The organism is Streptomyces sp. NPDC006283, assembly GCF_040613325.1.
Taxonomy (GTDB): domain Bacteria; phylum Actinomycetota; class Actinomycetes; order Streptomycetales; family Streptomycetaceae; genus Streptomyces.
Map to the genome: position 1 here is coordinate 1 of NZ_JBEXRZ010000001.1, position 113,695 is coordinate 113,695.

A 113,695-nucleotide genomic window follows, 5' to 3' on the forward strand; every position below is an offset into this window, starting at 1 on the left:
CGTTCGCCGCCTCTGAGGAGGCGTTCACCGTGTACGTCTTCGCGACATTGTCGGCGCTGTCGCCGTTCGGGAAGTCTTCCAGCGTGTAGACCGTCCCGTCGGGAGCGACGAGGGACACCACGAGGTCGCCGCGGTAGGTGTGCTTGATGTCCACACCGACCTTCAGCGCGGCCGGCGCGTTGCCCTCGATGCCGGTCACGGTGACGGGGGACTCCACCGTGGCGTTGTCGACGATCGTGACGTCGGCCGTGTTCTCGAAGTACCCGCCGGGCGGTGGGGTGGTCCCGCCGACCGCCTTCAGCGCGTCGACCTGGCCCTCACCGAAGAACGCGTTCTTTGCCGTCGTACCCGTGCACCTGCTGTCGGACGGGCAGGCGATGTCCGTGGCCTGCTCCGCCAGACGTGTCCTCAGCTGTGCGGGCGTGGCGGCCGGGTCGGTGCTCGCCAGCAGCGCCGCCACACCCGCGACATGCGGGGAGGCCATCGACGTGCCGTTCATGTTCCCGTACTTGCCGCCGGGAATCGTCGAGTAGACGCCGTACGCGCCGTCGCCGCCCGGGGCCGCGACATCGATGATGTCGCGCCCGAGGTTGGAGTACGACGCCTTCACGTTGCCGTTGCCCATCGCCGCCACGGTCACCACGCCCGGCAGCTCGGTCGGGATGTCGATGCAGGCGTTGGTGATGGTGCGGGTGACCGGCGTCGAGTCGTTCGGGCTGGAGGTGTCGGTCCGCTTGTTCGCCAGGTCGTAGTTCGAGTTGCCCGCCGCGGCGACCTGCAGCGAGCCCTTGCCCTCCGCGTACTCCTGCGCGCGACGCACACCCTCGATGATGGCCGCCTGGTCCACGTTGTCCGGGCAGTTGAACATCCACGGGTCCGTGTAATAGCTGTTGTTGGTGACCTTGAAACCGTGGTCGCCCGCCCACATGAAGCCGCAGATGGTGTTCTCGGCGAAGAACATGCTGGTGCTCGGCTCGGCGATCCGCACGGACGAGATCTTCACGCCGGGTGCGACGCCGATGACGCCCTTGCCGTTCTTGGCCGCCGCGATGGTGCCCGCCACATGCGTGCCGTGCGTGCCGACGTCACGCCAGGCGCCGGTCCGGGTGTCCGCCTTGCCGTAGGCGCAGGAGACGGAGTCGGCCGCGTTGAAGTTGGGCGCGATGTCCTGGTGCAGGTCGTCGACGCCGGTGTCGAGCACGCCCACCTTGACGGACGGGGAACCGGTGGTGACGGCCCACGCCTTGTCGGCGTTGATCCGCGTCATGTCCCAGCGGTTGGTCTCGGTGAGGGTGGTGGGGGACTGCGGGGGAGTGGCGGGGAGCGCCGGGTTGTACGCGTCGGCCGGCACGTCCGAGGTCCGGGTGGCGCCGACCTGCTGGACACCGCCGACACCGCGCATGGTGGCGGCGAAGGTGCCGGAGGCGGAGTGCGCGACGACGACGCCGATCGCGTCGTAGTGGGCGAACACCGTGCCGCCGTTGGCCGTGACCGCGCTCCGCACGGCCGAGGTGTCGCCGGGCGCGGTGATGACCAGATACGCGCGGGTGCCCGCGGCCCAGGCGGCGGGTGCGGCGGGTGCGGTGGCCGCGGCCGGAGTGCCGCGGTCGGCTGCGTCGACCGCGCCGGCGGGAGCGGCGAACGCGACGGCCGCGCCGAGGGCGGCGCCGATGACGAGGGACCGTCTGAGGCGGCGGGACATGCCGCCGGCTATGAGGGGGGTTGGCAAGACATCCTCCGAGAGCCCGGTGCGCTGGTGGCGCCGGCCGGGCTGTTGGTCGAACGGGGTCGACGCAAGATCTCAGACGATGGCCTGAGGTGGGAAGAGCCCAAGTCCCCACAAGTCGGCTCGCCCGGCAAGTGGTTGAGTCTGTTCCGCATCGAGGGGCACCGGACCCGGCGCTTTCGCCTCCGAGCGCTGCCCACAAATGCCTCGTCCCTGCATGAGCGTCACCGCTAGGCTCGTCGCACCGGGACCGCGCGGTCCCGCAGGTTGCGGAGCCGTGGCAGAGCGGCCCATTGCGCTCGGTGTGGGGGAGGTCCTCCTCACGCCGATTGACGGGGGTCCGGGCGGACCTGCCCTCCCCGTCCGCGGGTTCGAATCCCGCCGGCGCCGCAGCTGAAGCACGTGTGATCCAGTCAGCAGGACGGTGCCACCAACCCCGCCTCGTAGGCGAGGATCACGAGTTGTACCCGGTCACGGGCGTCGAGCTTGGCGAGCAGACGGGTCAAATAGGTTTTGGCGGTGGTAACGCTGATGCAGAGCTGGTCGGCGATCTCGGCGTTGGACAGGCCCTTGCCGACCAGGGTGAGCACTTCACGTTCCCGGTTGGTGATGCCGTCAAGTCGCGTCTGTCGTGAGGGCGTCGCTGTGGGGCGGGCGGCGAACTCCTTGATGAGCCTGCGGGTGACGCTCGGTGCGATGAGGGCGTCCCCGGCGGCGACGGTACGTACTGCGGCGAGGATGTCGTCCAGAGCCATGTCCTTGACCAGGAAGCCGGATGCGCCGGCGCGCAGCGCTCCGTAGACGTAGTCGTCGTCGTCAAAGGTCGTCAGGACGACAACGCGTGCGGTGCTGGTGCCGGTGGTGATGATCCGGGTGGCCTCGATGCCGTCCATGCCGGGCATCCGGATGTCCATCACCACCACGTCGGGGGAAAGTTCCCCGGTCAGCCGGACCGCTTCGGCGCCGTCTTGGGCCTCGCCCACGACCTGGACGTCCGCGGTGTCGGTGATGACCATCTGCAGGGCGGCGCGGATCAGGGGCTGGTCGTCGGCGAGTACCACGCGGATGGTCATCGGGCTCCGGCCTTCGCTTCGGGTTCGGTCCCTGCCGCTGTCGGTGCCGGCAGCCGGGCGGCCACCCGGAAGCCGCCTCCTGGACGCGGCCCGGCGGTGAAGCGGCCGTCCAGCAGGGCGACCCGCTCCCGCATACCGGCCAAGCCGAATCCCGTGTCCGCGTTCTTCACGTTCGTGTCGCCGCCCTTTCCCCGGTCGACGACCTCGACGACGAGTTCGTCCTCGAGGTATTCGACTGCCACCCGACAGCGATCAGCAGCCGCGTGTCGCACGACGTTGGTCACCGCCTCCTGGACGATTCGGAAGGCCGCGAGGTCGATGTCCGTGGGGAGTGGGCGGCGTTCACCCTGCCACCTCACTTCCACGCGGACACCGGCGGCCGTGGTCGTCGCGGCGAGCCGTTCCAGATCCGCCAGCCCGACGGCCGGCCGCAGAGGAGCCTGTGTGCGCCGCTGGTCGTGGTCGGCCGGTTCCTGATCCCGGGAGGCGGATTCCTGTTCTTGGTCGGCCTGCCGCAGTGCGCCCAGCATCCGTCGCAGTCCCGCCAGCGTCTCCCGCCCCACGTGCTCCACGGTGATCATCGCCTCGCGGGCCCTGGCCGGCTGTGTCTCCATCACTCGGGCCGCGGCTCCGGCCTGCAGGGCGATGATGCCGATGCTGTGGGCGACCGTGTCGTGCATCTCGCGGGCGATGCGCAGCCGTTCGGCGGTGACGGCCTGGGCGGCGGCCCGGGCATGCAACTCCGCGGTGTGGGCACGGGCCTGGTGCACCGAGTTGCCGATGAGCCAGGCGATGACGACCGTCAGGGCGACGAACGGTTCGGAGGCGGTGCCGGATTCCGTTCCCGTGGCCCACCGCAGGGCGGCATATCCGGCGAGTACGCCCAGCGCCCAGGCGGCCGCGGTGATCCCGGTACGCCGGGCCCGGGTGGCCGCGAGGTAACAGAGGACGACATCCACCCCCAGAAACTGCAGGGGCGGAACTTCGTCCTGCCGCCAGGCCACCGACGAGACGACCGTGCCGACCATCACCAGACCGTACGCCACCGCCGTCCGGCGGCGCAGCAGCGCACTGCCGGTCAGGACCACCACGAAGGCGAGGGCGAGCAACGCCTGTGCCGTCAGCGAGTCAAGGCCGTCCCGGGGATAACTGAGGGAGTACTCACGCCGGGGCGGCATCAGGACGTACTCGACGATGGGCTGCACCGCTGCCACGACCCACACCAGCGCCGTCCACAGGCCCGGTGGTATGCGCTTGAGCATCGGCAACGGTGGAGGTGGGGAGGCGGGCATGCGGAGATCGTACGTGTGTACGCGCAACGGGGCATCGGCCTGCGGTCGTACAACCAGGGTCGACACCCGCGCCCGGCGATTGTCAGCACCGGTTTGACGACGCGTGGGGGCGGCGCACGGCACCGTGGGCTCCGTGATCGAAGTCAACGAACTCACGAAGCGATACGGCGGCACGACAGCCGTCAAAAACCTGACCTTCACCGTGCGCCCCGGCCAAGTGACCGGATTCCTCGGGCCGAACGGCGCCGGCAAGAGCACCACGCTCCGGATGATCCTCGGCCTGCACGAGCCCAGCAGCGGAACGGTCACCATGGACGGCCGGCCCTTCCGTGACCGCCCTCGCGGCCTGCGCCGTGTCGGCTCCCTCCTCGATGCGCACGATGTGCACGGCGGGCGCCGTGCCGCGGCGCATCTGTCGGCGCTGGCGCGCAGCAACCGCATCCCGCGGCGCCGGGTCGACGAAGTGCTGCAGGAGGTCGGTCTCGCCGAGGTCGCGCGGCGCCGCATCGACGGATTCTCGCTCGGCATGAAACAACGACTCGGCATCGCGTCCGCCCTGCTCGGCGACCCGCCTGTCCTGCTCTTCGACGAGCCGCTCAACGGTCTGGACCCAGAAGGGGTGAAGTGGGTGCGTGAGATGTTCAGGCGGCTCGCCGCCGAAGGCCGCACCGTGTTCGTCTCCAGCCATCTGATGTCGGAGATGGAGCACACCGCCGATCAGCTGATCGTCATCGGCGGTGGCGAGCTGCTGGCGGCGGAGAGCCTCGCGGAGTTCCCGGCCCGCGGCGCCCGGCAGAGCGTCCACGTGGCCACACCCGCCGCGACCGCCCTGAAGGATCTGCTGACGGCCGAGGGCGCGGCCGTGCAAGCGGAGGGAGAGCAGCTCACGGTGAACGGCCTGACTGCGGTGCGGATCGGCGAGCTCGCCCGACGGCACGGTCTCCCGCTGCACGAGCTCAGTACCCGGTCCGCCTCGCTGGAGGAGGCCTTCATGGAGCTCACCGCCGACCGTGTCCAGTTCCCCGGAGGAGAGCCCCGATGACCTCGATCACCCCCACGACCACGGCCCTGCCCACCGGCGAACGCGCCGCCCACGAACCCCGCGCCCGCTTCGGCGACCTGGTTGCCGCCGAGTGGCTCAAGCACCGGTCGCTGCGCTCCACCTGGATCGCCTACGGGGCCACCGCCCTGGCCGTCATCGGCTTCAACGCAGGCACCGCTTATGACACGTACAGCCACTGGACGTCGCAGGCGTCGAAGGACCGAGCAGCCTTCGTCAGCGACGGGATCGCGCTGCAGCATGCGTTCACCGCGAACGCGGCCCTGCTCATGGCCCTCGCCCTCAGCGCCATCGGCGCCCTGGTGATCGTCGGGGAGTACAGCACGGGCACCGTCCGGACGACGTTCGCGGCCGTACCGGCCCGCCGCTCGGTGATGGCGGCCAAGGCGGTTGTCGTCACCGTGGTCACGACCGTCTTCGGCATGGCCGTCGCCGGGGTCTCGTTCGCTTTGACGCAGGCCATTCTCGATCGCCGGGACGCGGGCATTTCCATCGGCGACCCAGGGTCCTTCCGTGTCGTCCTGGCCTCAGCCCTCCTCGCGCCGGTGTGCGCGCTGGCCGGCCTTGCGCTCGGCGCCGTCATCCGACACACCGCTTCCACCATGATCACCTCGGTGGTGGTCGTCCTCGTACTGCCGCTGTTCCTGAACGACGGACGTCACTGGTCGGCGGTCGCCGGGCACACCCTTCCCTACCGTGCGTGGCTCCGGCTCGTCGATGTCAACTACTCACCCGCCGCCTTCCCGTGGGGCACCGGCGGAGCCTGGACCGTCTACGCGGTGTGGGCGTGCGCCGCCTGTGCGATCGCCGTCGTCAGCGTCCACCGGCGGGACCAGTGAATGGTCGGAGTCGGAGGGGCGGCGATCACAACCGGCCGCCCCGCCCCTCCGAACGCCGGACGTCTCAACTCCTGTCGCCCGCCCCGGTGCCCACCGCGTCGACGAGTTCCGCCAGCGCCGCCGCGAGGGCGCTCAGGCCGGGGCCTGCCGGGCCGCCGGGCTCGGTCATGTAGACGTCTCGGCGTATCTCGATCATCAGCGCGCCGATCCGCCGGTCCCTGCCGTAATGCTTCAACGGCACGTACGCACCCGCGAACGGGCTGTCCAGGCCCGTCCCGCCGAAGCCCGCGAACGCCTCCTGAGCGGCGGCAACCAGCTCCGGCGGGGTGTGGAACGAGTCCGTGCCCAGGCAGATCGGAGGCCGCGGACCGTCGCCATGGAGCTCGTACGGCAGCTGCTCGGTCGGGTACGAGTGCACATCGACGACAACAGCCCGCCCGACGGCGTCGAGCCGCTCGTCCACAGCCGCCGTCATCGCGGCAGCGTACGGGTGGAAGTACCGGTCGATCAGCGGCTGGCCGTCGAACCCCGCGCCACGCAGATCCTCCCGGTGCGTCGTCCGCGTGTAGACCGCGCCCATGCCGACGGCAAGCATCTCCTCACGCTCGTCGGGGAAGCGCTCGGGGTCGACGACCAGCCGGGACAGCTGATTGACGAACCGCCAGGGTGCGACCCGCGCCCGCCCGGCCGCCTCGGCCGCGACCTCGGCGGTGTGCGCGTCGGTGATGTGGTCCAACTCCAGCTCGAGCGCCGCGTCGTCGAGCACGATGCCGCCGCGGGCGTGCGCGGGTATCGCCCGGGACGAGTGCGGCACGTGCAGGACGACGGGGGAGTCGGGAGCGCCGGGGAAGAGCCGGAAGGACCCTGAGGTGTCGTTCACGCGGAGTTCCTCGCTGTGGTGTGGATCGAACTCGGGGAGGCAGCCCGCCTCCCCGCCAGGTGGTCGGGTCTTCCCGCGAAGCGCGAGCGATCTTGCGAAAACTCTAACGGGAGGGTCTGACACCGGTCCGAACTCCGCACCTCGCGGACACCCCCTCGATCTTCCCGAGCACCGCCTTGATCGAGCTGGGCACCACCCTGACTGCGCCGTGCGCGCTCCCGGTAGCGTGCCTCGCATGATGCGCAGCCAGCGAACCGGCCCGCAGCCGGCCTCCGCACCGACGACCGACGAGGACGGCGTACGACTGCCGCGCCTGCGCTTCAAGGACGTGGTCGTGCGCGGTGCCGTGCACGGGGTTGCCGCCGTGGTGCTGCTGGCCGTCGGCTCGCTGCTCGTCGCCGACCACCACGACCGCGAGACGTTCGTGGCCGTGATCGGCGGGTTCTCCATGGTCGGTGCGGGTGTCTGCCTCGTGTTCGGCGGGTTCTTCTGGGCCGTGTCCGGGCGAGACGTCCGGCGGTGGCGCGACTGGCGCACCATCAAGGGCCAGACGGAGGGCGTCACCGTCATGGGACCGGCTCTCGTCCGCACGGGCGTCCTCGCCCTCGTCCTCTTCCCCGGCGCCTACGGCCTCTACCACCTGATCGACATCGCGCCGTACGACAGCTTCCTCTACGGGTCCTGACCTGCTGCGTCCCCCGGCTGCTCGGTCGACCGGCCGGCCTCCGCGTACGAACGGAACGCCTCGTTCGTCAGGCGCAGTTCGGGCAGACACGACTGCAGAACTGCTGCCGACGGCGCGAAGATACTCGCCGGCAGCGCGTTCAGCTCGCACCACTCCCATCGGACGATCTTGTCCGGCTCCCTGACGACTGCCGTCCCAGTGACCCGCTCGACATACGCGGCAGCGGTCACGTGCGGGATGCTCGCGCCCGTGTCGACCAGCACCGCACCGATCCGCACATCGGCGGCGTCCGCGAGCAGCCCGGTCTCCTCGGCCAGTTCTCGGACGGCGGTCTCCTCGAACACCTCGCCGGCGTCCACCTTCCCGCCGGGCAGTTCCCATCGCCCGTCGTGCCCGAGCCCCAGCAGCACCCGCTGCCGCTCGTCACGGACGACGACACCCACTCCGATGAGCCCGTTGGGCGAGGGGTGCGCGCGCTCAGGGCGGGAAGGACGACCGCGAGCCATGCACGAACCTCCGCATCCCTCGGTGCCGACGCTCGACGCCGAGGGCTCGATCATGCCCCACTCGCGAGTCCTCGTTCGCCGCGTCATCAGGCTGACGGCTGCGCGCCACCACAACTCCGCTGTCAGGGCTCCGTGCCCCAGCGTCGCGCGATCGCCTTGAGACGATCGAGTTCTCGTTGTGCCGCGGTCGGATGGGCAAGGTCGAGGGCCATCTCGGCGCGGGCGGTGACGTAGAGGACGTCCTCGCGGGTGGCCGCGTCGAGGCAGACGGCCCGGAGGCGGCGAGCCGTAACGCTCAGGGAGACCGCGATGTGAAAGAGCCCATCCCTCAGGCCCTGAGGGAGCACCTGGGGCAGTGTGTCCTTGGCATAGTCGCGCGCCTGCCCGTCCGCCTCGCAGGGACGGGGCGACGAGGGAGCCCAGAGCAGGCCGGCTTCCCGGGCCTCCTCATACATGTCGGCCACCAAGGCGCGCGCGGTGACGAGATCGCTCTCGGCGGCGGCCGCTCGGGCCGACTCCAGCCAGGAGCGCAGACGGGCCCGAACCTGGGGGTCCTCACCCGTCCGGGCGTCAAGATAGCTGGACCACACATCGAACGCCTTGCTCAACTCGCCATCCAGCATGGCCTGGTACACGTCCGGCACTCAGCCGCCTCTCACCCGTCGGACCGTCCCGGCGTGGACGGCGGCGGTACACGATAGGACGGTCGTGGGGCGGATGCCCGTGAATTACCTGCCGTTCGGGAACTTGCTTGGGTGAGGCCGGGCTGCCCGGGGGTCGGTGCGGGCCCTGCGCCGGGCCCGCACCGACCCGCTGCGGGCAGGCGCGGGGCCTGGAACGCCACTCGTTCAAGGTCGAGGCCACCGTGCCCCGTTGGCGTCCACCGACCGGCACCGACTCGTTCGCGACGTATCGCCGTCCACCCCATCTGGGTCAGGCGTCGCGCTGTCCGTGGGACATGAGTGCGTTCAGCTTTGCGGCTTGCATGGCGGTAACGTCACGGACGTAGCGGCCGGCAGCTACGGCTGCCGCCACGACCAGGAGGTGGAGAAGAAGATTCAGCCACGCTTCCGGCGGGACCTCGTAGCGCCGGTTGTTGCTCGAGCCGATGTAGCTGTTGTTGAGCAAATTGGGCCAGGGATCCAGAAGTTGGGCCATGTCAGAAACGTGGTCAGCCACAGAACCCACCAGACGTTCACCGTTCGCGGCGTGGCGTGGTCACCCTGGGATCCGGTCGGGGCGGAGGCGTGCCAGATTTCGTCGGCGATCCGCTTGGGGATGACAAGGTTGCCGAGGGGGATGAGCCAGCCGAGCACTGACATGGCGGGCGATACCCTAGGCGCCCGGGCTCGAATGCTCGGCTGTGGATCGCGCGTGGGTGAACCACAGTATCCAGCACACCACGCGCGCATCAGGCGATCGACCTCACCGGTCGTGAAGACCGGACGCAGACCCTGCGGGCGTGCCAACTCCAGTGCAGACAGCCGTTCCAGGACACCGGCGATCCTCGACTCCAGTGTGTCGAGGCGCTGCTGGTCGGCCTTGAGCGCGCGGGCGAAGTTCTCGAACAAGTTGCCGGGGTCGCTCTGGGCGTGCTCGACGGCCTGGAGGACGACGACCCGACGCTTCAGCGCAATGGCCAGGGCGGCGAGTTCGAGGTGGGCGCGGAAGGTCGAACATCGATCCCGAGCCGTGCGGGTCGGGGTGATCGCCCGGGAACCGGGTCGTCCGGCCCGCGGGCCCGGGGTCGTCGCCCGTTCCGTGCCGCGGAACAGGATCCCAGCGGCGCTCATGGGACACCGGCTCAGCGGGCCATCCAACGGTCCATCTCCCGTGCCCGTGCGTCCAAGGCTGTGACGACGGCGGCTGACGTGGTCCGGGGTTGGCCGGGAACCTGGATGTCGCGCTGAACACCACCGAACTCACGGCCTGCCCCCGGTTCGGGCATCTCCACTGCGATTCCCGCGCGCCGTGCGAGCGCGACCGCCGTCGCCACGAACCCTTCGGAGAGAGCGAGGATCACGGAATGACTCGTCCGGCAGTGCCAGGCGACCAATCCGCGTGTGAACTCGTCGTACACGTCCGGATCGACCTCAAGTACGTCCGGATCGCCCCAGTACTTTCCCTGGCCGATTCCCGAAGGCAGCTTGAGTTCCGCCTCGAAGACCTCGACCTGCCGCAGGAAGAGACGGCCGGCGCCGTTCGACGGATTCCACAACGTCTCGTCATCCATGTCGAAGTACATGCTCATCGCCGATTCCCCCCGCACAGTCGCTTTGCGCAGGATAGAAGATCACGCGGTCGTGGTCACCTGGGAAAGGGGCGCCTCGATGGGGCACAGGCTTGGTTGCCCGGGGCGGCCGGACGAGTGGCCGGTCGCGGAGCGCCGTGGATGTGCGGGGTCGGTGAACCCTGGCCCTCTGGTCACCGGCCCGCCACGCACGCTCGGTGACGCCCGTGGCCGTGGATCTGGAACTGTCCGCCTGCATGGTGCGTGAATGCACCCCCACCTGTTGCGCGGTGCAGCGTGCTCATGGGGGTCAGGCGAGACGTCATGCCCTGGGCCCGACGCCGCGTTCGTGTGACCACCGATCCCCACCACCTGATCTTTGTGGCTTCTGCCAGTACGGGCCTGCGGCCGCGTGTGGAGAGACTGCCAGGTGTCCGGGCGAGGACAGGACACCACGACGGAGGAGTACGCGATGAGCGCGCAGCAGACGTACGACGAGATCGGTGAGGCGTTCGAGGGCTTCAAGGCCCTGCCGCTGGCCCAGTACGTGGAAGCGCCCAGCTTCCTACGCATGGTTGGGGACGTCACAGGCAAGAAGGTGATCGACCTTGCCTGCGGTACCGGCTTCTACAGCCGTGAGCTGAAACGGCGCGGCGCGGCGGACGTGTTCGGCGTCGACATCTCCGGGGAGATGATCCGCGCCGCGGAAGGCATCGAGCAGGCCGACCCGCTGGGTGTGCGCTACGAGGTCGGCGACGTGGCCGACCTGTCGCCGGCGGAGGAGCCGTTCGACGTGGCGACCGCGGTGATGCTGCTCAACTACGCGGAAAGCGTCGCCGAATTCGAGCACCTGTGTCGCAAGGTGCACGAGAGCCTCAAGAGCGGCGGCGAGTTCTTCATGCTGCACCAGACGCCGGACTACGACTTCTCCGGGCCGTCGCCGCGCCCGTACGGGTTCCTCACCGAGCTGACGGGCGAAGAGTCCGGCACCGGACCCCGGGTGAAGGTCACCGCGTTGTTGGAGCAGGCGCCGATCTCGTTCACCAGCGGCCTGGCTCGCCGCGAGGTGTTCGAGACGTGCCTGGCCAAGGCGGGGTTCAGCGAGATCACGTGGGTGCCGACCGAGGTGTCTCCCGCCGGGATCGACGCGTACGGTGACGAGTTCTGGGCGGACTACCGGGCCAACCCGGCGTTCGAGATGCTGCACTGCCGCGCCTGACGGCCGATGGACATTCCGAGGCCCCGACCCCTTGGATGGTGCCCGGATCAGGACCGGGCTGCCCAGGGGGCGACGCCGGCGGCACCGGCCCCACGCCGGGCCGGTGCGCCGGCCCGGTGCTGGTCCCACGTAGCAGGCGACTGTCCCGAGCCGAGCTGGTCGGCAAGCCAGTCCGCCCTTGGGCCAAGGCGTTGTCGTCAGCCTGTCAGCCCGCCCGCTGCGAGCCGGTCGCGCACATCGTCGATCAGCCCCGTGCTCAAGCCATGTGCCTGCGTGAGCAGTTCCTGGAAGGCGCTCAGGCGGCGGAAGGTTTCCGCATAGACGGCCTGCTCCTCCAGCGGCAGTTGGAGCACCTGGAGTCGTCGGATGTCCACGCGTGACGAACTGGAGGCGTGCGTGCCGGCCTGGCGGCCGTTGGCGGGGGCGCGAAGACATCCGGCAAGGAAGTCGGCGTCCAGCTTCTCGGGATCCATCCGCAGTACGTAGAGCTGGGGTCCGAGCGCCAGAGGGGGCCCCTGATGTACCCACGCGCGGAACGCGCGGACCACCCCGGCCACCACGACGTCGCCCTCCTCGGCCACGGTGTGCTCGACGTCGGTTGCCACCGCCCCGCTGGGTGTGCCGTCCATGAGCAGGTCGGGAACGGACAGCAGAGGAACGCCCTCGCCCCGCACCGAACCGGTCGGCTGCTGTCCGGCCCGCAGCGTCAAGGCGCCGGCCTTGACCAGGTCGCCGACGGTGACAGCTGTGCGTGACTCACCCTGCTCGAAGTCCAGCTTCGACAGGAGCTGCGTCAGCTGGGTGAGTTCGCCCAGTGCCCCTGACAGCTCGTCCCACGAAGCCGCGAGCTCGACGCCGCTCGTCTCTGTGCCGGAAGCGGTGTAGCGGCCAGGTGTGACGTCGACTTCGTCGTCCAGCAGATCGAGCAGCGGGACGCGTACGGCGCCCTCCGGCAGCTTCGCTCCAGGTCTGTCGAGCTCTGTGACGGCTCCCAGTACGAACGACGACAACGCCTCCCAGTCCGGACCACTTTCACGCGCCCCTGGTCGGCCGAACCGGGTCGCGTCGACAAGGAGTGCGTCCTGGGTGACCGGCCCTGCAGCCGCCCCTTCCCCTGCAGTACGCAACACCCACAGCTGAAGTGAGACGCTGTGCGGTTGTGCGCACCCGGGTGGCAGTGCCACGACCGCCCGGAGCAGGCCGGTCCGCAGCAGGGAACCCCTGATGCGGCGGCCCGCCTTGCGCGAGGCGACTGCCGGCGGCAGGACGACCACGGCTGCGCCGCCCGGCCTCAGATGGGCCACCAGGTGCTGCACCCAGGCCAGTTCCGGCTCGGTCCGCGGCGGCAGCCCGTGAGTCCAGCGCTGGTCCGTGGCCAGTTCCTCGTAACCCCAGTCCCGCTCGTTGAAGGGCGGATTGCACAGCGCGACGTCCGCGCGCAACCCTGCGAACGGGTCGTCGCGCAAGGCGTCCGCCGTGGCGATCTCCGCGCGTACGTCACGCCCTTCGGTGGTGAAGCCGAGCCGGGCGGAGGCGAGGGCGGCGAGAGCCGTGTCCTTCTCGCAGCCCAGCAGCGCCAGGTCCGGTCCGCTGTACTCCTCGGCGGCGGCAGCCACCAGGTGCCCTGTGCCGCAGGCCGGGTCGAAGACCGTGAGCCCGCCCTCGTCGTGCCCGGTGCGGGTCCCCAGTGCGAGCCTGGCCATCAGTGACGCGAGCGCGGGTGGGGTGGTGCTCAGCTGGCGGACGTGGGTGTCCAGCCAACGCTGCAACAGGAACTCGAACGTCTCCCGCTGTCCTTCCGCGCGGCCCAGCCGGGCCGCGTCGCCGACGAGGTCGACGGCCGGTGCCGTGAGTCCCGCGCCGGCTGTACGTGACCGGGGGCTGCGCATGCGGCGTGCCGCCTCGGCGATGGCTAGGCCCGATTCGTCGCGAGTGCCCAGAGCCTCGAAGCGCGGCCACAGCAGTTCACGTCCCCCGACGTCGTCGAGCTTCCCGTGATCACGCAGCCACTGCTCCACTTCGGACAGCGAGAACTGCGGGCTGACGTCGGTGCCCCCGATCCGGGACGGGAAAGAGTCGTGGCGGCGGCGCCAGTTGCTCACGGCCGCGCGTCCCACTCCCGCAATCCGGGCGATCTCGGCCAGGCTGACGGGTACAGCGTTGGGTGTGCTCATCTGGGAGGCTCCGGGTTCATCGGGCCACCGGGTTGGTCGGCGGTCCCGGCAGCCGTAGTAATGCCCAGGCTACTACGATGATTGACTTTGTTCACAGGCTAGATCCGTGATGCCGCTGTGTGGGAAGTGTGGAGGATGGGGAATCTGCAGACCTTCGTGCCAGGAATGGTGCTGTGTGACCGATACGAACTCGTTTCGGTGCTCGGGCGCGGCGTGATGGGCCAGGTCTGGCAGGCGCGGGACCTCTCCCTCGAACGACCGGTCGCGGTCAAGACTGTCGCCGCCGAACTGCTTGCCGTACCCAGCAGCCGCGAGGCGGCGCTGGCCCGCTTCCACCGGGAGGCCCGAGCAGCCGCCCGCCTTGACCACCCCAACATCACCACGGTTCACGACGCCTCGATCACCGATGACACCTGCTGCCTGGTGATGCAGCTGGTCGACGGCACCACGCTGGAGCACCTCTTCGACCAGCAGGACGGCGGACGGTTCGACGTGCCGACAGCCGCCGCGGTCGCCGCCCAACTGTGCTCCGGGCTGTCCGCCGCTCACGCCGCCAACCTGGTGCACCGCGACCTCAAGCACAGAACGTCATGGTCCGACGCGACGGTGTCGTCAAGATCCTCGACTTCGGCCTGGTGAAATCGCTGGTCGACGCCGACCCACGCCTGACCATGACCGGCGAGGGTATCGGCAACATCCTGTGCGCTTCACCGGAACTGCTCGCGGGGCACGGCCGGATCGACGGCCGCAGCGACCTCTACGCGGTCGGTTGCCTCCTCCATCACATGCTCACGGGTGCACCCCCCTTCAACGTCTCCCAGCCGGCCCGCCTCGCGTCGTGCCACCTCGGCGAGACCCCGCCGAAGATCAGCGAAACACGCATGGATGTTCCAGTACCGCTCCAGGCGCTGGTGACGTCGCTGCTCGCCAAGAGCCCGGACGACCGCCCCTCCACCGCCACCGAGGTGTACGCCGCCCTCGGCCCGTTCCTTCCCGCGTCCGATCCGGCGCTCGCCACCCGTCGAGGACTGCCCGAAGACCCATGCCGTCCCTTCCTCGTCCCGCAGGGGCCGAGGCCCCTGTGATCGGTGAGAGGATGGCCGTCGCAGGCCGGGCGCACCGCACCGCCCCGGTCATAGGGGTGTGACGGGCGCCGCCGGCGCCAGAAGTGGGGACGGGCGCGATGCGGCGAAGCCTTGGGCGGTACGAGCTCACGCACGAGCTGGGCCGGGGCGGCATGGGCGTCGTCTGGGCGGCGCGCGACCGCGACCAGGGCGGTCACGAGGTCGCTCTCAAACTGTTGGCTCCCCAGGGGTACGGCTCCGAGCTCACCATCCTGGAACGCCGTTTCCTGCGCGAGGCCCGCCTCACCGGCCGTCTCGCCCACCGCGGCATACCCGCCGTCCTCGACCATGGCAGCCACGACGGCGAGCTGTACCTCGTCATGGAGATCGTGGACGGCCGTGCCCTCGACGCCGTCCTCAAGAACGAGGGCCCGATGGCGATCGGCCGCGCCGCAGGGATCGCACAAACCGTCGCCGATGTCCTTGCCTACGCCCATGGACAGGGCGTCGTGCACCGCGACCTCAACCCCGCCCGTCGACTCAACCCACGAGACCTTCCCACTGGATCACGGCTTCCACGAGACCGACCAGGGCACCCGATACACCATCGGCCTGCTGGTACGAACCGAGATCATCGACCGCGTGCGCCAGTTGAACCATCAGGCATACGCCGACGAAGTCCACCTCGGGCTGCATAAGAAGGCGACCAAGCACCCTGACATGCCCCCGCCTTCCGCAGAAGTGATCAAGAAGCGGAAGGAGCAGTTGGCTGCGCGAGGTGGGTCGGATTTCGGTGAGGGCGCCGAGGGCGCCCTCTTCTGAGTTGACGCGCATGACACCGGGCTCGTCACGTAAAACCCAAGTGATCTGAGGAGCCCGTTGTTCCGTTCCTGCTCGGCATCACTTTACGCCGAGTGCCAAAAACGTCGACCACCCGCCTCGGCCGACTCGCAGCACCGGCATGTCGCTAGCGATCTTTGAATCCCGTACGTACACGACGTCCCGGCCAGCGGCCACCTCCACGCAGTCGCCGCCGCCCGAGCCGCTGTAGCTGCTCTTGAACCAGCGCAGGCCGTCCTCGCCGCCGGTCACCCGTTCCACGCTCATGTCTCTCCCACCAACCGTTCGATGAGCCGCGCAGACTCGCCGCCGTTCAGAGCCTGCGATCGCAGCTTGCCATACCGCAAGCCGAAGGCGCTCACCTCTGCGGGATCACTGACGACACATCCAACCTCTTGGGACTCGATGTATCCAAGGTGCTGGTGATCCTTCGTCTCCAGCATCACGAACGGGCCGTTCAAGCCGGAGTGGAACCCTGAGCCTGTCGGCATGACCTGGACCGCGACGTTCCGCAATGCGCCGACGTCCAGAAGCCGTTGCCACTGCCCGCGCATAACCTCCGCATCGCCCACCGGATTACGCAGCGCCTCCTCGCTCACGATGAACGACAGCTCCGCCAGTGGCACACGCGTCAGCAGCTTCTGGCGGCTCAGCCGAGCCTCCGCGTGCTGGTCGACGATCTCCTCGCTCAGCGGCGGGCAGTGGCCCGCGAACACCGCCCGCGCATACGCCTCCGTCTGCAACAACCCCGGTACCAGCAGCGGATCGTACGAGAAGCGGCTCACGACCTCCGCCTCGATCAGCGCGAAGTTGCGGAAGAACTGCGGCAACTTCGCCCGGTCCACCTCGTCCTGGAGGACCTCCAGCACACCCCGCGCCTCCAGCACCCGGTCCGCCGCCGTCGTGAACGTCGCCTTCGCCGGCCGACGCCCCTGCTCCACCGACGCGACCTGCTCCAGCGAGTAGCCGATTGCCTCACCGAGCGCCTGCTGGTTCAACCCGGCCCGCTTCCGCAGGTGCTGGAGAAGCCGCCCGTACGCCGACCACGCCCCCGGCAGGTCGCTGTGCTCCTCCCTTGTCTTCGCCGTGCGACTGATTCGCCCGTCCCGCACCGCCCTCACGCCCTTCCGTCCCCGAGTGCACCCCGCTCGCACCGCAGCGCACGCAACCCAACCCGCGCCCGGCCAAGGTTCAACTCGACCGGCGATCCCCGGGACACGCCCCCGCACCCGTACAACGCCCGTACACATGCCGCCGACCCCGTACTCCGGACGCCTCCCACCCGCACGCCCCGAAGCCCGTACGGTCATCGCCCGAGGTCACGCCGTTCGTTCGACCCGCCCAGGGCGTCGATCGCCTTCACGATCAGGGCGCGTGCCGTGGCCCCGTACACAGCCATGCTCCGCAGCTCCTCGAACACCGTCAGGTACTGGGCGATCTCCGCAGGCTGTGTGATTCGGACCTGGGCGGAGACCAGCTCGACGAAGACCAACTCGTCGTCGTACATGTGGAACGTCTCGCGCGGCCACTGCTTACGCTCGGCGACGCCATGGGGATGACCCCCAGGAACACCGCCGGCAGCGCGCCCACCGTGAGGAGGCAGCCGAGCCGGCCGGCCATGGCATCCGGATCTCCGACCCGGTGACCCTGGAGCATCTCCACCGGCATGGGGACAGATCGCGCGTCCGGCCCGAGGGCGAGGGCCCAGCGGCAGATCGTCGGGCAGAACTACTACCTGCAGATAGTGCGCAGTCAGCCGTGATTAAGATCAGGGCATGTCGATTCGACAGCAGGCTGCGCCGCCACGGCCACTCACGGTCGGCGACGTCGTGGCCGCCCATTCGCGGGATCTGGGGGAGTGGACGGTTGCGCAGATAGTCCGACTCGACGCCGATTCACAGACGGCGGCCGTGCTTGAGTTGGACTGGTCCGGCCCCGAGCCGTCATCCGTGGCCGACCTCGGCGACGTCGCCCCGCTCAGACTCACCCATCACTCATGGAACGGGGCACTGTCGTTCTGCAACCAGGAATGGGTTCTGCCCCGCAGTCACAAGCTCGTCGGAGCGATGCCCTTGCTCCATGACGAATCGGCGAACTGCTGGACCTCCGGATGGCGTCTGGGCGAGCAACTCGCCCGGCAGCGGCGGTGGGACGGGGGCATCCATGAGGACCCGAGCGCAGCCTGGAAGGCGGAGTACACCGGAGAGACGGTCAACGAATTCCTCAGCCGACCGACACCACCACGATCAGAGGTCACACAGCTGACGATCAGGGACATCGACTCCCTCGACTGCGCTCAGCTCGTCCAGCGTTTCCCTGGGTTGACCTGGCTCCATATGTACGGGCGCCTCGGCCTTCTCTCAGCCGCGGGTGAGCTGAACAGGCTGGCCTCTCTCCGGGGGATCCGCATTGTCGACCTGTTCGGGATGACCAGTGAAGACCATCTTCGACCGCAGTGCGTGCCAGAGCTGGAATCACTGAACCTCTACAGCATCCCTGCCGATTACGCCGCGGCCATGCGCAGCACCTGGCGACCCGAGATCCCAGCAGGCACCTACGTCTCTGTCCTCCGGGCGCGCAAGCCTGAATGGGTCAGGGAGAACCGGAACAACCCGTTGCGCGACTGGGACGGTCGGGAACAGATCAGCCCGACCATCCACAAGAGGGCTGTCACTCAGTACAAGGCGACACGGAAGGCGATCCTTCTGGAGTTCGCTGAAGGACCCGCGGACGGTCGATCGACACGCATTGAGGAGATCGGACGTGCCTTCGGTGAGGCGTTCAACCAGCTTGACCACCGATCGGGCTTCATCGAGACCGTCGAACGCGAAGAGCTCTTCGCAGCCCTCGACCACATCGTGAACGAGGCCGAATCACTCCACGGCCCTGGCCTCGAAGACGCCCGAGACAGCCTCATCTCCGGGGTGGAGTCCGTCCGAGACTGGTAGCGAGGAACGCGTCCGCCGAGGTGGCAGAGCCTCCAAGTCGCAGCCCGAAGTCTCAGAAGGGGGCGGCGTTGGCGACGATCTCCGCCAACCCGTCCGCGGACTCGGAGGTAAGACGGTAGAACCCCTGGAGGCTGATCGAGCGTTCGAGGCGGCCGTCCACCACGTGTTTCAGATTGCGGGTTTGGCCCCGGCGGTTGCGCCAGGCGAGCCTCGACAGAAGATCACCGGGGATCGCCATGTCGAAGCGTACCGGTGTCGCGTCGACGTGCACGGCCGCGGCGCCGCAGCCGTCGGCACCCAGCATCGCCCAGTCGTCGTGTCCGGGGAACGCCGGGTCCTGCCAGGTCGCGGCGCTGGTGCCGCAGCAGCCGCGCCGTCCGATGTCGATCACTCGCATCCGGGACACCACCTGCACGACACACCGGTTGACGTGCAGCGCGTACACCTCGTCCCCGGCACGGGCACCCGACCAGGCCGGCAGGGAGGAATGGACGCCGCTGAAGGCGACCGGCGGCCGCGTGCCCACGCGCCCCGACTTACGAAGGGCACGGCACGTGTCATGGGTCCACAAGACGGTGTATGCATCGGACATGCTTCGATACTAGGAACGAGCACTGACAGTCTTCCGTGGGAAAGCGCCTGTCCCGCAACAGGGCCCCGCTGCCGGCTTCGCCTCGACAGGTACGTGCCGACGTGCACCTCTGGGCAATCCGGCATGGCAGAAATCAGGTCCGGCTGAGACCGCCCGCCGGTCGACGTACCATCGGGCGTGACCGCCAACGCACCTGCCGCGCCGCCCCCGAGCGACCCTGACTGGCCATGCTGCGGACATGGATCCGATACGTCAGCCGACGCCGCGGGCTGCCGCGGCCGCCGGGTCGCCCAGTATGCCGAGTGCCTGGCCCACCTCGGCGAGGCATACCGCTCCGCCTATCTGGCCGGTCTGCAGCCGGGTGCCGATCTCGACCTCCGCGGCACCCGGTTGACCGAGGAGCTGCTCAATGAGCTTCTTGCCCGATTGCGGGACCCCGCGACAGACCGGCTCCGCTTCGGCAAAGTCTCCTTCGGCAGGGCGGAGTTCGCCGGCGACGCGCGGTTTGACGGGGCGGAGTTCGGCGACGAAGCCGGGTTCGCCGGGGCCAAGTTCGTCGGTGACGCCCGCTTTCTCGGGGCGCAGTTCAAGGGGACCGCCTGGTTCAGCGCGGTGGAGTTCTGCGACGACGCGGGCTTTCCCAGGGCAAAGTTCGGCGGCGACGCGAGGTTCGACGGGGCGAGGTTCCACGAGCAGGCCCGATTTCGGTGGGTGGAGTTCGGCGGCGACGCGGAGTTCAATCAGGCGGCGTTCGGACGCGACGCCAGGTTCAGCGGGGCGAGGTTCGGTGGTGACGCGCGTTTCCTCGGGGCGAAGTTCCAAGGCAACGCTTGGTTCGACAGGGCAGTCTTCGGACACGCTTCAGCGGTGGGCCCGCTCGTGTGCGAAGGAGAACTGATCCTGTCCGAGGCGGTGTTCGGGGTCGCCGTGACCATCGAGGCGGCGACGGCAGCCTTGACCTGTCGTCGGACGCGATGGGCCTCCACCGCGGCGCTGCGCCTGCGGTACGCGGGCGTGGATCTGAGTGACGCGGTCCTGGAATACCCGCTGAGCGTCGTTGCCCGGTCATGGCCGTTCGCCGTGATCGGCGAGGACGTGGCCGGGCAGCGCCTGACGGACCCCCGCGTGCGCGTCCACTCGGTGCAGGGGGTGGACGCCGCGCATCTGGTGCTCACCGATGTCGACCTCACCGAGTGCCGCTTCGCCGGAACCGTCCACCTCGACCAGTTGCGGATGGAGGGGCGTTGCGTCCTGGCGACCACCCCTTCCGGCATACGACGGCGCGGCTGGTGGCCGGTGCGCTGGACGCCGCGCAGGACACTGGCGGAAGAGCATCACTGGCGTGCCGCCCGCGACACTGCCGCGGACGGCTGGACACCTGCGGACGGGGAGAACGCGTTGGAGCCGGCCGCGCTCGCCGCGGTGTACCGGCAGCTGCGCAAGGCATCCGAGGACGGCAAGAACGAGCCCGGCGCCGCCGACTTCTACTACGGTGAGATGGAGATGCGCCGCCACGACCCCGACACCCCCCGGGCCGAGCGGGGCCTGCTCGCTCTGTACTGGGCGGTGTCCGGGTACGGTCTGCGGGCCTCGCGTGCCCTCGGATGGCTCTTGCTGGCCATGATCGCCACCGTGGCCGTCATGATGCTCTGGGGCTTGCCGAAGGCCAGTCCGAAACCCGAAAGCACTGGCACCGTCACCGGCCGAAGCATCACGCTGAGGACCGACACGCCTGCTCCGGTCAATCCCGACGGACCGTACCGGAAGCGACTGACGGCCGAACGGTTCGAAAGGTCACTGCGGGTGGTCATCAACTCGGTGGTGTTCCGCAGCAGCGGCCAGGACCTGACCACCATGGGCACGTACACCGAGATGGCCTCCCGGCTCTCGGAACCGGTCCTGCTTGGTCTCGCCGTCCTCGCCGTCCGCGGCCGCGTCAAGCGGTAGCCGAACGGAACACGGAGACGTCCCACCTCGGACGATCACCGTGACCCGGGGCGGCGATTCGGACGGCGGCCAGGTGGTGTCAAGCAAGGGCTGCCCGCCACCGGTAGTGGCCGAGCCGCGTCGGAAGATGTGTCGTACCCCAAGAGAACGGACGCGACGCCCGCCCGCGCGAGCCCGGTCCTATGGAAACACCGGACCGCCAGGGAGCGCCCGGCCGCCGAAAACCCCGTCGAGTCCCGTGCACCGCCCGCCTACCCTTGCCGCATGTCCCACTCGAAGACCTCGTACGTCTGCCTGCCCTGCCGGGTCTCGTACAAGCAGCCCTACGACCGGGACAGGCCGCAACGCGTCTGCCCCCGCTGCGCGGAGCCGCTGATCCACGTGGGGTCCGCGTTCGCGGCGCCCCGACGCCGGGACACCGCGGCCTGGCGGACGCTGTCCGTCCTCCTGCACGCGGGCGTCCGCTTCCACATGGGCTGCAGCTGTGGGCCCGGCTACCGTCCGCGCACCTTGCGCGAGGTGCGCGAGCGGATGACGTACGCCGAGCGCACCGGCGAGCCGATCGCCACCGCACTCGCACGCCCCGATTGTCCATGACGGCCAACTCCGCCTTCATGCGGCTCGTGACACCGCCGGCCACCCCCATCGACGCCCGCGGAAACTGGACCGCGGCCGAGAACGCGCTCGGCACGCCGCTACCCGCCGACTACAAGCACCTGGTCGAGACGTACGGATGGGGTGAGTTCTGCGACTACCTCAATCTCCACACACCCTTCGGTACGCACGAGCACATCCGCCTCGAATGGCAGCGCGGCACGCCGTCCGGTACGCCCGAGAGGGATCGGGAGCGCTACCCGTACCCGCTCCATCCGGCTCCGGGCGGGCTGCTGGTCTGGGGCACCACCATCGACGCCGACCGGCTCTGCTGGCTCACCGAAGGGGCACCAGTAGGTTGGCCCGTCGTGGTGTGGAGCCGCGACGGCTGGTACGAGACCCACCCCATGGGCACGGCGGCGTTCGTCGAGGCCTGGGCGGGGGCACGTCTCGAAACCCGGCTGCTCGCGGACATGGAGCCGGACTTGGCCCCGTGGTTCAACGCGTTCCGGCCCCGCACGCACCGCTGCCTCCGTCTCTCCGATGGGCCGTACGCGCACGATCGGCGCCTGGCGATCCTCCGGGATGCTCTGGCGCCGACCGTGGACCGGGGCAGTTGGCGGACGGACGACGGCGACCTCGGCCAGGACCACTTCGCGACAGCCGACACCGACTGGCTGCTCACGTACGACATGTCGCGCCCGCACCAGATCCGCATCTCGTTCCCGCCGGAGGACAGTGCGGCGGCCCGGCGTTGCCTCTTCGCCGCCGTCCGGCGCATGGGCTGCGAGGTGGTCCGGATCAGCGCCTCGGACGGCACGCCACTGTCGGCTTGGAGCGCTTCCGCCGACGAGGACGCGTAGGCACCGCCAAGTCATCCCGTCCGAAACGTATTTGCGTCGAGCCGTCGCCCGCATGGGACCGCACGGCGGGAGGAAGCGATATGCCGGACGGTATTACCCCTTACGCGAAAGCTCAGAAACAACTCAACTGATAACGGATGGGTTACGGGACCTGTAGGCGCCTGTGGGCTACAGCTGAAACGTGATCTGCTCTTGATCGGAATGGGTGGGGGTTTGACCGACCTCCGTCCGTATTGGATTCCCAAATGGGGGAAAAATGAAGCGCGCTGCAGTTGCAGTCGTTGCCATGTGTGCCGTTGCTGCCGTGACTCCGGGAGTGGCCCACGCGGAGTCTCCGGACCCGGCCCCCGCCGATGTCTGTTCCGGCGGATGGACGACCGACATCTACGCTCAGTCGAAGAAGCACCTGGGCAATGGTGAGAAGTACAAGGACGGCCCCGGTGGGACCATGATCCTCACGCGGATCAAATCGGGCTCCGCTTCGACCAAGATAACGGCCGGCGGGGGAGTAAGCGTCAGCGGGATCGTGGCGGAGGCGAAGATCGAGGTGAGCCGAGAGTCGGTCAAGGAGATCTCCTGGGAGACGCAGCACCAGTACCGGCGCAACATCACCCGCAACAAGTACGGGAACGCGCAGTACGGCTCGTGGGGCCACAACGTCAAGTGGCAGAAGTACTACCAGCTGCCCAACTGCCGGAAGACCCAGATCTCGTACGGGACGGCCGAAATCGCCAATCAGACCGTCGGCTTCCGGTACTGGGAGACGAGTTCCTGATGGCCACACGGCGTGCAGTGCTCGCCGCGGCCGTCGTCCTGTGCGCGGGTCTGACCGCCGCCTGTACCGACAAGGACGGTCCGGACGAACCGAATGTCCCGGACAGTTCCGCGTCCAGCGTCGCGCCGCCGTCCCAGGAACCGCTGGTCGCACCCGAGGTGGACCCCGGATTCAAGGAGATTCTCTCCGAAGGGCCTCAACGCGGCGTCCGGCAATTCGGCACGATCGAACTGCCGAAGGGTGAATCCTGGGTCAAGGTGAACTGCATTTCGGTCTCGAAATCGGTTCAGCTCGACCTTTCTCTGGAAACCATCGGAGAATTCTCGGTGGGGTGCTCCGGGGTGGATGTGGAGAGGAACGCGAACCAGCTCAATCTGGCTTCGGCGCGAAAGCTTCACTTCACCGTGTCGACGGAGGAGTCCGTTCGCTGGTACGTCAGCGTCCAGGTCCCCATGAAGTGACTGCAGGGCCGGTTCGCCGGCTGCCGAGTGGCTGATCGTCAGGGGCCCGGTACCGTACCGGGCCCCTGGCTGCGACCGGAAGGTGCGGCCAGGAGCGTGCGGCGATCGCCGAGCCGGGTCGAGCCCGTCGGGGCCTGCCAAGCGGGAGAGACTCGCTTGTCCACTCCAACCCGAGTGCCCATACGGCTGACGGCCGGCGCTTGCTCACTCCTCTTCACCGCGTTCTTCGCCGTTAAGTGCGGCGCGATTCGCCCAGAGCGCCGCTCCAACCCCCACCACCACCGCACCCGCAGCAGCTTTGCGGCCCGCCTCTGCGGCTGCGTTCTTCAATTGCCCAGGGTCACGGGCGGCGTCCCACCATCGCGTCGTCTCCAATGAATGTTGACCGGACTCAATTCCGAGCAGCTTGTGGAACTCGTCGACGGTGATGCCGACACGGTTGATCGAGCCCACCACAGCCCGGTGTGCGGGCAAGTGCAGCAGCACATTCGAGTTGGCCGTGCCGGCAGCCGCATGCATGCGTGCCATCAGGTGCTCAATTTTCTGGGAGACGAGTTCCCGCCGCCTTTGCCGGTCAACAGCCAGCGCGCGCCGAAGCCTTTCCAGCTCGTCCGGCGACTTGTCCATCGCCCGCTCCAGTCGCAGCATGTCGAGCGCGCCCTGCAGTTCGAAGCAACGAGCCAGAACGATGAGCAATCCCCGGACCTCGGACTCCGCTTCCTTGGCCGTCTTGGCGAGATCACCGATCTTGGTCGAGCCCTCCATCCTCTCCGCCAGTGCGTCGAGTCGACGCAGCACCCACCCCAGGGCGTCCGTGATCGTGTGGGTTCTGCCCTGCACGGTCGACCACGTGTCGTCGTCGACCCGCCCCACCACTTCCAGAACGGCCACGGCGGACTCGATGTCGCTGCCCGCTCCGAACATCTTTCCCAACTCGGCGTCCTTCTGGGCGCGGATCACGTCGTCGACCTTCTTGTCGATCGCCGCGAGATGGCTCTTGATCTCGCTCATCTCATGCTGGAGCGCGAGCTGCGCCATGACCCCCGCGGCACCGGAAAGAATCGCCGGGTTGGTCAGGAGCGAGCCGGGTCCGTCCGCGACCTGGAGCCATGACTTGATTGAGCCCGGTTTCCCCACCATGGCATGGCTGATGCCTGGCAACTTGCTCTCCATCAGCCCGTACTTCTTGTAAAGATGCGCGGACTCCTCGGTCAGCTTCAACCAGCGACCTGAATGGGCGGCGATCTCGGAACCTGCTTGTGCGACGACAGCTCCGATACGGAGGAGAGCTGCGAGTCTTGGCCCTACGAGGTCCTTCGACAACGACAACAGCCCCTCCGAGGCGAGGAAGTGCTCGACATCCGTCGGGTCCCCGATGACCGTAAGTCCATCGCCGTCACTGATCAGCTGAACCTTGTTGTCCATCGCCCGCTCCCTGTAGTGACTCCCCCGCAGCTGAAAGTAGTTGGGGTGAGCGGCGCAGGAGCCTCGATCATCGGAGGACGTCGGCCCCTGTCCGGCCCCCGGCCCCCCAGCCGCGGCTGCACTCTCAACTGCGAAGAGCCGGTCATCTCCAGCCCGTCCCTTGTGAACTTAGTGCATGAACAGCATACTGGCGCAAGTCGACGTTTCCCGTGCCCGATCGGAACTCGTTCCCGGGTCTCCTCCTGCGAGGTTCCATGCTCGACCACCGTCTCGTGCAGACAGCCGTGATCGGTCACAAGAACTCGGATCATCCGGTCATCCTGCCGATGGAGGCTTGGGAACTGGACAGATGGCGGAAGGCCCATCCCACCTACACCTACTGGTGCGGCCTGCAACTCGGCGGCTGCGGTGGCGAACTGAGCGACCGCCGCTACACCACCAAGGTGTGCCACTTCGCCCACCACCGGACCGCACCGGTCTGTCACCGACAGAACAACGGTGAATCGAGCGCCGACCACCTCTTCATCAAACGGGGCGTGCAGAACCTGCTCGGCAAGCGGAAACTGCGCGGCCAGGTGAAGACACAGGACCTCGGCACCGGACCCGGCGACGCGGTCGACGTGCACCTGCCCGACAGCCGACGCCGACTGCGCTTCCAACTCAGCTCGGTCGACTACCGCACCTGGCGGCGAGCCGACGACGAACTCGCCGAGGACGCCGACGACATCGACTGGATCTTCGCCGGCGAGGGACCGATCACCCAGCACTTCCTCGGCCGCCGCGGCTACTGCCTCAGGGTGCGCTGCGAAACGGCGGGCGGTGAGCGACGCGTCCACATCGGCGCCGAGGGACGGGACCGCAAGGTGTCCTGGACTCCCCTGGAGGACTGCCTGCTGACGCCCACCGGCATCGTTACGCCCGACACGGAGCGGATCCACCTGTCCCGCCCCCGTCCCACGCCGGCCGCGTTCCCCCTCCTGGAGGGGCTTGTCTTCGCACCCGCCCCGCACGCCGCCGTGCCGGACGACTCTCCCTTCGTGGCGGACGACCGACTGCTGCTCGCGGCTGACCTCAAACCGGCGGGCAGCCCCATCGTCCGGGGACTGATCTCGCTCCCGCTCCACACCGGTGAGCCGCCGCACGATCACGTCTATCGCGTCACCGGCGCGGCACGGCTGCTGGTCGGCGAGGAGACCGACGGCTGGGCGGTCGAAGTCAAGAAGTACGTGCGGCTCAACGCGCACGATGCCCAGAAGACCGGGTTGTGGACGCCGCCGGCGGCCCCTGCCCCGGTGGTTCCCGTGCCTCGCAAGCCCGAACTCATTGCGCCTGAGCCGCAGCGAAAGTCCGAGCCCGCCCGGAACGCGGCGTCCGCTCCGGTCGACCAAGCCCCGGTCGCCCCTGCGGTGCTCACCCGGCCCGAACTGGTGACGGCATTGCGTGACGCCCTTGCCCAGCACGCCCGTCTTCAGTCCACGACCACATGGGAAACGCTGGTACGTACCGTCAGCCCCGCCCTCGCGAACTTTTCCGACACGGGGCGGATGGACCTGCTGGTCGCTGTCGACACCCCGCTGCGGGAGCACGTGCCGGTCCTCTCCGCGCTCATCCGGGACAACGGGCAGCGGCCCCTTCCGTACCTGTCCCGCGTGCTGTCCGAACTCGGTGTGCCGCACGTGTCCTCGACGGTCCACATCAGGCGATGGGCCGTCGTCGAGACCGACCGGGCCTTCGCTGCCTACGGCGTCCCGTCGCGCGCCATGCCGCCACGGCTGTCCCTCCTGCCGACGCAGCCGGTGACGAACCGGCCGACGACAGCGATCAGGCAGGTGCCATCGTCGAGGTCGCTCGGCCTGACCCAACTCCAGCGCCCGAGCGCCCGGCAGCAGATACCGCAGCGGCACCGTGCGGTTCGCACGGCGCCCGACACCGCGACGGTGCGACGCCTGCGTTCGCTGGTAGCGACGCTGGAAGGCCTGCTGCCGGCTCTGGGCAAGGCAGCGCGGAAGAAGGCCCGCAAGGCTCTCGTCTCACCCCAGGACTGGCTCGCGGTCCACGACGGTGCGGTGCCCCCCAAGTGGCAGGGAGCCGCTATCACCGGTCGGACGGCCGCGTCCTACGTCAGGCCGGTCGAGCGAGCGCTGGAGGCGGCGCGGGAGGCTGTCCGACAGGCCGAACGCGACCGCGAAAGGCAGGCGGCGAAACGGAAGGCCAAGGTCGAGCGGGCTCAGCAGCCGGTCGAAGTGGTGCGTGCGAAGCCGCCTGCCGAGGGCCGAGCGACCGCCCCGCCGAACGACCCCGTCGCCCGGCTGAGAAGGCAGCTCAGCGGCGTGGCGGCAGCAGGCGGCACGGTGATGACGGAAAACCTGGACACCGGTGCCTCGGGGGCCGCCAACGCCCGCCACCTGCTCGGCCTGGTGGACAGAAGGGTCACCACAGATGTGGCCATGCTCTCCGCGCTCGTCACCGATAGGGACGGTGGGCCCCCACCCTTCTTCCGGGCGCTCCTCACGGCTGCCGGCCTGGCCGTACCGCAAACCGACGTGGCCCTGCTGATGGTGTGGAAGAGGGAGCAGCAACGCGCCCACGCCGCCTACGCCACCCCGCCGCGTCCGCTGCCTGCCCGTCTCGTCCCGCAAGCCGCGGCGGTGAACGAACGCACCGGCGGATGAGCGGTGCTGCGCGCCCCGTCATGCAGCGAAGTCGACCGGAGCGCGGTTCACATCGGCCGGCGAACCTGCCGGTGCCGACGGCGCGGGGAGTTGTTGTCGGCCGCCACCTGGTCGACCGGTCGGAGCGGAGAGAGCGCAGTCACCGAGGCGATGTGCGACTGCCGCGGGCGCTCAGTGCGCGGATCGGCCCGATCAGCGTCCGGTAGACCGGACGCACCACGCGGCCGGGAAGATAGCGGTGGCGTTCCTCCTTCCAGACTCGCGCCCTCCCGTGCCCCGCCAGGGGCGACCACCGGTCGGTGACCGGGGGCTCGGAAGTGTGGAACTCGACGCGACAGAGGTGCTTGATGTTGACGTAGCCGTACTGGCCGGGGCTGACCAGCCGCACCGGGGCGCCGTGGTCACTGTCCAGCGGCTGCCCGTCGAGACGGTCGGCGATGAGCACGTCGTCGGCCAAGGCGTCCTCGAGGAGCACGACCGACCGGTATCCGTCGAGACCCTCGAAGGAGACGTGGCTGACCGGCGCGTCCGCCCCGAGCAGCGGCTCCACCCGGGTCCGGTAGAGGGTATTGAACGGGACCCCTTCCCACAGCAGGTCGGTGGCCGACCACCCGGCGACACAGTGGAAGTCGGCCCGGACCTCTTGCCGTGGCAGCTCCGCGATGTCGGTCACGGACAGGGTGACGGCCTCGGCGAGCGCCCCACAAAGCTCGATCACCGGGTCGGCGGGCACAGGGGGAGCCGGGCGATGCAGGTGCGTGCCGAACCGAGGGAAACCGTCGACGGCACGTTGGCCGGGGGGAAGCGTCATGTCGCTGCTCCGTTGCGCGTGAAGTGAACCGGACAGGCCTTGCGTCGGCGACCTGGTGTGGCAGCCTTCGCAGTTTCCTTGTGGTGCTCGGGACCCGGCGGTGGAGAGCGGTGCGACCGATCCATCGCGTCGCCCCCTGGCGCGTTGTACGGTGGCGTACATCCCGAGACTATTCCGTTGTACGGAACCGCACAACGCGGTGGGGAGTGAGGTGAGGCACAGAATGGGCGCGTTGCGTACACCGCGCGAGCGGTGGATCGAAGAGGGGCTGCGGGCGTTGGCCGCCGGTGGCGTGGACGCCGTGCGCGTCGAGTCCCTGGCCAAGGCGCTCGGCGTGACCAAGGGTGGGTTCTACGGCTACTTCGCCGACCGTGGCGCACTGCTGTCAGAAATACTGGACGCCTGGGAGCGCGAGTGCGTCGACGACGTCTTCGCCCGCGTCGAGCAGGAGGGGGGCGACGTGCTGGACAAGGTCCGGCTGGCCGGACAGCTCACCTTCTCCGGCGACCGTCTGCTCCCCATCGACCTGGCCGTCCGCGACTGGGCCCGTCGCGACCCGACGGTCGCCGACCGCCTGCGCCGCGTGGACAACCGGCGCATACAGTTGCTGCGAGACGCGATCAGCACCTTCTGCCCCGACCCGGACGAGGTGGAGGCCCGCAGCCTCCTCGCCTTCTGTATGGCCATCGGCAGCCACTTCCTCGCCGCCGACCATCCCGGCCGCACGCGCGCCCAGGTCAAGGCCCGCGCCGGTGATCTCCTCCTCAATCGCTCGCCCGACAATCCGCCCGACAACCGGTGAGCGACGGGCGGTCGTCCTCGGCCCGAGTGACACGGCCACGCGGCCGTGTTCGGGGAGGACGCGCCCGAGTCCACAACTGCGTCAGTTGTCCAGGCGGACCGGCATGAGCAGTGAGTACGTGCTCTCGTCGTCGGGACGGCCGATCCCGAAGGGGGCTGTGGGCGCGCCGATCCCGAAGCGGGCTGTGGGCGCGCCGAGTTCGAGGATCAGGCGGTCGCGGGCTCCGGCGGCCAGCGCATCGAGCAGGAGCTCGCGGTCGACTGCGATCTGGTTCTCGTCATCGTCCCGTGGGCGTACCAGCGGCAGCCGGCCGACGGGTTTACCCCGGCCGGACCAGCACACCGGCGCGCTCGTGAACCGCAGGGTGCTGACGCATCGTGTGCGGGGACGTGATGGCCGCGCCGACGCAACTCGGCGCTGAGATCGCAGTACGACCAGCGGTGCGGCCCCGCGCGCGCGTTGTCCTGCAGGGCGTCGACCACGGCGTCCAGCGCCTGCTCTACTCCGGCGTGTCCTTCCGTATCTCTCTCCCCGTGCCGGTGTTCGGTGTTGAGCCGGGCCAGAACATATGCGCCCCTACCTACGTCCGAGGGGGTGTACGTCAAAGGTTTTGCATCAGGTTGTGAACTCTGTTCTCGCGTAGCATACTGAGGCTGACCGGTGGTCGCTGCCGACTGTGCGTCCTGAGCGGGACCGGTGTGCGTACCCACATCGGCCTCCCGATGCCGGACCACGGCCTGTTCCGGGCTGGCCGACTCTCGTCCGCAACCTCCCTGGAGTTCACCATGCGTGTCATCCGCACCACCTCTGCCGTCGCTTTGCTGCTCGCCGGGCTCACGGCCTGCGGCCCGACCGCCGAGAGCGGTGCGGACGGCAAGCCCGCCGCGCCCGCGGCCCCTGCCGCCAAGACGCCTGCCACCAGCTCCGCCCCGTCGGCTTCGGAACCCTCCGCCACGGCAGGCGCCACCGCCGCCCTGCCGGACATGGTGGGCAAGGGGCTGCAGAGCGCCCAGGACGAGGCGCAGGCCGCCGGCTTCTACCTCCTCACGTCGCACGACGCGCTCGGGCGAGGCCGAAACCAGATTCTCGACAGGGGCTGGAAGGTCTGCTCCCAGGCGCCTGCGCCCGGCACCCACTCGACCGACGTGAAGGTCGACTTCGGCACGGTCAAGCTCGAGGAGAAGTGCCCCGCGGGCGGAGACCAGGGTGAACCGGAAAAGGTCGGCTCCACCATGCCCGACTTCGTCGGCAAGGCGGTCAAGGTCGCCCGTCAGGCGCTCGACAGCTCAACGAGCATCACCGTCAACGACGTGTCCGGCCAGGACCGCATGGTGCTCGTGGAGTCGAACTGGCAGGTCTGCTCGACCGACCCGGCGGCCGGCGTGAAGCTCGACGGGCAGCCGGTGACGATCGGGGCGGTCAAGTTCGGCGAGAGCTGCTGAACCCTTGACCGGCGCTGGGGCGCATCGCTGCGCCGCACGCGTCACCGCGGCGACCCCGAACAGGCTCCGTCGGACGGCAAGGCGGTCACCAGCCGACGTGTGCGCTGATCCACCTGGCGAGGGTCTTCGTCGTCCGCGGGCGGGTAGGTCGGGGCCGCAGCCGAGCGGGGTGAAGGCAGCCCAATAGCCCTGGAGCGATGTGAACGCGGAGCACGATCGGTCCCCCTCTCGCCTGTGTACGAGCAGGAGATCGATCGTGCAAGGTCACGCCGGCCGCTTGCCGTGCTGGAAGAGAGCTGCTTCGATCTGGTCAGGCCGCACGCCGGCAGCCTGGGCGCAGTCATGGACGATGGACAGGTACTGCACGTACTGCGGAGTGGTCCAACCGCGTTCCGGCCATTCCGCGCCGACCCACCCCACAGACCTCAGCGCTCGGGAGACCACGCTGTCGAGAATCAGCGGTCGGCATGACGCCGCAGCCTCGTAGCCGGCGAAATACAGCACTTTGGTGAAGAAGGCCGGCCCCAGGTGGCGGATCTGGTGGTCGTTGTTCCACGCGTAGTAGGCGGGGACGGCTCCCTCCTGGCGCAGAAGGTCGAGCCCAGCGGCAAGCTGCGTGTCGATCTCCGTTGCCTCGGACTTCGTGAAAATCCGTGAACGCCGCCGGACGGACAGGGCTTTGGTTCCCGTGCCCCAGACCAACGCGGCGACCAGCAGATGTCTGCGGCCCGGTTCGGTCCCGGCCCGCTCGGCCATATCGAATATGGTGCGGCGGTCCACCCGGGGCCACCGGCCGGTACGCGGACACGCGTCGAGCTCGTCAGGCCACCAGGTGGCGTCAGGAAGGTGGCTGAGCCAACGTTCCCTGTCGAAGGGGATCGCTTGGCCGAGGACGGCGTCGCGGTGCGGTACATCGACATCGGGTGGAAGTTCCGCCATTTCGGCCTCACGCCCTCCGCGCCAGATCCAGCGCTGCTGTGTGGACGAACCAGTCCAGGACCTCGCAGACGGCGTCACCGTGATCGGTGAACACGCCGAGCGGGAATGACGGGCGCAGCTCCAGCTTCGCCTCAGGCAGGTCGATCCCGTCGATCTTGTTGAGGCGGTGCAGGAACTCCAGGCGTTGCTCGGTGTCGTCGAACGGCGCGCGCTCCTTGAGGTACTGGAAGACAACCTCGACAGTTCCGCTGACGGGGTAGATCGCGAACGGCCACAGCAGGTGTGGTCGGTGGCTCGTGCCGGCGTCCAGCATCGGGAAGCAGCTCGTCTCCTCATGCTGCCCGTAGTTGAGGTAGCCGCCCTGCCCGCGCCAGAAGTCCAACGTCACCAGGACCCCTGGCGCTGCCTGAGGACTGCTTTCCTGCAACTGGGTGCGGAACCGTGCGGCGGCCTCGGCGTTCTTGTCGTCCGGGAGCGGACCGTGGGCGGTGGACTGAGCGACGTCCTTACCCAGCAGCGTGGCCAGCTCAGCGGCCGTCAGACGCTGCGACCGGTGGGCACGACCCGACGGGTCGAACCGCACACCCTCGCGCGCCAGCAGCTCCTGCGGGGGCCGACGGTTGCTGCCCTCCGGCCATCGGAAGGAGGCTGAGATCTTGCCGTCCGCGGTGAGGACGCGATAGGCGCCGATGACCGCTGAGTTGGATGCGAGATAGGCGCCGACCGGCACCGGGTGGCTGCCGATCAGTTCGGCGACGTCGCCGTATGTCGTCCAGGTCCCGCTCGGCATGGCGACGAGCGCGCCCCGCAACTCCGCCCATCCCGGCCACTCTTCGCTCGCGGCCGGCTTCACGCCACCCACTGGGCCCGGCCACAGGGCCTTGGCACGCTCCGACAGCTGGTCCGCACGGTCCATGATCTCGGCCTTGCCCCACCGCTCCGAGGACGCGATCTCCAGGTTCATCCGCAGGGCGCTGGACTCGAGAATCTGCTGCTTTCGCTGGAAGGGGTGGTTGGAGAGCTTCGAATTGTCGCCGGTCAAGGTCAGGTTGCCGAGCGTGTGCACCAGCAGGTCATGGAGCTCCTGCGGCGACTGGCCGTCCTCGGTCTCGTCGGCCAGCAGATCGAACCACGCCTGGGCAGGCCGTTGTGGGAGTACGTGCTCCACGCTGAGCGAGGCCCTCTCGAAGTCGACCGGCTCCGTGGGACGGTAGCTCTCCTCCAAGCGGCGCAGGATGAAACTCCGCTGCGGCGGTCGGCCGCCCCAGTAGAAGGGCTTGCTACGGATCGCCGAATGCAGTTCCTCGTCACTCGGCCAGCGGCGTCGCCTGCCCGACAGGAACCGCTGGACGGCTTCGGAGGCCGAGCGGTCCGTCTCCAGCTCTTTCGGGGCCTCCATGAAAATGCGGTTGAGTCCGGTGGTCGGGGTCTGGCAGATCAGTCGCCGCACAAGGTACGACTCGACATGGCCCAGGGCCTCGGCCGCGTCGTCCGCAGTCGTGTGACCCTCGTCGACCAGATCCAGCAGGTGAAGCGCCAGAGGGTGGTGGGTCTGACCGCCCCACGCGGCCAGGCGCTCCAGCGCGGCCCGCAGAGTCGCGGAGGGCTCGCGGTGGGGCTCGAGAATACGCAGGAAGCGCTGTCCCCGCTCGGCGAGCTGTGCGATCTGGCCCTGCAGGGCGTCCTCGTCGCCGGCGAGCGGCTGGAGCCGCTTCTGCTGCTCGCGATAGATCTCACTCTGCTTCGTCTTGTGGTGACCTCGCACGATCAAGTCCAGCCAGACCAGGTGTTCGAGGTTCTTGGGGCCGAGGCTCTGCTGCATGGGGAGCCACAGTTGCCGGTACACCAGCTCGCCCCGTGTGGGCAGGAGCATGAACACGTAGTTGCGCAACAGGTCGCTCTGGCTGAGACCGACACCGGTGTTGTTGATCGACTCGAAGATCCGGTAGACGTTGTCGCCGGACTCGGCGGTGATCTCCACGATGGAGAGCAGGTCCTTGAGGACGGTCTCGACCGTCTCGACCCACCGTTCCGAATCGCTCGCCTCCTGGGCCTCCGAGAGCACGCCACGGAAGAACCTGTACGCCGAGCCGATGTTGCCGCTTCCGCTCGCCTGCGGGGTCGATTCGACGCAGGCCGTGTACGCCTCCCGGTCGGCCTGGGTCGGCAACAGGCGGTAGTGGTCGAGGTTCTTCTGATGGAACTCGTTGACAAGGATCTGCCGGTGAACCCGGTCCGTGCCCCGCTCGTCGCCCTGTTCCCTGAGGTGGTCCCGAAGGGCGGCGAACGCCAGCATCAGCGTGGTCAGGCGCTGTTGACCGTCGACGACGAGCCACTTCTGGACGCCACCGGCCTGCAGCTGTCCTGGTGCGAGCACGACAGAGCCCAGGAAGTGCGGTGCGGAGAGTTCGCCGGAGAGGTGCTGGTCGACAAGTTCGCACACGTCTTCCCACAGGCGTTGCAATTGATCCCTGCCCCAGCTGTACGTCCGTTGGTAAAGGGGCACTTGGAACTGCTTCTCGCCCTGGATGAGCTTGAGGAAGGTGATCTCCTGCGCGCGCATGCGCATCCTTTCCGTGTCCCCGCCGGCCGGCCGTTGGGTCGATTCATGAACCTTGTCAACGGTGCGGGCCGCTCGCCACCGGTTCGCCGAAGGTGACGCTTCGTGGTGTATCAGGCGGTCTCGCGGCCCGCAGCGACCGGCTGGCTCGAGATCCTGGGCATCGTCTCGTTCGGTGAGCGGCGCAGGAGCTTCATGCTGCGGCCCTCGAGCCAGGCGTTCCAAGACTTGAGGTAGTAAAGAAGGTGCTCGCGTGAGTCGTCACGGCGGCGGTGTGTCCTGCCGGCGGCGAGGCCCAGCATGGTGTTGCGCAGGGTCAGGCGGGGGTCGCCCGGCTCCAGCCATGCGCCCGTCACCACGCCGTCCTGCCATGCCGACTGCTCCACGTCGGGGCGCTCCCTCGATGTCACGTACCAGCCGATCGTGGCAGCTGTGACGGTGATACGGCAGCCGCGGTTGAGGGCGATGCCGTGGTGGAGGGCGTCACGGAGGCCCGGGTGCTTCTCCAGCAGGGTCAGAAGCTGGTCGTTGCTGGTCACCGAGGACCCGCCGCTCCAGGAGGAGTCGGGCGAGTGCAGGTAGAGGTGCAGGCCGCGCAGGGCCGCCGCCAGGTGTGTGGCGTTGGCTTCGCCGGCGAGTGCGAGGGCGTCACGGCCGGTGCGCTTGCGGCCCGTGTCCATGACGGTGAAGGCCGTACGCGGCACGCCGTGTGTGACCGTCAGCGGAACCGCGATGCCTGCCTTGGCGATGGCGGCCAGGCGATGCTGTCCGTCGATGAGTACGTCGTCCTCGTCGAAAGCGATGCCCTGATGAGTGAGTTGCCATTCGCCGCGCTGGATCTGGGCGGCCAGCTGCTGCACCGTGGTCTTGCTCAGCGGCCGGTTGCTGGTGTTGCGCGTGAGCCATGTGGTGGCCAACTCGGGTGTGACGTCGAGAACTTCCATGTGCATGGGTGTTGTCCCGTCTTTGGTCCTCGAGGCGGAGGCTTGAGGGCAGACCGTATAGAGACAGCGTGCATGATAAGTGTGAACATAGTCAATGTGTGGAGGTGGGGCCGCGCGACGCGGCCGTCGCTGCGTCACCGCCCTGCGATGGCGCGCACGCTCGTCGCTCGGGCCGATGCGGTGTCGGCGAAAGCCGGTGCGGAGACCGGCGCGACGCTCACGGGAACGGCCGAGGTGATCGTCGCCGCCGAGGAGGGTGCTCCGGAGTCGCGTGCCCCCGATCCAGCGTGGTGAGCCGCGCGACGTCAAGCGCCTCGTCCGCGACGGAGACCTCATCGGCTGCGACTCCTGAACGGCGCCTCACCCGTAGCTCCAAGAGTCATGGGTGAGCGTAGCGACGAGATGGTCCTTCAATACGGGGATCCTGGTACGCTCCACAGCGTGTGCTGAGTTCACATAAGATGGGGCGGTGTCGGGGGCGTGCTGCACTGGTGCCTCGGGTTGCCGGGGCGCCATCACAAGCTGGCCAGTTCCTGGCCCTCAGTAGCAGTGGAGTGGCGTGTGAGCCAGGGCGAGAACGTGCTGAGTGACGGCATCCTGCCGATCGGCTCTGTTCATCACTACGACGACGGGCTGCACGTCCGGGTCGACGACATCGTGCCGTACGAGCTGGTGGACCTCGACGATTCCTACGGTGTCCGGCAGGGCGACGACGTGATCCGGTGCACGTTGTTCCTGAGCAACGGCACGGGGCAGCCCATCGACGTCGACGGCATAGGTCTGCTGGTCCGCTGCGGGCCGTACGGCAAGACGGGCCGCCAAGTGCAGGACTACCAGAGCGACGTGCTCGACGACGAACTCGACGGGACGCTGCGGACCGGACGGCGGCTCTCGGCGACCTGGGCGTACAGCATCCCGGCAGGCACCGCCGGTGACATGGACATCGAGGTGCGGTTCCGGAGCACGCACGAACGGGAGAGCGTCACGTTCACCACCGCCAAGGCCGCCGCGCCCGCCGAGGCTCGCGTGCCGGACGCCAGGACCGCGCCGGCCACACCCGGCGTCCCCCGTGCAGCGGCTGTGCCGGACCAGGCGGTGTTGTTCGGTGACGAGCAGCGTTCCCTGTTCACGGACCCCGACCCCGCTGACGCCGACTACCTGCTCGCTCCGGCGTACACCGCTATCGTCGCCCCGCCGGCCGACGACACCGACGCCGCGCGTGTCCGCCAGATCTTCCGGTTCCTGGCAGAGGCGGAGGCGTCGAGGACGCGCCCCGTACGAACCCTGGACGGAGCCGCCGGCACCGTGTGGTTCGACGAACTGCCGCACGAACCCGGTGTGACCGTGATGCTCGACGGGGCGCTCGCGACCGACGACCCGGCCTGGCTCACCGTGGCCCGCCCCGAGCGTCAGGACGCGCCGCAGCCGAAGCCGCTGCTCGCGCCCTGGGTGGACGAGACCCGCATCCGAGACTTCAAGCAGACGCGCGCCCCGCATCTGCGGCGACGGATCGAGCCCGAGTTTCCCGAATGGGCGGAGGGCATACCGCTCGAGAAGACGTACCACGAACTGGACGAGCACCCGAAGCGGGAGAAGATCGAGAAGCTCTACGCAGCCTGGGAACAGGAGTGGCTCGCGTGGGCCGAGCGCCGGCGCACCATCGACCCGTTGGTGCGGCTCTACGACCGGCTCCACAAGATGCACGAGGATGCCGTCAACCTCGGCGAGGCCTATGAACTCGTCCTCGGCTTCGGCAGGCTGACCTGGCAGACCACCGCCGGTCAGCGTGTGGAACGGCACCTCGTCACGCACCGGGCGACGATTCAGCTCGACCCGTCCACCGGCGTACTCACCGCCGCCCCCGATCCGACCGGCGTCGGGATGGAACTCGAAGAAAGCATGCTGGAAGCCGTCCAGCATGTGCCGGGCCCCGTGCGTGAGGAAATCGTCGCAGTCCTCGAGGACGCCTCCGACGCCACCGACCCCGAACACCTCGACGCCCTCCACACGGCCCTGCGCAGCTGGGTCAACGCCGCCCACAGTGCGGGCAGTTACCTGCCGGACCTTGAGCGGGTCAAGCCGCGCAGCCTCGACGTGCCGCACGTGGGCTTCACCCCGGCGCTGGTGCTGCGCGAGCGGAACCGGCGGTCCACCCTCGACGCCCTCCGGGCCATTGCCCGTCAGATCGAGGCGGGTACGCCGCCCACCGAACTGCTCGGCTACATCGCGGGCCGTGATGGTGCGCTCACCGCCGCCGACCTGGCGGCGGCCGAGGACGGCGGCACGGATCCCGCCGCAGGCGAGATGTACTTCGCGCTCCCTGCCAACGAGGAACAGCGCACCATCGCCGAGCGCCTGCGCTCCAACCGGCTGGTTGTCGTCCAAGGCCCGCCCGGCACCGGCAAGACCCACACCATCGCCAACCTCGTCACCGACCTGCTCGCCCAGGGCAAGCGCGTCCTCATCACGAGCCACACCCCGCGTGCCCTGCGCGTGCTGCGGGACAAGCTGCCTGAGTCGGTGCGTGACCTGTGCGTCAGCCGTACCGAGGACGGCGCTGCTGCCCAGCGTGAACTGGAGGCATCGGTCCAGAAGATCCTCAGCGAGTACTCGGGCTACGACCCGCAGGCATCCGAGCGCGCGATCCGCAGCCTGCAGGCACGGCTGAGCGCCGCCCGGTCCGCTCAGCAGGCCATGCTCCGCGACCTCGCCATCTTGCGGGAGCAGGAGACGCACCGATTCGAGGCGGAGATCGGCGACTACAGCGGAAGCCTCCAGGACATCGCCGAACGGCTCACCGCGCAGGCCCCGGCGCACGACTGGCTCGGGCCGGTGCCGCAGGAGCAGCCCGCACTCAGCGCCGACGACGCCCTGCGACTGCTGCACACCACCCGCGCCTTCACCCCGCACCACCAGGCGCTCGCTGCCGAGGTGCCCGGGCCGTCCGAACTTCCGGGGGCAGGCGCGTTCGAGGAGGCCGTCGAGATCGTTCGCTCCGCCGAAGAGGCGCACACCGCGGTGCGGCAGGACCCGTTGAGCGAGGAATACGACGCCGCGGTGCGCGGACTCACCGAGCCCGAACAGCAGCGGCTGTCGACAGCCCTCGATGCCTTCGCCGCCGCCCGCGGCCGTGCAGCCTCGCTCGCCGCCGCGTCCGGCGAGTGGGCCGTCGCGCTGTTGCGCGAGGTGGCCGCAGGCCAGGACTGGCAGGCCCGCAGCAGGTACGCCGCGGTGAACGAGGCCCTTGCCGCCGTCGACGGCTCACTCGCGACGCTGCGTAATGCGATGGTCAGCGGCATCGAGCAGTACGACCCGCCCACCGCCCTCGGCCAGGCGACCGCCCTGCACGACGGGCTCCGCGAGGGCCAGAAGCTGCGCGGACCACTCGGCATCCGCTCCAGGCTGGCGAAGACCGTCGGAGCGTTCGTCGAGGCCGTACGCGTCGACGGCCGCGCACCCGACGACACCGACACCGCGGCCGTCGTCCTCGCCCGTGTGCAGCTCGAACTGCGCCTCGCTCAGGTCGAGTCGGAGTGGGGAACTCCCGCCGCGCCCTGGCAGGGGCACGGTCCGCGCCTCGCCCGTCTGCGGCAGGAGGCGGAGGCACTCGAAGCGGTCCTCGCCGTCGGCGCCGCACGCACCGATGTGCTGACGGCCGCCGCCACCTCCGCACAGCTCATGTCCGCCGTCTGGCACGACGCTGCGGTCGAGAACGCCGTTCGCGCTCTGCTGCGCGCAGCGACCACTCTGCGCGCCGCAGAGCAGTCGCGCCGGGTCCTCGCCGACATGGAGGAACTGCTGCGCACCTGGAGCGACCGGCAGGGGGTCTCGCCCGCCGTGGCACGGGCACTCGACGCGGTCCGCTACCGGAACACCGACGGCTATCGTGAGTTCAGCCAGGAGATCGCCGAGGTCCGCGAGGCGGCTCGGCTGCGAACCGAGCACCATCAGGCGCTCGCCCGGGTACAGGAAGCGTTCCCTTCGCTCGCCGAGAGAGTCACCGAGAACGCCGATGACCGGCTGTGGGACGAGCGGCTCCGCGCGCTGACCGCCGCATGGGCCTGGTCCGCCTGGCGTGAGCGCATGGAGCGGCTCACCGACCCGGAGGCCGAGCGGACCCTGCGCCGCAAGCTCACCGAGGCCGACGACGAGGTGCGCATCATGCTCGCCAGACTCGCCGCTGCACGTGCCTGGCATCGTTGCCTCGGACTGCTCACCGGCGATCAGTCCCGGGCTCTCAGCGCCTACCAACAGGCCGCACGCCGTATCAAGGGCAAGTACCAGCACCGCTACCGGCGTGACGCCCAGGCCGCATTGAGCAAGGCACAGACGGCCGTACCCGCCTGGATCATGCCGCTGCACCAGGTGGCGGAAACCGTGCCCATGGACCGGCCCGGCATGTTCGACGTCGTCATCGTCGACGAGGCCAGCCAGTCCGGGCTGGAGGCCATGCTGCTGAGCTGGCTCGCCGACCGCATGGTCGTCGTCGGCGACAGCAAGCAGGTCAGCCCCTCCAACGTCGGCCTCAAGCAGGACGAGTACTTCCACCTCCGCGACCGGCTCCTCACCGGACTCGAGGCGGACGTCCGCAGCCTCTTCGGGCCCGACTCCAGTTTCTTCGACCTGACGGAGGCGCTGTCCGCGGGCCGCGGCACGCTCATGCTCAAGGAGCACTTTCGGTGCATGCCGGAGATCATCTCCTTCTCCAACGAGCTCTGCTACAACCGCCGTCTGCAGCCTCTCCGTCAGTACGGCGCCGACCGCCTGCCGCCGGTGCGCACTGTGTGCGTGGAGAGCGGCGAGGCCCTGGGCGCCAACTCCCGCCTGGTCAACACCGTCGAGGCTGAGGCACTGGTCGCCGAGGTCGTGCGCTGCTGCGCCGATCCCGCCTATGACGGCAGATCCATGGGTGTGATCAGCCTGCGCGGCAGCAAGGCGCACCTGACGGAGCTGGAGAATTTGCTGGCCGAGCACCTCGACTACGAGCAGCGCGAGGCGCGGCGCATCCGCGTCGGTGACGCGGAGGACTTCCAGGGCGACGAGCGCCACGTCATGTTCGTCTCTTGTGTCAACTCACCCACCACGGCCGCCGGGACGGTGCCGGGCGGCTTCAACGGCAAGACGTACGAACAGCGCATCAACGTCGCCGCCTCTCGCGCCCAGGATCAGTTGTGGGTGTTCCACAGCGCCCGTACCGAACAGTTCCACGAGAACGACCTGCGCCGGCAGTGGCTCGACCACCTCACCCGCCCTGCGGAGGAGGAGACCGTCGCGGTCGAGGGAGCAGTGCTGCCGGACGTGCGGCACGAGGCCTTCGACAGCCTCTTTCAACAGAAGGTCTACCTGGAACTGACCGAGCGCGGCTACCGGGTGCGGCCCGGCTATCGGGTCGGCCGGCACGCGATAGACCTGGTCGTCGAGGGTGGTACGCGGCGGCTCGCAGTGGCCTGCGACGGGGACGCCTTCGCCGAAGGCGACGACGCGTCGACGGCCGCCGCCCGTCAGCGGGATCTGGAACGCGTCGACTGGACGTTCGTCCGCATCCGCGGCAGCCGCTTCCACCTGGACCGTGACCAGGCACTCGCGCCGCTCTGGGCGGAGCTGGAGCGGCTGGGCATCGACCCGGTCAAGGAGGACGACGAGGAAAAGACGCCCGAGGAGGTCACGACCACCCGGCAGGGGGCAGGCGGAAGCGGACCGGAGGACACCGACCGCATAGCCGAAGCCGCCGAGCCGGACGAGGAGATGGGCGCCGCCGCAGCCGGGGCGACCGAGCGTTCCAGGACCGGGCGGTCCGCGGGCGAGCAGACCGGCCCTCTGCGGCCCACAGGAGAGTCCGCCCTGGCCGAACCGGTAAACCCAACCCCTGTGCGACCGGCTTCGGACGAGCCCGTGGCAGCCCTGTACCCCGCCGCTTCGGGACCGGCGGGTCCGGTGTCGGCCGATAGGACGCCCACCGGCCGGCTGCGCGCGCCTCGGCAGGCAGCTCGGCCCCCGAAGGCGCCGGCCGCGCGACCGGTGTCCTCCGCGGCAGACACTGGAGACAGGCCGTCGGAGCCCCGCCCTGCGTCCGGGAGCTTCCCCGTGCAGTCGATTCCTGCCGCGGCCTTCCGGCGTCTGCTGGGGGAGATGCAGCAACTGCAGGCAGCTGTCGACGCGCCCGACGAGACACCGGACAGCATCGACGCCGCCAACCTGGTGTTCCTGCGCAAGACACAGGCCGATCAGCGTGACCGCCGTACCAAGCGGCTGGCGTTCCTGCGGGGGTTCCTCGACACGGTCGCCGTCGACGGTGGCTCCACAGCGCCGCAGACGGTCGTACCCGGCGCCCTGCTGGTGCTCGAGTTCGATGGCCGGCTTGACGAGGAGACGCTCTACACGGTCGCCGAACTGCCCACCGGAGGTGCGGAGATCGTCTCGCCGTCATCACCGCTCGGGCATGCCCTGATGTGGCAGCGAGCAGGGCGTGAGGTGTCGTACAAGGCCTCCGCGGACAAGGCGCACAAGGTCGTGATCCGCGAGATCCGGGCCTGAAGGCCTGCCTTCCACCGGCCGCCGAGCCCGTGCGGCGGCCGGTGGAAGGTCTCAGTCGGCCACCGGGTCCAGCATCGGACTGCGCTGCCCGCTCCACGAGACGGCCAGAGCGTCGCGGGCCCGGGTGCACGCCACGAACAGCAGGCAGTGTTCGGCCAACAGGTCCTGTTCGTGCTGGAGCGGGTCCACCTCGGCAGGCGTCACCTGGTGGGCGAACGGCAGCACACTGGAAGTCACCCCGACGACGGCCACGCAACGGAACTCCAGCCCCTTCATTGCGTGCATCGTGGCCACCCGAACGCCCGAGACCCCGGGACCGGGATCGTCCTTGACCGCTACGGCGGCGATGCCCTCCCTGCGCAGTCGGTTGATCACCGCGTCGACGAGCGTGTTGAAACGCGCGCACACCGCGACCTCGGAGGGCTTGACGCCGTCCTGATCGATCCAGACTCTGATCTGCCCCACCAGCGCCCGCAGTTCCTCGTCCTGGCTGCCGTACCCCCGTGCCGAAGGGATGCGGCCGTGGAGCTCCGAGCGGTACCCCCGCAGCGAGTCCCGGCCACCGTCGTCATCGTCGTCCTCGCCGAGGCGGCCGACCGGGCGGCCGTCCAGCAGCGAGGCCGACCAGCGCAGGATCTCGTCCGTGCTGCGGTAGTTGATCCGCAGCACGGACGTCCGCCCCCGGACATGGACACCGAGTGAGCGCAGCGAGACCCGGGAGTCGTAGATGCGCTGATGAGGGTCACCGACGAGGAAGATGTCGTCCGACTGCGGTGCCGCACACGCTCGGAGCACACGCCACTGGGCCGGGTGCAGGTCCTGCGCCTCGTCGATGACCACATGCCGGTAGCGTGGGCCGCTCGCCCGCAGCAGCTCGGCGGCCTGGTCGCACAGTTGTGTGTAGGTCGCCGCGTCACGCGAAGCCAGGTCCGCCGTGAACCGCTCCATCACCCGCCACAGCCGCGCCCGTTGCACCCGCCCCACCGGTGTTCCGCGCCCGCGCCGTACACAGCGCAGATACTCCTCCGGCGTCCGTAGCCCCTGAGCCAGGACGACATTGCGGTACTCCTGAGCCAGGAACTGCTCGGTCCACGGCAGGTCCTCGCGGGCCGTTGCCCTGCTCCAGGCACTGCGCTCGGCCGCCGCAGACAGCGGCTTGGGCATCCGGCCACGGGATTCGCGTACGACACGGGCCGCGAGCGAGTCCACCGTCGTGACCTCGACCCGTTCCAGCAGATGGGCGTCCGCGTCACCGAGGAGCAGGGACAGGCTGTCGCGCAGCGCCGCGGCCATGGCGTTGGTGAAGGTGGTCAGCAATATGCGCTCGCCCCCGCGACCGGTGCGCAGGAGATGACGCACCCGGTGCAGGGCGACCACCGTCTTGCCGGTGCCGGGGCCACCGGTGATCTGTGCGGGGCCGTTGAAGCCCGGGTGGTAGGCGTACCGTCGCTGGGCCGGGTGCAGAAAGATGCGCCAGCGCGTGAGGTCCTCGGCGAGGATGCGCTCCAACTCGCCCGGGCCGGTGACCTCGACGATCCGGTTCGGGGTGTTGAGGATCGCCTCGGACAGTGTGACGACGGGTCGCTCCTCGGCGGTGCGCACCGTCTGGCCGCGTGGTGCGATCACCTGCTCCCATACATCGTCCGCCGACCACCCGTCGGCCAGGTACTCCAGAACCTCGAACTGGTCGGCCGGCATCATCGGGGGCGTCATCACGCTCAAGTCCTCGGCGGTCACGCAGACGCGCGCCAGGCGCAACACCTGATCGTCGATGCCGAGGTTGCGGAGCACGGTGTCGGAGTGCTTGTCGAAGAGGCGGGTCGGAGTCGTGTCCGCCTTCGTCTCGAAGTACGTCTCCATTTGCTCGAGCGCCTCGATGTTGCGCACCTCCAGGGCCCCGGTGGCTCCGTTGACGGAGTAGGCACGCTTCACCGCCCAGCTGATCGCGGCATCGTGGGGCGCTACCCGCAACAGCGTGAACAGGTCGCTGCCGTCGTCGGGTGCCAGAAGTACGCCCCGGTAGAACTTGGTGACGCGTATGGTGCGGATGCGGGGGTCGCGCGCCCGCTCGAGCTTCTCCAGATGTATGCCCTTGCTGGCGTGGAGCTGGGGGACGGTCATGCTCCGGAACATCTGGATCGCGTCGTTGACCTCCTTCTGCACGGGTCTCTGCAGGGAGATCAGATCCGCGACGAAGTCGTCGGAGAGGGCGAGTCGGGGCATTGGCGTCCTCGGGTCGCGCGGTGGACGGTGGTCGGGACCAGAGTAGAGAGTCCGGGTGCCGGACGACGAGAGCCCTTCGTTCTCTTGTGTGAACTGAGTCAACAACCTATATTGTTCCTGCGGTTGTAGCCCCACTACTTCCGTGTCCCGGTTCCGTCGTCGAAAGGACCCACCGCATGCCGGCCCAGCCGGACCAGGCCGCCGTCCCGCATCCGCTCGACGAAGTCCCGCAGACGTTCAAGGCCGGAGACTCCTACGCGGTGCGCGACGGACTCGTCACGTACATTCGACGTGATCTTCTCGGACCGTGGGACGGTGAGAGCGAGACGCTCTCCACTGTTTCTTCCGGCCCACGGGACCGGTATCTCGTCGGCATGCTGGGCCCTCGGCCCGGCGCGGTGACGGCGGACAGGATCGCGTTGGCCGCGGCGCAGAGCGCGGACGGCGACTCAGGGGACGAGACCGAACGCGACGACAACGAGCAGCAGGACCGGCTCACACCGCAGGCGGCCGGCCATATCTGGGCCTCGTCCATGGGCATGTCGTTCACGGCCGTCGGCACTCTCAGCGTTACTGCGGGGTGGGGCTGCTACAGGCCGTCCGAGGAAGCCACCGACCAGGGCACCACACCCGTCGGGTCTGGTCGCGCGAGCCTGTCGAGCATTTTGGAGGACATCGACGTCACCGATGCCGCCGACCGGACCGTCCCCCCCCTGGCGGGCGAGGACCTCCGCGTCGTCGAGCTCACCCTGGTGAACCGGCAGGAGGACAACAGGGATGCGCGAGACGCCCACTGGCTCTTCCAGACCCAGCTCGAGGTCACCGCCTTCCCCGACGACCAGGCAGCCGTCTTCTTCCCCGTCGACGACCCCTCGACCACGCGAACCGGGGAAACGCTCCGGAAGACGCCGAAGACCGTCGTCTGTGGCTCCTGTACCGGGACAGCCTCAGCCACGCCAAGGGCCGCAACGTCGCCGTGCATGCCGAGGTGCGCGAAGGGGAGCGCAACGCCCACCGGCTCACCACCACCTGGCTGCCCGAGTACGACGTCCGCGCCACCACAGCGCCCACCGTCGGTGAGCAGGACCTCCTCAAGGGCCTGGAACAGCCCGCACGAAGCCAAGTTCGTCCACGACTGCAAGCGCGGCAAGCCGGCGCCGGCGGGCTGCTGTCGGGCAAAGAGCCCGCCGCCGCCTTCACCGCCGTCGCAGGGGTCCAACTGTGGCACTGGGCACGGGACGCGTCGGCCACGGGCCGATCCCGGCAGCATGCCAAAATCGCCGTCGCCGACCGTCGCATCCTCTTCCTGGGCAGCGCCAACCTCACGGAGTCCGCCGCACTGCGAAACATGGAAGCCGGTGTGCTCGTGCGAGGAGGAGACGCGCCGCAGAGGGCGGCCGAGCACATGGCGGAGCTGCAGCGGACGGGGGTGCTGCGACCACTCGGCACGGCCTGAAGTGACCGGCGACGCAGCGGAACGCTTTCGCACGCGGAGGCCGGTCCCGCGAGGACCGTTGGCCGGGGGAGCGCAGGCGGGTGGATCTCTTTGGGTCCTCAGTCGGACATCCGGTGCTTGCTCGCCCCGCTCCAGATGCCCCATCACCACATGGTGCGCCCGCCAGCCGTCTGGGGACGTCGGATGCACGTCCAGGTAAACGGGGCTGCTGCGCGGGTGGCCGTCCGGGAGGTCGCGGATGCCGGCGCGGGCGACCACGATGCAGGCGAAGCGGTTCCGGGAGAGCGGCACGCACGGACGGCCCGTCTCCAGGTGGAACGCGGACGCGTCCTGGCGGCCGGAGGGCTGGTGCCAGACCAGGGGGACGTCGAACTCGCGGCCCTGCAGGCGGTTGGCCCCTGCGGATCGCCTGACGCGGACGGATTCCCCACGGGTTCTGTTGCGCGGTGGGCAACCTGTCGTTGAATGGCCTTCGCAGGGGAAGCAGCACCCAGGTCCGGCCAAGGCCCGTTGCGTCAGCCTCTGACCCACAGGTCTGCGAGCCCCCGTGCCACGCCGGGCGCCCCCGCCACCAGGACCGGTGAGTCGAAGGTGAACTCTCCGCCATCCGCCCCGAGTACGGCCCGCCCCCGCTCACGGCACAGCGCCACCCCGGCCGCGACGTCCCACGGCTTGGGGGTGATGCACACGGAGGCGTCCAGCCAGCCCTCTGCCACGCCCACCAGGTCCAGCGCCATCGAGCCCTGCATGCGGACCCGGTAGGCCTCGTCATGGACGCGGTCGAGGAAGCGTCGTGAGTCTCCGCGTGCGGAGCCGGTGCCGGAGATGCCCACGACCGCGTGGCCCAGATCCTCGGCCAGGGGGCGTGCATCATTCGGGCGGCCGGGTGTCGTCCACCGTCGGCCGAGGGCCGGCGCGTGCACCACGCCCACCAGTGGCACACCGTCCTGTACGCAGGCGAGCGACACGGCATACATCGGCGCGCCCCGGGCGAAGTTCATCGTGCCGTCGATGGGGTCCAGCAGCCAGCAATGCGCCGGAAGCGGGGCCCCGGCGGCCGACGACTCCTCGCCGACGACCGGGATCCGCGGCGTACGGGCGGCCAGAACCCGCGTCACCCGGGACTCCACCTCGAGGTCGGCGGCGGTGACCTCCTCACCGGACGCCTTGTACCGCGCGGCCGACCATTCCCTGCCGGCCGTCGACAACCAGGCGACCGCCTCGTCCACGGCCGCCTCGGCGATCGTCAGCAGGGCGTTCCGGTCCGTCACGCCCGGCCCAGCGGCCGTTCCAGCAGCGTCTCCGCATGGGCGCCGTGCTCCCCCATGACGTAGAAGCTGAGCCGGTCGAAGACCCACTCCTTCGGCAGGCTGACCCGGTCCCGTGCGGTGCGGACCAGCTCCAGGGCGGTCTCCTCCTCGGCGCGGCCCAACGTCACGTGCGGGGCGTACGCGTCGCCGGTGTACCGGTAGCCGTAGCGCTCGTAGCTGGCGCGCTCGTCGTCGGTGAAACGGGAGACGTCCTTGTCCCCGTCGAAGGACGCCCGGTCGAGATGCCGATCCAGCGCGGCAAGCGCGGCCTCCTGCAGCGCTTCGAGCAGCGGCGGCCGCTCCAGGGCGAGGAACAGCCAGCCGGTCGGCTGGTAGACCACACCCGTGGTGGACAGGGACACCGCGCCGTGCAGGCCGCTCTCGACCGCCGAGGCGCTGATCCGCTCGAGCGCCTCCTCCAGAGCGAGCGAATCGGCGAACGGGCCCTGGAAAACCGTGACATGGGGGAGGTTGCCGTCCGGGTGCAGCGGGGGCTGCAGAGGAACCCCACCGCCGATGTCCCGCTGCAGTTGAACAGCGGCACGCAGATGGTCCGCCCGCGGAAGCAGTGCAACACCGAGCCATCTCGTCACGGGTGAGCTCCTAGTTTCGTGATCACGTGAAGTGCCGCGTCGAGTCCTCGCCGCATACAGGCCGTCGGCGGCTCGCCGTTCAGCCAGCCCGCGATGACGCCGGCGTCGAACGCGTCGCCTCCGCCCGTTCTGTCCAATGGTTCCACCGGCATGGTGGGTTCATGGAACAGTTCCCCGGCGGCAGTGGCCCACACGGCGCCCTCGGCGCCCAACGTCACTATCACATCACCCGAGATCAGCTCCGCCACGCGCCCTGCGGTACCCGCGGCACCCGACGCCTCGTCGGCCTGGGGCAGACGCGCCGCCTCGTCGGCGTTCATGAAGTTGAGCGATGCCCCCTGGGCGAGCGGGCTCATGTCCCTGCCGTTCCATTCGATGGAGAGCGTCCGTCCCGCCCGGTGCGCGATTTCGACGACGCGTCCGAGCGCTGGAGTGGGCTCGCCGACGACATGGACGTGATCCGCTGCGCGTACGTCCTCTTCCGTGACGGCATCGAAGGCGAGGCCGCGGTCCGCGCCGGCGAACGTCAGCATGCGCTTACCGCCGCCCGACGAGACGACGACGGCCATGCTCGTCAGGGCTCCTGCCTGCACCTGCACCAACGAGGTCTCGACACCGGCCGAGTTCAGCACCTCCAGGCACATCGTGCCTGCGGTGTCGTCCCCCACGGCGGACACCAGCCTGACGGAGCAGCCCTGCCGCACCAGCCCCACGGCAGTGTTCGACGCCGCGCCTCCTGGAAGCACGCGGCACTGTCTGCCCCGCAGCTTCTCGTGCTCCGCCGGCAGCCGGTCGGCCTGGGCGATGACGTCGAAATTCACACCGCCCACGACCAGCACGCGCTTCGGCGCCCTCACGGCCGGCCCCACCGGTAGCTCTCGAACAGGACGTGGCGCACGAGCCGTTCCCGGCTGTCAGGAAGCGTCTCGAGCGGGAACGAGGCGTGAGCCACCAGATCGCGGACCAGACGCTCGTACGTCCCGTCGTCCGACCCGCACTCGTGGAACGACCGCATCAGCTCGCGGTGCAGCTCCCCGGGATGCAGATCCAGCTCCTCGAGCCACGCCCGGTTCGCGACGAACACGTTGGCGGCCGCCGAACGCAGCCGGCTCTGGGTCGGGGCCGGCAGCATGTCGGAGTTGAGAAGTTCGAAGTACGCATCGTCCTCCCGCGCGTGCATGCGCAGGTTCTGGCCGCCGACCGCCAGGACGTCACGGTTCAGATGGAACAACTCGAGCCCGAGATGGTGCGGCACGTCGAGGACGCTCACCCCCATGTCCGCCAGGCCCGCCTCGTCGGTCGACAGGGCCGCAAGCAGGTTGTCGAACATGTCGCTGTGCTTGGGCACCGCGACCTGCGCACCAGCGGGATCCGCGAGGAATTCCTCTGCCGTCACGCCGCCCCATCGGCCGCCGCGGGCGGCGAGCAGGTAGAAGTTGCGGCCACCCATCGAGTATCCGACCCGCCCCACGGGCACCACCTGGTCACGGACGGCCTGCTCCGTTTCGATCAGGCGGAGCACGCGCTGCTCGTTGTAGACCGCGGCATCGAGGAGCCGGGTCGACACGTCCCGCACAAGGTTGTCGGACCAGGGCAGTTGCACCGGCGCCACACGGTGGTTCCGCCGTGACAGCGCCTTCTCCAAACCGCAGCCGAGCAGGACTGCTTTCACCACGATCAGAGTGGAGTCGGCGAGACGGGTCGTGCCCGCGCTGCGCCGGTGGTCGGAGAGCTCGTGCCGGACGGCCTCCTCGGCGAGCGATCTGCTCGTCTGCCCGTACCAGACGGCCAACTGTGTCAGGGCGTTGAGGCACGGCCTGACGTCCTCGGCGGAGATCTCCTCCGCCGAGGCATCCTGTGCGTGACTGCCGAAGTTGCCGTAGTTCTGAATCGTGCGCACAGCCAGGACGACCTTGGGCGGCACCAAGTGCTTCGCAGAGAGCACGGTCAGCAGGGACTCGAGTGTCGGCTTCGAGCCGACGGCCTCCCGCAATGCGATGTCCAACAGGATCGACTCCGCTGCTCTCCTCGCTGTGCCGAGGAAGACCTCGGGGTCCGATTCCGCGTACCTCAGAGCCTTTCTGTACAGCCGGAGCGGCTCCCCCTCATTGCCCGTCACCCCGTGTCCCGCATCCTCTTCTCTCAGGTCCGCGGACAGAAAGCTAGCAGCGTGATCACGGGCGGAACAGGCAGTATCCGGCCGCCGTCCCGGCCGCCCGCGGCCGGAATCGTGGCGGAGATCATCCGCGGCCACCGGGGTCCCTGCCGCGCAGTGAGGACAGCACCAGGCGGCCGTAGCGCGTCGTGAGGACCAGTGCCGTCGCGGCCAGGGCGGCGACGAGCGCACCGACGACGGCCGTGGCCCCCTTCGCGCCGAGGACCTGGAGGATGCTCAGGGCGGTCCCGACGGGAAGGCCGAGGATGGTCAGAACACCGAGCGCGCCCGCGATCTGCTGGCTCTCCTGGGTCTGCACCAGCCGGGCGTAGTCGGCCGCTTCGGCGAGGATCTCGTCGAAGCGCTCCGGGAGGCGGTACTGGGCCTGGAAGCTCAGCAGCAGCTCGTTTGCCGGTCCGTGCGCGGTGAGGTGCTGTCGCCAGTAGGTGCTGCGGAAGGTGGCGATGTGCCGTTCCAGGGCGGACAGCCGGCGGGCCAGCTTCGGGCCGTCGAAGACACCGGAGAGACCGTCGGTCAGCTCGTCGATGTGGTCGCGCTGGACGCTGCCGAGCAGGAGGGCGTCGAGGTAGACGGTGCGGCAGTGCAGCTGCGCGAAGGCGTAGAAGTCACCGTCCCCCCGGTCGGCGCGATGCCCGAGGAAGGCGGCGCCGTGGCGCAGCACCAGAGCGCTCCAGTCGGCGGATATCCGCAGCGCGTGCCCCGTTCGGTCGGGCCACTGCTCGAGCGGGGTGGGGAAGTCGGTGTCCGTGGACCGTGAGGCGAGGTACCAGAGCCAGCGGTCGGCAGTGTCCGGCAGCCGGCCGTCCTGCCGTACCGCGGCGGTGTGCTGTACGTCGGGCGTGAGGAACGCGACCGTGTACGGGCGGGCGATGGCGAATGGAGCGGTGGCTCCGCGCGGCTCCGCGATCCCGTCGAGCAGAACCAAGGGCGAGAGCGGGCCGTCGAGCGGGTCGGGTGCGGCGGGGCTGCGGTGGCCGATGGCGCGCAGTGTCTCCAGCAGGGCCGGTCCCGCGACATCGAAGTGCAGCACTGCCAGCCCGTGATCCGGGTGGCGGGCGGTGGCTGTGCGCAGTAACTCGATCCCCCTGAGATGCAGCGACCCATGCCGCACATCCATGAACCGGTACCAGCGGCACGGCCGTTCCGGGGTGCCGTAGAGGGCGCGGGCGGCGGCCGGCGTGAAGTACGTCTGCCGGGTGGTGGCATCGGTGCGTCGGCTGCCGAGGTCGAAGGGTATGGGGCCGGTCGCCCAGGTGGGGGACGCGTTGAGGCGGACCGGCAGGACTACGGCCAGTGTCTGCCGGACACCGGTGACGGAACTCAGATCCGTGGTCAACAGGGCTGCCTCCGATGCGGAACTGACGGTCATGTGCCGGGCGGGCATCAGGATACGGATCTTCATTGGCTGTGTGAGCGGAGAACCTGAGTTCTGTACGACGGGCACGCAAGACAACCGGCGCGGGGAGATCTGGCTACTGATCGCCGTCCGTCATGCCCCTGCCCAGCGCGACGCTCTCTTTGCGTCGAGCGCCGAAATGTCGAACCGTCCACCGGCCGGCATCCGCCGGAAGCACGAGCCGCGTGCTGGGACGGACGGCATCGTGGCGAAGACCGGCCGATGGCTACGGCCCCGCGTCACGGCACCGTGAACCAGCAGATGTCACCGGAGTCGGGCAGCCGGGAATTCTGCTCGACCTGTGACGCGATGCGCGTCAGGGCCTCGGTCTTCTCCAGCGGCCAGGGCAGGAAAGGCTCCGCCGTCGACTCCGTCAGATCGCCCGCTCGCGCTCCGGCGTCGTACAGGTCGCCGACGATCCGCAGGAGCAGAGTCAGTTGTTCCTGGAACGAGGCGCCGCGTCCGAGCAGGCCGCCCACGGATCCGCTGATCACTGAGAATCCGAGCCAGTCGTCCTCGGCGTACTGAGTCAGATAACTCAGCTCGCGGCGGTATGCATCCTGGTTCACCATGCTCAGTCCCCGTGCTGCGGAATGTGGAAGCGCTTCATGTCCAGGCCGTCCACATCGTTGTAGTCAATGGTTGCGCCACCGGATTTGCTGAAGGGCCGATAGGTGACGGTCGCCTTCGGGTCGTCCGACAGCTGCCACACCTCGATGTTTCCCTTGGGAGTGGGCTTGACTTCGGGCTCGCCCAGCTTGGCGTGCAGGTCCAGGCGAATTCTCTCCAGCTGCACCTCGTCGACCATTCTGACGCCGGGGCTGTCTTCCTCTCCCATCATATTGCCGTCGCCGTCGACGGCCGTGTCACGGGCGGAGTCATGACGTACCTGGTCGTCGGGGTCGAGGCATTTCAGGCCGAGCGGGTCCAACCAGCCGAAGGGGTTGGGTACGAACGCATGATGGTTGGGTGCGGCGCTCAAGCCCAGCGGGTCGGCCGATACATAGCCGGCGACTTCATCGTCGTAGTAGCGGAAGCAGTTGTAGTTGAGGCCGGTTTCCGGATCGCGGTACTGGCCCGGAAAGCGGAGAGGGCAGCCGACCGATGCCGAGCCGGGCGGTGTCGGCAGGTCCGTGCCCCACACGGTGGTGCGGTGCTGCCAGGCTATGCGGCCGTCGGGTGTCACCAGCTCCGTGGGGGTACCGACGACGTCCGTGATGACCGCGTGGAAGCGTGCTTCGCCACCCGTCAGGGTGTCGCGGTCGACCTGGGCCAGGGGGCGATGCGTGCCCGGGGCGTAGTCCCAGGTGGTCGTACGACCGTCCTGTGTGGCCTGCTCGGCGAGGCGGGTGCCGTCCCACGTGAAGGTGATGCGTTCCGCGACGGTGCCGTCCGCGGCGAGACGGTGTTTTGCGGTGCGGCGACCCAGCGGGTCGTAGCTGTACTGCCAGTGGTCGCCCTCGGGTGTGGTCGCGTCCGTGAGACGGTCTTCGGCGTTCCATGTGAAGGTCCACGTGCGCTGCTGCCCGTTCAGGAGCTTGCGCGTGCGGCGGACGAGGCGGCCCTGGGTGTCGTGCTCGTACACCGTCCGCCCGGCGCGGCGGATCAGTGTTCCGCTGAAATCGCGGTCGCCGGCCGAGGGATGCCCGGGGGTGGTGGCGTGGGCGAGGTTGCCGAGGTTGTCATAGGCGTACCTCTCGGTCCAGCCGTGAGCGTGGACAGCGACGACCCGACCGGTCGGATCGAGGTCGAAGCGCCGTGTTCCGCTGGTCAGCTCCCGGATCTCGGTGACGTGGTCGTCCGCCCGGTAGCCGTAGGCGCGGTGCTGGAGCAGACTGGGGCCGGCCTCCGGACGCCCGGTGAGCGACTGGGTCGTGAGGCGGTCGACGGAGTCCCAGCCCTGCGTGAGGGCGACGGCGTCGCCGAAGGTGCGGGAGATCTCCCGGCCGGCCGCGTCGTAAGCGAAGTCGAACCGGTTGCCGGCGGTCGTCAGTCCGGCGGGGCGGCCTTCGGCGTCGTAGGTCCACTCGGACCTCGCGCCGACGGGCGTGCGGCGTGAGGTGCGGTGGCCCCGCACGTCATAGGTGTAAGCGCTGGTGCGGCCGTCCACCGACTCTGCCACCAGACGGCCGACGGCGTCGTACTCGCGGAGGATCTCGACGTCCGGGTTGGCGGCTTTGATCAGGCGACCCACGGTGTCGTAGGTGTGGACGGTCTCGGTGCCGTCGTCGGCGCGCGTGGTCGTGGCCTGTCCGAGGGCGTTCCGGGTGAAGCGGAGCGTCTCGCCCGCGCCGTTGGTACGGGAGGCCAGGCGTCCGGCGGCGTCGTAGGTGTAGCGGAGGAGCCGGCCGTTGAAGTCGGTTTCTGATGTAAGACGGCCGGCCGGATCGTACTCGTAGCTCCAGGTCAGGCCCTGGGGGTTGGTGACCTGCGTCAGGCGCAGCTCTGTGTCGTAGGCGAATGTGTACTGTGCGCCGTCCGATTCGGTGCGGGCGGCGGGCAGGTCGAAGTGCGTGTGGGAGTGCCGTGTGGTGTTTCCGGCGAAGTCGGTGTGTTCAACGAGGTTGCCCTCCCCGTCCCACGCCCAGGTCTCCCGCTTGCCGTCCGGGCGTTCCCGCCAGGCCGGCCTGCCGTCGATGGTCCAGCCTTGCCTGGTGGTGTTGCCGAGCGGATCGGTCATCGCCGTGATGCGCCCGTGCGGGCCGCGGCGAACGGACGTGGTGTGCCCGAGCGGGTCGGTGACCGCCATGGGGAGACCGGCCTCGTTCGCGGCGATGACGGTCGTGTGGCCCAGCGCGTCGGTGACGGCGCTCAGATGACCGCGGCCGTCGTACGCGTATCGGGTTCGGGCACCCGCAGGGTCGGTGGTCGACGTGCGATTGCCGCGGGCGTCGTATGTGTACCGCCAGAGCGCGCCGTCCGGCTCCCGTACCTCCACCGGCAGGCCCAGGTCGTTGTACACGGCAGACCCGGCCGTGCCGTCCGGGCGCCCCACGCACCGGAGTTCACCGGAGTCGTCGTACGTGTAGCGGGTCGTGTTGCCGAGCGGGTCGGTCACGGAGAGACGAAGCCGGTTGGTCTCGTCCCACTCCGTGTGTGTGGTGTTGCCGAGCGGGTCGGTCACCGCGACCACTTTGAACGCCTCGTTGTAGACGTAGGTGGTCCGGTGGCCGAGCGAGTCGGTGTACACCGTGGTGCGGGCAGCGTCGTCGTAGTGGAGGCGGCCTGTCATCATGCCGTCCGAGCCGACGGTCCGCAGGACGCGACCGTGCCGGTCGTACACGTAGCCGAACTTGGTGCCGTTGCGGTCGGCCCAGGCGGTGATGCGGTGTTCGGCGTCGTACGTGTAGCGCAGGGCCTCCCCCGTGGAGTTGACGGCCTCCGTAAGGTCACCGGCGGCGTTGTAGACGAAGGAGACCAGCGTCACGCCACGATCGTTGGTGCCGGTGCCGAGGAGCCGCAGGCCGGTGACGCGCAGCTTGGCCGGATCGGTGTCGACGGCGATGCGGTACCCGCCGGAGTGTGCGATCTCCGTGGGAAGCCCCTCGGGGCTGTACTCCACGGTGATGCGGTGATCGTTGCGGTCGGTGACGGCACAGAGGGCGAGTTCGGTCGCGTCGGCCACGGGCAGAGGCGCGAAGTGGAGGGTCCGGTCACGCTCGGGCATGCGGATGGTCATGGCGCCGCCCGGCTTCCCGTCCCAATTCAGCGGCCACCGCGGGCCGCTGACGGGAAAGGTCTCCACATCGGGGCGTGGGACGGGGTACCGCAGCAGCATGCCGTCGTCGGCGACGAAGACGACGCCCTTGTCGTCCATTTCCAGGCGTTGGTCGAGGGTCGCGGCCCAGGTACGGCCGAACCACCCTCCGCAGGTGTGCCCGGACACATAGCTGCGTCCGAGAACGAGGGGCAGGGCTCCGGGGAGCGAGACATCGGTGGCGGAGATGACCATCTCGCCGGTCGCCACGTCGATCGGCTCGCCGGTGGTGCACTTGTCGCTGCCGCACTTGTCGTGCTTCTCCGGGTCGCCGTCCGCCCGGTCTCCGGCGCTGCCGTCGCGGCTGAGAGCCTTCTGGCGGTCGGTCAGGCGCTTGAGAGCGTTCTTGGCCGCGCTGCCGCCGCGCACGAGTGCGCCACCGCCGCCTGTGGCGAGGGCCAGCAGGAGGTCGGGGGTCAGCTGGCCGGCGGCGCGCCACGGGTTCCGCGACCACTCGTCCCAGTTGGCGACTGCCTTGGCGAACTCCTTCGGGTTCTGTGCGGCGTAGGCCGCTCCGTCGGCCATGCCTGCGAGTTGCATGGCGAAGCCGTTGACGTCGCCGTCGCTGAGCGGTTCCACGATGCCGAAGAGGCTGTCGACGCCGTCCTTGAAACCACCCCAGACGTCACCCGCGTTCTCTTTCGCGGCCGCCCACCCCTTGGGCTTGTCCGGAGCCTCCTTGGCACTCTTGTTGAGTTTGCGCTGCGAGTCGTCGACGACTGTCTGCAGCTCTTCGATGAGCTTGTCGAGCCGTCCTATGCACTTCAGCATGGCGGTGGCGCCGGGGTCGCTCTCCGGAGGGCGTTCGGGCAGCGGGTCGTCGCCACGCTCCAGGGCGGCGTTGTACTTCTCGACGTCCTCCCAGTGCCGCTTGGACGCCGCCCGGGCCTCGTCGGCATCCTCGATGATCGGCGTGCAGCGTTTCTGTACGGAGCGAAGCTTGTCGGCGTAGGCGTCGAGGGCGGAGGCGGCGAGAAGAAAATGCTTGTTGGCCGAGCTGAGCTCCTTGGGGAGGCTCTCGGTCGCCTCCTCGAAGGCGCTCGCGCCTTCCCCCGACCACTCTTTGAACGTCAGTACCTGAAGCTGCCCTTGGCCGTCGTCGAAGGCGCCGGCATACGCGCGGAGTTCGATGACCAGGTCGTCGACCTTGTCCGGATCGCCGTAGATCAGGTCCTTGGGCTTGCAGCCGGCCGGAATCCGCTCCGGTGCGGGCCTGTCGTCCTGCATTACGCGCTCACCTCTGTGGGGTCCGGCGGCCACTCCTCCTGCAGAAACTGCTTAGGAGGGTCGAACGTGGGTTTGCCGACGTTCTCCCAGGTCCACTTACCGGCATCGCCGACGGGGAGCTTGGAGATGTTGTCCGGTGTCGGGGAAAAGTTCTTGACGCCCAGCAACTCGGCGAGCATGTAGGCGGCGACCACCTCGTGGAGCCGTGCCGCCACCTCGGTGGCGTGGTCGGCGACTTGACCCATACCGAAGCCCCAGGCCGACAGGAAGCCCTTGCCGGAGTCGAGGATCTCGAAGGTCGCATTGCCCTGGAGGTGCGTGACAAGCCTGTCCTTGTGGTCCTTGACGTTGCGTGCTGCGACCACCGACTCTTCCAACGGGTCGATCATCTTCCGGACGGATGCCGTCTCGACCGCGTAACCCTCGCCGGGCTTCAAACCGTCACCACTTTGGCGGCCGTTCATGGCGTCATGACTGGTCAAACGCCTGCTTCTTCCTGGTCGTCGGGTCGGTTGCGGTCACCGGCGGCCGCGGGATCGCGCAGCGCGTCCGCAGTCAGCAGGAAGGGCCGCTCACCGAGTGGGTCGACCAGCGCGCGGACGCCTTCGGGGAGGAGTTCCAGGATGTCCGCGACAGTGGTGGAGGCCCATGGGCACGCGCCGGCGAACAGCGCCAGGTGCTTCACCGACGTGAAAAGCGGCACCACCGGTCCGGTCTCGGTCTCCGAGATCAGAAAACCTGGCTGTTCGGGTCGTTGGAAGTACAGGCGCGTCGCACGCGCGGCCGCGAGCTTCTCGGCTTCCGACATGCTCGCCGTCGCCTCTTGCCGCAGCAGATCGGCCAGCGTCGTCCGGCCGCCCGACTGCCAGGCGCCCCCACCCGTGTTCATGCCAAAGATGATCACACGTGGCATGTTCTGGCGCAAACGAGCCATAATCGTGACTGTGCCGTGCAGTTGGCGCGCACTCCGTACCGGTCCCCACTGCCTGGCCGAACTGCCTGGCCGAGCAGGGCTACGGCAACCGGATCGCCGACAGCCTCGACAGCGCCGCCTCCCGGTCACAGCACGTACGGGTACAGACTGATCTTCTCGCGCTCGACCCAGAGCTCGATCCACGCACCGGAGGCGTTCTCGGGCAGTGGGCCGGTGATGTCCAGCAAAATCAGCGACCCGCCGAGGTCCATGACCGTGGCGCCGTCCTCCTCGACGCTCAACAGACCCTGCAGGATGACGCAGTGCCCACCGGCCCGGATGTCCGGTCCGGATGCGGCGGCCGGTTTGGCGTTCTGCCCCCAGCGGAAGTCCTCGTCGACGGTCCACTCGACGTGGACTTCTCCCGGCTCCGCTGCGGGATCACCGCGCCAGCGCACTGCCGTGCTGCCGTACGGGGTGCGTATCTGGGCGAGCCAGGGGCTCCAGGGGAACTTTGCGACTTTGACGAGTTCGACGAGCACCGTTCAAGCATGCGGCAACCGGGCGCGGTGAACGCGTCAGGCGGCGAGCCCGAAGGGGCAAAGCCTCCTCGCCCGCGCGGCGGAGGCGGTCGCGACCTGCGGAGGATCCCTGGGCATTTGGGCGTTGGCGAGGATCGACGCATGGTCGTCCCACACCCGGATCGGAGCCCCACCATGCTGAAGCAGGCACTGCGCGCCGCCGCCGTCCTCGCCCTCGTCGCGGCGGTCGCCGCCCCCGTCGCCGTCGCGGCACCCGCATCCGAGTCCGCACCCACTCCCACCGCGATCGCCCTGCCCGCGCCCGAAGCCGCGCACGGCGCTCCGGCGGTCACTTCGGCCTCCGCCCTCAAAGGGCAAGCGCGGCTGGGCTACGAGGTCGCCGGGGAGGAAGTGCGCGTCACCGTCGACGCCCGCTCGACCTTCGACCTGGGCAGCATCCCCACCCGCTCCTGGGGCACCTTCCGCATCTCCCATGTCGTCGACGGCCGTGACTACTGGGGCGACTTCGAGGTCGACTGCCTCACCACCGGTGGGCCCACCGCGACGGTGACCGGCCGGTTGATCCGTACCAGCCCGAGCCACCCGTGGCAGACGCACCTGGACCCGAACACCCGCATGGGGCTGAGCTTCCACGTCCCCAGGAACGGGGAGGCCCGCGTGGGGTTGTCAGGGGCGACGGCCAAGGGCGCGCCCCTGCTGACCAGGTGCATGGCACCTGCTGCCGACATGGCCGTCGTCGACGGCGGTTACATCCTGCGGGACAGGAACGCGAGCTTGGTGTCCGACCGCTGATCTGCGTCATCGCGTCGGAGATCCAGGATCCGTCAGCGGTCCTCGCCGAGCACCAGCATGAGGTGCTCGTTCTCCCCGTGCCAGACCGTCTCGGTGCGCCGTAAACCGTACTTCTGTCTGCCACCGGCCACGGCCATGGTACGCGGCACCCTCCTGTCCGGTCCGAGCGGGCGGTGGCATGCCCTTCCGCACAACAGACCGTACGTGCGGCCACTGACAACCGATGTCGGCGAGACGGCCCGACGGCACCTGTTATCTGAAGGCAGCCGTGTTCCGTGCGGCCCATGCGGCGAACGTGCGCGGCGGGCGGCCGAGGAGATGCTCGGCGTCCGGGCTCACGCGCTGCTCGGCGGGCGACGGGGTGCCGAGGATCCCGAGGGTCGCATCGACCACCGGCTCGGGCATGAACCGCAGCATCTGCGTTCGGGCTTCTTCGTGGCTCTGCTCGACGAACCGCACCGGCTCGCCCAGCGCTTCGGCGATCGCGGCGGTCTGCTGCCGGGGGGACACGGGTGCCGGGCCGGTCAGTTCGTACGTCTTGGAGCCGTGCCCGGTCTCCCGCAGTGTCACGGCCGCCGCCTCTGCGATGTCGGACGGGTCGATGAGCGGCAGTGCGACGTCGGCGAACGGTGCCGTGACCGTGCGCTGTGTCCGGATCGACTCGGCCCACTGGAAGGTGTTGGAGCTGAAGCCGCCCGGCCGCAGCATGGTCCACTCGAGCCCGGACCGCTTGATCGCGTCCTCGATGTGGGACGAGTGGCGATGCGTCCCCACGCCCTGCGACGACAGGTGGACGATGCGCCGGACGCCGGCGCTGCGTGCGGCGTCGAGGATGCCGCTGGGGTCGCCACCGGCCGCCAGCCACTCGCCGGTGAGAAGAAGGAACAGCGCTTCGGCGCCTTCGAAAGCGGTCTTGAGCCCTGCCGTATCGGTCAGGTCGGCCTGTCGGTGCTGCGTACCTGTCGGTGCACCAGCTTTCCTCGGCTCTTGGGGCGTTCGGGAGATTGTGGTCACCTCCTCCCCGGCCTCCGCGAGCGCACGGACGAGCGGCTGCCCGACGTTGCCTGTCGCTCCTGTCACCACGATCATGTTCGCTCCTGTTGTCACGTTCACTGTCCGCTGTGGACGTGAAGGAAGCTACCGGCGCAGGGATAGTAGGTACCTAGAGGAAAGTAGTGGGGACAGGGGGCAGTTGTGACCGACAGCACACTGGGGCAGGGGAGTCGTGCGGGGGCGGACCCGGAGCAGGCGTGCCCGATCGCGCCTGTGGTGGACATCGTCTTCAGCCGCTGGACGACACCGATCCTGTGGGCGCTCCACGAGTACGGCCGCCAGCGGTTCGTGGAGCTGGAACGCCGCCTCGTCACGATCACACCGAAGGTACTGACGCAGCGGCTTCGGCAGTTGGAGCGCGACGGGCTCGTGGTGCGCACGTACTACGCCGAGGTTCCGCCGAGGGTGGAGTACGAGATCAGCGAACTGGGCGGAAGCCTTGCGCCGCTGTTCGCCACGCTGGCCACATGGGCTGCGGAGCACCTGAGCACGGTGGAAGAGGCCCGGGCGGACTACGACGCGAGAAAGGAAACGGACGGCCGCCGCCGCAATTGAGCGCACGCGGAAGCTCGCCGCCGCAAGGAGCGCCCGCCACAGGCCGCCGCCGGCCCGAGGTGGAGGACGGCCCGGCCACCTGCGGCTCGTCGATCCGGTCGATCAGCTGCACCCGAGATCGTTTGATGTGCGTCTCCAAGTCCGTGCCGGGTCCGGCGAAATGGCGACGGTCGCCCATCCCCGTGAGCGTGACGGGGTACGCCTTCGCCCCCGACTCCCGCAGCCGGTCGCCACCTCCTTCCAGACCCGGCCGTCGGGGCGCCCGGCATCAGGACCGATGCCGTCATGAAGATCTCCTCGTCACTCGGGGTTCGCACGGGCCGGCCGCACGGGCCGCCGGTCGTCGCCGGTACGGTAGGAATTCCCCCTGAGGGAGGTTCAAGCCTTGTCCCCTGATGGCACATGGAGCATCGGAGAGCTCGCCGAACACGCCGGCGTCACCGTCAAGACCGTCCGCTTCTACTCCGATCGCGGTCTGCTGCCCGAAGCGGCCCGCAGTTCCGGGGGCCACCGCAGGTACGGCCCCGAGGCGCTCGACCGGTTGCGCCTGATCCGATCCCTGCGAACCCTCGATCTGCCGGTGCCGGACGTCGGGCGGGTCCTCGAGCACGAGGGAGCGCTGGAGGACGTCGTCGCCGGGCAGTTGAGGGAGCTCGGCACACAGATGGCCGCCCTGCGCTGGCGGGAAGCGGCCCTCCAACTGCTCCAGGACTGCACCCCCTCGGAACGCGCGGACCGGCTGCGCCTGATCGGCGCCGTGACCGCCCCGCCGAGCACGGCTGCTCTGGCCCGATTCTGGCGACGCTGGCTGCCCGCACGGCTTCCGGCCCGGCTGGCGGCTGCCGTCATCGAGCAGGCGGTTCCGCAACCACCCGCCGATCCGAATCCCGCTCAGGTACTGGCCTTCGCCCGGCTGCACGCTCTCGTCACCGGCGGCTGCGACGGCGGCGAAGTCTGCCAGCCCGCCGCCCACCAGACCGACAAGGGCTATCGCCCGGCCGTCCTCTACGACGGTCTCGGCGAGGCCTACGAGCTGGCGGGGGCGCAACTGCTCGCGCAGCGGCCGCCGCACGAAGGCGAAGCACTCGACTGTTTCGTCTCCGCCTACGCCGGCTCGCACGGCACCCGCGACACTCCGGACTTCCGCCGCATGCTCAGCGGTCAGCTCGCCATGGATCCTCGTATCGACTGCTACTGGGAACTCACCGCCGAAGTATCCGGTTCGGCGCAGCCGACGCCCGGCGCCGCACACGACTGGCTCTGCGCCGCCCTGGACATCCAGGCCGCCCGATCGGCCGCCTGAGGCCTGCGGGACTGCGGTTGTCCGGCCGGGGGCCGGAGCGTGGCGCTTCGGGTGGCGGCAGGACTCCGACTGCGTGGCCACGCTCGCTCACGTCGTCGCCCTCTCGTCGCTCACGTCGTCGCTGACGGCCGGAGACAAGGGCTGTCAGTGCTCGGTCCTATGCTCCGAAGGAGTCAGCCGATGCATCACGACGGGGGAGAACCATGGGAATGGTGACACTCGATCTGCCGACGCCGGCAGTGCTGCGCGGGCGGTGGGCGGCAGTCGCCGCGATCTGCGCGGCGCGCGGCCGGACCGGCACCTGCTACGCGGACGGGGAGCGGTGGCACTACGACGACTCGGGTGGGAACTGGGTGGAGCTTCACCATCTCGGGGACGGCCGCGTGGTGTTGCTGGGCCATGACCACGAGTACTCCGAGACGTACTACGCCGAGGCGGCCGAATACTTCCAGGAGGAGGAGACGGACCTTCTGGCCGGCACCCCCGACTGGTGGGCCCCTCCCGTACGGCAGGCACGACGGCTGGAGCAGTGGGTCGGCTTCGTCTACGGCTTCGACGGCACCCTGTGGCGGCGCGCAGCCTATGACGTCGACGACGGCTTCACGAGCGTCGGGCTGCCGGCGCTCACCGAGGAGCGCACCCGCGAGATCCTCCTCGCCTACAGCAAGGAGGCGCCCGGGCGGGAGGCGGAGGCGACGTGTGAGGCCGTCGACGCGCTGATCGCGGCCGACGGCGCGGTCGACGAGGAGCTCATGACGGCAGTCATAGGCACCGGGGGCTGGGATCCTGCGGCGGGCGTCGCGGCGGCCAGGGCGTTCAGGGAAGGCGGTCGCAACGGCGTGGCCCCCTAGGGCAACGGCAACGGCAACGGCCACCTGGCGACGCGACGGCGGGTACGTTTTCGGTGGCGCACGTCCAGACGAGCGCGGTCGGCGAATAGGATCGGCTTTTATGTCGAACATCGACGAACTGCTGGTTGAGCTCGCCGCCAAGGTGGAGTCGGAGCAGAGCAACCAGATGTCCCTGACTGTGGTGACCGGCGGCACCGTCATCACCGGACGGCTGGCTCCCGAAGCCGTGTGGAAGCAGCGTGTGTCGGAGGTCCTGGAGGATTCGGCCCGTCTCGGTCCGTTCTCCAGCGTCTTCACCGACCGGGCGGGGGGAGGGGCTGACCGCGGGGAGCGGCCCACGCATCTCCACTTCCACGTGGCCCGGATCCTGCAAGGCAGCATCGGGATCCCGGAGACGGGCGGGATGTACCGGGTGGCGATCAAGGACGTCAGCGGCTGGACCGTCGGCGACTTCAGCTACTCCGATCGCTGAGCCACCGCGCCGCAGCTTCGCCGCGTCCCGCACGGGCCGTTCCGTCGCGTCCGGCACGGGCCGTTCCGTCGGTCGCGGGCAGGCGCTCCTACCCTGACCGGCGGCCGCCGGTCGGGCAGGCAGCCGCGCGCGACCGGCAGGGGGGCCGACAACTGCCCGGACGCCGGTCAGGGCGACGTGGCGGCCGGCCACAAGGCGAGCGTCCTGGGAGGTGGTGCTCGGTTGCGCCGCTCAGGTGGCGGTTCACCGTGCGCGTTAGCCCGTTCGGCCGCACACTGAGACTGGCCGTCGACAAGAAGGCCAGGTCACGCAGCCACGGGCGGAGGGCGTGCCCTCTTCGCCACTGCACCGCGATCCGCCGTGGAGCCACCGGGTGTCCTCAGGGAGGTCTCGTGGTTGTGATAGCTCTGTGCGTACCGCTGGTGATGATGGTGCTGCTGTTCGCGATGCAGGCGTGGGAAGACCTCGTCTTTCCTCCCCGGGAGGACCGAGAGCACGGAGCATCCGAACCCGCACCGAACCCCACGGACGTCTCGTAGACCCATGGCCGTCTCCCAGCAGGCCCGCCCCGGCGTCGGCGCGATTCGGGCGGTCGTACAGGATGGGCGGGTGGTCAATCGCATCAGCACCCTGATCTCGGCGCTCGGCGTCTTCGCCGCCTCGATGCTGCTCATCGGCGCCGTGTACGAGTACCGGGAGGGCGCGTCGCCGTTCTGGGTGGGGCTCGGCGTGCTCGTCGTCACGAGCGCCGTCCATGTGCTCGTGCGCGACCTCCGCAGTCTCCGCCCCCGTTCCCGCCGCACCGGTGGTTCGGACGGCAGGCCTTAGGGGCCGCCCGGGCCGCCCCGTTCCGGTCGCCGGCCGCCCGTCCAGGGCGTGATCTGCTCGTGGGTCCCGCCCGGCGGCGATGCCGGGGCCGGGGCCGCAGCCCGGTCGGGCAACGGCGGCGAGCGGCGACGAAGGCGTGAGCACAGTGGCTCCGTCCAGCGTGTCGTCAGCGGGCCGACGAACACCAGAATCAGGACGTACGCAGCCGCCAGCGGCCCGATTCTCGGTTCGGCACCGGCGGCCAGCCCCGCGATGACGATCGAGAACTCGCCGCGGGCGACCAGCGTCCCGCCCGCCCGCCAGCGGCCACGCGGGCCGATGGCCGCGCGTCGTGCCGCGTACCAGCCCGCGGCGATCTTGGTGAGTGTCGTGACGACGACGAGTGCCAGCGCCGGGAGCAGGACCGGAGGGATCCTGGTGGGATCGGTCGACAGGCCGAAGAAGACGAAGAACACCGCGGCGAACAGGTCGCGCAGCGGAGCAAGCAGCTTGCGAGCGCCTTCCGCGACCTCGCCCGAGAGCGCGATGCCGACCAGGAACGCACCGACGGCCGCTGAGACCTGAAGCTCCTGCGCCACGCCCGCCACCAGCAGCGTGAGTCCGAGGACGACCAGAAGCAGCATCTCCGGGTTGTCGGAGGAGACCGCTCGGCTGATCAGACGACCGTGGCGCAGTGCCACGTACAGCACGACTCCGACCGTGCCCAGGGAGATCAGCAGCGCGACACCGGCACCGGCGAGTCCCAGTCCGGCGAGCAGGGCCGTCAGCAGCGGGAGATAGATGGCCATGGACAGGTCCTCGATGACGAGGATGCCGAGGACGACCGGTGTCTCGCGATTGCCCAGACGGCCGAGGTCCGTGAGGACCTTGGCGATGACACCGGAGGAGGAGATCCATGTGACGCCGCCGAGCGCGACCGCGCCCACCGGCCCCCAGCCCAGCAGCAGCGCGGCTCCCGCCCCGGGCAGGGCGTTGAGGACGAAGTCGACGATGCCGGAGGGGTAGTGGGTACGCAGGCTGCCGACCAGTTCGGACGCGCTGTACTCGAGGCCGAGCATGAGGAGCAGCAGGATGACGCCGATGTCCGCGCCGGCGGCCACGAAGTCGCCGCTCGCGCTCAGCGGCAGCAGCCCGCCGGAGCCGAAGGCGAGCCCGGCGACCAGGTAGAGCGGCACCGGCGAGAGGCCGAGGCGCCCCGCGAAGCGGCCGATGAGGCCCAGCCCGAGCAGGATCGCGCCGAGCTCGATCAGCAGCATCGTCGTCTTGTGCACGGTCACCCCCCGGCGATGATCTCGGCGAGGGCGTCGACCCCCTCGCGGGTGCCCACCGCGACGAGCGTGTCGCCCGTGGCGAACCGGAAACCGGGCCCTGGCGACGGGTACGCCCCGGTACGGCGCAGCACCGCGACGATCGAGGCGCCGGTGCGGGTACGGGCCCCGGTGTCGCCGAGCAGCCGTCCGGAGTAAGGCGACCGCGCCCCGAGCTGAATGTGCTCGGTGACGAGATCGATGCCGTCGGTGCGCACGGCGTCGAGCGGAGCCGGGTCGAGGAGATGGGCGAGCGCCGTGGCCTCCTCCGGCTCCAGCGGGACGGAGAGCAGACAGGCGTCGGGATCGTCGGCGGCGTAGAAGCCGAGGAATCGACGGCCGTCGTTGTGGAGCACGACCGACAGGTGATGGCCGCTCTCGGTGGCGAAGTCGTACTGGGTACCGACTCCCGGCAGCGGGGTGCGACGGGTTGTCATGATCGCCTCCCGGAGCGTCTCCCCTGAGGGAGGAGACACGGTTGAGCCGCTTTGCGGGGAGTGCGATCAGTCTACGGAGGTCGCGCGGTCCCGGCCCGGGAAGGAGAGAGGGCCGGGAACCACCGGGCGAGCCGGACGGCGCGCACGGGTGGGGCCACGTGCGCGGACGTCACCCCCTCGAGCAGTGCAGTTGGCCCGCCCTCACCGTGCCTGCCGTCAGTTCCATCCCCGCGTCGTTCGGGTGCAGATGATCGCCTCCGTCGTACGCGGGCAGCATTCGCGACGTGCGCTCCGGGTCCCGGACGGCCGCGTCGAAGTCGACGACCTCGTCGAAGGCGCCGCTGTTCCTGATGAAGGCGTTGACCTCCTGCCGGACCGCCTCGCCGGCAGGAGTCCACTCCCGCCACCCTTCGTAGGGCATGACGGTCGCCCCCACCACGCACACCCCTGCCGCATGTGCCCGGTCGATGATCTGGCGGTAGCCGGTGATCATTTGGGCGGCGGTCGGAGCCGGGGTGGCCTTGATGTCGTTGACACCCTCGAAAAGGATCACCGTGCGCACGCCCCGCTGGGAGAGCACGTCCCGGTCGAGACGCTTGATCGCGCTGACGCCCGAGCCGTCGCTCAGCACCTTGTTGCCGGAAATGCCTTCGTTGGCGACGCCTTTGATGCGCGAGCGAGGATCGTCCTGGAGGCGGCGGGCGAGGAAGTCGGGCCACCGGCGGTTGGTGCCGGCCGTGGAGGAGGCTCCGTCGGTGATGGAGTCACCGAGCGCGGCCACGGCGCCGATGCCGCGCCGGGCATCGACGACCACGGCGTCGAGGTAGAACCAGGAGCCGACCGTCTGGGTGTACGAGGTGGCGGACTCGTCGGCGGAGTGGTCGCCGACGGGCGCGACGTACGAGGTCTGCAGCGCCATGCGGTGGCCGGTGGCGGTGCCGGCCGCCCGCTGTACGTACACGCTGACGACCAGGTCGGACTGCGGGCGGATCGTGCCGCGCAGCGGGTCGCTGTAGACCGATCCGCCGGCCGGGACGGTGACCGAGGGGGAGCCGCCGAAGGTCAACGGCCGGTTGCTGCCCGGTACGAGCGCGGCGCCGGACGCGCGCAGGCCCGCGTGGGCCCGGCCGAAGGTGACCGGCTGCTCGCCGAAGGCATTGGAGAGACGGACGCGGACTCCGTAGCCGCCGACGCTGGTGCGGACGACGAGGCGGTACGTACGGTCCTGCGCGGCCGTGCCGAGTCGGTCGGCGCTTGCGGCCCAGGAGACAACTTGCGATGTGCCGCGCGAGCCGGCACCGGACGACGAGGAGGCGGCAGACGCTTTGGAGGAGGCAGAGGACGCGGGCGACGCGGTCGCGGTGGGCGACGCGTGGGCCGTCGCGGTGGCAAGAACCGTCCCCGTCACGGCGGTTGCTGTCACGACGGCCGCGGCGAGTGTCCTGCGGAGGACCGACCGGACCGACAGAGCCGACAGGGGCGGGCGTAACCAGGATCTGAGCATGCTCCGTGTGACCTCCGATGCGATCCGGGCGCATGTGGCGGGTGACGTGACTCTTGTGCATTGACTCGCGCGGAGCGCTCCGTGTCCAGACCCTGTCACTCCGTCAAATCCCCTGCGCAAGCCGGAAGTTGATTGCCGCACAGGGGCCGTCCTGCGAGGATCATGTGTGCCTCCGTCCCGCGGGGGACCGGAGGCGCGACACCGCACCGGACGTCGAGCATCGAGGGAGAGCGCCGAATGACGGGGACCGAGCCGGCTGCCGCGCGGATCGACACCACCAGGCCGCACCCGGCCCGGGTCTACGACTGGTTCCTGGGCGGCAAGGACAACTACCCGGTCGACGAACAGCTCGGCAGGCACATCATGGGCGTCGACGGGACGGCCCAGCACGTCGCGCGGACGAACCGCTGGTTCATGCAGCGCGTCACCCGCTGGCTGGCGGGCAGCGCCGGTGTCCGGCAGTACCTCGACATCGGCACCGGCATCCCGACCGAGCCCAACCTGCACCAGATCGCGCAGGCCGCCGCGCCCGAGTGCCGCGTCGTCTACACCGACAACGACCCCATCGTGCTCACCCACGCAGAGGCGCTGCTGCGCAGCACCCCCGTGGGCATCACCGACTACCTCCAGGCCGACGTGCGCGACCCCGAGCGGATCCTCGAGCAGGCTCGCAAGAGCCTCGACCTCACTCAGCCGGTCGCCCTCTCGCTGTGGCGCTGACGCACTTCCTGGGTGCCGACGACCACCCGGAGGACCTGGTCGCCCCTCGTCGGCACCCTCCCCTCCGGCAGTTATCTCGTCCTCTCGCAGCTCACCGCCGACTTCGACCCCGTCGCCGTCCATCGCGGCGTGGAGATGTACGCGGCAGGCGGGGTGACCCTCGCCCCGCGCACCCGCGCGGAGATCGCCCGCTTCTTCGAGGGGCTCGAGTTCGTGGCGCCCGGGCTCGTCCAGCTGACCGACTGGCACCCCGAGCTCGCCGTCGACGAGGCGGTCGACGAGGACGCGGTGATCTCGCTGTACGGCGGTGTGGCCCGCAAGCCGTAACCGGACGAGGGGCCTTCGCCGCAGGGCGCGGTCCCCAACTTCTGCTTATGGTTCGCCCCGAAACGCTGCCCATGGCTCGCCGGATATGATGCGCCGGTGTTCGATTCCCGGCACATCAAGACGTTCCACGAAGTGGTCAGGACCGGCTCGTACTCGGCCGCCGCTCGCGTCCTCGGCTACACCCAGCCGGCGATCACGCAGCAGATGAAGGCCCTCGAACGGGACGTCGGCACGCCCCTGTTCATCCGCGTCGGCCGGGGCATGCGGCTCACCGAGGCCGGAGAGGCGCTGTCCCGGCAGGCCACGGCCATCCTCGACTCCATGTCGGCCGCCCAGGAGCAGATCAACGCCCTCACCCGGCTGCGCGCGGGGCGGGTCCGGATCTGCGCGTTCCCCAGCGCCAACTCCACCCTCGTCCCGGAGACGCTGGCCCGGCTCACGGCCGCCCACCCCGCCATCCGCGTCGACCTGCTGGAGAACGAACCGCCCGAGTCGCTGCAACGCCTGGCGCGGGGAGAGTGCGACATCTCGCTCGCCTTCACCTATCCCGGCCTGCACGAGGAGGTGCCGGACGAGCTGGTGGAGATACCGCTGCTCGAGGACCAGCTGACCGTGCTGCTGCCGGGTGGGCACCCCCTGGCACGCCGGCGGGTCGTGAGGCTCGCCGATCTCGCCGGCGAGCGCTGGATAGCGGGATGCCCGCGCTGCCGCGCCAATCTGCTGCACGAGTGCGCGGAGGTGGGCTTCGTTCCCGACATCGCCTTCATGACCGACGACAACCTCGCCGTGCAGAGTCTGGTCGCCGAAGGGCTCGGCATCGCCATGATCCCGTCGCTCGTGCTGAACTTCATGCGCCATGCCAAGGTCGCCGGCCGCCCGCTGCAGCCGGCGTCGCGGCGCAAGATCTCCGCGTACGTCCTGCGGGAACATCTGCGCATCCCGGCGACGGCGCTCGTGCTGGACGAGCTGCGGGCCGTCGCAGCGAACAAGACAGGCTGCTGACCGCTCCCTCGCACCCGTACACAAAACACGCATCGCATCCATAAACACGGCTTGGAGGGTGCGAAGAAACCGTCGTTGGACGCCGTTGCCACCCGGTCCGACGCTGCCCGTATGACCCAAGCCTCGGCCGCCCGGAGCGCCTACACCGCCGCCCGTACCACCGACCGCCTGGACGCGCTGATCGCCGGCATACGGGAGACCGTCGGCCGGGGCCTGCCACCGGAATTGACGGCGTACCTGGTGGGGGAGCGTCTCGCGCCGCACCTGGGCGCCGACGACCTGCTCACCGACGAACAGCGCGAAAGCGATCCCGCCCGCTACCGTCAGCACCTCCTGCACGCCGAGCACGACGGCAGTTTCTCCGTCGTCGCCCTCGTCTGGCTTCCCAGGCAGGGAACCACCGTGCACGACCACGTCTCCTGGTGCACCACCGGCGTGCACGAAGGCCAGGAGCACGAGCGGCGCTACCGGCTCGTCCCGGCCGTCGGGAACGCCGGCACCGCGCGGCTCGTCGCCACCGGGGACGTCGTCAACCGGCAGGGCGAGTTCTGTGGCTTCGCCCCGCCGGGCGACATCCATCGCGTCTGGAACGACGGGCCCTCCGCGGCCGTCTCGTTGCACGTCTACGGCGCCGACATATCCCGGCTCGGCACCAGCGTGCGCCGCGTCTACGAACTACCGGCCGACCGCTGATGGCTCTCCTGAGGGAGCGGCCCGCCACCCGGCCCGGCGTCGCGCCCAGCGCCTCGCGGCGCCACGGGCTCGCGCTCGCCGCACTCGGCGTCGCCGTCGCCTGGTCCGTCCACCGGCTGCTGCCCGGCGTGCCGATGCTCACCGCCGCCGTCGTGCTCGGTGTCGTGGCCGCGCACCTGCCCCGGACACGGCCGGTCGTGAAGGGAGTGGCGCGTCCGGGCCTGTCGTACGCGGCGAGGCGGCTGATGCGGGTCGGCATCGTGCTCCTCGGGCTGAAACTGAGCCTCGACGACGTACGCGGCCTCGGCTGGGCCACTGTCGCGATGGTCCTCGGCGTCGTGACGGCGACCCTCGCCGGAACATGGTGGCTCGGCCGGCGTCTCGGACTCCCCGGCGACCAGCCTCTCCTCATCGCCACCGGCTACGCGATCTGCGGCGCGTCGGCCATCGGCGCTGTCGGCGAGGCGCGGGACAGCGACGAACGGGACACAGCCCTCTCGGTGGCGCTGGTCACGCTCTGCGGGACGCTCGCCATCGGCGTACTGCCCTTGCTGCAGGGGCCCTTGGGCCTCGCCGACGCCGAGTTCGGCCGCTGGGTCGGCGCGAGCGTGCACGACGTCGGCCAGGTCGTCGCCACCGCGCAGACCGCCGGAGGCGAGGCACTGGGCGAAGCCGTGCTCGTCAAACTGATGCGGGTGGCGCTGCTCGCGCCCCTGGTCGCCGCCGTGGCGCTTTCCGTACGGCGCAGGAGGAAGGCGACAGGGTCCGGAGGATCAGGCAGGGCACGGGTACCGCTGGTGCCGCTCTTCGTCGTGGGCTTCCTCGCCGCGGTCGCCGTCCGCAGCACGGGCCTGCTGCCCTCCGCAGTGCTCGACGCGGCGCACACGGCACAGGAACTCCTGCTCGCCGCCGCCCTGTTCGGCCTGGGCAGCGCGGTGCACGTGCCGTCGCTCGCCCGCACCGGTGCTCGCGTCGCGGCACTGGGACTGTCCGCATGGCTGGTCGTCGCGGGCGCGTCGTACGCCGGAGTGGTGCTGTTGGCGCAATGAGCGCGGTGGTGCGGGGCCGGCAGGTTCAGTGGTGCCCGGGGCCGGGACTCCCATGGCGTCACGACGGCGGCCGCTGTGGGGGTGCGGTGCGATCGGTCGGCATCCCGGCACACCCGGGCACGCCGAGGAAACTAGGGCCGCCGGACGGGCGCTGCCTATACGGACCGGCGATTTACCTATACGCAAAGAATCGCTGCGGGCCCCTGACCCCGGAGGCCCGACCGGCTGTCGGCCTCCTCGGCCACTCACTCCTGGCGCTGGTTGCGCGCCCGTACGAGATTCTGCCGGGACTGCGACTCGAGCTTCCGCCTGGCCCGGGCCACATGCTGCTCCACCGTGCGCGGCGACAGGTGCAGTGTCGCCGCGATCTCGCGGTTGGTGAGACCCGTCGCCGCCAGGTCCGCGACCTCCTGCTCGCGCGGCGACAGCTGGTCCCCGTAGCTGGGGCGGCCACGCGGCCGCTGCTCGTCCGCCGGCTGGTGCGCGCGCATCTCGGCCCGGATGCGCGCCGCGTCCCAGACGGCGCCGAGTTCGGTCAACTGCTCGACGCACGAGGTGAGTTCCGCGACCGCGGCAGCCGTGTCGGTCCCGGACGCCAACTGGCAGCGCGCCACTCCCTCCGTGGCCAGGACGGTGGCGTACGGACGCGGCAGCCCCGCATGGACGAGGGCCGCCCGGCGGAACAGGTCCGCCGCCGTGCGATGGTCGCCCTGCGCCTCCGCGAGCAGCGCACGGCACCAGCTCAGCGCCGCCGCCGACGCGGGCGCCTGGCGTCCCTCGAGACCCGCCGCGTACTCGTCGGTCATCCTCCGCGCCGTGTCGGGCCGTCCCGCGCGCAGGGTCGCGTCGACCGCCCACGGCGCCAGCTCGGCCGCCCACACCCACACGCCCTTGTCACGGACCCGGTCCCAGGCCACCGACGCCTCGGCCACCGCGGACTCGATGTCGTCCCGGACCAGCGCCATGCGGATCAGGGCGCCGGAGGCGGCAGCCGCGTGCGGGACGGCCGAGCCGTCCGTCTCCCGCGCGCCCTCGCCGGCCAGCCAGGCCGTCGCCTGCTGCCACTCGCCCCGGGACAGAGCCATCAGCCCGAGGACCGTCCGGCCGTCGAGGCCCTGGCCCGGCATCGTCTCGGCCTCCGCCACGTACGCGCGAGCCCTCGTGGTCAGGTCCGACCAGTTGCCCTCCGCCCAGTCGAGGAGCAGCGCCGTGCCACGCGCGCCCTGCTCGACGTACGAGGCGCCACTGCGCGTCGCCATCTCGATGCCCTCCGCGAGCAGCCCGCGGGCGGGGCCCAGCTGGCCCAGCCACAGCGCGCCGTCCGCCGCGTTGCACAGACCGCGGGCGACATGCTGACGGCAGGCGGGATCGTCGGTGTCCCTCGGCAGTTGCTCCAGCACCTGCCATGCGGCCGGATCGCCGATGTACATCAGTGTTCCCGCGCGGTTGGCGGCGACGGCCGTACGGGCCTCCTCGTCGCCGCTGTTCGCGCCTGCCTTCTCCGCGCGCTCCAGCCAGTACAGGTTCCGTTCCAGGGGGACCGACGACAGCAGCGGCATCGCGAGCGCCGCCATGGCCCTGGCCGCCATGAGCGGCCGCTCGTGGAGCTCCTCCACCGCCTGCTGGAGCTCCAGCCAGCCCTGCATGCCCGCGACCGCCTGGTTGCAGAGCAATAGCCCCAGGTCGAGGCGGATCTGGCCGCGCACGGCGGCCGGCAGTGTCTGCTCGTCGAGGATCTGCCGCAGCACCGACACCGTCTGGTCGCTGCGCAGCCCCAGCACCGCGCTGTGCGCCAGCAGTGGCGCGAGCCGGGCGCGGGCGGCGGGCGGCACGGTCGGCCGGGACAGCGTGTGTTCCAGCAGGTCGACCGCGGCCTGGTGGTCTCCGGCCTCCGCGCATTGGAGCGCCCCCTGCTCCACCGCCCGCAGCCACGCCTTCACCTGGCCCCCATGACGGCGGTGGCGGGCGAGGGGCACCCACGGCACCGGGTGCCGGCGGCCGAGAGCGGTCGCCGCCCGGCGGTGCATCTCGCGACGCACAGGCCCGGGGACCTCCGCGTAGACCGCCGTCGCCGCCATGGGCACGAAGAATCCGTACCGGCCCTCGTCGACCTCCCGCAGGACGCCCGTGCGCAGCGCCTCCACCAGGGCCCGATCGCCCGCACCGCCGTCCAGACCGGCCACCGCGGAGAGCTCCTCGGCCTCCACCGGCTCGTCGAGTACGGCGGCCGCCCACACGACGGCCTTGGCGTGCTCCTTGAGTGCGGCGGTGCGGGCGAGGGCCAGCTCGGCGAGACGAGGCGGCACGCCTGCCGCGTCCAGCTCCCTGAGCGAGTAGTGCTCCCGTCCGTTGCCGGACTCGCGCAGCAGCCGCACCACATCGATGACGATCTGCGGGATGCCGCCGGAACGCTCGAGGAGCCGGGATATCAGTTCGGACGGACAACTGCTTTCGCCCAGCCCCTCCTCGACGAGCCGGCGGACCTGGTGTGCGTCCAACGGGCCGAGCCGCACGCGGAGTACGGACAGGCAGGAGGGGAAGTGCGCGCCGCGGCCCAGTGCGAGGCCGGGCTCGCGGAGTTCCTCGGGGCGGTACGTCAGGACGGCGGCGAGGCCCGTCGGCGGCCGGTCCAGGAGCCTGCGCAGCAGATCGAGGGCGGCGCGGTCGGCGTGGTGCACGTCCTCCGCGACGAGCAGGAACCGTTCGCCCCGTTCGAGGAGGGACGACACGGCGCCCGGCAGATCGGCCTGGGCCGACGGCGGTGTCGGCGGCTCCGGCTGCGGCGGGGGCGTCGCGGGCGCCTGCGGCCGGCTGACGGACGTCCCGAACGCCGAGAACGAGACGATCACACAGCGTATCGACGCCGCGACTGCGGCCTCGGCGAGCCGCTGCGCGAGCCGGGACTTCCCCGTTCCGGCCGCCCCCTCGAGCAACAGCAGAGAGGGCTGGTCCGCTCGGAATCCGTCGATGCCGGCCCCGGTGGACGCGTCCGAGACCATCCGCCCCAGCCATCGACCCGCTGTCTCGTCACTCAGCGTGTCCACCGAATCACTCTCCTCGGTGTTTCCAAGGCATTTCGATTCTTTACGTATACGGGTTTCAGTGTCCCTGATTGAACACTTGGTGTCCGAATACGAGTGTTGGGGTGCCGCAGAACATCTGCATGGCTTTCGACGGCTCGGTGAGAGAAGGACTCCCGACCGCTGGACCTGAGTCAGGGCGAGGTCGCCCGACCGAACAGGAGCCCAAGTGATCGCCATAGAACGTGCCCCGAGTCCTGCCCCTCATCGGGTGGGACCCACCTCCGCTCTGCGAAGCCTGGCACACTGTGCCATGCCCGCTACGCCGGAGGCCGCGCGCGCACTGCGGCGCTTCGCCCGGGCAGTCGCACGCCGATGGCGACTGGCCGATCACTTCGACGAGGCGCTGTCCGTCATCGTCACCGAACTGGTCACCAATGTGATCCTGCACAGCGGGAGTCCCTGGGTGTCCACGGTGATCAGTGTCCGGGGCGAGGCATTGACGGTCGAGGTCATGGACGGCGGCTGCTGGAAACACCGCGTGAATCGCCGGCAGGAACCACTGGACGCGGACGTGCCCTGCGGGAGGGGGCTGCGCCTGGTCGACGCGTACGCGACGCGGACCATGGCGCACCGCATGGAAGTGGGCAGTGTCGTGCTGGCGGAGATAGCGCTGCACGGCACACCGCCGGTCCTGTGCGATCCCCTGCCGGGCTTCGACGCACACCTGTAAGTCCACGCGCCGGCGGGCACGATCTGTGAGGCCGCGCCCCCGCGGGCACGATCTGTGATGCCGCGTGCCCGAGGCGCGCAGGCACGACGTCGCATCCGCGGAGATGCCCGACCCGGCGTGCGTGCCGTCCCGACCGCGGGATGGAACGGCACGCATCGCGCAACGCGGGTGCGTGAGCCGCACAGGGACTCAGCGGGCCGCGAGCAGGTGGTCCATCGCCAGCTGGTCGAGGCGCTCGAAGGCCATGCCCCGCTCGGCCGCCGCGTCCACGTCGAAGTCCTCGAACGCCGCCCGGTCCGCCAGCAGCGCCGCCAGCCCGTCCTCTGCCGTCGGACGCGCCAGCTCGTCCAGGCGTGACGCCTTCAGCGCCTCCCGCACCTCCGGGTCGGCACGGAACGCCGCGGCACGCTCCTTCAGGATCAGGTAGTTGCGCATGCAGCCCGCCGCCGACTCCCACACGCCGTCGAAGTCCTCCGTCCGCGGCGGCTTGAAGTCGAAGTGCCGCGGGCCCTCGTACCCCGCCGTCTCCAGCAGGTCGACCAGCCAGAACGCCGACCGCAGATCGCCGGCGCCGAAGCGCAGGTCCTGGTCGTACTTGATGCCGTTCTGGCCGTTCAGGTCGATGTGGAAGAGCTTGCCCGCCCACAGTGCCTGGGCGATGGAGTGGGGGAAGTTGAGCCCGGCCATCTGCTCGTGGCCCACTTCCGGGTTCACGCCGTACAACTCCGGCCGCTCCAGGCGCTCGATGAACGCCAGCGCGTGGCCGACCGTCGGCAGCAGGATGTCGCCGCGCGGCTCGTTGGGCTTGGGCTCGATCGCGAAGCGCAGCTCGTAGCCCTGCTCCGTGACGTACTCGCCCAGCAGGTCGAAGGCCTCCTTCATCCGGTCCAGCGCGACGCGCACGTCCTTCGCCGCGCCGGACTCGGCGCCCTCGCGTCCGCCCCACGCGACGTACGTCCTCGCCCCGAGCTCGGCCGCCAGATCGATGTTGCGGATGGTCTTGCGCAGCGCGTAGCGGCGCACGTCGCGGTCGTTGGCCGTGAAGCCGCCGTCCTTGAAGACCGGGTGCGTGAAGAGGTTGGTCGTGGCCATGGGGACGACCAGGCCGGCGGCGTCGAGCGCCTGCCGGAAGCGCTTGATGTGTCCGTCCCGCTCGGTCTCGCTCGCCCCGAAGGGGATCAGGTCGTCGTCGTGAAAGGTCACACCGTACGCGCCGAGTTCCGCGAGCCGCCGGACGGACTCCGCGGGGTCCAGGTGGGGCCGCGTCGCGTCGCCGAACGGGTCCCGGCCCTGCCAGCCGACCGTCCAGAGGCCGAAGCTGAACTTGTCCTCCGGGGTGGGGGTGAAGCGTTCCGTCATGGCCATGTCCGCCTTGGATCCTCGGTTTGTTTTCTGTCCTTACTAATCATGCACGCCTCTGCCCGATCGCAGAAGACCTCCGGTCTCCCTTCCATGTCTGTTGTCGTCGAGCGCCGTGGCGTAGTTTTGCCCCGGCTGGATTTGTTCCAAGCTCGGCCAAATGGTCGGGGCCTATGGACGGAGAGGTGCGCAATGCCGGCGAGCACGGTCGTCATCGGGGTGGACAGCTCCACCCAGTCCACAAAGGCGGCGTTCACCGACGCCGCGACCGGTCGGCTCATCGCCGTCGGCAGGGCGCCTCACCGGGTCACCGGTGAAGGCGGCGCTCGGGAGAGCGACCCCGAGGCGTGGTGGCACGCACTGCGGGAGGCCGTCGCCCTCGGTCTCAAGGAACTGCGCGGTCTCGGCATCGGAGCCTCCGCCGTCACCGGCATCGCGGTCGCAGGACAGCAGCACGGGCTGGTCGTCCTCGACCGCACCGGTGCGCCCCTGCGCCCCGCGCTGCTGTGGAACGACACCCGCTCCGCACCCCAGGCCACGGCCCTCACTGAGGCGTTCGGCGGCCCCGAAGCCTGGACCGCCCGCACCGGCTCGGTCCCCGTCGCCTCCATGACGGCCGCCAAGTGGCAGTGGCTGCGGGAGAACGACCCGGCGTCCGCGGACGCCGCAGCGGCGGTGCGCCTCCCGCACGACTTCCTCACCGAACGCCTCGCGGGCGTCGCCGCCACCGACCCCGGGGACGCGTCCGGCACGTGCTGGTACTCCACGGCGACCGGTGCCTACGACCCCGAACTGCTCGACCTCGTAGGCCTGGACGCCGCGCTGCTGCCGTCCGTCGCGCCGACCGGCGGCACCCGCGTCGGCTCGCTCACGACCTCGGCCGCCGCGGAACTCGGCCTGCCGGCCGGTATCGCGGTCGCTGCCGGAACGGGCGACAACATGGCCGCGGCGGTCGGGCTCGGGCTCGGCGGGGCGGGGCTGCTGGACCACCCGGTGCTCAGCCTCGGCACGTCGGGCACCGTGTTCGCCGCGAGCCGCACGCGGCCCGCCTCGCCGGCGCTCGCCGGGTTCGCGGCCGCGGACGGCACGTATCTGCCGCTCGCCTGCACCCTCAACTGCACACTCGCCGTCGACAAGGTCGCCTCCCTGCTGGGCCTGGACCGGGACGCCGCGGAAGCGGGCGGCGAGGTGGTCGTCCTGCCGTACCTCGACGGCGAACGCACCCCCGACCTGCCCGCCGCGTCCGGGCTCCTGACGGGCCTGCGGCACACGACGACCCGTCAGCAGATCCTGGGCGCGGCCTACGAGGGCGCGGTCGTGACCGTGCTGCGCGCCCTCGACGAGGTCATGCGCGCCTGCGGCCAGGACCCGGCGGCTCCGGAAACGGCCACGCGCCCGCTGAGACTGGTGGGCGGCGGCGCCAAGGGCCGCCACTGGGTGGAGACCGTCCGCCGCATGTCGGGCCGCCCGCTGCTGATCCCTGCCGCCACGGAGCTCGTCGCCCTGGGCGCGGCGGCACTGGCGGCGGCCGCGGCGACCGGAGCGACCGGGGCAGATGCGGTGGACGCGGTGGAGCTGGCGGCCGGCTGGCAGAGCGGCTCCGGGAGGGAACTGGAGCCCGTGGAGCGGGACACCAAGACGTGGGAGCGGGTCTCGTCGGTGCTGGCGGAGGTGGAGGAGGCGAGGGGGGAGCGGGTGGGGTGAGCTCGGGGGCGCTGCTGCGCCCCCGGGCCTCGCGCCTCAGTCGCCGGCGGGGCCGAAGGTGCCTGGCAGCTTCGGCCCCGCCGGCGACCGAACGCCGTTTCACCCGTCACAGAGTCAGGGATGTCAGGGGTGTCAGGGGTGTCAGGGGTGTCAGGGATAGAAGTGCGTCAGCGATTCCGCGACGCACGCGGGCTTCGCCGATCCCTCCAGCTCGAAGGTGAAGCCTCGCGTCATGCCGACCCCGCCCCGCTTGACCGGGGCCACCGCCGCGACCGTGGCGTGGAGGCGGACGCGGCTGCCGACGGGGACGGGGGCCGGGAAACGGACCTTGTTGACGCCGTAGTTGAGTGCCATGCCCACGCCGGTCACCCGGAGCAGTTCGGCGAACATCGGAATGCCCCAGCTGAGGACCATGTATCCGTGGGCGATGGTCCGCCCGTACGGGCCCTCGGCGGCGCGTTCGGTGTCCGTGTGGATCCACTGGTGGTCACCGGACACGGCGGCGAACATGTCGATCAGGTCCTGGGTGACCTCGCGCCAGCGGGAGTGGCCGAGGTCCTGGCCGGCCAGTGCGCTGATTTCCGGGATGCCGTTGACGGTGAGCGTCATGCCGTTCCGCCTCGAACGGCCGTGGCGGGGGCGGCGGTGGCCGTCACGGGCTGCTGTTCGTCGGCCGATTCCGCCAGTTCGTCGTAGTTGGGGCGGCGCAGGATCAGCACCATGCAGCCGAGGGTCAGCAGCACCTGGAAGACGGCGTAGCAGATGACGGCCGCGATGGAGCCCGTCCAGTTCAGCAGGGACTGACCGACGATCGGGGTGGTGCCGCCGAGGATCGTGCCGCACAGCTGGTAGCAGAGGGAGATGCCGGTGTAGCGGACGTTCGCGGGGAAGCGGCTGGCCAGCATGCCCGCGAGGGCCGCGTAGTACAGGCAGTGCGGGACGGTGGCGACGGCGACGCCGATCATCGCCAGGGCGTAGTTCTCGGTGCTGATGAGGATGAACATCAGCGGCATGAGGACGATCTCCGGGATCAGCATCACGCAGACCGCGCGGGTCATGCTCTTCATCCTGGTGGCGAGTACGGCGCCGAAGGGCTGGACGAGGACCTGCAGGATGTTGGCCACCAGGATGATGGTGAGGAAGGAGCTGCGGTCGAAGTCCAGGCTGCTGGTCGCCCAGGAGAGGGCGAAGGTGGACTTGAAGTAGGTGGCGGAGAGGCCGATCGTGCAGGCGCCGATGCCGAGCAGGATCAGCGTCGGCTGGGTGCGCAGCACCTCGGTGAGCGGCATCTTGGCGACCTTGTTGGTCTTGATGGCCTTGGCCATCGCCGGCGACTCGGCGACCCGCATGCGCACGAAGAGGCCGACGAAGACGAGGAGCGCCGACGCAAGGAAGGGGATGCGCCAGCCCCATGAGACGAAGTCGTCGTCCGGCAGTTGGCTGATCGCCAGGAAGCTGACGGTGCTGAGGGTGTTGCCGACGGGGGAGCCCTGCTGGGCGAAGGCGCCGTAAAGGATGGACTTGCCCTTGGGGGCGTGCTCCGAGGCGATCAGCACCGAGCCGCCCCACTCGCCGCCGAGCCCTATGCCCTGCACCATCCGGATGCAGACGAGCAGGATCGGTGCCGCCACACCGATCGTCGAGTATCCGGGCAGCAGGCCGATCAGGGTGGTGGCGATGCCCATCATCAGCAAAGTGATGACCAGGGTCTTCTTGCGGCCGAGCCGGTCACCGAAGTGGCCGAAGATGATGCCGCCGAGCGGACGGGCGAGGAAGCCGACCCAGAAGGTCGCGAAGGCGACGAGGGTGCCGACCGGGCCTTCGAGTTCAGGGAAGAAGACCTCGTCGAAGACGAGGGCTGCGGCCGTTCCGTAGATGTAGAAGTCGAACCATTCGATGGTCGAGCCGATGAAGGCTCCCAGCCCCGCGCGGTTCGCGGTTCTCTTCTGCTCGCGTGCGGCGGACGCGCTCATGCTGCGGCTCCCTGGGGACAGTGATCAAGGGGGAGTGGGAGGGGGCGCCGTCCCGGCGTGTGGGGCCTCCCGCTGTGATTGGGCGTAACGCTGCCAGTCGGGACCTAGACGGGTCCAATACTGAATAGCTGCCGCAGTGAGAGGCTTTCCGTCTGGATCGGTTGGCCGGAACGCATCGTTCCACGTCGAGGCGGTGTTCACCGCCCCACAAGGCGGACCCCCGGGTGACGGCATCACCCAGGGGTCCGCCGGTGGGCCGGGCCCACGCGGTGCGCCGGAGGGCCCGTCAGACGGAGACGCGCTCGAAGACCGCGGCCAGGCCCTGCCCGCCGCCGATGCACATGGTCTCCAGCCCGTAGCGGGCTTCGCGGCGGCGCATCTCGTGGGCCAGCGTCGCCAGGATGCGGGCTCCGGTGGCGCCCACGGGGTGGCCGAGGGAGATGCCCGAGCCGTTGACGTTGATCCGCTCGTGGTCGGCGTCGGTCAGCCCGAGTTGCCGGGTGCAGGCCAGGACCTGCGCGGCGAAGGCCTCGTTCATTTCGATCAGGTCCAGGTCCGCGAGCCCCAGGCCCGCGCGCTCCAGCGCCGTGCGGGTGGCCGGGACCGGGCCGATGCCCATCGTGCCGGCCGGGACGCCCGCCCTGGCGAAGGAGACCAGACGTACCAGCGGTGTCAGTCCCAGCCGGTGGGCCGTCTCCGTGCTTGTCACGAGGCAGGCGGCGGCCGCGTCGTTCTGTCCGCTGGCGTTGCCCGCGGTGACCGTCGCGTCCGGATCGGACGTGATGGTCACGGGCCGCAGCGCGGCCAGCTTCTCCGCCGTCGTGTCGGGACGCGGGTGCTCGTCCGCACAGACCAGCGTCTCGCCCTTCTTGGTGCGCACGGGCACGGGCACGATTTCTTCGGCGAACAGTCCGGCCGCCACGGCCCGCCCGGCCCGCGCTTGAGAACGCAGGGCGAGGGCGTCCTGGTCCTGCCGGCTGATCGCGAACTCACGCCGCAGGTTCTCCGCGGTCTCGATCATGCCGCCCGGCACCGGGTGGTTGACGCCGCCCGCCGTCACTCGGCCACGCGCGAGCGAGTCGTGGAGCTGAAGGCCCGGGCCCTTGATGCCCCAGCGGCCCTCATGGGTGTAGTACGGAGCCGCGCTCATCACGTCGACCCCGCCGGCGATCACCACGTCACTGAAGCCGGAGCGGACCTGCATGGCCGCGTCCAGCACCGCCTGGAGCCCCGAGCCGCAGCGGCGGTCGATCTGGACTCCTGTCACGGACACCGGAAGCCCCGCGTCCAGAGCCGCCACCCGGCCGATCGCCGGGGCGTCCGAGGTCGGATAGGCGTGACCGAGGATCACCTCGTCGACCCGCTCGGGGTCGATGCCGGTCCGGCGGACGATCTCCGCGATCAGGTGCGCGGCAAGAGCGGCGGGCCGCAGACCCGACAGGCCACCGCCGAATCTGCCGATCGGGGTGCGGAGAGGTTCGCAGATGACGACATCGGGCTGACCGGACATGTCGGGTGCCTTCCTTGGGCGGGCGGGTGATGTTCGTCCCGACCTTTCCACCGGCCGACTGGCCCGGTCCAATATCCGATTCCAGCTCGATTGAGACGCCAGGGCACTCAATCCCGGTGTTCGCCGATCAGCCCCGCGGGGGTCGGCAACGCCTCGGCGGCCACCGCCAGCACACTGCGCAGCGCTGCCGAGGGATTGTCCGTACGCCAGGCGAGCGCGGCCTGGAGGCGGATCGGCGGCCCGGCCAGCGGCCGGTGCACCAGGCCCGTCTGCTGGATGTGCAGACAGGAGGAGAGCGTGAGGGTCACGCCGACCCCCGCGGCCACCAGCGCCAGGATGGTGTACGAGTCGGGGGCCTCCTGCACCACCCGCGGATGGAAGCCGGCGTCCTCGCAGACCCGGAAGGTGGCGTCGCGCAGCGTCGACCCGGCATTGGCGGGGAAGCTGACGAACGGCTCGGCCGCCAGGTCCGCCACCGAGATCCGCTCGCCGGCGGCCAGGGGGTGGTCCTGCGGCAGCGCGCACAGCAGCTCCTCCTCGCCGATCACCCGCGTCTCGACGCCCGGCCGGCCGGCGGGCAGCCGTACGAAGCCGAGGTCGAGAGAGCCGTCCGCGACCTTGGCCAGGGCGACGTCGGCGTAGGTCTGGCCCTGCATCACCAGCTCCAGGCCGGGGTGGGCGGCCCGTACCGCCCGGGTGAGCAGCGGCAGCGTGTGGTGCGAGGAGGCGCCGGCGAAGCCGACGGTGACCCGCCCGTACTCCCCGCGGCCCGCGGCCTTCGCCACCCGTACGGCGATGTCGAGGTCAGCAAGCACCGTCTGCACCGGCTCGAGGAACGACTGGCCGGCGCTGGTGAGGCGTACGGAGCGGGTGTTGCGCTCGAAGAGCTGCACGCCCAGCTCCTTCTCCAGCTGGCGGATCTGCTGGCTCAGCGGCGGCTGCGCCATCTGGAGCCGCTTGGCGGCACGGCCGAAGTGCAGCTCCTCGGCCACCGCGAGGAAGGAGGTCAGGTAGCGCAGTTCCACGGTCGTCCCGTTCTGTTCCATCCGGATTCCGCTGGACGCCGTGTCTTTTTCGTTCGGCGTCTCAATGCGACCTTAATTCGGTATTGGACAGTAATCAATGGTGCTGGCAGCGTGTGCGCCGTGGACAAGACCATGACGATGAAGGACGCGATCGCCTCGTTCGTGCACGACGGCGACACGGTGTCCCTCGAAGGCTTCACCCATCTCATCCCGACGGCCGCCGGGCACGAGATCATCCGGCAGGGGCGCAAGGACCTCACCGTTGTCCGGATGACGGCGGACATCGTGGTGGACCAGCTGCTGGCCGGCGGCTGCGTCACCAAACTCGTCTCGTCCTTCGTGGGCAACTCCTCCGCCGGCTCGCTGGGAGAGCTACGGCGCCGGATCGAGCGGGCGGACCCCGAGCCGCTGGCCTTCGAGGAGTACAGCCACTACGGCATGATCTGCCGCTACCTCGCAGGCGCCCAGCGGCTCCCCTTCTATCCCCTGCGCTCCTACGCCGGCAGCGACCTCCCCTCGGTCAACCCCGGCATCCGCAGGGTCACCTCGCCCTACCCGGGCCCCGACGGCTCCACCGAGCAGATCTACGTCGTACCGCCGGTCAACCCGGATGTGACGATCATTCACGCGCAGCGCGCCGACCGCTCCGGAAACACCCAGGTCTGGGGCCTCACCGGAGTCCAGGCCGAGGCCGTCTACGCCGGCAGGAGGGCGGTGGTCGTGGTCGAGGAGATCGTCGAGGACGACGTCGTCCGCTCCGACCCCAACCGCACCATCATTCCCTCGCACGCCGTACACGCCGTCGTGGCCTGCCCGCGTGGAGCCCACCCGTCCTTCGCGCAGGGCTACTACGACCGGGACAACGCCTTCTACCGGGCCTGGTCGCACATCAGCAAGGACCCCGAGCGGTTGCGGGACTGGATGGACGAATGGATCCACGGCACCCGCGACCACGCCGAGTACGTCGCCAAACAGGGCGAGGACTTCTGGGCCGGCCTGGCCGTCGGCGAAGCGATGAGCCTGCCCGTCAACTACGGACGGCGGCTGTGAGCACCTCGACACCAGTGGACGGACCGACCGACCGGGAGCAGGACATGACCGCCGCCACCGCGACCTCCTCGGAGCTGCTCTCCGTCGTCGCCTCCCGCGAACTCGCCGGGAAACGAACCGCCTTCGCCGGAATCGGCCTGCCCACCCTGGCCGCCTCCCTCGCACACCTCACCGTGGCGCCCGGCCTCGAGATCGTCTACGAGTCCGGCGTCTGCGGCGCCCACCCCTCGCATCTGCCCGAGACGATCGCCGACGCGGTCCTCATCACCGGCGCGGAGGCCGTCCTCTCCATGGCGACCCTCTTCGGCTCCGTACTCCAGGGCGGCCACATCGACGTCGGTTTCCTCGGCGCCGCCCAGATCGACCGCCACGGCAACCTCAACTCCTCGGTCATCGGCGACTGGGACAAGCCGAAGGTCCGCCTGCCCGGATCGGGCGGTGCCATGGAGGTCATGGCCAACTCCCGCGAGGTGTTCGTGGTGATGCGCCGCCACGACCCGCGTTCCTTCATGGCCGAACTCGACTTCTGCACCTCGCCCGGACCCGACCGCGCGCTCGCCGACGGCATCACGCCGCTGGGCGCGGGTGTCACCCGCGTCATCACCGACCTGGGCATCCTCGCCCGCGCGGGTGCGGGGGAGGACTTGCGGCTCGTGGCCGTGCACCCGGGCGTCACCGTCGACCGGGTCCGCGCCGCCACCGGCTGGGACCTGCAGGCCGCCGACGAGGTCACCACCATCGAACCGCCGACCGCGGCGGAACTGCGGCTGCTGCGCGAGGACGTGGACCCGGGCCGCGTCTACCTGCGCTGAAGCGCCGCTGAGGGACGCGTTCCGACGAACGCGGACGCCGCCCCCGAGACACCGTCCCGATGGGCGCGGCCAGTGCGCCGAGACCGCGTCCCGACGGAGGCGGAGACCGTGCGACCGGAGACGAACAGACGAGGGAAACCGTATGCGCATCAGAGTTGTCGGGGCCGGGGTCATGGGGCGTGGCATCGCCCAGTGGGCCGCGACCGCGGGACACACCGTCGAACTGGCCGACGCCCGGCAGGAGTCCGTGGACGAAGCCGTCGGCTTCATCGCCGGGATGCTCGACCGCGCGGTCGAGAAGGGCCGCCTCGAAGCCGAGGAGGCCGCGGCCGCGGCCGAGCGGCTGGTGCCGCTGGAGTCACCACTGGCTCCCGGCGACGCGGTGGACCTCGTCATCGAGGCCGTCCTGGAGGACCTGGCGGTCAAGACGGACCTGCTCACGAGCCTGGAGAAGGTGCTGCCGGCCTCGGTGGTCTTCGCGACCAACACCTCCTCGCTCTCCGTCACCCGGATCGCGGCACAGTTGGCGGACCCGACGCGCCTGGCAGGACTTCACTTCTTCAACCCCGTACCGCTGATGAGGATCGCCGAGGTGATCCCCGGCGCCGCCACCCGCCCCGGCCTCGTGCCGCTCCTCGTCGACCTCGTGAAGAGCGGCGGGCACCGGGCTGTCGTCGTCGCCGACACCCCCGGCTTTCTCGTCAACCACGCGGGGCGAGGCCTGATCACCGAAGCGCTCGCCCTCCTGGAGGAGGACATCGCCGATGTGGCCGGGATCGACCGGATCGCCCGCGACGTGCTCGGGCTGCGCATGGGTCCGTTCGAACTCACCGACCTCACCGGGCTGGACGTCACCGCCTCGGTCATCGACACCGTCTGGCAGGGCTTCCGCCACTGTGACCGCCTGCGTCCCTCGTATCTCACACCGAACCGGGTGGCCGCAGGCCTGCTCGGCCGCAAGACCGGTCGCGGCTTCCACGACTACCGACCCGACGGCCCCGGCATCCTCGCCGAACCCCCCGTCACCGGCATCCTCGCCGAACCCCCCGTCACCGGTGATGCCGCCCGAGCCGTTCATGTGCCCGGAGACACACCGGACGCCCGGGAGCTGCGTCGCGTGCTCGGTGCCGCCGGAGCCGTGCTCGACCCGGCACCGGGAGCGGCCGAGCGGACCCTGGTGCTCATCCCGGTCTGGGGAACCACCGTCGCGGCGGCCGTCGCAGAGTTCGGTCTGCCCCCGGGGCGCACCCTCGGCGTCGACCCGCTCTCCCTCACCGCCCCCCGCCGGGTGCTGGCCACGACCCCGGCCTCGGACCAGGACGCGGTGCGCGACGCACGCGCCGTACTGGCCCGATCCGCCGGCTCCGGGCAGCCGCCCGCCGTCTCCGTCGTGCGCGACACGGCCGGTTCCGTGGCCCAGCGGCTGCTCGCCTCCGTCGTCTCGGTCGCCGCCTCCATCGCCGAACGCGCCATCGCCACGCCCGCCGACATCGACCTCGCCGTCACCACCGGTCTCGGCTATCCGCACGGCCCCCTAGCCTGGGGCGACCGGATCGGTGCCGCCCGCATGCTCGCCCTGCACCGGGCGCTGCACGAGACCACCGGCGACCCGCGCTACCGGCCCACCCGCTGGGTCACGGAGCGCGCACAACTGGGCCTGCCGCTCACCGAACCGGGCACCCCGCCCCCGCACACGGCCCGCTGACACGCCCACCCCGCGCACGGCCCCGCACGGGCGGCAGAGGGGTCAGCGCGGGTCCCTCGGCGCGTACGCCACCGGGTCGGCGAGGACGTCCTGGACGACGAGGGCCGCCGCGCCGCGGGCGGCGTCCGCGGCGGAGGAGGAGGCCCGGAGGCGGGAACCGGCTGCCCGCCACAGGCCGGAGACGACCCGGGTCTCGAGCTCCGCGTCCGCCGGTGGGGCCAGCCACGTCATGAGCCGGCGGTAGATGCCGCCCAGCACGACAGCGTCCGGGTCGAAGAGATTCACCGCGCCGGACAGTACGCGGCCGAGCGCGGTGCCCGCCCCGGCGAGCGCCGCGAGCGCCGCGTCGTCACCCGCGCGTGCGCGGCGTTCCAGCTCGGCGACGCCCGCGGCACCGGCGTGTTCGTCGAGGCCTGCCGCACGCAGCAGCGCCGACTGGCCCGCGTACTGCTCCAGGCAGCCGCGCGAACCGCAGCGGCACAGAGGGCCGTCGTCAAAGACGCAGACGTGACCGATCTCGCCGGCGAACCCGTTGACCCCCCGCAGCAGTTCGCCGCCCAGCACCAGTGCACCGCCCACGCCGATCTCGCCGGTCAGGTACAGGAAGCTCCTTGCCTCTCCGAGGCCGCCGAACCACAGCTCGGCCAACGCCGCCAGATTCGCCTCGTTCTCCGAGCGGACCCCCATCGCGGGCAGTCCGGGCCGCAGTGCGGCGAGCGCCTCGGCGAACGGAGCCTCCGCGGCCACCGCGGTCCACCCGAGGTTGGGCGCCTGGCACACCGAGCCGTCGGCGACGAGACCGGGCAGGGCCAGCGCCGCTCCGACCGGCCGCAGGTCCTGTTCAGCGGCGGACGCGAGCGCCCGCGCGGCGATCCGGGCGGCTCGGTCGAAGACCTCCGCGGGTGCGGAACCCCGGTTGTCCAAGTGCTCCACGAGCCGTACCCGGTCGGTACCGGCGAGGTCGACGACGCAGACGGATACGTAGTCGACGTTGATCTCGACGCCGATGCCCGCGAGGCCGGTGCGAGCGACCTTCAGTACCGTGCCCGGTCGCCCCGCCTGGCCGCTGAACGTCTTGCCGGACTCGGACAGGAAGCCGCTCTCCAGCAGCTGTTCGACCAGCGAGGAGACGGCGGCACGGGTCAGCCCCACGCGCACGGAGACGCCGGCCCGGGTCGCCTCGCCCTGGTCGCGGACCGCCCGCAGGACCAGGCTGAGGTTGTGCCGTCGCACCGTCTCCCGGTCCGCCTTCGGCTCGAGCGGCGTCCGGCGGGCCGTGCGGCCGCCGAGCCCGCGTGATGGATTGCCGTTCATATTGCCGCCGAGCCTAGGCGATGCAGGGTCGCCGCCGCCGGTCGATCCCCGGGGCACGCCCCCGGGCGCCCCGCCCCCGCTGTGCGCCGCCCCGGACTCCGCGTCTCGATCGTCTCCCCTCTACGGCCTGGCGGCCGTGGGAGGTGCCCCCCGGCGGGGCTGGGTGTGGCCATCGTCGGGTGCCGCCCCGAACCCCGGCTCGCGATCTCTCCCCGCGGCCTGCGGCCGTGGGAGGTACCGCAACGCGGCTGGACGCGCCGGGGCAGTCCCCCGAGGGCACGACGCGGAGCACGTCAACAGGGCCCGGGACCCGCCCCGCCACGTGCGGAGCCGGACGTCGGCACCGAAAGAGGGGGCGGGGCGGAGCGGGGGACATGCCTCGAGCAGAGGGCCACGCACGCACCCGCCACGCCCCGAACCTCACGCGTCCGCCGGGTCGGCCTCCCGCTCGCCGCGGCGCTCCTTCGCGATCCGCAGCTCGTCGTCGCTCAGCGGCGGGCCCTGCAGCGGCGGCAGCTTCGGCCCGCGCAGCACCGCCAGCGCGACCTCCGGCCGCAGCAGCGAACTGGTCCGCGCGGACAGCGTCATCACGTCGAACAGCGCCTTGGCGACGAGGGGCCGACCCGTCGCCGTCAGCATCAGCCGGTCGACGTAGTGCCGCAGCACCTTCGCCGCGACGCCGGGGTCCTTGCCGATCGCGCCCGGATAGAGGATGTCCTGGCCGGTGGCCAGGTCCCACGCCGTGCCGACCGGCCCGGCGAGCGACCGCTGCACCCGGCGGGCCAGCCCCGGCGAGGTCACGCCGTGTGCGGCCAGGGCCCGGCGCAGCTCGAGGACGCCCTGGGCGGCGACCGACATCCCGTGCCCGTAGACGGGGTTGTAGGTGGCCACCGCGTCGCCGATCGCCACGAAGCCCTCCGGCCAGGTGGCGGCCTTCTCGTAGTAGCGCCGCCGGTTGACGGTGCTGCGGGAGACGACGACCTCGGTCAGCGGCTCCGCGTGGGTGATGAGCTCGCCGACGACGGGATGCCGGACGGAGCGGGCGAAGTCCCCGAACTTGTCAGCGGCGTTCGTCGGCTGCCCGCCGCGCGTGCCGGACAGCGTCACCAGCCAGCGCCGGCCCTCGAGGGGAACGATGGTGGCGGTGCAGCCAGGTCGCGGCTCACGGGCGTCGGCCTGCACGTTGACGACGGGGTACTCGTCGGAGCCGTCGGGGGCGCGGAAGATCCTGCTCGCGTAGGCGAGACCCGAGTCGACGCTCTCCTCGCGCACCTTGGGCAGCCCCAGCGACTGCAGCCATTCCGGGGCACGCGAGCCGCGGCCGCTCGCGTCGACGACCAGGTCCGCGGCGAGCACGCGCTCGTTCCCCGCCTCGCCGCGCACCCGTACGCCGTCGACGACCCCGGCACCGCCCTCGAGGCCCAGCAGTTCGGTGCGCTCGAGGACGACGACCCGCGGGTCGGTGACCACCTGTTCCCGTACGACCCAGTCGAGCAGGTCCCGGCTGCACGCGATGACGAACTGCATCTCCGGGAAACGCCGGAACCAGCCCTGCGCCGACATCGACACCAGCCCGGTGGGCAGCGGGATCCGGCGTGCGCCCGCAGCGAGCCAGCGGTCGGTGGTGCCCGGCAGGAGGGACTCGATCGCCCGCGCGCCGCCGGACCACAGCAGATGGGCGTGGTGTGCCTGCGGCAGGCTCCTGCGCGGCCGCGGCCCCTCAGGGAGGGTGTCGCGGTCGACGACCGTGACCTGCTCGACGTACTCGCGGAGCACGCCGGCCGTCAGCATGCCGGCCAGGCCGCCGCCGATCACGACGGCTCTGCGGGCCGTGGCCCGGCCGTTTCTCAGAGGATCGCTGCTCATAGGGTGCCGCTCTCCGACCTTGCCGCACGCGTACGCGCTGCTTCGACGACGGGTGAATGACGCAGCGCGAGGGACATCCGCACGAGATCGCGCGGTCCCTCGGCTGTCGCTGATGTGTAAGTCTCGGCCGACTTCATGATCTGTCCTTCGGGGTCGGCGGCCCGGGCCCGCAGGGCGTCGGCGACCATCGCCGCGTCCGCCACCGCCTGGGCCTGCCGCGGGTCGGCGCCGGCGGCGACGGCCCGGTCGAACGAGCGGGCACGCAGCTCCCGGTCGAAGTACGGGTCGAGCTGCAGTATCCCGTCGTGGATGTCGGACTCGCGCTGAGTGACGCGAAGTTCCACGGGGGAGAACAGCGAGATCCGTACGGAGGGCGTGCCCTGGGGAGAAGCGGTGCGCAGCTCGCGCCAGAGGGTGCCCAGACGGCGGTACGAGGCCCAGGCGTGCCAGGTGTCCGACATGCGCTGGCCGACGAGCGGCAGAATGAAGCCGAGGGCGCTCAGGAGCGCGCCGACCGAGGCGAGCGGCGGCGCCGCCAGGGTGGAGAGCGCGTCCCAGTCCAGACCCGCCCAGCGGGCGAAGACGGCGGAGAACTTGCTCACCCCGTAGGCGAGGTTGAAGAGCGACCCGACGACGATGATCACCAGACCGCCGCGCAGCCAGCTGCTGACCTTCAGGGACCAGCGCCAGCACAGTGCGGTCATGCCCACGGCCGCCACGCTGTGGGCGACGAGGTAGAGCACGATCATTTCGCGGATGTACGGCGTCGTGGCGTAGTGCGTGTCCAGGTCCCGCAGCCGCTCGACGGGCGCCTCGCCCTGTATGAACAGCACGAGCAGGGCCACGACGACCACGCTGTAGGCGCCGACCCAGCGGCGGGAGATCAGCCGGGTCTCCTCCGGCGGCCCGCCGCGCCAGTTGACGAGCAGCACCAGGCAGGACGCGCTGAACGCGGTCAGGATGCAGTAGACCAGTGGCGCGGAGAAGTTGGGTACGCCGGTGATGCGGTTGACGGCGGCGATGGTGGGCGGCGCGGCGAAGAAGAACGTGGACGCGCCGAGGACCAGCAGGGCGCAGACGGAGCGGAGCAGCGGGTCGCGCCAGTCGCGCAGCATCCCCGGGATTTTGAACGCGAGTGCGAATCCCAGAGCGGCAGCGGGTATGTAGTAGTCCGGACCTTCCACGCCTCAGCCCTGTGGCCCGCGATATCCCAAGGACGCCTCGATACGGCCCGCCAGTCCGTCGCGCCGCACCGGCCCGCGGCCGGTCGAACCGGCGAGCCAGGCCCGGCACTTGCTGCCCAGCAGCAGTCCGAAGCTCTCCGCCTGGTTCTCTTCTTCCTGCTCGAAGCGGGTACGCGCGGCGACCCGGAGAACGGTGGCCTGGAGATCGGCTTCGTCGGACAGCAGCCGTGCGGCCACGGCCGCGCCCTCGACGTGGTGGTTGCAGTGCCCGGCCTGCATGTGCCACAGCTCATGGCCGAGGATCACCAGCTGGTGGTCGGGGGCGGTGCGCTCCTCGATGACGACGAGGTCCTGTTCCGCCATGTCGAGCCACAGGCCACTGGCGGTGCCGGGCGGGAAGGAGGCCATGCGGTAACGGACGGGCCTGCCACGCCGTTTGCTCATGCCCTCGCACAGGGCGGTGTAGAGGTCTGCCGGGTCCGCAGGGGCAGGCAGATCGATTCCGCCGACCAACTCGCCGCACAGCCGGCGCATCTCCTTGCCTATGCTCACCGCTCTCCTCTCCCCGTCAGAACCTGTTGAGACACGTACAAAAGGAAATCTGTCCGGAAATCAGGTCTCTCCGGAGGTGCCCGGCCCCGGCTTCACGCTCTCCAGGAGCATGTCGAGCCACTCGGTCACTTTGTCCCGGTGCTTGTCGGTGGGCAGTTGGGCCGCCCGCCACGCGATCCCGCGCACGCCGTGGTCCTGCAGCAGCCGCTCGAGCGGGTCGCCGTCGCCGGCGAAGTCCTGGAGCAGACTCTGCTCGGTGCGCTGGAGGGCGCTGTCGAGCGCGTCGGTGTCGTCGGCGGTCAGGAAGCCGGCGTGCACCTTGAAGAAGCGCTGAATCGCGTCACAGTGCTCCATCGTCGGCCGGCGATCGCCGTTGATCAGGGCGCCGGCCTGCTGACGGGACATGCCCGCTCCGTCGGCGATCTCCTGCTGGGTGTAGCGGCGGCCGTTGGGCTTGAGCCGGGTGCTGCGCAGCAGGTCGAAGCGTTGCAGGAAGCGTGCCTGCAGGTCCGGTTCGCCCGCCGGCCGTCCGTCGAGGAGGGCGCGCACGACGTCGGTGGGCACTCCCGAGGCCTCGGACAGATTCCGGACGTCGAAGACCTCGTCATGGCTCATTCCGAGCTTGTCCGCAAGTTCGGCGACCCGGGCAATCGATGCCGCCAGAGGGCCTGTGGCCGTCGGACCCGGAACCGAGAAGCCGTCTGTCACCAGTAGGTCTCCTAGATCACGCGAGGTGGCCCCGCATCCTGAGGGGCTGCCCGGAGGTTAACCCTTTCGGGCCATGGCAGCCAGGTCTTGCCACAGCTGTGGCGCGAATTGTGCGCTCGGCCGCGCCGAATGCCACGATAGTTGACATCTTCTGGTCGGCGGTAGCAGGATCGCCACACGGGGTGAAGATCCAAAGGGCGTCGCCGCGGCGGGACTTGCAAGACGTGCGAGAAGCTTCGAGAAGGGTGGCGTTCTCGATGACATACGAGGCGGGCGTCGAACGCCCAGGCGGACGCGGGCGTCTGAGCTGCGCCGGCGGCACACGCGTCGCGGCTCGTACGAAGCGGCTGGGTGACGCGCTCAAGCGGCGCCGCGAGGAGCTGGGCCTGAGCCTCGACGACGTGGCGGCCCGTCTCGGCATCTCCGCCTACGTGTACGCCACTTGGGAGCGCACACCCGGCCGTGACTGGTCGGAGGACACGCTCTGCGCCCTGATCGACGCACTGGAACTGAACGACCAGCAGCGCGGCCGCCTGTTGCGTCTCGCCGTCGACCGGGACACGCCGACGGTGCAGCGCGGCACCTCTGAGTGGAACGCTCCCGTCAGGCCTTCCGGACCGGTACCGCCGTCGGGGCCGCCGCGCCGGCCCGCGCCCGTCCGGCCCACCGCGCCCGTCCCGGCGCCGGTGCCCGTACGGCCGCCCGAGCCGCAGGAGCCGGTGCAGCCGGCCGACCCTGTCGACCCGGCGACGGCTGCCTACCTGCGCGACTACGCCGCGATGATGGACGCGGTGCCGCTGCCGTCCGTGCTCTTCGACCGGCGCTGGGACGTCGCCCACACCAACCCCGCGTTCGATGCACTGTTCCGTGGCATAGGGCCGCACGCGACCGCCATGCCGCAGCAGAACTTCCTGCGGTTCGCGCTGTTCCATCCCGACGCGCGCACGGTGCTCGTCGAGCACGAGACGAACTGGTGCCTGCCGCTGATGGCGCAGCTCGCCGCCGCCCTCGACGAGCACGGTGACGACGGGGCGCTTCAAGCCATTCGCGACGACATCGCCGACGATCCGATCATGGACGCCGCCTACCGGTGCGGTCTGTCGCACTGGATGAGCACGGTGGGCGCCCTCGCGATCCACCACGACGGGGCGGTACGGCCGGTGAACCACCCCGACCCGCGCTGGGGCCGCACCGACTGCCGGATCATCGACGAGACGCCGACGACCTTGCAGGCCAAGGGGTTCACCCGGATGACGCTGGTGCTGCGTGAGAACCACGCGGCCGCGGTGCCGGGCGGCGTTCGCGGCAAGTCCCATCTGCGAGCGGTCTCCAGCGGCTGACCGGTGGCCCGTCCGGGTCCTGATCGGCCTGAGGCCGATCCTCCCGGGGCACGCCTCATCCGCCGCGTACGCCTCATCCCCCTCGAACTGCGAACACCTATCGCAGCGACGCCACGGCCCATTCCGCCACGACGGCCACCGCGACGCCCACGCCCAGCACCAGCGTTGCCCACCGTGTGCGCCCCGCGCGGCTGAGGACCAGTGCGCTGCCGGACAGGATCAGCGCGATGCCGTAGAAGCCCACGGTGAGTACCGAGTGGGTACTGCCCAGTCGCAGCACCAGCGTTGCCGCCACGGCGATCATGATGGCGGCCGAGAGGGCTATGCGAACACGACGGGCCTGGCGCGGTGTGAGGCCCCGCCGCTCGGGGCCCGTATTGGCTTCTGACATGGGCAGAAGCCTATCCGGCGGATCCTCGCCCGGCCCGGCTGACCCCGGGGTCCGGCCCGCTCACCGCCGACCCGCGCCGCCGGCGCCCGCCGGCCACAGCGGGGCCCTGCCGGTGAGCTGGCATGCCATCAGATAAAGCGGAATCGGTGGCGTGTACGCGCTCGGCCCCTCGGGCCGGAGGATGAGCCGGGCATCGGCGGCCGGCACCCGCGCGCCACGGGCGTAATGGGAGGGGAACGGCCAGGTCAGATCCAGGTCCGAGCCCGCCGGCACGATCCACCACCACCAGTGGTTGTCGGCGAAGACGCAGCCGCTGCCCGGCATGCGGCCGAGCAGGCGGAACCCGTAGCGCGCCGGGACGCCGACGGCGTCGCACCCGAGATCGGCGCTGAGGCCGGCCGGCACGTCGAGCCGGGTGAGCCGGTCGGCGTGGTCGCGGCGAACGCCCCGGGAGAGGAGCGTCGCCAGGTTCCTCGTCACGGCCATTCCGCGGTCAACGGCGTTTCCTTGAAGGGCGATCTGGGCTCGCAGGGCAGCTCCGCCCAGACGACACGTCCCGTGCCCGGCGCGGCGTCGTGCGTGCCCCAGGCGCAGCTGACCGCTTCGACGAGCAGCAGTCCGCGTCCGCGCTCGCGTTCCCCCTCGGCCCCGCGGCAGACCCGCGGTCCGGTCGGAGTGGAGCCCTGGTCCTGCACGGTGACACGCAACCGGTCGGCGGCGGCGAGGAGTTCGCAGGCGACCAGGTGGCCGCCCGTGTGCACGATGGCGTTGGTGAACAGCTCGGAGACGACGAGCAGCGCCGTGTCGTGAGGATCCCCCTCCACGCCCCAGCTCGCCAGCCGTGCGGACACCAGCTTTCTCGCCCGTGAGACCTGTTCGACGCGCGCCGGCAACTCGAAGGCATACCGGTGGGGTTCGGGCTCCGTGTGGGGGGCCAGGAGCTCGGTGGCGAGCGCGTCACGGTTCACTCGACCACTCTCCCGCTGCACCAACCACATTGGCAAGCCCCACTATGAATAATTCAGAGTGGGCATATTCATCCGCCGGGGCCCGTGGCACACTGCTCGCACACAGCACGTGGGGAGGTCTCGAAGTGAGTGAACCGCGGTCCGCCCCCACCGTGGGTCAGGTCGTCCTCGGCAAGCGCCTGCAGCATCTGCGGGAGCAGGCCGGTCTGAAGCGCGAGGAAGCGGCGAAAGTGCTGCGCGTCGCCCCCGGCACCATCCGCAGGATGGAAACGGCCGAGGTCGCGCTGAAGATCCCCTATGTGCAACTGCTGCTGGGCGCCTACGGGATCGCCGAGGCCGAGGCCCGCGGTTTCGTCGAACTGGCCGAGGAGGCCAACAGGCCGGGCTGGTGGCAGCGTTTCCACGACGTTCTGCCGAACTGGTTCAGCATGTACGTCAGCCTGGAGGGTGCGGCGAGCCTCATCCGTGCGTATGAACCCCACTTCGTGCCCGGCCTGCTGCAGACCGAGGACTACGCCCGGGCGATCATGCTCGGCGGAGCGATCGGCCACACCGAACCGGCCGACATCGAACGACATGTGGCGCTGCGCATGGAACGCCAGTCCCTGCTGACCCGGCCGGACGCCCCCAAGCTCTGGGTGATCATGGACGAGACGGTGGTGCGCCGTCCCGTCGGCGGACCGGGCGTGATGAAGGCCCAGATCGACAAGCTGCTCGAGGGTGCGCGGCTGCCCAACGTCACCCTGCAGATCGCGGAGTTCGCGTCCGGCCACCATCCCGGCACCTACGGGCCGTTCGTGCTCTTCCGGTTCGCCGTGCCCGAGCTCCCGGACATGGTCTACAGCGAGTACCTGACCGGTGCCGTCTATCTCGACGCGCGACCCGAGGTCGCCACGCACCTCGAGGTCATGGACCGCATGGCGGCCCAGGCCGCGTCGGTGCAACGCACGAAGGAGATCCTCGACGATCTCCGCAAGGAGCTGTGAATGCAACGTATATACAACGGCATGCCGGCCGCCGAGCTGGGTGAGGAGGGCTGGCACAAGCCCTGGAGCGGCGGCAACGGCGGCAACTGCGTCGAAACCATGAAACTGGCCGACGGCAGGATCGCGGTGCGCCAGTCCGCGGATCCCGACGGGCCGGCCCTGATCTACACCTCCGGTGAGATCGAGGCGTTCATACAGGGAGCGAAGTCCGGCAAGGCGGACTTCCTGGTCAACTGACCTGCCGTCGCGGGGGCAGCAGCGTCACCAGGAAGCTCTGGGCAGCGGACACGTTCCCTGCTGAGTCGACCGTCCGGTACTCGATCGTGTGGGTGCCGTAGTTTGGCGTCGCATCGTCCCAGGGCACCACTCTGGGCGTGCCGAGCTTGCCGTACACCAGGTCGTCGATCACCGTGCCGCCGGGCGTGAAGCGGTAGGGCGCGTCGGCGTCGGTCGGCCAGCCGTAGTACGTCTGCCATCCGTCGCCGTCGACCCGGAACTCGCTCACCGGATGGCCCTCGTGGTCGTCGCGGGCGGTCAGCTTCATCGTGAACGGGCCGTCGTACACGTACTCCACGGGTCGGCCGGGCCGGTGGACCGTGCGCAGCGGCTCGGACAGTTCGTACGCCGCCTTCGCCGGGGAGGCGTCCACGGTCCAGGCCAGTGAGGCCTTCGTACCGGGGATGCGGGCGGTGAGTTCATGGGGCCCGGGCCGCAGGCGCAGTGCGCCGAGGTCCAGGTCGCGGTCGTTGCCCGGGTTGGCCACGGGACGGCCGTCGATCGCCCAGCGCACTGCCACGCGGCGGTGGGCGGGGTGGGTGGTGTCCGCATGGACGACCGTCTCGGCGCCGACCGGGGCGCCGGTGTCGGTGTGCCCCGTGAAGCCGGGGGCCACGGTGTCCCGGGGAGTGGTGACGGACGTGTCCACCGCCCAGGTCACGCTCCGGGTCAGCGCGGAGGAGGACCGGATCGCCGGGTCGCGGACGAACGGCGTGGGATCGGTGACGGTCGCCGTCAGTGAGTACGTGCCGGGCCTCAGCCCGAGCCGGCGCAGGTCCACCGTGCGTGCGTCACCGGCTGTACGGAGCCGCTTGCCGTCCAGCCGCCAGACGACGTCGAGTTCGCCTCCGACCGGATGCAGCGTGTCCACCCATACCGTGCGGTCGTCGCCGATGGCGGCGGCGTTGGGCGTGTGGCCCGCGACCAGGTTCACCTTCGCGGAGATCCTCTGCACCATGATCTCGCGTTCGATCTGGTCGAAGGGGTAGCCGAGCGTCTTCATCATGGAGTGTCTGCTGGGCCGCCACACCCCCTTGGTGCTGTACATCCCGCCCTCGTGGCGGCCGATGACCCCGCCGGACTCGCTCTCCTCGCCCAGCCAGCGCCACCACTTGGCCCGCTGCTGCCGCATCTCGTCCTCGGTGAGCAGCGTGTGGTGCGCGGAGGCGGGTTCGCCGCCGGTGTACGTGCCGCCGGGGACACCGCGTGCGTAGTAGTCGTACTCGTCCTGGAGCTTGCCCAGCGAGTGGCCGATCTCGTGCGGCGTGATCAGCGACGAGAGTGCGTTGCCGCCGGACGCGGTGGCGTACGTGCCGCCGGCGCCGCCGTACGTGTCGCTGTTGGCCAGCGCCACGATCTGCCGGTTGGCGCTCGCCGTGCCGGGCACCAGGTCCGCGAGCGCGGTCGCCGCGCCGCTGTCGACGGTGAGCAGCCGCTGGACGCTGCCGGCGTTGCACCCGCCCCAGAAACCCATGCCGAGCGGTGTGTCGCGGCGCGGGGCATCGAGGCCGGGGTCGCAGTCCACGCCTGAATCGGCCGACGGCAGTTCGACCGCCCACACGTTGACGTACGAGCGGTAGGACGCGAACGGCTCCGTGGACCAGAGCACGTTCAGATGCTTGTCGACGTCCGCCCGGAAGTCGGGCATCTCCTCCGCGGTGTAGCCGTCGCCCAGCACCACGAGGTTGAAGCGCTTGTCCGCGGGCCCTGTGGTCTGCACCGGCACGACGGTCGCCGCGTCGGTCGGGCGGACCTCCGCCTGCGCGGGCGCGGTGCCCGGACCGAGGACGAGGGCGGACAGGAGGGCGCCCGCAGTGGCGAGCAGGGCCGCCCGGCGGCCCGGTGAACCGGCTGAGGTCATGGTGATGCAGCGTACGGCCGTCATCAACGGTGAGTAAAGATGAGGGAGTTGACTGGGTGCTCCGAGGGAGGGGGGACAACGAGCGGCCCGTTGCCGGGGGTGAGGGAACCGAGCACGCGCGCCTCCCGCGCCCCGGTGCACGCGGGCACGGTGCCGGCCAGTCCGTGCACGGTCAAAAAGCCCAGCACCGCGAACGCGTACGCCTCCTTGGCCGCCGCCGGCACACCCAACTCGTCCGAGGTGCGCAGCGGTGTACGGGCCAGCTCGGCACGGAGCGCCGCCATCAGGGCGGGGTTGCGTGTGCCGCCGCCGGAGGCCACGACCTCGCTCGCGCCGAGCGGCCGTACGGCGTCCGCGACGGTACGTGCGGTGAGCCGGGTCAGTGTGGCGACCACGTCCTCGGGCGCGAGAGCCTCGAAGCCGGACAGCGCGGCACGCAGATGGCCCGCGTGGAACAGCTCCTTGCCGGTGGTCTTCGGTGGCGGCAGCCGGTAGTACGGTTCGCGGAGCAGTCGTTCGAGGAGCGGCGCGTGCACCTGTCCGGCCGCTGCCATGGCTCCGTCCTCGTCGTACACCGCCCGGCCTCCGGTCAGCTCCGTGACGGCCGTGTCGATCAGGGCGTTCGCGGGCCCCGTGTCGAACGCGATCGGGTCGCCCGACGCGCCCGCCACCGTGACATTGGCGATCCCGCCGAGATTGAGTGCCGCCGGCACCCCCGGCCGGCCGCGCAGCCACAGCACGTCCACCAGGCTCACGAGCGGGGCGCCCTGGCCGCCCGCCGCGACGTCCCGCGGACGGAAGTCCGCCACGACCGGGCAGCCCGTCGCCTCGGCGATCCACGCGGGCTGCCCCAGTTGCAGTGTGCCGTGGACCCGCCCGTCCTGTGCCCAGTGGTACACCGTCTGGCCGTGTGAGGCGATCAACTCGGTTCGTCCGTCGCACAGTTCACGAGCAGCACGAACGGCGGCCGCCGCGAAGGCCTGTCCGATGCGGGTGTCGAACCGGCACACCTGCGCCAGTGTTGTTGCGGCGGGCGGCAGCGCCGCTGTCAGCGCGGCCCGCAACTCGTCGTCGTACCTCTCGCTGATCATGCCGAGCGGAGTGACGGCCAGAGTGTTGTCCACCAGCGCGATGTCGGCCGCCGCAGCGTCGATCGCGTCGAACGATGTCCCCGACATCAGCCCGACGACCCTCATCGCAGCGCCCTGCGGTGGTCGTCGCCCCGTAGTGTGAGCAGCGCGAACACACTGACAGCGCACGTCGTGGCGGCGTAGTAGGCGGGGATGTCCACGTTGTCCGTACGCTTGATCAGCTCCGTGATGACGAGCCCCGCGCACCCCGAGAAGACCGCGTTGGACAGCGAGTAAGCGAGCCCGAGACCCGTGCAGCGCACCGACGTGGGGAACATCTCGGCGAGCATCGCGGGCCCCGGCCCTGCCAGCAGGCCCACCACGGCTCCGGCGGCGAAGACGGCGGCCCCCTTCGTCGCCGTCGAAGTGCTCGCGTCCTGAAGAAGGTTCATCAGCGGCAGCGCCAGCAGCACGACCAGCACCGCCCCCGTCAGCATCACCGTGCGCCGGCCGATCCGGTCACTGATCAGGCCCGCGGGGATGATCGACGCGGCGAAGCCCAGGTTCGCCAGGACCGTGGCGATCAGCGCCTCCTGGAACGAGGCGTTCAGCGCCGACTGCAGGTAGGAAGGCAGCACCACCAGGAAGGTGTAGCCCGCTGCCGCCCAGCCCATGATCCGCCCCGCGCCCAGCAGGATCGCCCTGACCACCTCGGCCGTGGGCGGCGGCGCGACCGGCTCCGTGTCCGCCTTGCGGAAAACGGGCGTCTCCTCGAGCCGCAGCCGCAGCCACAGGGCGACCGCTCCCAGCGGCAGGGTCAGCAGGAACGGGAGCCGCCAGCCCCAGTCGTTGAGCGCACCCTCGGAGAGCACCGTCGCCAGCACCGCCGCGACACCCGCGCCGCCGAGCAGCCCGAGCGCGACCGTGAACGACTGCCACGCCCCGTACAGACCGCGCCTGCCGGGCGGCGCGAACTCCGTCATCAGCGACACCGCGCCCCCGAACTCGCCCCCTGCGGACAGGCCTTGGAGAATCCGCAGCAGGGTGAGCAGCCACGGCGCGGCCGCGCCGACGGTGGCGTACGTGGGCAGCAGCCCGATCAGAGTGGTGGCCAGCGTCATCAGACCGATGACCAGGATCAGCGTCGGCCGGCGTCCGATCCGGTCGCCGACCCGCCCGAACAGCGCCGCCCCCACGGGTCGGAAGAAGAACGCGAGCGCGAAGGACGCGTAGGTCTTCACCAGCCCCTCGACGTCGCTGCCGCCCTCGGGCGTGAAGAAGTTGGCGGCGATGATCGTGGCGAAGTAGCCGTAGACACCGAACTCGTACCACTCGACGAAGTTACCGACGGAACCGGCAACCAGGGCGCGACGGGAACGTGTCCGCGGGACGTCGGACCGTGCGGCGGAAGTTGTCATTCCTCCTTCCTGCCCACGGCGGCCCGCCGGGACTCACACCCCGGCACGGCCACCACCGCTGCGGCCGGCGGCAGCGACGCGCGGTACCGCTGGACTGCCCGCCGTCGACTCACGGGACCGTGGCGCCCCAGGCATCCTCAGGCGGCTCAGGCGGCGGCGAACGGTGCTCACGCCGTGCGTCGTGCAGCACGGAACCCCACCACAGCAGCTGGTCGAGCATCGTCTTCGCCGCGCCGTTCGGGCCCTCGGGGTCGAGCAAGGTGCCGTCTTCGCCGAAGAGTTCGTAGTAACGGGGGAACGAGACAACGTCGCGCACCGTATGGGCGTGCAGCTCACCGAAGACCTGCCGGAGCTGCTCGATCGCCAGCAGCCCGCCGCTGCCGCCGCTGTACCCCACAAAACCGATCGGCTTGGCCTGCCACTCGGTGTAGTGCCAGTCGATCGCGGCCTTCAGCGAGGCCGGGAAGCTGCGGTTGTAGTCCGGCGTCACCACCACGAACGCGTCTGCCGCGGCGAGCCGGCGCGTGAGACCGCGCATCTCGGCCGGCCGGTCCAGGTCCGGCTGCATCGCGGGCGGCACCGGAGGCAGCGCGAGTGGCAGCACAGTGTCCGCCAGATCGATCAGCTCGACCGAGAACTGACCGTGCTGTGTGGCCTGTTGAGCAAACCAATCGGCGACGGCCGGTCCGAAGCGGCCCTGCCGGACGCTTCCGACGATCACTGCCAGGTTGAGATTCTTCACGGACACAGGAGATTCCTCGCTTGTCGTACGGACCGGCCTTCGGGCCTTCTGTTCTCCCAGCCTGCCGTCCTGGGCGACGAGCAGGGAGGCCGGACCGAGGCTGGTAGTGGCAGGGCCACGATCCGGTCGCCCGCGCCTGTTACGTTCGAGCGGTGAGCGAGAACGAGCTGGGTCTGTTCCTGCGTACGCGCCGCGAGTCCGTCACTCCCGCCGACGTGGGCCTGCCGGCCGGCGCACGCCGCCGCACGCCCGGCCTGCGCCGGTCCGAACTCGCGACGCTGGCCGGCGTGAGCGTCGAGTACGTGACCCGTCTCGAACAGGGCAGGGACCGGCGGCCCTCCCCGCCCGTGCTCTCCGCGCTGGCCGACGCGCTGCGGCTCGCCCCGGGCGAACGCATCCATCTGCACCGGCTCACCAAGGCCTCCGGCGGAGGCTTCACCTGCATGGGCGGCGCGACGCCGAACCGGGTCGTCCGCCCCACGGTGCGGGCGCTGCTCGACCGACTGGAACCCACGCCCGCGGTGCTGCTCAACCGGCTGAGCGAACTGCTGGCCTGGACCCAAGGGTACGAGCGGCTCGCCGGTCCGGTCGGCCTCCTGGACGGCGACCCGCCGAACCTGGCCCGCTTCGTACTCACCGACGACCGGGCCCGCGCCGCCTGGCCCGACTGGAACCTCGTCGCCGACGAACAGGTCGCCGCGCTCAAGCAGGGGCCGTTCCGCGCGGACCCGCACATCGCCGCGCTCGTGGACGAGCTGACCGTCACTGCGGGCGCCTCGTTCACCGACCGGGTGGAGACGCTGCCGGGGCTGCCGCGGGCGAACGGCGTGACGCGCCTGGTTCACCCGGAGGCGGGGGAGCTCCGCCTGGACTACGAGACGCTGGACCTGGCGGTCGACGACGATCAGCGGCTGCTGGTCCACCTGCCGGCGGACGGGCCGACCGCCGCGGCCCTCGACACCCTCACGGGCCGCCGCCCGGGCGCGCTGCGGGCGGTCTCCGGCTGAGGTCCGGGGGAGCCGGAGGCGCAGGCACGTCCGGGCCCCTATGGCCGGTTCAGGTAGCCGAGGCCCGGATGCTCGGCCCGGTAGCCGTCGACGAGCCGGCGGGCGACGTTCACGGAGTCGACCAGGGGGTGCAGCGCGAAGGCCCTCACGGCGACCGCCCGCGAACCGCTCTCCGCCGCGTCCAGCACCTCGCGTTCGACGGCCTTGACCGCGGTCACGAGCCCGACGGCATGGAGGGGCAGGGGAGCGACCGCGACCGGATGCGCGCCGTCGGCGTCGACGAAGCAGGGCACCTCGACGACGGCATCCGCGTCCAGCACGGAAAGGGTGCCGCGGTTGCGGACGTTGAGGATCAGCGTGGTGCGCTCGTTGCGGGCGACGGCCCGCATCAGGGCGAGCGCCACCTTCTCGTATCCGCCGGACTCGAGATCGTCCTCGTCGCGCTCGCCGATTCCCGCGGCCTCTCGGTTGGCCGCCATGTAGGTGGCCTCGCGCTCGGCGAGCGTACGCCGCCAGGTGGCCAGGGGAGGCGTGCCGGGCTGCCGCATCTCCTCGTAGAAGCGTGCCTGCTGGGTGTGCAGGTAAGCGCCCCGGGTCTGCTTCGCCTCCTGGTAGGCGCGCACGGTCTCCCGGTTGAAGTAGTAGTAGTGCAGATACTCGTTGGGGATGGCGCCGAGCGTCCGCAGCCACTCAGGGCCGAAGAGCCGGCCCTCCTCGAAGGAGCCCAGCGCCTCGGTGTCGGCGAGCAGCCGGGGCAGTTGGTCGTGCCCGCCGACGCGCAGACCGCGCAGCCACCCGAGATGGTTGAGGCCCACGTAGTCGATCCATGCGGACGCCGGGTCGGCGCCCAGCGTCTTGGCCACCCGGCGTCCGAGACCCACCGGCGAGTCGCAGATGCCGATGACACGGTCACCGAGAACGCGGCTCATCGCTTCGGTGACCAGACCTGCCGGGTTGGTGAAGTTGATGACCCAGGCGTCGGGGGCGAGCTCGGCGACCCGGCGCGCGATGTCAACGGCCACCGGAACCGTGCGGAGGCCGTATGCGATGCCGCCGGCGCCGACGGTCTCCTGGCCGAGGACTCCTTCGGCGAGCGCGATCCGTTCGTCGGCGGCGCGGCCCTCCAGCCCCCCGACCCTGATCGCGGAGAAGACGAAGTCGGCACCTCGGAGGGCCTCGTCCAGGTCCGTGGTCGCGACGACGTCCGGCGCGTCCTTGTACGCGGCCGCCTGTTCCGCGAGCACTCCGGCGACGGCGTCCAGCCGCCCGGCGTCCACGTCGTGCAGGGCGACCCGCGTGACCCGGCCCTCCGCGTGATCGCCGAGCAGGGCCCCGTACACGAGGGGCACACGGAAGCCGCCGCCGCCGAGAATGGTGAGCTTCATGCCCGTACGCTACTCGCCGCGGCTGCTCGTCGGCCCCGGCCGCTGACCGGCCGGGTGTGCCGGTTCAGCCGAGGTCGAAGGCGTTGGGCAGGCCGAGACGGTAGCGGGTGCGGTCGTGGCGTCTGAGGGGTTCCATCTCCGGGGCGCGGAACAGGGGTGTGATCGTGCAGCGCGGCGCCGGGGAGCCGGTGCGGTCCAGCAGGGCGTTGACCGCCGCGCGGGCGGAGGCGTTGGCACCTTCCATGGTCGCCAGGTCGATGTCGACACTGACATAGTCCCCCGCCAGGTAGAAGTTCGGGATCCGGGTCCCGGCCCGGGGGCGGTTGTGGAACGTCCCCACAGGGTGGATGAGGAGTTCGTCGTCGTTGGTGGGGTTCGGGGTGCCGAGGCCGTCGACGCCGGGGTCGAGGAACCAGGAGTGCAAGGAGCTGTCCTTGAGGACCACCTTGCCGGTGTCGTTCAGCGCCGCCTTCAGCTGCGCCCACACCTCTTTGGCGACTTCGGTGCTGGTGCACTGCTTCGCGGTCCTGCCGTACAGGATGCCCGGCCGGTCCCACTCGGAGATGTCCACGGACACGCAGTCCACCGCCACTCCGTCGCCGTAGTCGGCGGGGAAGTCGCGATCCGGCCAGTGCGCCGCCTGCTGGATGGCCGTCAGGGACCAGGGCGAGTCGATGCAGTTGAGATGACCGTGCAGCATCGGGGCGCTCTCGGTCAGATAGAACTGGATGCCCGTCATCCAGTCGGTCTGCAGCTTGTCGCAGCGGGCGAGCTGCGGATCCGCCGCACGCAGCTCCGGGCCCCAGGTGCGCCGTGCGTGCTCCACCGGCATCGCGGAGATGTAGTGGTCGGCCGTCACCGACTCCCGCGCACCCTGCGGGTTCTCGACGACGGCACCCGTCACCTGCCCGGAGGCGTACTTCACCTCCCTCACGGTCCAGCCGACGCGGAACTCCACGCCCAAGGACTCGAGATGAGCCACCCAGGGGTCTATCCAGGCCTCGTTGGTGGGTGCGTCGAGGATCCGGTCGAGCGGTCCGTCGGCGCCGCGCCCGAGCGCGTTGAAGACGAAGGCCTCCAGAAGGGTGGCGACCGTGCGGGTGCTGGCCTCCTCCGCCTTGGTGGCCACGATGTTGCGGGTGAGTCCGACGGCGAGGATGCGCTGGTAGTCGTAGCTCATGTCCTCGGCCCTGATGAACTCCCACCAGGGCGTGCGTTCCCACGTACGGTCGCGGCGCTCGTCGCAGCTGGTGAGGAAGACCAGCAGACGGTTCACGAAGTACGCGGTCTCGTGGAACGGGATGGCGAGGGCCGTGTCGAGCAGGGCGGTCAATGCCCGGCGGATGTCGTCGAGGGTGAGGTCGGGTGGCTGGTGCCCGGGCCAGGGGAGGGGGATGCGCAGATCCTCACGGCCCGTGCGGGTGAACGACATCTCGGACGGCGCGACCAAATTGTCCCAGACGCCGTGCGGGTTCCCGGGGAAGGGGATGCGGCGCATGGTGTCGGGGAGGTTGTGGTAGATGCCCGGGATGAAACGGAAGCCGTGCTCGCCGGGGAGCGGTCTGCGCCCACCCTTCGCGCTGTCGGGTACGTCGATGCTTCTGGCCTTGCCGCCGAGGGCCCGGCGCTCGTACACGGTGACCCGTAAGCCGCGCTCAGCGAGTTCGTGAGCGGCCGTCAGTCCGGCGACGCCTCCGCCGAGGACGGCGACGGAAAGGGGTGGCGAGGCCTCAGGGGTGGCTGCCGCGGCGGTGTGGGCGACCCCCACGGTGCCGAGGGCCGCGGCGCCGCCGACGCCGGCGGCGCCTGCCATGAAGGTGCGCCGTGAGGTACGGGGCACGGTGTGTCCCGGACTGCGGTGTCCTGCATTGCGTCGGGAGGTGCCAGAACGGTCCATCCGAGCCCCCTTACCGTTGGTAACTGTCGCACCCGGCGCTGGAGCATACGGAGATCCCTCACGACTCGGAAGCCACGCGGGAGCCCCGGTCGCGCAATGGCTGGAAAATGGAGCCATGGCCAGACGCATCAAACGCACCAAAGACACCACGCCTCCCGCCCTCACCGCAGACTCGCCGTGCCCCTGCGGCCTGCCGGACACCTACGCCCGGTGCTGCGGCCGGTTCCACAGCGGAGAGGAGTCCGCGCCCACCGCGGAACTGCTGATGCGTTCGCGCTACAGCGCATTCGTCGCCCACGACGCCGCATATCTGCTGCGCACCTGGCACTCGTCGACGAGGCCGTCGCACCTCGAACTGGACCCCGGCATGCAGTGGACGGCACTCGAGATCGTCGACTCGACGGACGGCAGCGCGTTTCACACGACCGGCACGGTCACCTTCCGCGCCCGCTACCGCCACCACGGCAAGCGCGGTGAGCTGCACGAGCGCAGCAACTTCGAGCGGGAGCAGGGCTGGTGGGTGTACGTGGACGGCACCTTCCTGGAGTGAGCCGACGAGCCCGCCGCCCAGGCCGGTGGGAACTGGTTCAATGCACACGTGATCGAACTGATCGAAGTGCTGGCGGCGGCAGCCGCCGCCGCTCTCGTCGGCCGGCTGGTGCTGCGCAGACGCCGGCAGCGGGCGGCCCTCGTCGACGCGGGCGAAGAGGCGGGAATCCCGTGCATGCTCAAGCGCTCGACGGGCGGCTCGCGTTGGCGGCCGGGGCGCCTGCTGATCGGCACGGGCCCTCTCGCGTGGCAGGCATCCTGGGGCGGCCGCAGGTCCGCCCTCCCCGCCGGCCTGCGCCGCACCGGGGTGCGGGCACCGTCGATGCGCGAGGCGCTGGGCATCAACCCGGGGTCCCGGATCGTCGAGTGCGAGGCGGCGGACGAGGTCATCCTGATCGCGGTCATGCCGCAAGAACTGGACCACGTCCTGAAGGCCGTCGACAGCGCCTGAGCACCCGCCCGGCGGCGGCAGCCCACGTCGCGCCGCGGGGTGACCCGCCCCGGGACCCGCCCGCCCTGCACCCGCCCGCGTCCCGGGCACCCGCGCGTCCCGCACTCCCGTGCATCCGGGCACCCGCGCGTCCCGTGCAGCCGGGCATCCCGTGCCGCGGTGCATCCGTGCATCCGTGCATTGGTGTGTTCCATGCACCCGTGCGGCGGGCACCCGCGCGTTCCCTGCACCGTGCACGGGGCGCTCCGTGCATCCGCGGGTTTTCCGTCCACCGGTGCGTTCCACGTATCCGTGTAGCGCGGGCAGGCGGGCACCCCGCGCGTCCCGTGCACCCGGGCACCCGGGCGTTCCGCACTCCCGGGCGCCCCGCGCCCCCCCCCGCGCCCCCCCGCGTCAGCGGATGTGGCGGCCCGAGATCGCGCGGGCGATCAGCAGGCGCTGGATCTCGCTCGTGCCCTCGAAGATCGTGTAGATCTTGCTGTCCCGGTACATCCGCTCCACCGGGTGCTCGCGGCTGTAGCCCGCGCCGCCGAGGATCTGGATCGCCTTCTCCGTGGCGCTCACCGCCAGTTCGCCCGCGCGCAGTTTGGCCATGGAGCCCTGGCCGGCGTCGAAGTCCTGGCCGTTGCGCGCCATCCAGGCGGCCTGCCAGATCAGCAGCCGTACCGCCTCGATCTCCGTGCGGATGTCCGCCAGGGCGAACGCGATCGACTGGTTCTCGATGATCGGCCGGCCGAAGGCCTCACGCTCACCGGCGTACTGAAGGGCGTACTCGTAGGCGGCCCGCGCGATGCCGAGCGCCTGTGCGCCGACGGTCGGACGGCTGACCTCGAAGGTGGCCATGGCCGCCTGGCTCTTGGCCTTCGTGCCTTCGCGGGCGCGGGCGAGGCGCGCGTCGAGTCTTTCCTTTCCGCCGAGCAGGCAGCTGCCCGGCACGCGCACGTCGTCGAGGAAGACGTCGGCGGTGTGCGAGGCGCGCAGACCCAGCTTCTTGATCTTCTTGGAGCCGCCGAGACCGGGTGTGTTGGGCGGCACGATGAACGCGGCCTGACCGCGCGCGCCGAGCCCGGTGTCCGCGGAGGCGACGACGACATGGACGTTCGCGATGCCGCCGTTGGTGATCCAGGCCTTCTGGCCGTTGATCACCCACTCGTCCTTCGCCTCGTCGTAGCGGGCGCGGGTGCGCATCCCCGAGACGTCGGACCCGGCCTGCGGCTCCGAGACGCAGAACGCCGCGAGCTGCGGATCGGCCTCATCGCCGAAGCACTGCGGGACCCACTCGGCCAGCTGGTCGGGTGTGCCGGAGGAGAAGATCCCGGCGACGGCGAGCGAGGTGCCGAAGAGCGCCATGCCGATGCCGGCGTCACCCCAGAAGAGTTCCTCGTTGGCTATCTGGAGGGAGAGGCCGGTGGGGTCGCCGAACATGTCGGCGAGCGACTCGAATCCGTAGAGGCCGATCTTCGCGGCCTCCCGGATCACCGGCCAGGGTGTCTCCTCGCGCTCGTCCCACTCGGACGCGGCCGGCCGGACGACGTCGGCCGCGAAGCCGTGGACCCAGTCCCGCAGGTCCCGCTGCTCTTCGGTGAGCTGAAGGGAGAAGGGGGCCATGGCGATCAGGCCTTCGGGATGTCGAAGTAGCGGGTCAGCCCCGACGCCAGGACGACGTCGCCGGCAACCTTGAGCTTCCGCGTCATGAACATGGTCACCGGGTTGGCGTTTCCGGAGACCAGCTTGAGGAACTCGGCGTCGCCCATCATCAGCGTAGTCCGCGCCTCGGTGTCGGAGCGGCCCTCCGTGACCGTGCAGGTCCCGTCGGCGATGGCGGTCTCGAAGGTCTCGTCGCTCTCGCCGGTGATCTTCCAGCGGATGAGGGCCGTCAGGGAGCCCGCGCTGTCGGGGCGGAACTGCTGCCCCATCCGCCCGAAGACCTCACGGAGCACCCGCTGCCGCAGCTCCCCCTGCATGACCTGGCCGATCTCCTTGCCGGACAGGCCCTTCACGATCTTCGCGAACTCCTCGGGGGAGACGGCGGAGAAGTCGAGGCCGCCCAGCTCGCTGCCGATACCGTCTGCCACAGCATTTCCTTACTCCTGAGTAAACTTACTTTTGGGTAAAGTAACGAAAGGCCGCCCCTCGAACAAGAGGGGCGGCCTGAAGTCAAGGAGTGAAGGGCGGCGGGGGGCGGTCAGCGACCGCGTCGCGGTCCGACCGTGAGCCGGGGGTCATACGCGGCCAGCACCTTGTTGGCCCGTGCCAGCGTGGACAGTGCGTGCTCCCTGTCGGCCCGGTCCTCCGCGCACAGCGGCCCGCGGAACAGGCCCACCTCGCGTGCGGCGCACTCGGCGTCGATCTCCGCCTGCAGGATGTGGGCCGGCATGCAGGAGCCGATCATCACGGCGACACGGTCGGGGATCGGCACCGGGACGAGGGGGGAGGCGATCACGTGAAGTCCTTCTCTACCGTTACGGGTCGCCCCGTTGATTTCTCGTTACGCGGGAGTAAGTTGCCCCGCGAGTAAGTGCCGAGGTCCCGTCAACTCCCCGCCCGCGAACTGCGAACCCGCGAACTGGAGCCGACCATGGGCGTACACAAGGATCTGAAGAGGGCGAGAAAGCACAGCGATCTCGCCGATCGCGTCCTGGTCGAACTGGTCAGGGAGGACGGTGTCGTACGAGAGGCGCGCACAGCGCTCCTCGTCCGGCCGTCCGTCTCCGGCAGCACCGCCGACATACCTTACGCGAACGCCGCCGAAGCACCCCAATCGGCAGTGCTGCGCCGTAAGGGTGACGACGGCCGCTGGCGACCGGTCACCGCCGCCGAATTCGCACGTCAAGTGACCGAAACCGCCAAGGGGTTGATCGCCGCGGGCCTCGAGCCGGGCGGCCGCGTCGCCGTGATGTCGCGCACACGGTACGAATGGACTGTGCTCGACTTCGCAGTCTGGGCGGCCGGCGGGCAGAGCGTGCCGATCTACGCGACCTCCTCCGCGGAGCAGGTCGCATGGATCCTGCGGGACAGCGGCGCCGCCCAAATCGTCGCAGAGACACGGGAACACGCCGAGCTCGTGGCTGAGGCCGCCCAGGGCATGGACGCACCACCCCGCGTCTGGACCCTCGACGGCGACGCAATGGTGACACTGGCCACACTCGGCGACGGGATTCCCGACGAGGAGATCACCGCACGGCGCGCGGCTCTTACGCCCGACTCCGTCGCCACCCTCTGCTACACGTCCGGCACCACGGGGCAGCCCAAGGGCTGCGTCCTCACCCATGGCAACCTGCACGCCGAGGCGTCCAACACCGTCGAGCTGCTCCACCCCGTCTTCCAGGCCGTCACCGGCCAGACGGCGTCCACCCTGCTGTTCCTGCCGCTCGCCCACATCCTGGGCCGCACCATCCAGATCGCCTGCCTGATGGCGCGGATCGAACTGGGGCACTGCCCCAGCATCAAGCCCGACGAACTCCGTCCCGAACTGCAGAGCTTCAGGCCCACCTTCCTGGTCGGGGTGCCGTACCTCTTCGAGAAGATCCACGACACGGGCCGCGCCACTGCGGAGAAGATCGGCCGTGGCGCGTCGTTCGACCGCGCGCACCGCATCGGGGTCCGGTTCGCGGAGGCGTACCTGGCGAAGTTCCTCGGTACCGGCACCGCGACGGCCGGAGGTACCGGAAGAGGCGCAGGGCCCGCCCTCACCGCCGCCTGGGCACTGTACGACCTGCTGGTCTACCGGCGCATCCGCAAGGAACTCGGCGGCCGGCTGCGCTACGCGATCAGCGGCGGATCGCCGCTCGACCGCGAGCTCAACCTCTTCTTCTGCGCCGCGGGCATCGTGATCTACGAAGGGTACGGGCTGACCGAGACCACCGCGGCCGCCACGATCATCCCGCCGCTCGCCCCGCGTCCCGGCACCGTCGGGCAGCCCGTGCCCGGCACCGCGATCCGCATCGCGGACGACGGCGAGGTGCTGATCAGGGGCGGCATCGTCTTCGGCTCGTACTGGAACAATCCGGCGGCAACCGGCGAGGTGCTCCACGACGGGTGGTTCGCCACCGGCGATCTCGGCGCCCTGGACGACGACGGGTACCTGACGATCACCGGCCGGAAGAAGGACATCCTGGTCACCTCGGGCGGCAAGAACGTCTCACCCGCCGTCCTCGAGGACCGGCTGCGCAGCCGCCCACCGGTCGGCCAGTGCATCGTCGTCGGGGACAACCGCCCCTACGTGGCCGCGCTCATCACCCTGGAGCCAGAGGCGATGGAGCACTGGTCGGCCGTACGGAAGCGCCCGAAGGGCACGCCGCTCGCCGAGCTCTGCGAGGACCCGGAGCTGATCGCCGACGTGCAGCGGGCCGTGGACCATGCGAACGCGGCGGTCTCGCGCGCCGAGTCGATCCGACGGTTCGTCATCGTGCCGGGCGAGTTCAACGAGGAGAACGGCCTGCTCACCCCGTCGTTGAAGATCAAACGCCATGCGGTGGCCGCCGCCTACGCGAAGGAGATCGACGCGCTGTACGCCTGAGCCGTCCGTCCGTCCGTTGGTTGGTCCGGCCGGTGCGGCGTCTGCGGCCCGGCTCAACGGGCCGGGCCGTCGCGGCGCTCCCGCAGATGCAGCGCACGCAGCACGCCCTCGGTGGCGAACCGGCCCTCGGGGTCCTTGAGCCGAGCGCCGAAGATGGACTCCAGATTGCGCAACCGGTAGCGGACGGTCTGGGGGTGCACCTCGAGCAGCTCGCCCATCTGGGCCGCGGTGCCACGGGTGTCCAGCCAGATCCGCAGGGTCTCGATCAGCCGGCTCCGGCGGGTGGGCGTCAGTCCGGCGAGGGGAGCGAGCTCGCGCTCCGCGATCCGGTCCAGCAGCGCCGGGTCGGCGAGCAGCCACAGGCTGAGCATGTGGTCCGCGCAGAAGGCGAGAGGGGTGTCCTCGACGATGCCCGAGTCGATGAAGTCGAGGAGGCGGCGGGCCCAGCGGATCGAGTCCGCGGCGCCGGCGGTCGGTACGGTCAGGCCCACGGCGGCCCGGGTCCCGGTCAACGCGGCTTCGAGCCGCTGTCTTCGTCGGGCGTCGACCGGCCCCGGGACGAGTAAGTGCGGCTGAGGTCCGCCGAGATCCGCCAGGACATCGTTGTCGATCGCCGCCGCGGTCCATTCCGTCGAAGGGCGCAGGGCGATGAGGGTGACCTGCTCGGGGAGGGCCCAGCGGGCCTGCTCCGCCAGTTCCGCGATCGCCGTGCGCGGCACGGGAGGCCCGGCCATGATCAGGTGCAGCAGCCTGCGCCGCAGCGTCTCGCCGTGCTCGACCGACTTTGCCTGGACCTCCAAGTAGCCCTCCCTGGTGAGGGCTTCGAGCTCGTCGACGTAGGCGAACAGGGCGTCGGCGAAGCTCAGCATCAGCGTGGGGGAGAGGTTGTACCGCCGGCCCACCCGCTTGGCCCGGCGCAGGGCCACGCGGGCGCCGAGCCGGTACGCGCCGTGGAGGGAGTCCAGGCTGCGCCCCTCGTACGCCTCGAACCGGCCGAAGCGGCGCAGCATCTCGTCGCGCAGCGGCGACGGCGTCGACGGGGCGGCGACCTGATCGACGAAGACGGAGATGTTCTGCTCGACACCGATCTGGATGGCCTGCCCGTACGGGCCCTTGAGGAGCCGCCCGTACTCCGGGTAGGCGCGGGTCACCTCGAGGCCGATCTCCTGGATGAGACTGGGCAGTTCGGGCCTGATGATTGCCGCGAACTCCTGGGGCAGCGGCCCCAGGGGCTCTCCCGCGTCGGACGGCCGGGTCGTTCTCGGCATGGTTCTCCCCTCGTGGTCCGGGTCCAGGACCCCGGTGATGTCCGGTGGGAGTGTGATGTGGCTGTGGGGGGAAGCGCTCCCACGGACCGACAGGCGTGACTCTTCGTTGAGTGCTGAACATAGACCAGACGGGCGCGCCTGCACAGCAGTTGGTACGCGGTGACATGAGTGCGGCCGGTATCCGTCGGCGGTCCGCGGTGAACTCGTGCCGCCGGGCCGGGGCTGCTCACATTCCGACAACAAAAGCACTGTGGGTTCTTGCGGGGCGACAAGAAAATACCCGCTGGTAGGGGTGGTGCGGGAATCTCTGGAACCAGTATTGCGCGGCGGGTTACCCGCTCGTAACGTCACATCCGCAAGCGCTCGACCGGGTGGCCGAAAGAATTCGCCCGCGTTCCATGAAGTGCGCCGCAGCCATTGTCGGCCCGTCCGCCCGGGCCGAAAACGGTCCATCAGGTACGCCCATCCCCCTGAAGGGAACGACCCGTGCGAAGAATTGCCAGAAACGCAGTGATCGCCTCTGCGGCATTCGCCGCCGCGCTCGGAATGACAGTCACGTCGGCGTCGGCCACGTCGCTGGCCACCTGGACGGTGACGCCGGGCGGCTCGTTCACCGCCGTCGCCGAGAACCCCACCCTCACCGTCCCCGCCGCCACGCTGGACTGCGCCTCCTCCCACGCGAGCGGGTCGCTCGCCACCGGCTCCGGGAACCCGGGAGAAGGCATCGGCACCATCACCACCCTGACCTTCGAGGACTGCTCGGTGATCGGCATCACCTTCGACGTCACCACCAAGAGCTTCCCGTGGAGCCTGGACGCCACCGCTGTCAGTTCCGTGCCGAACGCGATCGACGGCTCCATCACCGGCGTCGACGCGAGCATCAGCGGATCCGGCTGCGTCGCGGACTTCACCGGTGCCGTGACCGGCCACTACAAGAACGACACCAAGGAGCTCGTCATCAACGGCGGCAGCCTGGTCGCGTCCAACGCGGACTGCCTCGGGCTGATCAACGACGGCGACGAGGCGCTGTACGAGGCCGTCTACGCCGTCTCGGGTGGCCACACCATCACCCAGGACTGACATCGGCCGGCCGCACACGACCCCGTGACCCGCCACGGGTCGCGGGGTCCCGCGACGGACTTCTCCCTCCCCGGAAACGGGTCGGGGTGAATTCTCGCGACGCAATTCAGATCGCATTTTCCGGGACAACGGGAGAGCAGTCCATGGGGGCATCATGACGGTTGTCGGCAAACGACCCCTTCGTCTTTCCCGTCTTGTCGTGTTCGGCGCCGCCGGCCTCGTGGCTGGATTTCTCGTCGGCCCCGGGCAGGCGGCGCAGGCGCGCGATGCCGATATCAGCCTGGCGTACCTGTGTACATTTCCGTCGGGCAGGCAGGCCGTGACCGCCGACATCACCGGCACCTATCCGGACGCCGGTGGCGTGAACGTGCCGATCCAGCCGGGTGAGCCGACCGTGAGAGTGTCGATCCCGGCCGTGGCACTCGAAGGCGCACTGCCCGAGGGCGCCACCGCCGTCGAGGGCACGGCCGAGCTGACCACAGGCGTCGCACAGAACGGCCGTGCGGCGGAGGCGAAATGGAGCGGACTTCTCGCACCGGCCGCCGCGGTGCCCGACTCCGGCGACCTGGTCCTCGAACACCGAGGCCCTGTCCCCTCGGTGACGGTGACCGCGCCCGGGGACGTCACCTTCACTGCGGGCCGCATCAGCCTGGAACTTCGGCCGAAGACGCCGAAGACGCCGGAGACGAGTGACGGAGCGGAGCCGATGGCGCTGCCCGCTGTCGACTGCGTACCGGTCGCCGCTCAGGACCGCCGGCTCGCCTCCGTACCCGTGCCGGACGAGACACCCCCGGAACAGCCGTCCGGGACCCCGGAGCCGTCCGCGTCCCCCACCGACGCGGAACCCGAAGAGCGGGAGGGCGTCGCCGTCGGCCCCTCGCCCTCCCCTTCCGCGCCGGAGAACCCGTGCCCGAAGGACCCGCCGGCCGGCCGGATCGACGAGAGCTTCGTGCCGCAGCCCCCGCCCGGAGAGGCGCCCCGGGTCACCAACCTGCCCGGGCGGCTGGGCTGCGCGTACGCCGTCGGCCTCGCCAATGTCGAGAAGCTCGGCGGCGCGATGATCGTGAACGACCCGACGAAAGAGCCGCGGCTGATCAATGTGCTGGCCGTTGCGCGGTCGGTCTCGCGGCCGGGCAACCGGCCCGGCGGCTTCTACTTCCGCGCCGACTCCTACGGCGAACTGCCCCTGCCGGACGCCCGGTCCACCTTCCTCGGCTTCGGATTCCAGCCCGTGTCGGCGCGGGTGGAGTTCACCAACGGACCGGTCACGATCTCCACCGGGACCATCGGGTCGCCGCCCAACAGGGTCAACTTCGCCACCGCCGGCTTCTACCAGTCGTTGCGCGTCTACGACGTCAAGGTCAACGGCACGCCCTTGGACGTGGGCCCCGACTGCCGCACGGCACGGCCCTTCCGCGTGGTCCTGCACGGCAAGTTCCCGGACTACGAGAACGTCTTCAAAGGCGGGCCGATGCGAGGGACCGTGACGATCCCTGAGTTCTCCGGATGCGGCACCGGCGGCGAGGACCTGGACCAGTTGTTCAGCGCCTCCCTCTCCGGTCCGGGCAACCTCGTCGCCATGAACCAGG

The 113,695-nt window shown here is 70.2% G+C and carries 98 protein-coding genes, 1 tRNA gene and 7 pseudogenes (1 of these 106 cut by a window edge); 45 read left to right on the forward strand and 61 right to left on the reverse strand.

Annotation, left to right across the window (positions count from 1 at the left end; all coding sequences use genetic code 11):
• Window positions 1-1,702: S8 family serine peptidase (locus ABZ070_RS00005; protein WP_356628336.1), on the reverse strand; the 1,702-nt coding region annotated here is incomplete at its 3' end.
• Between the two features lie 295 nt (window positions 1,703-1,997).
• Between ABZ070_RS00005 and ABZ070_RS00010 the strand changes: the two genes are divergently transcribed.
• Window positions 1,998-2,116, forward strand: a tRNA-OTHER gene (locus ABZ070_RS00010).
• Between the two features lie 23 nt (window positions 2,117-2,139).
• Here ABZ070_RS00010 and ABZ070_RS00015 read toward each other — a convergent pair.
• Together ABZ070_RS00015 and ABZ070_RS00020 are read right to left on the reverse strand one after the other, a co-directional pair.
• A complete protein-coding gene (locus ABZ070_RS00015) occupies window positions 2,140-2,799 on the reverse strand; it encodes a response regulator transcription factor (RefSeq protein ID WP_356628131.1) in 660 nt (219 codons plus the stop codon).
• A complete protein-coding gene (locus ABZ070_RS00020) occupies window positions 2,796-4,091 on the reverse strand; it encodes a sensor histidine kinase (RefSeq protein WP_356628133.1) in 1,296 nt (431 codons plus the stop codon). Before ABZ070_RS00020 ends, ABZ070_RS00015 begins: the two co-directional genes overlap by 4 nt.
• A gap of 133 nt (window positions 4,092-4,224) precedes the next feature.
• On the opposite strand from ABZ070_RS00020, the gene ABZ070_RS00025 reads away from it, so the two are divergent.
• Both ABZ070_RS00025 and ABZ070_RS00030 read left to right on the forward strand, forming a co-directional pair.
• Window positions 4,225-5,133, forward strand: a complete 909-nt coding sequence (locus ABZ070_RS00025; RefSeq protein ID WP_356628135.1) for an ATP-binding cassette domain-containing protein — start codon at window positions 4,225-4,227, stop codon at window positions 5,131-5,133.
• Window positions 5,130-5,990: an ABC transporter permease subunit gene (locus tag ABZ070_RS00030; RefSeq protein ID WP_356628137.1), complete on the forward strand. Its 861-nt coding sequence runs from the start codon at window positions 5,130-5,132 to the stop codon at window positions 5,988-5,990. The genes ABZ070_RS00025 and ABZ070_RS00030 overlap by 4 nt, the downstream gene beginning before the upstream one ends.
• A gap of 64 nt (window positions 5,991-6,054) precedes the next feature.
• Here the strand turns inward: ABZ070_RS00030 and ABZ070_RS00035 are convergent, their stop codons facing one another.
• Window positions 6,055-6,870, reverse strand: coding sequence for an N-formylglutamate amidohydrolase (locus ABZ070_RS00035; RefSeq protein WP_356628139.1), 816 nt, complete (start codon window positions 6,868-6,870; stop codon window positions 6,055-6,057).
• Between the two features lie 235 nt (window positions 6,871-7,105).
• Between ABZ070_RS00035 and ABZ070_RS00040 the strand changes: the two genes are divergently transcribed.
• Window positions 7,106-7,555, forward strand: a complete 450-nt coding sequence (locus ABZ070_RS00040) for a DUF6336 family protein (RefSeq protein WP_356628141.1) — start codon at window positions 7,106-7,108, stop codon at window positions 7,553-7,555.
• Here ABZ070_RS00040 and ABZ070_RS00045 read toward each other — a convergent pair.
• From ABZ070_RS00045 to ABZ070_RS00070, 6 genes and pseudogenes are all read right to left on the reverse strand, one after another.
• Complete coding sequence (locus tag ABZ070_RS00045; RefSeq protein ID WP_356628143.1) at window positions 7,543-8,061, reverse strand: NUDIX hydrolase; 519 nt, start codon at window positions 8,059-8,061, stop codon at window positions 7,543-7,545. The two genes, ABZ070_RS00040 and ABZ070_RS00045, sit on opposite strands and share 13 nt — an antisense overlap.
• Before the next feature lie 122 nt (window positions 8,062-8,183).
• On the reverse strand, window positions 8,184-8,705 hold the full coding sequence (locus ABZ070_RS00050; protein WP_356628145.1) for a hypothetical protein: 522 nt from the start codon (window positions 8,703-8,705) through the stop codon (window positions 8,184-8,186).
• 289 nt (window positions 8,706-8,994) lie between these two features.
• Window positions 8,995-9,219 (reverse strand): hypothetical protein, encoded by a 225-nt coding sequence (locus ABZ070_RS00055; RefSeq protein ID WP_356628356.1) that lies wholly within the window; start codon window positions 9,217-9,219, stop codon window positions 8,995-8,997.
• A complete protein-coding gene (locus tag ABZ070_RS00060; protein ID WP_356628338.1) occupies window positions 9,120-9,473 on the reverse strand; it encodes a DUF4328 domain-containing protein in 354 nt (117 codons plus the stop codon). The genes ABZ070_RS00055 and ABZ070_RS00060 overlap by 100 nt, the downstream gene beginning before the upstream one ends.
• Window positions 9,465-9,731, reverse strand: a pseudogene (locus tag ABZ070_RS00065) (hypothetical protein); the annotation flags it as partial. The pseudogene ABZ070_RS00065 and the gene ABZ070_RS00060, both read right to left, overlap by 9 nt.
• Before the next feature lie 134 nt (window positions 9,732-9,865).
• Window positions 9,866-10,312, reverse strand: a complete 447-nt coding sequence (locus ABZ070_RS00070; RefSeq protein ID WP_356628147.1) for a DUF6086 family protein — start codon at window positions 10,310-10,312, stop codon at window positions 9,866-9,868.
• A gap of 451 nt (window positions 10,313-10,763) precedes the next feature.
• Here ABZ070_RS00070 and ABZ070_RS00075 point away from each other — a divergent pair, with 451 nt between their 5' ends.
• Window positions 10,764-11,510: a class I SAM-dependent methyltransferase gene (locus tag ABZ070_RS00075; RefSeq protein ID WP_356628149.1), complete on the forward strand. Its 747-nt coding sequence runs from the start codon at window positions 10,764-10,766 to the stop codon at window positions 11,508-11,510.
• A 197-nt stretch (window positions 11,511-11,707) separates the two neighbouring features.
• Here ABZ070_RS00075 and ABZ070_RS00080 read toward each other — a convergent pair whose 3' ends face one another.
• Window positions 11,708-13,684, reverse strand: a complete 1,977-nt coding sequence (locus tag ABZ070_RS00080; RefSeq protein WP_356628151.1) for an N-6 DNA methylase — start codon at window positions 13,682-13,684, stop codon at window positions 11,708-11,710.
• A 216-nt stretch (window positions 13,685-13,900) separates the two neighbouring features.
• On the opposite strand from ABZ070_RS00080, the pseudogene ABZ070_RS00085 reads away from it, so the two are divergent.
• The 3 genes and pseudogenes from ABZ070_RS00085 (at window position 13,901) to ABZ070_RS00095 (ending at window position 15,570) form a co-directional block, all read left to right on the forward strand.
• A pseudogene (locus tag ABZ070_RS00085) lies at window positions 13,901-14,769 on the forward strand (serine/threonine-protein kinase).
• Window positions 14,770-14,921: 152 nt separating this feature from the next.
• A pseudogene (locus ABZ070_RS00090) lies at window positions 14,922-15,218 on the forward strand (protein kinase); the annotation flags it as partial.
• Window positions 15,219-15,243: 25 nt separating this feature from the next.
• Window positions 15,244-15,570: a hypothetical protein gene (locus tag ABZ070_RS00095; protein WP_356628358.1), complete on the forward strand. Its 327-nt coding sequence runs from the start codon at window positions 15,244-15,246 to the stop codon at window positions 15,568-15,570.
• A 78-nt stretch (window positions 15,571-15,648) separates the two neighbouring features.
• On the opposite strand, the gene ABZ070_RS00100 is transcribed toward ABZ070_RS00095, so the two are convergent.
• The 3 genes and pseudogenes from ABZ070_RS00100 to ABZ070_RS00110 all read right to left on the reverse strand — a co-directional run.
• The gene (locus tag ABZ070_RS00100; RefSeq protein ID WP_356628153.1) at window positions 15,649-15,855 is read right to left on the reverse strand and encodes a DUF397 domain-containing protein; all 207 of its coding nucleotides are present in this window, start codon (window positions 15,853-15,855) and stop codon (window positions 15,649-15,651) included.
• Entirely contained in the window at window positions 15,852-16,685 is an 834-nt protein-coding gene (locus ABZ070_RS00105) for a helix-turn-helix transcriptional regulator (protein ID WP_356628340.1), read from the reverse strand. Before ABZ070_RS00105 ends, ABZ070_RS00100 begins: the two co-directional genes overlap by 4 nt.
• A gap of 209 nt (window positions 16,686-16,894) precedes the next feature.
• A pseudogene (locus tag ABZ070_RS00110) lies at window positions 16,895-17,232 on the reverse strand (Scr1 family TA system antitoxin-like transcriptional regulator); the annotation flags it as partial.
• Between the two features lie 131 nt (window positions 17,233-17,363).
• Between ABZ070_RS00110 and ABZ070_RS00115 the strand changes: the two are divergent.
• Window positions 17,364-18,536 carry a hypothetical protein gene (locus ABZ070_RS00115; protein ID WP_356628155.1) on the forward strand — a complete coding sequence of 391 codons (1,173 nt, stop codon included), beginning with the start codon at window positions 17,364-17,366 and terminating at the stop codon, window positions 18,534-18,536.
• 52 nt (window positions 18,537-18,588) lie between these two features.
• On the opposite strand, the gene ABZ070_RS00120 is transcribed toward ABZ070_RS00115, so the two are convergent.
• A complete protein-coding gene (locus tag ABZ070_RS00120; RefSeq protein ID WP_356628157.1) occupies window positions 18,589-19,062 on the reverse strand; it encodes a hypothetical protein in 474 nt (157 codons plus the stop codon).
• 243 nt (window positions 19,063-19,305) lie between these two features.
• Here ABZ070_RS00120 and ABZ070_RS00125 point away from each other — a divergent pair, with 243 nt between their 5' ends.
• From ABZ070_RS00125 to ABZ070_RS00145, 5 genes are all read left to right on the forward strand, one after another.
• Window positions 19,306-21,075, forward strand: coding sequence for a pentapeptide repeat-containing protein (locus ABZ070_RS00125; RefSeq protein ID WP_356628159.1), 1,770 nt, complete (start codon window positions 19,306-19,308; stop codon window positions 21,073-21,075).
• A gap of 264 nt (window positions 21,076-21,339) precedes the next feature.
• The gene (locus ABZ070_RS00130) at window positions 21,340-21,672 is read left to right on the forward strand and encodes a deoxyxylulose-5-phosphate synthase (protein ID WP_356628161.1); all 333 of its coding nucleotides are present in this window, start codon (window positions 21,340-21,342) and stop codon (window positions 21,670-21,672) included.
• Complete coding sequence (locus tag ABZ070_RS00135) at window positions 21,669-22,532, forward strand: SMI1/KNR4 family protein (RefSeq protein ID WP_356628163.1); 864 nt, start codon at window positions 21,669-21,671, stop codon at window positions 22,530-22,532. The genes ABZ070_RS00130 and ABZ070_RS00135 overlap by 4 nt, the downstream gene beginning before the upstream one ends.
• Window positions 22,533-22,836: 304 nt before the next feature.
• Window positions 22,837-23,307, forward strand: coding sequence for a hypothetical protein (locus ABZ070_RS00140; protein WP_356628164.1), 471 nt, complete (start codon window positions 22,837-22,839; stop codon window positions 23,305-23,307).
• A complete protein-coding gene (locus ABZ070_RS00145) occupies window positions 23,307-23,768 on the forward strand; it encodes a hypothetical protein (protein WP_356628166.1) in 462 nt (153 codons plus the stop codon). The genes ABZ070_RS00140 and ABZ070_RS00145 overlap by 1 nt, the downstream gene beginning before the upstream one ends.
• A 204-nt stretch (window positions 23,769-23,972) precedes the next feature.
• Here ABZ070_RS00145 and ABZ070_RS00150 read toward each other — a convergent pair whose 3' ends face one another.
• On the reverse strand, window positions 23,973-25,193 hold the full coding sequence (locus tag ABZ070_RS00150) for a hypothetical protein (RefSeq protein ID WP_356628168.1): 1,221 nt from the start codon (window positions 25,191-25,193) through the stop codon (window positions 23,973-23,975).
• A 254-nt stretch (window positions 25,194-25,447) separates the two neighbouring features.
• On the opposite strand from ABZ070_RS00150, the gene ABZ070_RS00155 reads away from it, so the two are divergent.
• Window positions 25,448-27,865 carry a hypothetical protein gene (locus ABZ070_RS00155; protein WP_356628170.1) on the forward strand — a complete coding sequence of 806 codons (2,418 nt, stop codon included), beginning with the start codon at window positions 25,448-25,450 and terminating at the stop codon, window positions 27,863-27,865.
• Between the two features lie 139 nt (window positions 27,866-28,004).
• Here the strand turns inward: ABZ070_RS00155 and ABZ070_RS00160 are convergent, their stop codons facing one another.
• On the reverse strand, window positions 28,005-28,676 hold the full coding sequence (locus ABZ070_RS00160; protein WP_356628172.1) for a molybdopterin-dependent oxidoreductase: 672 nt from the start codon (window positions 28,674-28,676) through the stop codon (window positions 28,005-28,007).
• Between the two features lie 223 nt (window positions 28,677-28,899).
• On the opposite strand from ABZ070_RS00160, the gene ABZ070_RS00165 reads away from it, so the two are divergent.
• Entirely contained in the window at window positions 28,900-29,478 is a 579-nt protein-coding gene (locus ABZ070_RS00165) for a TetR/AcrR family transcriptional regulator (RefSeq protein WP_356628174.1), read from the forward strand.
• 81 nt (window positions 29,479-29,559) lie between these two features.
• On the opposite strand, the pseudogene ABZ070_RS00170 reads toward ABZ070_RS00165, so the two are convergent.
• Window positions 29,560-29,763, reverse strand: a pseudogene (locus ABZ070_RS00170) (hypothetical protein); the annotation flags it as partial.
• A gap of 500 nt (window positions 29,764-30,263) precedes the next feature.
• Between ABZ070_RS00170 and ABZ070_RS00175 the strand changes: the two are divergent.
• The gene (locus ABZ070_RS00175) at window positions 30,264-30,920 is read left to right on the forward strand and encodes a hypothetical protein (protein WP_356628176.1); all 657 of its coding nucleotides are present in this window, start codon (window positions 30,264-30,266) and stop codon (window positions 30,918-30,920) included.
• A 264-nt stretch (window positions 30,921-31,184) separates the two neighbouring features.
• Here the strand turns inward: ABZ070_RS00175 and ABZ070_RS00180 are convergent, their stop codons facing one another.
• The 3 genes from ABZ070_RS00180 to ABZ070_RS00190 all read right to left on the reverse strand — a co-directional run bounded on the left by ABZ070_RS00180 (window position 31,185) and on the right by ABZ070_RS00190 (window position 35,369).
• On the reverse strand, window positions 31,185-31,859 hold the full coding sequence (locus ABZ070_RS00180; protein WP_356628177.1) for a hypothetical protein: 675 nt from the start codon (window positions 31,857-31,859) through the stop codon (window positions 31,185-31,187).
• Window positions 31,860-31,866: 7 nt separating this feature from the next.
• Window positions 31,867-34,422 (reverse strand): DUF262 domain-containing protein, encoded by a 2,556-nt coding sequence (locus ABZ070_RS00185; protein ID WP_356628179.1) that lies wholly within the window; start codon window positions 34,420-34,422, stop codon window positions 31,867-31,869.
• A gap of 110 nt (window positions 34,423-34,532) precedes the next feature.
• A complete protein-coding gene (locus ABZ070_RS00190) occupies window positions 34,533-35,369 on the reverse strand; it encodes a hypothetical protein (protein ID WP_356628181.1) in 837 nt (278 codons plus the stop codon).
• Window positions 35,370-35,510: 141 nt separating this feature from the next.
• Between ABZ070_RS00190 and ABZ070_RS00195 the strand changes: the two genes are divergently transcribed.
• Window positions 35,511-35,657 (forward strand): hypothetical protein, encoded by a 147-nt coding sequence (locus ABZ070_RS00195; RefSeq protein WP_356628183.1) that lies wholly within the window; start codon window positions 35,511-35,513, stop codon window positions 35,655-35,657.
• A gap of 267 nt (window positions 35,658-35,924) precedes the next feature.
• Window positions 35,925-41,897 (forward strand): AAA domain-containing protein, encoded by a 5,973-nt coding sequence (locus ABZ070_RS00200; protein WP_356628185.1) that lies wholly within the window; start codon window positions 35,925-35,927, stop codon window positions 41,895-41,897.
• A 51-nt stretch (window positions 41,898-41,948) separates the two neighbouring features.
• Here ABZ070_RS00200 and ABZ070_RS00205 read toward each other — a convergent pair whose 3' ends face one another.
• Entirely contained in the window at window positions 41,949-44,120 is a 2,172-nt protein-coding gene (locus ABZ070_RS00205; RefSeq protein WP_356628187.1) for a UvrD-helicase domain-containing protein, read from the reverse strand.
• Window positions 44,121-45,096: 976 nt separating this feature from the next.
• Here ABZ070_RS00205 and ABZ070_RS00210 point away from each other — a divergent pair.
• Complete coding sequence (locus ABZ070_RS00210) at window positions 45,097-45,576, forward strand: phospholipase D-like domain-containing protein (protein ID WP_356628189.1); 480 nt, start codon at window positions 45,097-45,099, stop codon at window positions 45,574-45,576.
• Window positions 45,577-45,696: 120 nt separating this feature from the next.
• Here the strand turns inward: ABZ070_RS00210 and ABZ070_RS00215 are convergent.
• From ABZ070_RS00215 to ABZ070_RS00265, 11 genes and pseudogenes are all read right to left on the reverse strand, one after another.
• Window positions 45,697-45,972: pseudogene (locus tag ABZ070_RS00215) on the reverse strand (helicase); the annotation flags it as partial.
• A 119-nt stretch (window positions 45,973-46,091) separates the two neighbouring features.
• Window positions 46,092-46,847, reverse strand: coding sequence for an inositol monophosphatase (locus tag ABZ070_RS00220; protein ID WP_356628191.1), 756 nt, complete (start codon window positions 46,845-46,847; stop codon window positions 46,092-46,094).
• Window positions 46,844-47,479, reverse strand: coding sequence for a 2'-5' RNA ligase family protein (locus ABZ070_RS00225; RefSeq protein WP_356628193.1), 636 nt, complete (start codon window positions 47,477-47,479; stop codon window positions 46,844-46,846). The genes ABZ070_RS00220 and ABZ070_RS00225 overlap by 4 nt, the downstream gene beginning before the upstream one ends.
• Window positions 47,476-48,336 carry a carbohydrate kinase family protein gene (locus ABZ070_RS00230; RefSeq protein WP_356628195.1) on the reverse strand — a complete coding sequence of 287 codons (861 nt, stop codon included), beginning with the start codon at window positions 48,334-48,336 and terminating at the stop codon, window positions 47,476-47,478. Before ABZ070_RS00230 ends, ABZ070_RS00225 begins: the two co-directional genes overlap by 4 nt.
• Complete coding sequence (locus ABZ070_RS00235) at window positions 48,333-49,598, reverse strand: DUF4145 domain-containing protein (protein WP_356628197.1); 1,266 nt, start codon at window positions 49,596-49,598, stop codon at window positions 48,333-48,335. The genes ABZ070_RS00230 and ABZ070_RS00235 overlap by 4 nt, the downstream gene beginning before the upstream one ends.
• 121 nt (window positions 49,599-49,719) lie before the next feature.
• Entirely contained in the window at window positions 49,720-51,057 is a 1,338-nt protein-coding gene (locus ABZ070_RS00240) for a hypothetical protein (RefSeq protein WP_356628199.1), read from the reverse strand.
• A 233-nt stretch (window positions 51,058-51,290) separates the two neighbouring features.
• Window positions 51,291-51,623, reverse strand: coding sequence for a hypothetical protein (locus tag ABZ070_RS00245; protein ID WP_356628201.1), 333 nt, complete (start codon window positions 51,621-51,623; stop codon window positions 51,291-51,293).
• Between the two features lie 2 nt (window positions 51,624-51,625).
• Complete coding sequence (locus ABZ070_RS00250; protein ID WP_356628203.1) at window positions 51,626-56,035, reverse strand: putative T7SS-secreted protein; 4,410 nt, start codon at window positions 56,033-56,035, stop codon at window positions 51,626-51,628.
• A complete protein-coding gene (locus ABZ070_RS00255) occupies window positions 56,035-56,517 on the reverse strand; it encodes a hypothetical protein (protein WP_356628205.1) in 483 nt (160 codons plus the stop codon). Before ABZ070_RS00255 ends, ABZ070_RS00250 begins: the two co-directional genes overlap by 1 nt.
• Window positions 56,514-56,960, reverse strand: coding sequence for an SseB family protein (locus ABZ070_RS00260; protein WP_356628207.1), 447 nt, complete (start codon window positions 56,958-56,960; stop codon window positions 56,514-56,516). Before ABZ070_RS00260 ends, ABZ070_RS00255 begins: the two co-directional genes overlap by 4 nt.
• Before the next feature lie 134 nt (window positions 56,961-57,094).
• Entirely contained in the window at window positions 57,095-57,490 is a 396-nt protein-coding gene (locus ABZ070_RS00265; protein ID WP_356628209.1) for a hypothetical protein, read from the reverse strand.
• Window positions 57,491-57,664: 174 nt separating this feature from the next.
• On the opposite strand from ABZ070_RS00265, the gene ABZ070_RS00270 reads away from it, so the two are divergent.
• Window positions 57,665-58,282, forward strand: coding sequence for a hypothetical protein (locus tag ABZ070_RS00270; protein ID WP_356628211.1), 618 nt, complete (start codon window positions 57,665-57,667; stop codon window positions 58,280-58,282).
• A 252-nt stretch (window positions 58,283-58,534) separates the two neighbouring features.
• On the opposite strand, the gene ABZ070_RS00275 is transcribed toward ABZ070_RS00270, so the two are convergent.
• Entirely contained in the window at window positions 58,535-59,371 is an 837-nt protein-coding gene (locus ABZ070_RS00275) for an NAD(P)H-binding protein (protein ID WP_356628213.1), read from the reverse strand.
• A 105-nt stretch (window positions 59,372-59,476) separates the two neighbouring features.
• Here ABZ070_RS00275 and ABZ070_RS00280 point away from each other — a divergent pair, with 105 nt between their 5' ends.
• From ABZ070_RS00280 to ABZ070_RS00305, 6 genes are all read left to right on the forward strand, one after another.
• Window positions 59,477-59,890: a helix-turn-helix domain-containing protein gene (locus ABZ070_RS00280; protein ID WP_356628215.1), complete on the forward strand. Its 414-nt coding sequence runs from the start codon at window positions 59,477-59,479 to the stop codon at window positions 59,888-59,890.
• Window positions 59,891-60,275: 385 nt separating this feature from the next.
• Entirely contained in the window at window positions 60,276-61,193 is a 918-nt protein-coding gene (locus ABZ070_RS00285; protein WP_356628217.1) for a MerR family transcriptional regulator, read from the forward strand.
• Between the two features lie 203 nt (window positions 61,194-61,396).
• Window positions 61,397-62,044: a proteophosphoglycan 5 gene (locus ABZ070_RS00290; RefSeq protein ID WP_356628219.1), complete on the forward strand. Its 648-nt coding sequence runs from the start codon at window positions 61,397-61,399 to the stop codon at window positions 62,042-62,044.
• A 100-nt stretch (window positions 62,045-62,144) separates the two neighbouring features.
• Entirely contained in the window at window positions 62,145-62,516 is a 372-nt protein-coding gene (locus tag ABZ070_RS00295; protein ID WP_356628221.1) for a hypothetical protein, read from the forward strand.
• 392 nt (window positions 62,517-62,908) lie between these two features.
• Window positions 62,909-63,055 carry a hypothetical protein gene (locus ABZ070_RS00300; protein WP_356628223.1) on the forward strand — a complete coding sequence of 49 codons (147 nt, stop codon included), beginning with the start codon at window positions 62,909-62,911 and terminating at the stop codon, window positions 63,053-63,055.
• A gap of 4 nt (window positions 63,056-63,059) precedes the next feature.
• Entirely contained in the window at window positions 63,060-63,344 is a 285-nt protein-coding gene (locus ABZ070_RS00305; protein ID WP_356628225.1) for a hypothetical protein, read from the forward strand.
• On the opposite strand, the gene ABZ070_RS00310 is transcribed toward ABZ070_RS00305, so the two are convergent.
• The 3 genes from ABZ070_RS00310 to ABZ070_RS00320 all read right to left on the reverse strand — a co-directional run bounded on the left by ABZ070_RS00310 (window position 63,341) and on the right by ABZ070_RS00320 (window position 66,511).
• On the reverse strand, window positions 63,341-64,615 hold the full coding sequence (locus ABZ070_RS00310) for a cation:proton antiporter (RefSeq protein ID WP_356628342.1): 1,275 nt from the start codon (window positions 64,613-64,615) through the stop codon (window positions 63,341-63,343). The two genes, ABZ070_RS00305 and ABZ070_RS00310, sit on opposite strands and share 4 nt — an antisense overlap.
• Window positions 64,616-64,617: 2 nt before the next feature.
• Window positions 64,618-65,088 carry a TrkA C-terminal domain-containing protein gene (locus ABZ070_RS00315; protein ID WP_356628227.1) on the reverse strand — a complete coding sequence of 157 codons (471 nt, stop codon included), beginning with the start codon at window positions 65,086-65,088 and terminating at the stop codon, window positions 64,618-64,620.
• Between the two features lie 169 nt (window positions 65,089-65,257).
• On the reverse strand, window positions 65,258-66,511 hold the full coding sequence (locus ABZ070_RS00320) for an SGNH/GDSL hydrolase family protein (RefSeq protein ID WP_356628229.1): 1,254 nt from the start codon (window positions 66,509-66,511) through the stop codon (window positions 65,258-65,260).
• A gap of 318 nt (window positions 66,512-66,829) precedes the next feature.
• On the opposite strand from ABZ070_RS00320, the pseudogene ABZ070_RS00325 reads away from it, so the two are divergent.
• The 4 genes and pseudogenes from ABZ070_RS00325 to ABZ070_RS00340 all read left to right on the forward strand — a co-directional run bounded on the left by ABZ070_RS00325 (window position 66,830) and on the right by ABZ070_RS00340 (window position 70,383).
• Window positions 66,830-67,639 (forward strand): annotated as a pseudogene (locus ABZ070_RS00325) (SAM-dependent methyltransferase).
• A gap of 96 nt (window positions 67,640-67,735) precedes the next feature.
• On the forward strand, window positions 67,736-68,641 hold the full coding sequence (locus tag ABZ070_RS00330; RefSeq protein ID WP_356628231.1) for a LysR family transcriptional regulator: 906 nt from the start codon (window positions 67,736-67,738) through the stop codon (window positions 68,639-68,641).
• A gap of 111 nt (window positions 68,642-68,752) precedes the next feature.
• Window positions 68,753-69,334, forward strand: a complete 582-nt coding sequence (locus tag ABZ070_RS00335) for a cysteine dioxygenase family protein (protein WP_356628233.1) — start codon at window positions 68,753-68,755, stop codon at window positions 69,332-69,334.
• Entirely contained in the window at window positions 69,334-70,383 is a 1,050-nt protein-coding gene (locus ABZ070_RS00340; RefSeq protein ID WP_356628235.1) for a putative sulfate exporter family transporter, read from the forward strand. Before ABZ070_RS00335 ends, ABZ070_RS00340 begins: the two co-directional genes overlap by 1 nt.
• A 245-nt stretch (window positions 70,384-70,628) precedes the next feature.
• Here ABZ070_RS00340 and ABZ070_RS00345 read toward each other — a convergent pair whose 3' ends face one another.
• Complete coding sequence (locus tag ABZ070_RS00345) at window positions 70,629-73,427, reverse strand: LuxR C-terminal-related transcriptional regulator (RefSeq protein WP_356628237.1); 2,799 nt, start codon at window positions 73,425-73,427, stop codon at window positions 70,629-70,631.
• A gap of 289 nt (window positions 73,428-73,716) precedes the next feature.
• Between ABZ070_RS00345 and ABZ070_RS00350 the strand changes: the two genes are divergently transcribed.
• Window positions 73,717-74,136 (forward strand): ATP-binding protein, encoded by a 420-nt coding sequence (locus tag ABZ070_RS00350; RefSeq protein ID WP_356628239.1) that lies wholly within the window; start codon window positions 73,717-73,719, stop codon window positions 74,134-74,136.
• A gap of 189 nt (window positions 74,137-74,325) precedes the next feature.
• Here ABZ070_RS00350 and xylA read toward each other — a convergent pair whose 3' ends face one another.
• Window positions 74,326-75,495 (reverse strand): xylose isomerase, encoded by a 1,170-nt coding sequence (gene xylA / locus ABZ070_RS00355; RefSeq protein WP_356628344.1) that lies wholly within the window; start codon window positions 75,493-75,495, stop codon window positions 74,326-74,328.
• 192 nt (window positions 75,496-75,687) lie between these two features.
• On the opposite strand from xylA, the gene xylB reads away from it, so the two are divergent.
• Window positions 75,688-77,199, forward strand: coding sequence for a xylulokinase (gene xylB / locus ABZ070_RS00360; RefSeq protein WP_356628241.1), 1,512 nt, complete (start codon window positions 75,688-75,690; stop codon window positions 77,197-77,199).
• A 150-nt stretch (window positions 77,200-77,349) separates the two neighbouring features.
• On the opposite strand, the gene ABZ070_RS00365 is transcribed toward xylB, so the two are convergent.
• The 4 genes from ABZ070_RS00365 to ABZ070_RS00380 form a co-directional block, all read right to left on the reverse strand.
• Window positions 77,350-77,808, reverse strand: coding sequence for a MaoC family dehydratase (locus tag ABZ070_RS00365; protein ID WP_356628243.1), 459 nt, complete (start codon window positions 77,806-77,808; stop codon window positions 77,350-77,352).
• Window positions 77,805-79,172: an MFS transporter gene (locus tag ABZ070_RS00370; protein ID WP_356628245.1), complete on the reverse strand. Its 1,368-nt coding sequence runs from the start codon at window positions 79,170-79,172 to the stop codon at window positions 77,805-77,807. The genes ABZ070_RS00365 and ABZ070_RS00370 overlap by 4 nt, the downstream gene beginning before the upstream one ends.
• Before the next feature lie 286 nt (window positions 79,173-79,458).
• The gene (locus ABZ070_RS00375; protein ID WP_356628247.1) at window positions 79,459-80,682 is read right to left on the reverse strand and encodes an acetyl-CoA C-acetyltransferase; all 1,224 of its coding nucleotides are present in this window, start codon (window positions 80,680-80,682) and stop codon (window positions 79,459-79,461) included.
• Window positions 80,683-80,789: 107 nt separating this feature from the next.
• Window positions 80,790-81,707: a LysR family transcriptional regulator gene (locus ABZ070_RS00380; RefSeq protein ID WP_356628346.1), complete on the reverse strand. Its 918-nt coding sequence runs from the start codon at window positions 81,705-81,707 to the stop codon at window positions 80,790-80,792.
• 132 nt (window positions 81,708-81,839) lie between these two features.
• On the opposite strand from ABZ070_RS00380, the gene ABZ070_RS00385 reads away from it, so the two are divergent.
• From ABZ070_RS00385 to ABZ070_RS00395, 3 genes are all read left to right on the forward strand, one after another.
• Window positions 81,840-82,757: a CoA-transferase gene (locus ABZ070_RS00385; protein ID WP_356628348.1), complete on the forward strand. Its 918-nt coding sequence runs from the start codon at window positions 81,840-81,842 to the stop codon at window positions 82,755-82,757.
• 44 nt (window positions 82,758-82,801) lie between these two features.
• The gene (locus tag ABZ070_RS00390; RefSeq protein WP_356628249.1) at window positions 82,802-83,569 is read left to right on the forward strand and encodes a CoA-transferase; all 768 of its coding nucleotides are present in this window, start codon (window positions 82,802-82,804) and stop codon (window positions 83,567-83,569) included.
• 142 nt (window positions 83,570-83,711) lie between these two features.
• Entirely contained in the window at window positions 83,712-85,274 is a 1,563-nt protein-coding gene (locus ABZ070_RS00395) for a 3-hydroxyacyl-CoA dehydrogenase (RefSeq protein WP_356628251.1), read from the forward strand.
• Window positions 85,275-85,316: 42 nt separating this feature from the next.
• Here ABZ070_RS00395 and ABZ070_RS00400 read toward each other — a convergent pair whose 3' ends face one another.
• From ABZ070_RS00400 to ABZ070_RS00420, 5 genes are all read right to left on the reverse strand, one after another.
• The gene (locus tag ABZ070_RS00400; protein WP_356628253.1) at window positions 85,317-86,588 is read right to left on the reverse strand and encodes an ROK family protein; all 1,272 of its coding nucleotides are present in this window, start codon (window positions 86,586-86,588) and stop codon (window positions 85,317-85,319) included.
• A gap of 420 nt (window positions 86,589-87,008) precedes the next feature.
• Window positions 87,009-88,454, reverse strand: a complete 1,446-nt coding sequence (locus tag ABZ070_RS00405; RefSeq protein ID WP_356628255.1) for an FAD-dependent monooxygenase — start codon at window positions 88,452-88,454, stop codon at window positions 87,009-87,011.
• Window positions 88,451-89,638, reverse strand: coding sequence for an MAB_1171c family putative transporter (locus ABZ070_RS00410; protein WP_356628257.1), 1,188 nt, complete (start codon window positions 89,636-89,638; stop codon window positions 88,451-88,453). The genes ABZ070_RS00405 and ABZ070_RS00410 overlap by 4 nt, the downstream gene beginning before the upstream one ends.
• Before the next feature lie 3 nt (window positions 89,639-89,641).
• Complete coding sequence (locus ABZ070_RS00415; RefSeq protein ID WP_356628350.1) at window positions 89,642-90,172, reverse strand: toxin-antitoxin system, toxin component; 531 nt, start codon at window positions 90,170-90,172, stop codon at window positions 89,642-89,644.
• Between the two features lie 78 nt (window positions 90,173-90,250).
• A complete protein-coding gene (locus tag ABZ070_RS00420; protein WP_356628259.1) occupies window positions 90,251-90,898 on the reverse strand; it encodes a helix-turn-helix transcriptional regulator in 648 nt (215 codons plus the stop codon).
• A 257-nt stretch (window positions 90,899-91,155) separates the two neighbouring features.
• Between ABZ070_RS00420 and ABZ070_RS00425 the strand changes: the two genes are divergently transcribed.
• Complete coding sequence (locus ABZ070_RS00425; RefSeq protein ID WP_356628261.1) at window positions 91,156-92,238, forward strand: helix-turn-helix domain-containing protein; 1,083 nt, start codon at window positions 91,156-91,158, stop codon at window positions 92,236-92,238.
• Between the two features lie 97 nt (window positions 92,239-92,335).
• Here ABZ070_RS00425 and ABZ070_RS00430 read toward each other — a convergent pair whose 3' ends face one another.
• The 3 genes from ABZ070_RS00430 to ABZ070_RS00440 are packed head-to-tail and all read right to left on the reverse strand — an operon-like array spanning window position 92,336 to window position 93,597.
• Window positions 92,336-92,629, reverse strand: coding sequence for a hypothetical protein (locus ABZ070_RS00430; protein WP_356628263.1), 294 nt, complete (start codon window positions 92,627-92,629; stop codon window positions 92,336-92,338).
• A gap of 60 nt (window positions 92,630-92,689) precedes the next feature.
• Entirely contained in the window at window positions 92,690-93,115 is a 426-nt protein-coding gene (locus tag ABZ070_RS00435; protein ID WP_356628265.1) for a hypothetical protein, read from the reverse strand.
• Window positions 93,106-93,597 carry an ATP-binding protein gene (locus ABZ070_RS00440; protein ID WP_356628267.1) on the reverse strand — a complete coding sequence of 164 codons (492 nt, stop codon included), beginning with the start codon at window positions 93,595-93,597 and terminating at the stop codon, window positions 93,106-93,108. Before ABZ070_RS00440 ends, ABZ070_RS00435 begins: the two co-directional genes overlap by 10 nt.
• A 125-nt stretch (window positions 93,598-93,722) precedes the next feature.
• Between ABZ070_RS00440 and ABZ070_RS00445 the strand changes: the two genes are divergently transcribed.
• Together ABZ070_RS00445 and ABZ070_RS00450 are read left to right on the forward strand one after the other, a co-directional pair.
• Window positions 93,723-94,583 (forward strand): helix-turn-helix transcriptional regulator, encoded by an 861-nt coding sequence (locus ABZ070_RS00445; RefSeq protein ID WP_356628269.1) that lies wholly within the window; start codon window positions 93,723-93,725, stop codon window positions 94,581-94,583.
• The gene (locus ABZ070_RS00450; protein WP_356628271.1) at window positions 94,584-94,820 is read left to right on the forward strand and encodes a DUF397 domain-containing protein; all 237 of its coding nucleotides are present in this window, start codon (window positions 94,584-94,586) and stop codon (window positions 94,818-94,820) included.
• Here the strand turns inward: ABZ070_RS00450 and ABZ070_RS00455 are convergent.
• The 4 genes from ABZ070_RS00455 to ABZ070_RS00470 all read right to left on the reverse strand — a co-directional run bounded on the left by ABZ070_RS00455 (window position 94,813) and on the right by ABZ070_RS00470 (window position 99,956).
• A complete protein-coding gene (locus ABZ070_RS00455) occupies window positions 94,813-96,720 on the reverse strand; it encodes a M64 family metallopeptidase (RefSeq protein WP_356628273.1) in 1,908 nt (635 codons plus the stop codon). The two genes, ABZ070_RS00450 and ABZ070_RS00455, sit on opposite strands and share 8 nt — an antisense overlap.
• 23 nt (window positions 96,721-96,743) lie before the next feature.
• Complete coding sequence (locus tag ABZ070_RS00460) at window positions 96,744-97,916, reverse strand: anhydro-N-acetylmuramic acid kinase (RefSeq protein WP_356628275.1); 1,173 nt, start codon at window positions 97,914-97,916, stop codon at window positions 96,744-96,746.
• Window positions 97,913-99,208: an MFS transporter gene (locus ABZ070_RS00465; protein ID WP_356628277.1), complete on the reverse strand. Its 1,296-nt coding sequence runs from the start codon at window positions 99,206-99,208 to the stop codon at window positions 97,913-97,915. The genes ABZ070_RS00460 and ABZ070_RS00465 overlap by 4 nt, the downstream gene beginning before the upstream one ends.
• A 109-nt stretch (window positions 99,209-99,317) precedes the next feature.
• Window positions 99,318-99,956: an NAD(P)H-dependent oxidoreductase gene (locus tag ABZ070_RS00470; RefSeq protein ID WP_356628279.1), complete on the reverse strand. Its 639-nt coding sequence runs from the start codon at window positions 99,954-99,956 to the stop codon at window positions 99,318-99,320.
• A 146-nt stretch (window positions 99,957-100,102) separates the two neighbouring features.
• On the opposite strand from ABZ070_RS00470, the gene ABZ070_RS00475 reads away from it, so the two are divergent.
• Window positions 100,103-100,957, forward strand: coding sequence for a helix-turn-helix transcriptional regulator (locus tag ABZ070_RS00475; RefSeq protein ID WP_356628281.1), 855 nt, complete (start codon window positions 100,103-100,105; stop codon window positions 100,955-100,957).
• Window positions 100,958-100,995: 38 nt separating this feature from the next.
• Here the strand turns inward: ABZ070_RS00475 and ABZ070_RS00480 are convergent, their stop codons facing one another.
• Complete coding sequence (locus tag ABZ070_RS00480; protein ID WP_356628283.1) at window positions 100,996-102,342, reverse strand: 6-phospho-beta-glucosidase; 1,347 nt, start codon at window positions 102,340-102,342, stop codon at window positions 100,996-100,998.
• A gap of 64 nt (window positions 102,343-102,406) precedes the next feature.
• On the reverse strand, window positions 102,407-104,155 hold the full coding sequence (locus ABZ070_RS00485; RefSeq protein WP_356628352.1) for an FAD-dependent oxidoreductase: 1,749 nt from the start codon (window positions 104,153-104,155) through the stop codon (window positions 102,407-102,409).
• A gap of 199 nt (window positions 104,156-104,354) precedes the next feature.
• Between ABZ070_RS00485 and ABZ070_RS00490 the strand changes: the two genes are divergently transcribed.
• Window positions 104,355-104,789: a YchJ family protein gene (locus ABZ070_RS00490; protein WP_356628285.1), complete on the forward strand. Its 435-nt coding sequence runs from the start codon at window positions 104,355-104,357 to the stop codon at window positions 104,787-104,789.
• Between the two features lie 48 nt (window positions 104,790-104,837).
• Entirely contained in the window at window positions 104,838-105,239 is a 402-nt protein-coding gene (locus ABZ070_RS00495) for a hypothetical protein (protein ID WP_356628287.1), read from the forward strand.
• 393 nt (window positions 105,240-105,632) lie between these two features.
• Here ABZ070_RS00495 and ABZ070_RS00500 read toward each other — a convergent pair whose 3' ends face one another.
• The 3 genes from ABZ070_RS00500 to ABZ070_RS00510 form a co-directional block, all read right to left on the reverse strand.
• Entirely contained in the window at window positions 105,633-106,847 is a 1,215-nt protein-coding gene (locus tag ABZ070_RS00500; protein WP_356628289.1) for an acyl-CoA dehydrogenase family protein, read from the reverse strand.
• A gap of 5 nt (window positions 106,848-106,852) precedes the next feature.
• Entirely contained in the window at window positions 106,853-107,314 is a 462-nt protein-coding gene (locus ABZ070_RS00505; RefSeq protein ID WP_356628291.1) for an SCP2 sterol-binding domain-containing protein, read from the reverse strand.
• Between the two features lie 110 nt (window positions 107,315-107,424).
• Window positions 107,425-107,682 carry a hypothetical protein gene (locus tag ABZ070_RS00510; protein ID WP_356628293.1) on the reverse strand — a complete coding sequence of 86 codons (258 nt, stop codon included), beginning with the start codon at window positions 107,680-107,682 and terminating at the stop codon, window positions 107,425-107,427.
• 135 nt (window positions 107,683-107,817) lie between these two features.
• On the opposite strand from ABZ070_RS00510, the gene ABZ070_RS00515 reads away from it, so the two are divergent.
• Window positions 107,818-109,758: an AMP-dependent synthetase/ligase gene (locus ABZ070_RS00515; protein ID WP_356628295.1), complete on the forward strand. Its 1,941-nt coding sequence runs from the start codon at window positions 107,818-107,820 to the stop codon at window positions 109,756-109,758.
• A 53-nt stretch (window positions 109,759-109,811) separates the two neighbouring features.
• On the opposite strand, the gene ABZ070_RS00520 is transcribed toward ABZ070_RS00515, so the two are convergent.
• The gene (locus tag ABZ070_RS00520) at window positions 109,812-111,026 is read right to left on the reverse strand and encodes a helix-turn-helix domain-containing protein (protein ID WP_356628297.1); all 1,215 of its coding nucleotides are present in this window, start codon (window positions 111,024-111,026) and stop codon (window positions 109,812-109,814) included.
• Between the two features lie 486 nt (window positions 111,027-111,512).
• Here ABZ070_RS00520 and ABZ070_RS00525 point away from each other — a divergent pair, with 486 nt between their 5' ends.
• A complete protein-coding gene (locus ABZ070_RS00525) occupies window positions 111,513-112,106 on the forward strand; it encodes a hypothetical protein (protein ID WP_356628299.1) in 594 nt (197 codons plus the stop codon).
• A 154-nt stretch (window positions 112,107-112,260) separates the two neighbouring features.
• Window positions 112,261-113,695 carry the 5' portion of a DUF6801 domain-containing protein gene (locus tag ABZ070_RS00530; protein ID WP_356628301.1) on the forward strand. Its footprint extends 95 nt past the window's final position, so 1,435 of the gene's 1,530 nt are visible here — the first part of the coding sequence; its start codon is at window positions 112,261-112,263; its stop codon lies off the right edge, out of view.

Bases quoted from the DNA above. Each gene is read 5' to 3' on its own strand.
- ABZ070_RS00015 (WP_356628131.1), bottom strand. From the start codon at position 2,799: ATGACCATCCGCGTGGTACTCGCCGACGACCAGCCCCTGATCCGCGCC.
- ABZ070_RS00020 (WP_356628133.1), bottom strand. From the start codon at position 4,091: ATGCCCGCCTCCCCACCTCCACCGTTGCCGATGCTCAAGCGCATACCA.
- ABZ070_RS00030 (WP_356628137.1), top strand. From the start codon at position 5,130: ATGACCTCGATCACCCCCACGACCACGGCCCTGCCCACCGGCGAACGC.
- ABZ070_RS00040 (WP_356628141.1), top strand. From the start codon at position 7,106: ATGATGCGCAGCCAGCGAACCGGCCCGCAGCCGGCCTCCGCACCGACG.
- ABZ070_RS00045 (WP_356628143.1), bottom strand. From the start codon at position 8,061: ATGGCTCGCGGTCGTCCTTCCCGCCCTGAGCGCGCGCACCCCTCGCCC.
- ABZ070_RS00055 (WP_356628356.1), bottom strand. From the start codon at position 9,219: ATGGCCCAACTTCTGGATCCCTGGCCCAATTTGCTCAACAACAGCTAC.
- ABZ070_RS00060 (WP_356628338.1), bottom strand. From the start codon at position 9,473: ATGCGCGCGTGGTGTGCTGGATACTGTGGTTCACCCACGCGCGATCCA.
- ABZ070_RS00070 (WP_356628147.1), bottom strand. From the start codon at position 10,312: ATGAGCATGTACTTCGACATGGATGACGAGACGTTGTGGAATCCGTCG.
- ABZ070_RS00075 (WP_356628149.1), top strand. From the start codon at position 10,764: ATGAGCGCGCAGCAGACGTACGACGAGATCGGTGAGGCGTTCGAGGGC.
- ABZ070_RS00080 (WP_356628151.1), bottom strand. From the start codon at position 13,684: ATGAGCACACCCAACGCTGTACCCGTCAGCCTGGCCGAGATCGCCCGG.
- ABZ070_RS00095 (WP_356628358.1), top strand. From the start codon at position 15,244: ATGGACAGGGCGTCGTGCACCGCGACCTCAACCCCGCCCGTCGACTCA.
- ABZ070_RS00100 (WP_356628153.1), bottom strand. From the start codon at position 15,855: ATGAGCGTGGAACGGGTGACCGGCGGCGAGGACGGCCTGCGCTGGTTC.
- ABZ070_RS00115 (WP_356628155.1), top strand. From the start codon at position 17,364: ATGTCGATTCGACAGCAGGCTGCGCCGCCACGGCCACTCACGGTCGGC.
- ABZ070_RS00130 (WP_356628161.1), top strand. From the start codon at position 21,340: ATGTCCCACTCGAAGACCTCGTACGTCTGCCTGCCCTGCCGGGTCTCG.
- ABZ070_RS00135 (WP_356628163.1), top strand. From the start codon at position 21,669: ATGACGGCCAACTCCGCCTTCATGCGGCTCGTGACACCGCCGGCCACC.
- ABZ070_RS00145 (WP_356628166.1), top strand. From the start codon at position 23,307: ATGGCCACACGGCGTGCAGTGCTCGCCGCGGCCGTCGTCCTGTGCGCG.
- ABZ070_RS00150 (WP_356628168.1), bottom strand. From the start codon at position 25,193: ATGGACAACAAGGTTCAGCTGATCAGTGACGGCGATGGACTTACGGTC.
- ABZ070_RS00155 (WP_356628170.1), top strand. From the start codon at position 25,448: ATGCTCGACCACCGTCTCGTGCAGACAGCCGTGATCGGTCACAAGAAC.
- ABZ070_RS00160 (WP_356628172.1), bottom strand. From the start codon at position 28,676: ATGACGCTTCCCCCCGGCCAACGTGCCGTCGACGGTTTCCCTCGGTTC.
- ABZ070_RS00165 (WP_356628174.1), top strand. From the start codon at position 28,900: ATGGGCGCGTTGCGTACACCGCGCGAGCGGTGGATCGAAGAGGGGCTG.
- ABZ070_RS00175 (WP_356628176.1), top strand. From the start codon at position 30,264: ATGCGTGTCATCCGCACCACCTCTGCCGTCGCTTTGCTGCTCGCCGGG.
- ABZ070_RS00180 (WP_356628177.1), bottom strand. From the start codon at position 31,859: ATGGCGGAACTTCCACCCGATGTCGATGTACCGCACCGCGACGCCGTC.
- ABZ070_RS00185 (WP_356628179.1), bottom strand. From the start codon at position 34,422: ATGCGCGCGCAGGAGATCACCTTCCTCAAGCTCATCCAGGGCGAGAAG.
- ABZ070_RS00190 (WP_356628181.1), bottom strand. From the start codon at position 35,369: ATGCACATGGAAGTTCTCGACGTCACACCCGAGTTGGCCACCACATGG.
- ABZ070_RS00195 (WP_356628183.1), top strand. From the start codon at position 35,511: ATGGCGCGCACGCTCGTCGCTCGGGCCGATGCGGTGTCGGCGAAAGCC.
- ABZ070_RS00205 (WP_356628187.1), bottom strand. From the start codon at position 44,120: ATGCCCCGACTCGCCCTCTCCGACGACTTCGTCGCGGATCTGATCTCC.
- ABZ070_RS00240 (WP_356628199.1), bottom strand. From the start codon at position 51,057: ATGAAGATCCGTATCCTGATGCCCGCCCGGCACATGACCGTCAGTTCC.
- ABZ070_RS00245 (WP_356628201.1), bottom strand. From the start codon at position 51,623: ATGGTGAACCAGGATGCATACCGCCGCGAGCTGAGTTATCTGACTCAG.
- ABZ070_RS00250 (WP_356628203.1), bottom strand. From the start codon at position 56,035: ATGCAGGACGACAGGCCCGCACCGGAGCGGATTCCGGCCGGCTGCAAG.
- ABZ070_RS00270 (WP_356628211.1), top strand. From the start codon at position 57,665: ATGCTGAAGCAGGCACTGCGCGCCGCCGCCGTCCTCGCCCTCGTCGCG.
- ABZ070_RS00275 (WP_356628213.1), bottom strand. From the start codon at position 59,371: ATGATCGTGGTGACAGGAGCGACAGGCAACGTCGGGCAGCCGCTCGTC.
- ABZ070_RS00290 (WP_356628219.1), top strand. From the start codon at position 61,397: ATGGGAATGGTGACACTCGATCTGCCGACGCCGGCAGTGCTGCGCGGG.
- ABZ070_RS00295 (WP_356628221.1), top strand. From the start codon at position 62,145: ATGTCGAACATCGACGAACTGCTGGTTGAGCTCGCCGCCAAGGTGGAG.
- ABZ070_RS00305 (WP_356628225.1), top strand. From the start codon at position 63,060: ATGGCCGTCTCCCAGCAGGCCCGCCCCGGCGTCGGCGCGATTCGGGCG.
- ABZ070_RS00315 (WP_356628227.1), bottom strand. From the start codon at position 65,088: ATGACAACCCGTCGCACCCCGCTGCCGGGAGTCGGTACCCAGTACGAC.
- ABZ070_RS00335 (WP_356628233.1), top strand. From the start codon at position 68,753: ATGACCCAAGCCTCGGCCGCCCGGAGCGCCTACACCGCCGCCCGTACC.
- ABZ070_RS00340 (WP_356628235.1), top strand. From the start codon at position 69,334: ATGGCTCTCCTGAGGGAGCGGCCCGCCACCCGGCCCGGCGTCGCGCCC.
- ABZ070_RS00350 (WP_356628239.1), top strand. From the start codon at position 73,717: ATGCCCGCTACGCCGGAGGCCGCGCGCGCACTGCGGCGCTTCGCCCGG.
- xylA (WP_356628344.1), bottom strand. From the start codon at position 75,495: ATGACGGAACGCTTCACCCCCACCCCGGAGGACAAGTTCAGCTTCGGC.
- xylB (WP_356628241.1), top strand. From the start codon at position 75,688: ATGCCGGCGAGCACGGTCGTCATCGGGGTGGACAGCTCCACCCAGTCC.
- ABZ070_RS00365 (WP_356628243.1), bottom strand. From the start codon at position 77,808: ATGACGCTCACCGTCAACGGCATCCCGGAAATCAGCGCACTGGCCGGC.
- ABZ070_RS00370 (WP_356628245.1), bottom strand. From the start codon at position 79,172: ATGAGCGCGTCCGCCGCACGCGAGCAGAAGAGAACCGCGAACCGCGCG.
- ABZ070_RS00375 (WP_356628247.1), bottom strand. From the start codon at position 80,682: ATGTCCGGTCAGCCCGATGTCGTCATCTGCGAACCTCTCCGCACCCCG.
- ABZ070_RS00385 (WP_356628348.1), top strand. From the start codon at position 81,840: ATGACGATGAAGGACGCGATCGCCTCGTTCGTGCACGACGGCGACACG.
- ABZ070_RS00390 (WP_356628249.1), top strand. From the start codon at position 82,802: ATGACCGCCGCCACCGCGACCTCCTCGGAGCTGCTCTCCGTCGTCGCC.
- ABZ070_RS00395 (WP_356628251.1), top strand. From the start codon at position 83,712: ATGCGCATCAGAGTTGTCGGGGCCGGGGTCATGGGGCGTGGCATCGCC.
- ABZ070_RS00400 (WP_356628253.1), bottom strand. From the start codon at position 86,588: ATGAACGGCAATCCATCACGCGGGCTCGGCGGCCGCACGGCCCGCCGG.
- ABZ070_RS00405 (WP_356628255.1), bottom strand. From the start codon at position 88,454: ATGAGCAGCGATCCTCTGAGAAACGGCCGGGCCACGGCCCGCAGAGCC.
- ABZ070_RS00415 (WP_356628350.1), bottom strand. From the start codon at position 90,172: ATGCGCCGGCTGTGCGGCGAGTTGGTCGGCGGAATCGATCTGCCTGCC.
- ABZ070_RS00425 (WP_356628261.1), top strand. From the start codon at position 91,156: ATGACATACGAGGCGGGCGTCGAACGCCCAGGCGGACGCGGGCGTCTG.
- ABZ070_RS00430 (WP_356628263.1), bottom strand. From the start codon at position 92,629: ATGTCAGAAGCCAATACGGGCCCCGAGCGGCGGGGCCTCACACCGCGC.
- ABZ070_RS00435 (WP_356628265.1), bottom strand. From the start codon at position 93,115: ATGGCCGTGACGAGGAACCTGGCGACGCTCCTCTCCCGGGGCGTTCGC.
- ABZ070_RS00450 (WP_356628271.1), top strand. From the start codon at position 94,584: ATGCAACGTATATACAACGGCATGCCGGCCGCCGAGCTGGGTGAGGAG.
- ABZ070_RS00455 (WP_356628273.1), bottom strand. From the start codon at position 96,720: ATGACCTCAGCCGGTTCACCGGGCCGCCGGGCGGCCCTGCTCGCCACT.
- ABZ070_RS00460 (WP_356628275.1), bottom strand. From the start codon at position 97,916: ATGAGGGTCGTCGGGCTGATGTCGGGGACATCGTTCGACGCGATCGAC.
- ABZ070_RS00465 (WP_356628277.1), bottom strand. From the start codon at position 99,208: ATGACAACTTCCGCCGCACGGTCCGACGTCCCGCGGACACGTTCCCGT.
- ABZ070_RS00480 (WP_356628283.1), bottom strand. From the start codon at position 102,342: ATGAAGCTCACCATTCTCGGCGGCGGCGGCTTCCGTGTGCCCCTCGTG.
- ABZ070_RS00485 (WP_356628352.1), bottom strand. From the start codon at position 104,155: ATGGCAGGCGCCGCCGGCGTCGGCGGCGCCGCGGCCCTCGGCACCGTG.
- ABZ070_RS00490 (WP_356628285.1), top strand. From the start codon at position 104,355: ATGGCCAGACGCATCAAACGCACCAAAGACACCACGCCTCCCGCCCTC.
- ABZ070_RS00500 (WP_356628289.1), bottom strand. From the start codon at position 106,847: ATGGCCCCCTTCTCCCTTCAGCTCACCGAAGAGCAGCGGGACCTGCGG.
- ABZ070_RS00515 (WP_356628295.1), top strand. From the start codon at position 107,818: ATGGGCGTACACAAGGATCTGAAGAGGGCGAGAAAGCACAGCGATCTC.
- ABZ070_RS00520 (WP_356628297.1), bottom strand. From the start codon at position 111,026: ATGCCGAGAACGACCCGGCCGTCCGACGCGGGAGAGCCCCTGGGGCCG.